The sequence below is a fragment of the Szabonella alba genome (genome assembly GCF_016765775.1).
Classification (GTDB): domain Bacteria; phylum Pseudomonadota; class Alphaproteobacteria; order Rhodobacterales; family Rhodobacteraceae; genus Szabonella; species Szabonella alba.
Genome location: NZ_JAESVN010000002.1, coordinates 284,480 through 398,261, shown reverse-complemented (window position 1 = coordinate 398,261; position 113,782 = coordinate 284,480). Strand labels below are relative to the sequence as shown.

Sequence of the window (113,782 nt, the reverse complement as noted above, 5' to 3'; positions counted from 1 at the left end):
CGCATGGGCAAAGCCGATACCGTCCAGAAACACCTGCGCCCCGTCCCAGGTTCCGGGCAGGATATTGGCCGACCCGATGAAATCCGCGACAAACCGCGTCGCGGGACGGGTGTAAAGGTCGCGTGGGGTGCCGATCTGTTCGATCCGGCCCGATTTCATAACCACCACCCGGTCCGATATGGCCAGCGCCTCTTCCTGATCATGGGTCACATAGACCGCCGTCAGCCCAAGCCTGCGCTGCAATGCCCGGATTTCCGCCCGCACCCGCAAGCGCAGCTTGGCATCAAGATTGGACAGCGGTTCATCGAACAGGATCACGCGCGGCTTCATCACCAGCGCGCGGGCAAGGGCCACGCGCTGTTGCTGGCCGCCCGACAGCGCATCCACCGACCGGTCAGCATAGGCCCCCAACCCGACCAGATCCAGCGCCTCGGCCACACGGGCCGCGATTTCCGGGCGGGGGCGGCGGGCGACCTTCAGCCCATAGGCGACATTCTCGAACACATTCATATGCGGAAACAGCGCATAGGACTGGAACACCATCGTCACATCGCGCTTTTCCGCCGGAAGATGGGTCACATCCTCATCCCCGATGGTGATGCTGCCTGCGGTCGGCTCCTCCAGCCCGGCGATCATCCGCAGCGTCGTCGTCTTGCCACAACCCGACGGGCCCAGCAGCGTGACCAGTTCCCCCGGCGCGATATCAAGGTTGATCGTGTCGACGGCGGGCGCCCCGGTGCCGAAGCTTTTCAGCACGCGCCGCAGGACCACGGCCGCAGGCGCATTTCCCTCGCCCATTCTCATGCGGGTTTTCCTTTCTTGCGGTTGCGGGCATCGACCCGGCGCGAGACCACCAGCAACAGCAGGATCAGCGCCAGCAGCCCGAGGATCAGCACGCTTGCCATGGCCGCCGCGCGGCCCAGCCTGCCCTGTTCGACCCAGCTGAGCAGCAGGACAGTTGCAAGGTTGTTGCCCGCGCCGACAAGGAAGATCACCTGACTGACCGCTGTCATCGCCGAGACGAAGGCAAAGATCAGCCCCGCCAGCAGCGGATAAATCAAGAGCGGCGCCAGCACCTTGACCATGGTGATCCCGGACCCGGCCTTCAGCGTGGCCGAAGCCTCCTCAAGACTGCGGTCGATCTGCGACAGGCCCGAGATCGAGGCCCGGATCGCCACCGGCATGTTGCGAAAGACCAGCGCCAGCACGATGATCGCCGATGTGCCGGTCATCAGGAGCGCGCCATCGTTGAAGGCCAGGATATAGGCCAGACCCATCACCGTGCCGGGCGTCGCGAAGGACAGCAGCGATCCGAATTCCAGATACCCGCGCCCGTAGAACCGGTGCCGCGTTACCAGATAGGCGATCAGCCCGCCGATCATCATGGCCGGAACCGCGCTGTAGAAGGACAGTTTCACCGTGGTCCAGACCGTCGGCCAGCCCTGTTGCCAGAAGTCGATGTAATGCTGGACGGTCAGCGTGTTGTTGATGCCCCAGATCCGCACGAAGGAGCCGTAGAAGATGGCAAGGTAAAGGGCCGCGATCAGCCCGAACCAGACCAGCGCCAGCGCCGTCAGCCCGGCCTCAAGCCCCTTGGGCAGACGCAGGAAGGCACCCGAGGCGGGCTTGCCCGTGACGGTGGTGAAGCCCTTGACCCCCAGCATGATCCGGCTGCCGATGAAGATCAGCCCGACCAGCGACAGCAGCACCACGCCGTAAACCGCCGCCTCGGGCTGCGAATAGCGCCCTGTCAGCGCCAGAAACACCTCGGTCGCAAGGAAATTCCGGTCCCCGCCCAGAACCAGCGGCGTGCCGAAATCCGAGATCGATTCGATCGAGGCCAGCAGCAGTGAGGCCGCGATACCGGGGCGCACCAAGGGCCATGTGATATCCCTGAACACCCGCCAGCGGCTTGACCCCAGCGTGGTCGCCGCCTCTTCCAGCGCGGGGTTGAGCGAGTTGAGCGAGCCGCGGATGATGAGATAGGCCACCGGCGCCAGCCCGAGGATCTGCGCGAAGGACACGCCGACGATGCCGTAAATCGGGTTCATCGCGGGCGGAATGCCCAGAATGTCGAAGGTGACAAGCCCCCGGCGTCCGAACAGGAAGATCATCGAGAAACCGATGACGAAAGGCGGGGTGATGAAAGGCAGGACCGAGGCCACACCCAGCACACCCCGCACCGCACGGCTTTGCGTGCGCTGACCCAGCAGCGCCAGCACGAAGCCCAGCATCGTCGCCGAGGGCGCCACGATCAGCGCGACCAGCAATGTCGAGGGCAGCGCGCCGCGCCCCCAGATCATGATCCCCAGCGCCCAGCCCGCAATCGCCCCGCCCAGAAGCCAGAGCAGCACCGCACCCGCCCGGCGCAACCCGGTCCTGCGGCGCGAGACGCGAACGCCTGAGGCCAGCCCCAGAACCGCGCCGATGCCGCCCAGCATCCCGACCCGGGCCCCTTCGGCGACCTCGGTATAGGGGTTGTCGACAAACAGGAAAAGCGGACTTGCAAAGGTGCGGGCGAATTGCACCAGCGTGAACGTGCCGTCGATCCAGACCGCCGAGCGCATCACCATGACCAGCGGCACGGTGATGAACAGCGTCACGAACAGAAGCATCAGCAGGATGCTGGCCCCCACGAAAGCATCGCCCCGCACCCGCCCGCCATCCGACAGCGCCGCCCCCGCCGCGACGACCATGCCAAGGATGCCCAGCATCGCCCCCCAGCCGAAGGGCACGCCCGCGTAAAGAAGCCCCGCCGCCGGGATCAGCGCCCCAAGTCCCGCCGTCACAAAGGCCAGATCGCCGCGCCGCCGGGGCGCCAGACCAAGGGCGGGGCCTGCAAGGTAAAGCAGCAGGACCGCCAGCGCCGCGACCGCCAGCAGCCAATGCGCGCCCGGCCCCATGGCAACGGCGTGATAGGCGTAATCCAGCGGCAGAAAGCGCCGCCCTTCCCGCGTATAGGGCAGGACGGCCCAGACCAGCAGCGACAGACCGGCCCAGGCCGGGGCCGCCGTCAGGCGCGACCATGGCGAGGCGGTGATCCGCGCTTCGGCCATCACGGCTTCGGTTTTCTGCACATGCACCGTTTCTGCACGAGGATCAGCGCGGCACCGGGAAGATTTCGCTGGTCCAGCGGCCGATCAGCCGCGACTGAAGATCCGGGTCGCCATAGGTCACGAAATCATAGTCGATGATATTGACCTTCGACATTTCCGGCGCGCCTTCGGGCAGGGTGGCGTTCATATTCGCCTTGGGCTGGGGGTTGCCGGTCGGCTCTCCCAGATCCTGGGCTTCCTTGCTCAGCACATAGTCGATGAAGGCCCGGCCCCCTTCGGGATTGGGGCCGTTCTTGACCAGACTGACGCCGCTGATCTCATATCCCGTGCCCTCCTCGGGCAGCACGATCTCGATGGGAAAGCCGTTCTGGATCTCGCGCACGATCGAGGACATGAAGATCACGCCGATCCCCAGTTCTCCCTGACCGACCGGCCCCAGCGCCCCCGAACCCGACCGGGTATAGCTGGCCATGTTCTGATGCATCGCGGCCAGAAGGTCGAAAGCCTCCTCCTCGCCGAACAACTGCACCAGCGTCGCGATCACCACATAGGCCGTGCCCGAGGAATTCGGGTCGGCCATGCCCATCAACCCCTTGTAGGCCGGATTGGCCAGATCGCGCCACGAGGCCGGCATCGGCGCGCCCGCCTGTTCCAGAACCTGTGGATTGACCGCGAAGGCGATGGGATTGGCGTAGATCGGCAGATAGGCCCCGTCGACCGCCGATACGAGGTCAGGCAGCAGTTCGGATTTCAGCGGCGAATCGTGATACTCGGTCAACCCTTCGCGCGCCGCGACGAAATGCGGATCGCCCGTGCCCGCGAAATAGGCGTCGAAGGTGGGGTTGGAGCTTTCCGCGCGGATTCGCACCAGCGCCTCATTGGACCGCAGGTTCAGAAACTCCATGCGATAGCCGGTCGCCGCCTCGAAGGGCGCGCGCATCGCGTCGCACCATTCCGCCAGAACGCAGACCACATTGACCTGCCCCTTGTCCTGCGCGGAAACCGGGGCCGCGAGCCCCAGCACCATCGCCCCTGCCAGAACGGTCGCCTTGCGTGAAAATCCGAACATGCCCACTCCCCCGGGTCTGGTCTATTGGTCCGATCAAACGATTGTGACAGTTTTGTGTCAAGAAATTCCGCGAGGAGGTCGATGATTTGCCCGGATGTCGCCCGCATGCCATGTGCTGCGGCGCGCAGTCGGGCAAACCGGGCCCGGGTTGCGGGCGATGCGGGGGCCTTGTCCGGCAAGGATGGCCGCGCGGGGAAGGCGGCAAAAATAATTCATCCGGTCCGGCTTGATCCCTGCAGGCGCATCGCCACCTTTCACCTGCGGGCCGGGCCCCTCTGGCAACATGGTGTTGTGATGTCGGACCGCATCGGGTTTCCCCCTGACCGCCGCACAGGGCGATGACGGGGGCGGCCCGACCTGTCCGGACCTGTCACAATGCCGCTGGCATCCCTGATTTCGCGCCTGCTGCCCCGCTTTGCCCGGTCCACTTCGGAGCCGGCAGCGGCTTCGCATTCTGATCTTCGGCGACAGGCCGCAAGCGCGGCGCGGGAGCGCTATCTGCGGCGGATGGAGCGGCAGTTTGCGCTGTTTTCCAGCCGCATGCCCTGGCTGCGCGGGGTTTTCGGCTTTCTGCGCGGCAGGTCCGCCGCGATCTTCCGCCTGCCGCTGGGGCTGGCCCTTGTCGCAGGCGGCCTGCTGGCCATCCTGCCGGTCTTTGGCCTCTGGATGATCCCGGCGGGGCTGCTACTTTTGTCAGTCGATCTTGCCCCGTTGCGGCCCCCTGTCTCGGCTGCGATCATCCGGCTGCGCCGTCGCTGGACGCTTTGGCGGCGCAGGACCGGCCCCTGAACCCGACCCACCCTGAACCTTTCTCCCCCCTTTCTGAACCTTTGACCATGGAGACGATCTTGGACTGGATTTTCATTCTCGGCGGGCTGATCGGCCTGTTCCTCGGTGGCGAGGCGCTGGTGCGCGGCGCGGTCGGCATCGCCCGCAGACTGGCAATCCCGCCGCTCCTGATCGGCCTGACCGTTGTGGGCTTCGGCACCTCGACGCCGGAACTGCTGGTCTCGGTCGATGCGGCGCTGCGCGGGGTGCCCGATATTGCCATCGGCAATATCATCGGCTCGAATATCGGGAATATCCTGCTAATCGTCGGGCTTTCGGCGCTGGTCTGGCCGATCCGGGTGATGGGCGGCACGCTGCGCCGCGATACTGCCGTCATGATGGCGGCAGCCCTTGCACTGCTGCCGCTGTTCTGGATGGGACAGGTCGGCACGCTGCCCGGGGCGGCGCTGATCGCCGGGCTGATCGGCTATCTGGTCTGGGCCTACATGCAGCCCGGCCCCGATACGGGAGAGGTGGATACAAGCCCCATGCTGCCGCTCTGGCAGGCCGCCCTCTGGGTAGCGGTCGGGCTGGCTGCGTTGATGCTGGGCGCGCGGTTTCTGGTTGATGGCGCGGTCAATGTCGCGCGCGGCTATGGCATTTCCGAGGCGTTCATCGGCCTGACCATCGTGGCGATCGGCACCTCCTTGCCGGAACTGGCAACGTCACTGATCGCGGCGATCCGGCGGCAATCCGAGATTGCCATCGGCAATATCGTCGGCTCGAACATCTTCAACGTGCTGGGCATTCTGGGCGTGACCGCCGTGATTGCGCCGATCCCCGTGGCCCCGCGTTTCGCCAGCTTCGACCTGCCGGTGATGATCGCGGCCTCGGCGCTGCTGACGGCGCTTTTGCTGCTGCGCCCGGTGATCGGGCGTGTGGCGGGGGTCGGGCTCATGCTGGCCTATGCCGCCTATGTCTGGTCGGCGCAGGGCTAGGCCGCCGCACGGCCCGGCAATCCGCGTTGTATCGGCACGGGCCGCGCCTTATATCTGACCATGGACCGGGTGCTGCCCCGGTCCACGCGGTTTTCTGCAACCCTTTGCGACAGGCCAGCGGTGCGTTCTGACAGTTCCCCCTGCCCGCAAGGGCCAGATATGACAGGCACCCCTGACAGGGGCGTCCGGTGTCCGGCTGCGGGGATCTTCCGGTCAGGATTTGCCCCATGACGACCCGCCCGCTCCAGTCGCTGTTTGCAACGCTGTTCCTGACACTGGTTCTGGCGCTGTCCGGTGCAACGCCGTCGGCGGATGCCTTTTCCGGCCCGGCCGGTCAGTCGGCCAGCGATGCAAGACTGCAGACGGCGGCGCTTGCGCCAGTCGCCCATCGGCTGATCGCAGCCGCCCTGCCCGATCAAAGTGACGACGCCCTGCCCGCGCGCAGGGCCGTTCTGCCTTCCCAGCCGGGCGCGGGTCTGTTTCTTCCCTTCATCCAATCCGTTCCGGCAGCCCTGCCCGGACGGGGCCGTCCTTCGGCACGGGGTCCTCCGGTGGTTGCGTCCTGACGCAGCCCTGAACCGACACCGATACCAAGGATATGCCCATGCGCAGACCTTTCTGGGTCCTTGCGACCTATGCCCTGCTTCTGATCGCCGGAATCGCCCTTGCGATCCCGAACTTCCTGTCCGAATCCCAGCGGGCGCACCTGCCCGCTTTCCTGTCCTCCAACACCGTCTCACTAGGGCTTGACCTGCAGGGCGGCGCGCATCTGCTGCTGGCGGTGGACCGCGCGGCGCTGGCCGACCATGCGCTGCGCGAGGCTGCTGATACCGCCCGCCTTGTGCTGGAGGAGGCGGGCGGCGATCCGCGTCAGGTCCGCATCAGCGAAGCTGCGGTCACCCTGCCCGCCACCGATGCGGTCAGCGCCGCCCTGCGGGCGTATGCGACCGAGGGGCTGGCCCCGACCGACCCGCCCCGTTTCACCGTCGCAACAGAGGCGGGCCGGATCCGGCTGGAGGTCAGCGCCACCGCGCTGGACAGCCGCGCAACCGATGCCGCCGCCCGCAGCCTTGAGGTGATCCGCCACCGCATTGATCAGGTCGGCGTCGCCGAGCCACAGATCAGCCGCGTCGGCGGCGACCGGATCCTTGTGCAGCTTCCCGGGGTCGAGGATCCGGGCCGGTTGCGCGACTTGCTGGGCTCTACCGCCCAGATGAATTTCCACATGGTTGATGAGGGGGCCGCAACCGCCCGCCCCGGTTACCGGATGCTGCCCGCCCGCGATGGCGGCCAGATTGCGGTGACGGAACGAGAGGTGCTGTCGGGCACGCATCTGGTTTCGGCCTCGGCGGCCTTTGATCCGCAGACCGGGCAACCGGTCGTGTCCTTCCGCTTCGATGCGGCGGGGGCGATGGAGTTCGGGCGGATCACCACCGACAATGTCGGGCGTCAGTTCGCGATCGTGCTGGACGATCAGGTGCTGACCGCGCCGGTGATCCAGCAGCCGATTCAGGGCGGAACAGGTCAGATCACCGGCCGCTTCACGGCCGAGGAAACCGGCACGCTGGCCGTCCTTCTGAATTCCGGGTCGCTTCCCGCCTCACTGGAGGTGATCGAGGAACGCACGGTCGGCGCCTCGCTGGGGGCCGATTCGATCCGGGCGGGGCTGGTTGCAGGTCTCGCCGGGCTGGGGCTGGTCGTGGTGATCATGGTCGGGCTTTACGGCATGTGGGGTCTCATCGCCTCAGCCATTCTGGGGCTGAACGTGGCCCTGACACTGGCGGCACTGGGGATGATCGGCGCGACGCTGACCCTGCCGGGCATTGCCGGGATCATCCTGTGTCTGGGAATCGCGGTGGATGCGAATGTGCTGATCTTCAGCCGCATCCGAGAGGAAACCGCCAGAGGTGCGGGCGCGATGAAGGCGCTGGCGCTTGGCTATGACCGCGCCTGGGGCACGATTCTGGATGCCAATGTCACCACGCTGCTGGCCATGGGCCTGCTGTTCATGCTGGGCGCAGGCGCAATCCGGGGTTTTGCGGTGACGATGACACTGGGCATCCTGATCTCGATGTTCACGGCGATCACCCTGATGCGGATCGTGATGGAGGGCTGGGCGCGGCACCGCCGCATGAAGGTGCTGGCCCTGCCGCCGCTGATCGGGCGGGTGCCGGAACCGGGCAACCTGTCCTTCCTGCGCCATGGCGCGCTGGCGCTGGCGGGGTCTGCGATCCTGTCGACACTGGCGCTTGCGGCGCTTGTCTGGCCCGGTCCGCATTGGGGGATCGACTTCACCGGTGGCGTGCAGATGGTGCTGGGATCCGCAGACCCGATACCGCTGGCCGGATTGCGCGCGGCTGTTGCGGGCTTCGGTGATGCCGCCCTGCAGACCTTCGGCGCGCCGACCGAGGTGCTGCTGCGGCTGCAGGGGGATGCGACACAGGCCACGGTGGCGGCCCTGGAAACCACGATCCGCAGCGTGGTTCCCGATGTCAGCTTTGACCAGATAGAACTGGTCGGCCCCACGATCAGCGGTGAACTGGCCTGGACCGGGGCGCTGGCCCTGTCGGCGGCGGTGCTGGCGATGCTGGTCTATATCTGGCTGCGATTCGAATGGCATTTCGCGGTTTCCGCGATCCTTGTGCTGGCACTGGACGTGACCAAGACGCTGGGCGTCATCGCGCTGGTAGGATGGGAGGTGAACCTGACCACCATTGTCGCGCTGCTGACGCTGATCGGCTATTCGGTCAATGACAAGGTCGTGGTCTTCGACCGGGTGCGCGAAAACCTGATGCGGGTGCAGAAGGCGGGTTTTGCCGCCGTGGTCGATCGCAGTCTCAATCAGGTTCTGGCACGCTGCATCTTCACCTCGGGCACGACCCTTGCCGCGCTGATCCCGATGGCACTCTGGGGCGGGCCGGCGGTTGCTGGCTTTGCATGGCCGATGATCGCGGGCGTGGTGATCGCCACGGCCTCATCGCTGTTCGTGGCCGGGCCGCTGCTGGTCTGGATGGCCGCGCATCACCGCCCGGTCGCGATGCCCGCCGCCTGAACGCGACGCACGCCGCTGCGGCCCTGCCGGGTCGCGGCGGCCCTTCCCCCTCTGGCAAGGAGCCCTTCCGATGTCCTCTGATCCGCCTTGCCCGCCGGTCTTTGCCCGATTGTCGGTGGCAAGACCGTTCAGACCAGTTGCGCCTGCCCGTCAGGTGGCCAATTGTATGTAGACCGATTATGCTGGCCGGAGTGATGCGCTTGGATACTGAAACGTCAGAGACCCTGCCCGGAGGCCGCCCCGCGGGCGCTGCCGTCCAGCCTGCCGCGTCGGGCCGTCCGGTGATTTCAGGTCCGACGCCACTGCGTCCGCTGGCCCGAGGCCGCTACAGCCTGCAGACATGGTTTCTGGGGATCATCGCCTTTGGCGTGATTCTGGTCGTTCTGGTACAGGCCCGCTTCATCCTGACCTCGCTGATTTTCGCGATCATGCTGTTCTCGCTGACCACCGATGTGATCGGCTCGATCTCCCGCCTGCGGATCGGGTCATGGCGGATCACCAACTGGCTGGCCTCGCTTGTGGCCTTCGCGCTGATCGCGGCTTTCCTGCTGACGCTGGCGGGGTTCATCCTGTCGCAGGTCAATACCGTCGTCACCAACGCCGTTGCCTTTACCGATCAGGCAATCTCGGCCATTGCCGGGCTGTTCGCCTATATGGGCCCGGATACCGAGGCGGCGGTCGCGGCCTCGATCCGGTCGGTCGATCTGTCGGGCTATCTGCGCGCCGCTGCCGGGCAGGCGGGCAACCTGCTGTCGGCCACGACACTGGTGATCCTGTTCGTGGGCTTCCTGTTCGGCGAACGGCTGTGGTTCAACACCAAGCTGGAAAAGCTGATGGGCGACCCGGTCAGCGCGCAGCGGGTGCGGCTGATCATCAATTCGATCATCCGCCGGGTGAACCGCTATCTGGTGGTGAAGACCGGTGTCAGCACGGTGACCGGGCTGGCGGTCTATGCGATCATGATGGGTTTCGGGCTGGAATTCGCAGTCTCCATGGCGATCCTGACCTTTGTTCTGAACTATATCCCCTCAATCGGGTCGATCATCGCGACGCTGATCGTGGTGCTGGTCGGCTATCTACAGGTGCCCGAACCCGGTTTTGCGCTGCTGCTGCTGGTGCTGGTCTCCTCCACCCAATTCCTGCTGGGATCGGTGATCGACCCGATGCTGATGGGCCGGACGCTGCGCATCTCGGCCTTCGGGATCATCATCTCGCTGGCATTCTGGAGCCTGGTCTGGGGCGTGCCCGGTGCCTTTCTGGCGGTGCCGGTCCTTGTGGCCACGATGATCGTCTGCACCCATATCCCCGCCGCAAGGCCGGTCGCGATCCTGATTTCGCGCGACGGATTGCCGGAATTCGACGAGGACCGCGAAGCACAGGAAACCGCCGCGCAGGCCAAGGCGGCGGCAGCGGCGGAAAAGGCCCGCGCGACGCCGCCCAAGGCCCGGACCGGAACCTGACCAGAACCTGACTGGCCCCGGGCCGGGCAACCCGTCCCGGCCATTATCGGGCAGGTCGCAAATCAATCCTGTCAGGTCGGCATTCTCGCGCGATGCGCGAGAGCCTTGGCATAGCTTGCCCCTGCAAGGTGCCGCTGGTGACAGCGGAGAATTGGGAAGCCGGTGCAAGACCGGCGCTGCCCCCGCAACGGTAAAGGGATTGCGGCCCGACAGGAACCACTGGGGGTCCGCCCCCGGGAAGGTGTCGGACCGGGGCCGCAATGGCCCGCCCCTGAGCCCGGAAACCAGCCCTGCAGGACGAGCCGAACCGCGGCAGGCGGGCGGTCTTGCGGGTTGGGGCCATCCCCGGTTGCGCAGGGCCCCCCGACCACCGCACCCCACCAGTCGCCCATGCGGGGAGGCATGGGCAAAGCGAGGTCAGAATGCTGAGCCAGAACGAAATCCGCGACCAGTTCCAGAACCGCAGGCCGGGCCATGCGCTGACCCGGGACCTTTACTGCGATCACGCCACACTTCAGGCTGATCTTGATGCGATCTGGCTGAAGGAATGGCTGTTTGCCGTGCCCGCCTGCGAATTGCCGAAACAGGGCGCCTTTGCCACGCTGCAGATCGGGGATTATCCGGTGATCGTGGTGCGCGGCAGTGACGGGCGGATCCGCGCCTTTCACAATGTCTGCCGCCATCGCGGCCAGCGGCTGTGCGCCAAGGCGACCGGATCGGCGCCGAAACTGGTCTGCCCCTATCACCAATGGACCTATGATCTTGACGGAAAACTGGTCTGGGCGCGTGACATGGGCCCCGATTTCGACGCCTCGGCGCATGGGCTGAAAAAGGTGCATTGCGTCGATCTGGGCGGGCTAGTCTATATCTGCCTTGCCGATGTGCCGCCCCCGATTGCCGATCTGGCCCGCACCGCCGCACCCTTCCTTGCACCTTCGGAACTGGCCGAGGCGAAAGTGGCCTTCACCTCGACCATCATCGAGAAGGGCAACTGGAAACTGGTGATGGAGAACAACCGCGAATGCTATCACTGCGGCGGCGCGCACCCCTCGCTGTGCCGGACCTTCTCGGACAATCCGAAATTCGCCGCGATGGATGGCCCCGATTCCGCCAGCCCCGAGATCCTTGCCCATTGGCAGCGCTGTGAGGCGGCAGGCCTGCCCTCGCGTTTCGTCAATGCGCCGGATTTCCAGTGGCGGCTGGCGCGGATCCCGCTGCTGAACAATGCCGAAAGCTACACGATGGACAGCCGCGCCGCCGTGGCCCGCCGCATGGGTAAGATGCCCTTTGACGATGCGGGCAGCCTGTTGATGTATCACTATCCCAACACCTGGAACCATTTTCTGGCTGATCACGCGATCACCTTCCGCATCCTGCCGATCAGCGCGACGGAAACCGAGGTGCGCACGACATGGCTGGTTCACAAGGACGCGGTCGAGGGGGTGGATTACGACCTGAACCGCCTGACCGAGGTCTGGCTGACCACCAATGACGAAGATCGTCAGGTGGTCGAGGAAAACCAGATCGGCATCCGGTCCCCGGCCTATGAACCCGGCCCCTACTCGCCGCTGCAGGAAGAGGGCGTGATCCAGTTCATCGACTGGTATTGCGACACGATGCAGCGCCGCCTTGCGCCGCAACCCGCGCTGGCAGCGGAATAGCGCGATGACCGCCCGCATGAACAACTGGTCGGCGCAACCCTGGCAGGACAGTGAAGACCTGGAATGCGCCATGGTCGTGCCGGAAACTGCCGATTGCGCGACCTTCACCTTCCGCGCGCCCTCGGGCGCGTGGTTCGACTATCAGCCGGGGCAATTCGTGACGCTGGACCTGCCCGTTGCACCGCATCGCGGCGCGACGGGCAATGTGCAGCGCACCTATACGATTTCGTCCAGCCCCTCTCGCCCCCTGTCGATTTCAGTCACGGTCAAGGCGCAGGCCGACAGTATCGGCACACGCTGGATGCTGGATCATCTGAAACCGGGTATGCGGATCCGGGCCTTCGGCCCTTCGGGGATCTTCAGTTCGCACCGGCATCCTTCGGCGAAATACCTGTTCATCTCGGCCGGGTCGGGCATCACGCCGATGATGTCGATGACGACCTGGGCCTGGGATTCGGGCACCATGCCCGACATCACCTTCATCCATGCCGCGCGGCGCCCCTCCGAGATCATCCTGAAGAAACGGATCGAGCAGTTCGCCGACCGGGTTCCGGGGCTGAAACTGCGCTTCACGGTCGAAGAGCCCGACCCCTTTCAGTCATGGCACGGCTATCAGGGCCGGCTGAGCCAGATCATGCTGGGGCTGATGGCCCCCGACTATCTGGAACGCGAGGTGTTCTGCTGCGGTCCGGAACCCTTCATGCAGGCGGTACGCGAGATGCTGGTCTCGCTGGGCTATGACATGGAGCATTACCATCAGGAAAGCTTCGGCGCGCCGGTGCGGACCGAGGCCGAGGCCCCGGTGATCGACGATATCGCGCCCGATGCCGAAGCCGCCGCCTCGGTCACCTTCAGCGCCTCGGGCGTTACCACCGCCTGTATGGAAACCGAAACGATCCTTGCCGTCGCGCGACGCTCGGGGCTGAATATCCCCTCGGGCTGCACCTTCGGGCTGTGCGGCACCTGCAAGATCCGCAAGACCGGGGGCGAGGTGCATATGGTCCATAATGGCGGCATCTCGGATGAGGACGTGGCCGAGGGCTATATCCTTGCCTGCTGTTCGCAGCCCTTGGGCAAGGTCGCGGTCGAGGTCTGAGGGCGCGCAGCCGGTTGCACGCGCTGCGGCGACGGGCGGAACTGGAACGGGGGAAGCGGATGATCCGGCAGGCCGTGGCAGGCGATGAACCCGCGATCCGCGCCTGCGCGGTGGCGGCATTCGCGCCCTATATTCCCCTGATCGGGCGGCCGCCCGCGCCGATGACCGAGGATTTCACCGCCCGCATCGCGGCCGGTCAGGCCTATGTCGCCACGGACGCGGCGGGCGATCTGACCGGCTTCATCCTCTTTTGGCCCGAGGGGGACGGAATGCTGCTGGACAGCGTCGCGGTGCTGCCCCGGGCGGCGGGGCGCGGGATCGGCGGCGCGCTGATTCGCTTTTGCGAGGATCGCGCGCAGAAATCCGGCCTCTGCGCGGTGCGGCTTTATACCAATGCGAAGATGACCGGCAATCTGCTGCTCTATCCCCGGCTGGGATATCGGCAGACGGACCGCCGCCATGAGGCGGGGTTTGACCGTGTGTATTTCGAGAAAACCCTGAAATGACGCAGCCCCCGGGCGACCGTTTCGCGGCCCTGTGACCGTGACCGCCGTGCAAGGCGGTCACGGTTTCGAGACGATCTATGCCCACCACATATTGACAATACCCCGCCAACAATCCACCAATGCTGGTGTCATGGTTCCTCCGGGGCAGCCCGGGGGTGAAATGGGAATCCGGTGCGGATCCTGATCCGATGCCGGAGCTGCCCCCGCAACTGTAGGCGGTTAGCAACGCTGGAAAACCACTGGGCGAAAGCCCGGGAAGGCCAGTCGCGCATCGACCCGCAAGCCAGGAGACCGGCCCTGACACTGAAAGACCGAAACCATGCGGCGGGCATGGGGGCGGGGTCCCGGGCAACAGCCTTCGCCCGGACCCGGACCCGTTCCCGCAATAAACCGAGGGACCGAGCCGATGACCATCACCGTCTATTCCAAACCCGCCTGCGTTCAATGCACCGCGACCACCCGCGCGCTGGATGCCAAGGGCATCGTCTACAGCCTCATCGACCTGACCGAAGATGCCGATGCGATGGAGCGGGTCACCTCGCTGGGCTATCGTCAGGCGCCGGTCGTCGTGGCGGGTGAATCGCATTGGGCCGGTTTCCGTCCTGACATGATCGGCCGTCTGGCCTGACGGGAATGGGCGGGCTGGTCTATTTCTCATCGGCCTCGGGCAATACCGCGCGCATGGTTGCGCGGCTTGGTGTTCCAGCGCTGCGGATCCCGATCCGTCCCGATGAGGAAATGCCCTGCCCCGTCCAGCCCTATGTGCTGATCTGCCCGACTTTCGCCGATGGCGAGGGGCGCGGCGCGGTCCCGAAACCCGTGATCCGCTTTCTGAACGACCCCGCCCGCCGCGCGCTGCTGCGCGGTGTGATTGCCGGGGGAAACCGCAATTTCGGCGCGACCTTCGCGATGGCGGGCGATGTGATCGCCCGTAAATGCACTGTTCCGCTGCTTTTCCGCTTTGAACTGGCGGGCAGTGAGACCGATATTGCCCGGATCCGCTCCGGGCTGAATGAATTCTGGGGGACGGAATGCTTGACCACGGCCTGAAGGACAGGGGCACCAAGGACGCGCCCGCGCTGGACCACCATGCGCTGAACGCGATGCTGAACCTCTATGACGATCAAGGGCGCATCCGGTTCGAGGCCGACCGCATGGCCGCGCGCCAGTATTTCCTGAGCCATGTGAACCAGAACACCGTGTTCTTTCACAGCCTTGATGAAAAACTCGGTTATCTGGTCGAGGAAGGCTATTACGAGGCGGCGGTGCTGGATCAGTATCCGCGCGACTTCCTGCACCGGATCTGGAATGCGGCCTATGCGCGGAAATTCCGTTTCCCCACCTTCCTTGGTGCGTTCAAGTATTACACCTCCTACACGCTGAAAACCCGCGACGGGCAACGCTATCTGGAACGCTATGAGGACCGCGTCGTGATGGTGGCACTGGCACTGGCGCGCGGCGATCAGGCGCAGGCCATGGCCTTCATGGAGGAAATCATTTCGGGCCGGTTCCAGCCTGCGACGCCGACCTTCCTAAACGCCGGGAAACAGTCGCGCGGAGAGCTGATTTCCTGCTTCCTGCTGCGGGTCGAGGACAATATGGAATCCATCGGCCGGGCGATCAATTCCTCGCTGCAACTGTCCAAGCGCGGCGGTGGCGTGGCACTGATGCTGACCAATATCCGCGAACATGGCGCGCCGATCAAAGGCATTGAAAACCAGTCCTCGGGCGTCATTCCGGTGATGAAACTGCTGGAAGACAGCTTTTCCTATGCCAATCAGCTGGGCGCGCGGCAGGGGGCCGGGGCGGTTTACCTCAACGCCCATCACCCCGACATCCTGCGCTTTCTGGACACCAAGCGCGAGAATGCCGATGAAAAGATCCGCATCAAGACGCTGAGCCTCGGGGTCGTCATTCCCGATGTGACCTTTGAGCTGGCCAAGCGGAATGCGGATATGTATCTGTTTTCGCCGCATGATGTGGAACGGGTCTACGGCGTTCCCTTCTCGGAGATTCCGGTTTCCGAGAAATATGACGAGATGGTCGGCGACAAGCGCATCCGCAAGAAGAAGATCAACGCGCGGGAGTTTTTCCAGACGCTGGCCGAAATCCAGTTCGAATCCGGCTATCCCTATATCATGTTCGAGGACACGGTGAACCGCGCCAACCCCATCGACGGGCGCATCGCGATGTCGAACCTGTGTTCGGAAATCCTGCAGGTCAATGAGGCCAGCGAATATAACGAGGATCTGAGCTATGCCCGGCTGGGCACGGATATTTCCTGCAATCTGGGGTCGCTGAATATCGCGGCCACGATGGACGGGCCGGATTTCGGCGCGACCGTGGAACAGGCGATCCGGGCGCTGACCGCCGTTTCGGAAATGTCGTCCATCGAGTCTGTTCCGTCCATCCGGCGCGGCAATGATGAGGCCCATGCCGTCGGTCTGGGTCAGATGAACCTACACGGGTTTCTGGCGCGCGAACGCATCCATTACGGCAGCGCGGAAGGCGTGGATTTCACCCGCGCCTATTTTGCCGCCGTGGCCTATCACGCGCTGCGCGCCTCCAACGCACTGGCGCGCGAGACGGGGCGCAGCTTTGCCGGGTTCGAGCGGTCGAAATATGCCGATGGCAGCTTCTTTGAGAAATACACCGCCCGCGACTGGCTGCCCGAGACTGACACCGTGCAGGCGCTGTTCGCGCGCTTCGGGGTGGAATTGCCCACCCGGGCGGACTGGGCCGCGCTGAAGGATGCGGTGATGAAGGACGGGCTTTACAACCGCAACCTTCAGGCCGTTCCGCCGACGGGGTCAATCAGCTATATCAACAACTCGACCTCCTCGATCCATCCGATCGTCTCAAAGGTCGAGATCCGCAAGGAAGGCAAGATCGGCCGCGTCTATTATCCCGCGCCCTTCATGACCAATGACAATCTCGAATACTATCGCGACGCCTATGAAATCGGGCCCGAGGCACTGATCGAGACCTATGCGGCGGCAACCGAACATGTCGATCAGGGGCTGAGCCTGACCCTGTTCTTCCCGGCCGAGGCGACGACGCGCGACATCAACCGCGCGCAGATCCTGGCCTGGAAAAAAGGGATCAAGACGATCTATTACGTCCGCCTGCGCCAGACCGCGCTGGAGGGAACCGAAGTGCAGGGCTGCGTGTCCTGCACGCTGTAACCGCGCGCCGGGGGGCCGTATTCCCCCCGGACCCCTCCGGCATATCCACGAACAGATGAAAAGGGACCTTCCCGATGAAGGATCATGTGACAAGGCGGGCGGTGCCCCGGGCGATCAACTGGAACCGCCTGCAGGATGACAAGGATCTTGAGGTCTGGAACCGCCTGACGGTGAATTTCTGGCTGCCCGAAAAGGTGCCGCTGTCCAATGACGTGCAAAGCTGGGCCACCCTGCGGCCGGAGGAACGCGAACTGACCATCCGCGTCTTTACCGGTCTGACGCTGCTGGACACGATCCAGAACGCGGTCGGCGCGCCCACCTTGCTGGCCGATGCCCGCACCCCGCATGAGGAAGCGGTGCTGAGCAATATCGGCTTCATGGAAGCGGTCCATGCGCGGTCCTATTCCTCGATCTTCTCGACGCTCTGTTCCACCAAGGAGGTTGATGAAGCCTTCCGCTGGTCCGAGGAAAACCCGCATCTGCAGGCCAAGGCGCGGATGATCCTTGACGAATATGATGCAGGCGCCGATCCGCAGCGCCGCAAGATCGCCAGCGTCTTTCTGGAATCCTTCCTGTTCTACTCCGGGTTTTATCTGCCGATGTATTGGTCCAGCCGGGGCAAGCTGACCAATACCGCCGATCTGATCCGTCTCATCATCCGGGATGAGGCGATCCACGGCTATTACATCGGCTACAAGTTCCAGCGCGCGATGGAAACCCTGCCCGAGGTGGAACGCGCCGCGCTGAAGGATTTTGCCTTCGCGCTGATGTTCGATCTTTACGAGATCGAGGCGAATTACGCCGAGGAGCTTTATGACGGGATAGGACTGACCGAAGAGGTCAAGGCCTTCCTGCATTACAACGCGAACAAGGCACTGCAAAACCTGGGCTTTGAGGCACTGTTCCCGCCTGCCGCCTGCGAGGTGAACCCCGCGATCCTTGCCGCCCTGTCGCCCGACAGCGAGAATCACGACTTCTTTTCCGGCTCGGGCTCATCTTATGTCATCGGCAAGGCCGTCGCGACCGAGGATGGTGACTGGGATTTCTGATCCTGCCAGACCCCGCCCGCAAATTGCCCGGGCGGGGGCCTGTCGCAGCGGGCTTCAGTCCTTGCCGACGAACCGCGCCAGTTTGCCAAGAGTCTGAAGCCCCAGCGCCTCGGCACCGAAGCCCTTGGCGGTCCGGTATTCGGCCTCGGTCGTGAAGACCATGCCAAGGGTCACATCGGTGCCGCCCCCGGCTTCGTCGAAACTGACCCAGGCATCGGCATGTTTCGGGCCATTCTCCCCCGCCAGCAGGCCATAGCGGATGCGGTCCTCGGCGCGGATCTCATGATACCGGTGATGGTTCGGAAAGACCGTGCCATCCGGGCCGATCATATCGAACAGCCATTCACCACCCGTGCGCAGGTCAATGCGGTCGGTGCGGCAGGAAAACCCCTCAGGCCCCCACCATTGCGGCAGGGTTTCGGGGTTGGTCCATGCCCCCCAGACCAGCGCGCGCGGCGCGTTGATCCGGCGATGCAGCACCATGGTCCGCGCCGCCACACCCGCCAGATTGTCCAGACCGGCAGCAAAGCCCTGACGATAGCCTGCCGCCATATCCGGGCCGTCACCCGCGACATCCGCCGAAAGCTGCACCGTCACCGCCAGATGGCTGCCGCTGCCCTGTGGGGCGAAATCCGCCGTGACCAGCGCCGAGGACAGCGCCTGTCCGTCGCGGGTCACAAGTTCATGATTGACGCTGCGCCGTCCCGGCAACCATTCCATCCAGCCGGTTTCACAGCGGAAATCAGGCTGTCCCGCCACCCTGCACAGCGACACTTCCCGCCCGCCCGGGCCGGTTTCCGAACTCAGGATATCAACCGTCACCTCGGGCGTGGGCGCGGCCCAGACGGCGCGGGCGGCAGGCGCGGTCCAGGCCTGCCACAGGGTTTCGACCGGCGCGGAGATCTGCCGTTCGAATTGCAGGGTCGCGAAATGTCCGGTCATCCCGCCAGACCTTTCGCATAGGTCTCAAGCTGGGTCGCAACCATGCCCCAGCCATCGAAGAAGCCCATGTCTTCATGCGCCTTTCGGGTTTCCGGGCTGCGATGCCGGGCAATCGCGGTATAGGAGGTGCCGCCCCCCGGCGCATCGGCCAGCAGCAGGATCGCGGTCATGAAGGGTTCGGGCGCGGGTTTCCAGCCTTCGGTATAGGCATCGGTGAAGACGAGCTTCTCCTGCGGAACGACCTCAAGATACACGCCCTTGTTGTCCATCGCGTTGCCATCGACATCAAAAACGGTGTTGAAGCGTCCGCCCACCCGCAGGTCGATCTCCACCGCCGTCACCTTATGGGGGGCGGGAATGAAGAAATGCGGGATATGCCTTGGGTTGGTCCAGCAGTCCCAGATCAGCGCCCGGGGCGCGGCCAGAACGCGGGTGAAACTCAGGTCGGTCTGCGGGTCAAGATCAGTCATCATGTCCGGTTTCCTTCATCAATCGCATTACATAGTCATCCAGCCGGTCCAACCTGCCTTCCCAAAGCGCGCGCTGGTCATCCAGCCAGCCATGCACCGGGGCCAGCGCCTCGGGCACAATGGCGCAGGAGCGCACGCGCCCCTCTTTCGCACTGGCGATCAGCCCGGCCTCCTCCAGCACCGCAAGATGCCGCATCACCGTCGGCAGGCGCAGCCCGGTCGGCGCGGCCAGATCCGTCACCGCCGCAGGCCCGCCTGCAAGACGGGTCAGGATCGCGCGCCGTGTCGGATCGGACAGGGCGTGGAACAGAAGCGACAGATCGGGATCATGCTTAGCCATATGGCTAAGTAATCACGCGGACCGAAGTCACGCAAGAAAAAACTTCGCTGATTGGCTAAGTTTTACCGAAAGGCCGCGACGAGAGGGAAATCATTTCGTTTTGCGCCGCGGTTGCGATTGCTTCGGGCGGGGGCGAAGCGCCCAGCCTTGAGGGCCGCCGGGCGCCGTCCGGCGGCCATGGGGCCACCGGACGGCAAGAGGAAACCGTGCCGCATGGCCCCGGCCATGGAAAGACCCGGGAAGGTTCCCCTGTTCTGCCTGTGTCACCAAGGGTCGCAAGGATGATATCAGCAGCCCGCTACACCGAAACCGTGGCGCGCAGCGTGTCATAGCCCAGTTCGGCCTTGGTCCCCTCCATCGCGACCGTGCCGCGTTTGAGCACATAGAACCGGTCGCCCAGACCATAGGCGAATTCGAAATACTGCTCGACCAGAATGATCGCCATATCACCCCGGCTGCGCAGATGTTCGATCACCCGGCCGATCTGCTGGATGATATTGGGCTGAATCCCCTCAGTCGGTTCATCCAGCAACAAAACGCGGGGGCGCATGATCATGGCGCGGGCAATGGCAAGCTGCTGTTGCTGCCCGCCCGACAGATCGCCCCCGCGCCGATGCGCCATGTCCTTGAGCACCGGGAACAGGTCATAGATTTCCGCCGGAATGCGGTGATCCTTGCGGGGCAGCACCGCAAATCCGGTTTCCAGATTCTCGGTCACCGTCAGCAGGGGAAAGATCATCCGCCCCTGCGGCACATTGGCCAGCCCCCGCCGCGCCATGGCCTGCGGTGGCAGTTTTCCCAACCGTTCACCGCCCATCTCAACCGCGCCGCCCGACCGCGGATGCGTGCCCGCCAGCGCCTTGAGAAGCGAGGTCTTGCCGACGCCATTGGTGCCCATGATGCAGGTCACCTCACCGGCGCGGGCCTCCATCGTGATGCCATGCAGGATCTGCGCGCCGCCGTAATGCAGGGTCAGGTTCTCGGTGCGGATCATGCTGCGGCCCTTGGGTTGCGGGACAGGGCGGGGGCCAGCCCCCGCACCCCCGAGGTATTTGTGCCAGGATGAAAGGGGTAAGACACGGCTTCAGCGCCCCAGATAGACGTCGATGACGTCCTGATTTTTCGTCACATGGTCCAGACTGCCCTCGGCCAGAACCGCGCCTTCATGCAGCACCGTGACGCGGCAGTTCAGGCGGCGCACAAACTCCATGTCATGTTCGACGACGACCACCGCACGGGTTTTTGCCAGATCGACCAGCAGCGCGGTGGTCTGTTCGCGTTCGGCCAGCGTCATTCCGGCGGCGGGTTCATCGACCAGCAGAAGGCGCGGCTCCTGCGCCAGCAACATCCCGATTTCCAGCCATTGCTTTTGTCCGTGGCTCAGTTCACCGGCCTTGCGCGGCAGGGCATCAAGCAGACCGACCTGCGTTGCCAGCGCCTGAACCCGGTCCATATCGGCGGCTTTCGGTTTCCACAGCAAGGCGGCCAGCGGGTTGCGGCTGGCCTTGAGTGCCAGCAGCAGGTTTTCGGTCACGCTTTGATCCTCAAACACCGTCGGGCGCTGGAATTTCCGCCCGATGCCGGCGCGGGCGATCTGCGCCTCGGACAGTTTCAGCAGCGAGATGGAGCGTTCACCCCAGATCACGCGGCCCTCATCGGGGCGGGTCTTGCCGGTGACGATATCCATGAAGGTCGTCTTGCCCGCGCCGTTGGGTCCGATGATGGCGCGCAGTTCCGCCGGGCCGATCTGAAAGGACAGGTTATTGATCGCACGGAACCCGTCAAAGGTGACGGAAATGCCCGAAACTTCCAGCAATGTGCTCATTTCAGCGCCTCCCGTTCCTGAAGGGAACCGTCATCCGGCCCCAGATCCGCCCCGCCCCGGGCGGGCGCAAGGCGGCCCTGCACCAGATCGAACAGCCCGCCGATGCCCTTGGGCGCAAACAGCGTGACCAGCACGAAGGACAGACCCAGGGCGATGGACCACCAGTCCACCCATTTGATCGTGTAAAAGCCCAGCGGAATGTCGGGCGCGCGCCCGCCGGTGAACCATGAGGACAGAAGCGACACGAAAGCCGCGCCGATCACCGCGCCGTAAAGCCGTCCGCGCCCGCCGATGGCGACCCAGACCGCCAGATAGATCGAGGCGATGGGGGCCAGTTCGGCTGGGTTGATGATGCCCGCCTGCGGATAATAAAGCGCGCCCGCAATGGCCGCGATCACCGCCGTCAGGGTGAAGATGAACAGCTTGTAGCTTTCGACCGAATAGCCAAGGAAACGCACCCGCGCCTCATCATCGCGGATCGCGCGCAGGGCCGATCCGAACTTGCCCGAAACGATCCATGCCGCCAGCAGATAGGCCATGCCAAGGGCCGCCGCCGAAGCCCAGAAGAACCAGATCGACAAAACCGATTGCGAGACCTGCCCGAGGCCGGGAATGTTCTGCAACCCCGAAAGCCCGTTATTGCCGCGCAACCCGCTGTCATTCTGGAAAAGATAGAGGGCAAGGGCCAGCGTCATCGCCTGTGTCAGGATCGAAAGGTAAACTCCGGTGACGCGGCTGCGGAAGGCCAGCCAGCCGAACAGCGCCGCCAGCAGACCCGGCACCAGCACGACCAGCGCCAGTTGCGCCGGAAGCGAGCCCGCGAAATGCCAGATCGCCGGGATCTCGGACCCACCGACCACGCCGAAGATCTGGTTGCCGATGCCCGCCGCGATCTCTTCGGCCGTGGGGGGCAGTTCGGAACCGGACAGCGACTGGATGACGATGTCTTCGGTCCGGGCATACATCAGCCACATGCCGATCATGTAACCGCCGAGCGCGAAAAACGCGAAATGCCCAAGGCTCAGCACCCCCGCATAGCCCCAGACCAGATCCATCGCGAGGGCAATCAGGCACAGGCAAAGCGTCTTGCCCAGCGTCTTGACGAAAGATGTGGAGATGACGCCGCTGCCCGAGCCCTCGGCCAGCACGGTCACGACCAGCGTGAACAGCGCAAGGATCGCCAGAAAGGCCAGCACGGACGGGTTTTTCGCAAGGAATGAACGGGTCATGTCAGTCTCCTGCCGCGCGGCCCTTCAGGGCGATGATGCCCCGCGGGCGGAACTGGATGAAGATGATGATGAACAGGATCATCCATGTCTGCGCGGCCAGCGTATTGGCCGGGTTCAGCCATTCGATGCCCTTTTGCAGCCCGCCGATCAGCGCGGCCCCGGCCAGCGTACCCCAGATATTACCGACACCGCCGACCACCACGGTCATGAAGCTTTGCACGATGTAATCATTGCCCAGTTCCGAAGTGACCTTGGCGAACAGCCCGATGGCAACGCCTGCCAGCCCGGCAATGCCGGAACCAAGGCCGAAGGTCATCATGTTGATGCGGTCGGGATTGATGCCCATCGAGGCGGCCATCGACGGGTTCTGCGTCACCGCCCGCACCTCCAGCCCCAGCCTTGTGCGCTTCATGATGAACAGGAACACCGCCAGCAGCACCAGCGCCATGACGAAGATCGCGATGCGGATATAACTGATCGAGACCACGTCATTCAGCGCCCATGCCCCGTCCAGCCAGCCAGGCGCGGTCAGGGGGCGGGCCTGCGTGCCGAAGATGTTCTTGGCCAGTTGCTGCAGCGCGATGGAGATGCCGAAGGTTGCCAGCAGGGTTTCCAGCGGGCGCTTGTAAAGATGGCGGATCACCAGCCGTTCCATCGCCACCCCGGCAGCGAAGGTCACGGCAAAGGCCAGCGGCAGGGCGACAAGGATCGAGATGGTGTAATCGGGGATCAGCAGCTGCACGCAATAGCCGGTATAGGCGCCCATCATGATGAATTCGCCATGCGCCATATTGATGACGCGCATCACCCCGAAGGTCAGCGCCAGCCCGATGGCCGCCAGAAAAAAGATCGAGGCCAGAGACAGCGCATCCAGCCCCAGATCGAAGGCCGTCATCGCCCCGACCGTCACAGCGATGGCCTGCAATGCGGCCTCGGCAGCATCGGTCACGGCGGCATCGGGTTCGGCATAAAGGTCGAAATAGCGGAACCCGGCCACGGTCACGGCGATCTCGTCGCTGGTGGCGGCGACGGGGACGGCCCCGGCCTGTTCCAGCGCGGTATAGGCGCGGTCGCGGGCGGCCTGCGTGTCAAGCTGATGGACCGGGATGCCGCCAACCATGCCATTGGCGATATTGTCAATCAGGGCCGTGCGCTGTTCGGCGATGGTCAGGGGGGCGGGCGCCTTGCCATCGGCAACCAGCAGGGCAAAGGCCTCATCCGGCGCGATCTCGCGGTTCAGCCGCAATTCCCGGGCGATATTGGCGCCTTCGGGCGGGGCAGCAGAGACGACGCGCCGCGTGGTGACCAGCGGGTTCAGCGCGCCGCGCAGATCCAGCCCCAGATCAGTGCCGAAACTTTCGATCGCCGCGACACGCGCGGCGCTGTCGGGATCGAAGCGCAGCGTCAACAGACGCTCCAGCCGGGATTTCTGCGCGGCAAGGGCCGGATCGCTGTCATCAAGGGCGGCGCGCAGGGGCGCCAGATGATCGGCCTCGGGGGTCCGGGCGATGGCGCCCAGTGCAGCCGCGCGCTGTGCAGGGTCGGGATCGTCCAGTTGAAAGGCGACCAGCGCCGAGGCGATCAGACCACGCACACCGGAATTGGGGCGGATCTCGGCAATATCGGATTTCGGCGCGGTCCCTGCCGGGCTGCCATCCACCGGATTGGCCAAAGCGTAATCCGTTCCCTGATCGGCAATGCGGAAGATCGCGCCATCGGCCTTGCGCTGGCCCAGCCCGCGATCCGCCCAGGCGGCCAGAAACCCTGCAATCCCGGGATCTTCGGTTGCGGCCAGTGCGGCGATCACCGGCGCGATGGTCTGGCGCGAGGGTTTGGCGATACTGTCGGCATTTTCGGCGATCACCGCCGCCAGATCGGCCCGCGCGAGACCCGGCAGCACCATCAGGCAGGCCGCCAGAACGATAACGAAAATCCTGTGCATTCCTGCCCCCGGTGCAAGGAGGGGCGGCGGATGGTCCGCCGCCCGGCCAGAGTGTCAGTAGTTCGACTTGATCTGCACGCAGGTCTTGGTCTCGGTGTTGTACATCCCGCAGTCCAGACCCGGCCAGTCGGCCTCAAGCACCGCCGATTCCGGCAGGAAATCGGTCCAGGCATCGCCCGCGACCGGCTCGGTCTGGCTGATGATGTCGAACTGGCCATCGGCGCGGATCTCACCGATCAGCACGGGTTTGGTCAGGTGGTGGTTCGGCAGCATGGTCGCGGTGCCGCCGGTCAGGTTCGGCACTTCCAGCCCATACATGGCCGCACGGACCGCATCGACATCGGTCGAGCCTGCCTTTTCAACCGCCTGCACCCACATCTTGAAGCCGATGACATGGGCCTCCATCGGGTCATTGGTCACGCGGTTTTCACCGGCGAAAGCCTTCCATTTCGCGATGAACTCGGTGTTTTCCGGGGTATCGGCCGACATGAAGTAGTTCCACGCCGCCAGATGGCCGACAAGGTTCGATGTGTCGAGGCCGGACAGCTCCTCCTCGCCGACCGAAAAGGCGACAACCGGAATGTCATCGGCGGAAATGCCCGCCGCCGCCAGTTCCTTGTAGAACCCGATATTGGCATCGCCGTTGATGGTGGAAATCACGCCCACCTTCTTGCCATCCGCGCCCAGCGCCACGACGTCCGAGACGATCTTGGACCAGTCGGAATGACCGAAGGGCGTGTAGTTCACGAAGATGTCGCCTTCCGCGATGCCCTTCGATTTCAGATAGCTTTCCAGAATGTTGTTCGTGGTGCGCGGATAGACGTAATCGGTGCCCAGCAGCGCGAACTTCTCGACGCCCAGTTCCTCAAGGAAATAATCCGTCGCCGGGATCGCCTGCTGGTTCGGCGCGGCGCCGGTATAAAAGACGTTTTTCGAGCTTTCCTCACCCTCATACTGCACCGGGTAGAAGACCAGCCCGTTCAGTTCCTCGACCACCGGCAGAACCGATTTGCGGCTCACGCTCGTCCAGCAGCAGAAGATCACATCGACATTCGACACGGTCAGCAATTCGCGCGCCTTTTCGGCGAACATCGGCCAGTCCGAGGCCGGATCGACCACGACCGCCTCAAGCTGCTGGCCCAGCAGACCGCCGGCGGCGTTCTGCTCGGCGATCAGCATTTCCATCGTGTCCTTCAGCGTGGTTTCCGAAATCGCCATCGTTCCCGACAGCGAATGCAGAACCCCCACCTTGATCGTCTCGGCGGTGGCGGTTCCGGCCATGGCGATGCCAAGCCCCGCCCCGGCAATGAATTTCGTGATCCGGTTCATCTGTTGCCCTCTGATCGGGCGCCGGTCCTTCCATGGCCACGAAAAGCGGCTATATCAGGCAGGCAGCCCTTGGTTGCACCCCGTGCGGTGGGGGCGGGTTTTCCAGGTCGGCCGCCACCGCACACCTATTCCTCAACAGGTCTCCCACCCGTTGCCATGTCAGAAGACGCGTTGTGCCGCATCGCAGCAAGGCGGCTGTCATGGCAATCTTCCGAAACGCCAGGGAATGCCGCAAAAGAGCGCAAGATTTGGGCTTGTGATTAATCGCTGTGCAAAAAAGACTCGCGCCGCCCGGTTGAGGGGCGGCGCACTGGCATCGGAACGGGATTCGGGCCGCGCTGTGTCAGCCCCGCATCGCCCAGGGCCCGTGATGGTTTTCGCCGCCATCCAACCGTTGGAACCCATGCGCGCCAAAGAAATCGCGCTGGCCCTGGATCATGTTGGCGGTGGAGCGTTCGGTGCGCATCATGTCGAACCATGCCAGCCCCGAGGCCAGCGCCGGAAGCGGCAGCCCATGGGTCGCCCCCGCTGCCACAACCTTGCGCAGCGCGCCATGGCAGGCCTTCAGATGATCGGCAAAGAAGGGTGCCAGCATCAGGTTGCGCCCGGCATCCTCGGTCAGCGCGGTCGCCATGTCATTGAGCATGGAGGACCGGATGATACAGCCCGCCCGCCAGACCCGCGCGATATCGGGCAGGGGCAGCAACCAGCCGAAATCGGACGAGGCGGCCGAGATCAGCGCGAAACCCTGCGCATAGCACAGGATCTTGCCCGCGATCATCGCCTGTTCCAGATCGCGCAGCGTCAGCGCATCGGTCGGCAGCAATTCGGGTGCAGGCCCGAACACCGCCTGACCGGCGCGGCGCTCCTCCAGCCGGGCCGAGGTGTTGCGCGCCGTCACGGCCGCGTCGATCACCGGGATCGGGGCCGCCAGATGCTGCGCCTCGATCACCGTCCAGCGGCCTGTGCCTTTTTGTCCGGCCCGGTCAAGGATCACATCGAGGATCGGCTTGCGTGCCCGCTCGTCGATCACCCCGGCCACGGCGGCGGAAATCTCGATCAGATAGGATTGCAGCGGCCCCTTGTTCCAGTCGTCCAGCACCGCGGCAATCGCCGGGGCCTGCATCCCCATCCCGTCGCGCATCACGCCGTAAACCTCGGCGATCATCTGCATATCGGCATATTCGATGCCGTTATGCACGGTTTTGACGAAATGACCCGCCCCGGCCTCGCCCATGCGACCCGCGCAGGGATGGCCTTCATATTTCGCGGCAATCGCGTTCAGCACCGGGGCGACGCGGTCCCAGTCCTGTGCATCCCCCCCGCCCATGATGGCAGGGCCATGGCGCGCGCCCTCTTCGCCGCCCGACACGCCGATGCCCAGAAAACGATAGCCATTCGCCGCTGCGGCGCGGCGGTTGGTGTCGCGGAAATTGGCATTGCCCGCGTCGATGATCAGATCTTCGGGATCCAGCAGCGGGCGCAGCGCCGCAATCTGGTCATCCACCGCCTGCCCTGCGGGCACCATCAGAATGATCGCACGCGGCGACCGGATCGAGGCGACCAGCGCCTGCAGCGTCTCGGTCGGCGTGATCTGCGCAGCCAGTTCCCCCGCCTCGGCGGCAAAACGATGCGTCACCTCGGTCGTGCGGTTCCAGACGGAAATCGCAAAGCCCTTTTCGGCGATGTTCAGGGCCAGCATCGCCCCCATGGTTCCCAGCCCGATCAGGCCGATTTCGGATTGACTCATGGTTCTTTCGCACTCCCTGCCGGTTCACTCTGTCTAAGTTATAAGTCCGATCCCCGGCCCTCAGGCAAAGGCGATCTGCGCCTTCATGGCCTGCGTGCGGTCCGAGGCGATGGTAAAGGCCTCCAGCGCGCGGTCCAGCGGCAGGGTATGGGTAATCAGCGGTTTCACGTCGATCAGCCCCTGCCGCATGAAATGCACCCCCGTCGCGAATTCCTCGTGAAAGCGGAAGGATCCGCGCAGATCCAGTTCCTTGGCGGTGATCGCCAGCATGGGCAGCGTCATGTCGCCGCCCATGCCAAGCTGCATGATAACGCCGCGCGGGCGCATCGCGGCGATGCCTGCGGCCAGTGCGGGGGCGGCCCCCGAACATTCGAACAGCACATCGAAGCTGCCCTTGTCGGCATTGTAGTCGGCCAGATCGGCGGCACTGGTCGCCATGTTGATGGTGCGGTCCGCGCCGCAGCGCGCGGCCATGGCAAGCGTGAAATCCGAAAGATCCGTCGCCACGATCTCGGCCGCGCCCGCGCGCCGCGCGACCAGCACCGCCAGCACCCCGATCGGGCCACAGCCGGTGACCAGCACGCGCTTGCCCATCAGATCGCCCGCCCGCCGTGCCGCATGCAGCACCACCGCCAGCGGTTCGGCCAGCGCGGCCTCCCCCGCCGTCAGCCCATCCGCCGGAACGCATTGCCAGTCCTCGGCCACGATTTCCTGCCGGAATGCGCCCTGAATATGCGGAAAGGGCATGGCCGATCCGTAAAAGCGCATGTTCAGGCATTGATTGCGCAGCCCTTCGCGGCAGAACCGGCAGGTCCCGCAGGGGCGTGAGGGCGAGACCGCCACCAGCTGCCCGACCTCAAGCCCCGTCACCCCGGCCCCGAGTTCTGCGACATGGGCGGACACCTCATGCCCCAGAATCATCGGTTCCTTCAGCCGCACCGCGCCGAAACCGCCATTGTGGAAGTAATGCAGATCCGACCCGCAAACGCCCCCTGTGGCCAACCGCAGCCGCACCTGTCCCGCGCCGGGGCTTTCCTCGGGCCGCTCCTCGATCCGCAGGTCATGGGCGGCATGGATCACGATGGCTTTCATCTGAGGCTCCGATAGCGGGCCCGGCGGGGCCGGGCAGGTCTGGGAAAAGGCGTGGACGGGACGGGTCGCAGGCGTGGGAATTCCGGTATACCATAGTGTCCCGCGGCGCTATGCTCAAGCGATCTTGCCGGGGCACAGCACCCCGGCACGGCCAGGGCCCGCAAGGGATGACAGAAACAGGATGGATGACAGCAAGATGCAGCTTTTCGACCTTTCAGGGAAAACCGCCCTTGTCACCGGATCCTCGCAGGGGATCGGGCTGGCACTGGCAAAAGGACTGGCAGAGGCCGGGGCGCGCGTGGTGCTGAACGGGCGGGATGCGGCCCGGCTGCAAACGGCGGCGGCGGATATTCCCGGCGCGCTGACCCTGCCCTTTGACGCGACCGATCATGCGGGCGTGCGCGCCGCCGTCGACGGGTTCGAGGCCGAAAACGGGGCCATCGACATTCTGGTGAACAATGCCGGGATGCAGCATCGCGGCCCGCTGGAGGAGTTCCCCGCCGAGGCGTTTGAGCGCCTGCTGCAGACCAATGTCGCCTCGGTCTTCCATGTCGGACAGGCCGTCGCCCGTCATATGATCAAACGCGGTGCGGGCAAGATCATCAATATCGCCAGTGTGCAGACCGCGCTGGCCCGTCCCGGCATCGCGCCCTATACCGCCACCAAGGGCGCTGTCGGTAATCTGACCAAGGGGATGGCCACCGACTGGGCGCGCCACGGGCTGCAATGCAATGCCATTGCCCCGGGCTATTTCGAGACCCCGCTGAATGCGGCCCTTGTGGCCGATCCGGCCTTTTCCGAATGGCTGGCCAAGCGCACCCCCGCAGGCCGCTGGGGCCGGGTCGAGGAACTGGTCGGTGCCTGCATCTTCCTTGCCTCTCCGGCCTCCAGCTTCGTCAACGGCCATACGCTTTATGTCGATGGCGGGATCACGGCCTCGCTATGACAGTGCGTCTTGTCCTGATGGGGGTCGCGGGCTGCGGCAAATCCTCGGTGGGGGCAGCACTCGCCCCCCGGCTGGGCGCGGTCTATGTCGATGGCGACGACCTGCACTCGCCCGAGAATGTCGAGAAGATGCGCGCGGGCACGCCGCTGACCGATGCCGACCGCTGGCCATGGCTGGGCCGCATCGGGGAAACCCTGCGCGATCCGGGCATCGTGATCGGCTGTTCCGCCCTGCGCCGTATCTATCGCGACCGAATCCGCGAGATGGCGGGCGCGCCCGTGCGTTTCGTGCATCTGACCGGCAGCCGTGACGTGATTGCCGCCCGGATGGGCAAACGGACCGGGCATTACATGCCGACAACCCTGCTGGACAGCCAGTTCGCGACGCTGGAAATTCCCGGACCCGATGAGGCCGCGATTGCGGTCGATATCGACCAGCCGCTGGATGCCATCGTCGCGGCAATCCTTGCCGCCCTACCCGCGACACAATAACCGCCGCCGGTTTCATCCTGGCAAAAATGCCTCCGCCGGAGGCTCCCTTCATTGGATACGGGTGCCTCCGGCAGCGCATGAGGCGCGGTTACAGTCCCAAGGCCTCCAGCCGTGTCTCCACCGGGGTCCAGTCGCTCAGGCGCAGCCGCACCGGCAGGGTCAGCACCTTGCGGCGAAAGGGGGGGGGCAGGCGCACGGCATCCTTTTCGGTGGTGACAAGCTGCGCGCCCCGCAGGGCGGCCTCCTTCTCCAACCGCAGCAGCAGCGGCTCGGAGAAGGGCTGGTGATCGTCCAGCGCCACGCCGCGCAGCACTTCGGCCCCTTCGGCGCGCAGGCTGGCAAAAAACTTGTCCGGGTTGCCGATTCCGGCAAAGGCCAGCACCCGTTCCCCCTGCCAGCCCATCCCCATCGGCAGAACCTCAAGCCGTCCGCGCAGATGCGGCAGGGTCACCGCTCCGGACCAAAGCGTATCGAACCGCGCCTGCGCGTCGTCGCCGCCGATGGACAGCAGCAGATCGGCCCGCGCCAGCCCCGTGCCGACCGGTTCGCGCAGCGGGCCTGCGGGCAGGCACAGCCCGTTGCCAAAGCCCTGTGCGGCATCCACGACGAGCAGCGACAGATCCCTGGCCACAGCCGGATTCTGGAACCCGTCATCCAGGATCACCAGCGCCGCCCCCGCCGCCTCGGCCGCGCGCAGTCCGGCGGCACGGTCGCGCGCCACCCAGACCGGCGCAAAGGCCGCGATCAGCAGGGGTTCATCCCCCACATCCGCCGCGGAATGGCGGGCCGGATCCACCCGGACCGGCCCTTCCAGCCGCCCGCCATACCCGCGGGAAACGACATGCACCGCCCGCCCTTCCATGGCGGGCCGCGTGGCCAGCCGTTCCAGAAGCGCGATCACGGTCGGGGTCTTGCCCGTCCCCCCGGCATTGAGATTGCCGACACAGATCACCGGAATACCCGCCCGGTAAGGCGCGCCGCGCCGCAACCGCCGCGCCGTCGCCGCCGCATAAAGCGCACCCAGAGGCGACAGCAGCCGCGCCCGCAATCCGGGCCGCTCGGGCGGGGTGAACCAGAAACCCGGCGCGCGCATCAGGGGGCCCTTTCCATCAGACGATGGATCATTGCCAGCGCCGCCTCGGTCGCCTCACGCCCGTCAGAGGCAACCTCCCACGCCGCCCGGGCCTGCCGCGCACAACGGTCGGGCGCCATCAGATCGGCCACCGCCTCGCCCAGATCGGCGGCGGATCCGACCAGCGCCGTCGCCTGCGCCCCGGCCAGCCGCCCCAGTGACAGGCCGAACGCCCCCGCCCTTGGGCCATGGATCAGCGCCGACCCCAGCGCTGCCGCCTCCATCGGGTCGCGGCCCGCGCCCCCGGGCGTCAGGCTGCCGCCCAGATAGGTGATCGGGGCCAGCCGATACCACAGCCCGAATTCCAATCCGGGATCCACCAGATAGACCTGACAATCGGGGTCGGGCTCTTCTTCCGCCGCCCGACGCGCCACAGCCCAGCCCTCACGCGCCTGCAACCGTTCGGCCAGCGGGGCCAGCCGCGCCGGATCACGCGGCGCAAGGATCAACAGCAGGCGATGCGAGGGTTTCAGCGCCGCGCGATGCGCGGTGATGACGCGGTCCTCTTCCTCTTCCGGCAGATCGGCGGCAAACCAGACCGGACGCGTCGCCAGAAGGCGGGCCAGTTCCGCGCGCTCGGCCTCGGTGCAGGACAGCGCGACTGACGGATATTCCAACCGTCCCGCGACGCGCAGTGCCTGCGGCGGAACGCCTGCGCGGCGCAAGGCACGGGCGGCGCCCTCATCCACCGCATGCACCTCGCGGAAGGCGCCCAGAACCGCGCGCATCAGCCCCGGCCACCAACCCTCACGCCCGCGCGCAAAGGCCGGAGTCCGCGCCTCGACCATGGTCAGGGGAACGCCGCTTTCCTCGGCGTGATGCAGCAGGGCGGGGCGCAGCTCTCCCTCGGCCATGACGGCAAGATCGGGGCGCCAGTGATCCAGAAAGGCCCGCACCTCGGCCGGAATATCGGGGGGAATCACCTCGGTCAGAACCGAAGCAAGACCGGGCATCTTCCCCTCAGCCCCCGCCTGCCCCTGCGCCTCCTGCCCGGAACCGGCCTCAGGCCCGGTCGTCAGCAGCACCGAACATTGCCCGTCCTGCTGCACCCGGCTGGCAAGCGCGGCCATCTGCCGCCGGCTTTCCATCCCCGGCGAATGCAGCCACAGCAGCGGGCCGGGCGGTCTGGCCTGACGCGCAGGACGCCCCGGAAGGGCCACGCCACGGCTGGACAGATTGTAGAGCGTCAGCCCGAGGGAATAGGCCATGATGCGGGATCAGGCCCCCAGTTCCTCGGTCGCCGAGGCGGGATGTTCCTCATCCCGCAACCTGTGGATATGCGCGATGAAATAGCGCATATGCGCATCGTCCACCGTGCGCTGCGCCTCGGCCTTCCAGGCGCGATGGGCCGAGGCATAATCGGGGAACATGCCGACGATATGAATCGCCGCCGGATCCTTGAAAACCGTGCCGGAGGGGCTGATCAGCTCACCTCCGAAGACCAGATGCAACCGTTGGGTCATGGGCCGTCCTTCCCTTGAAACCTTTCCTGAAACTACCGCTTGCGGCAGGGAGGGTAAAGCCATGCACCACGCTTTTCGCCGCAGTGCAGCTTTGACCATATACAGCGGCGGCCATTCCGTGTATGCCGCCCCCTTCGGCACCCGCATCACCCGGGGGCCGGCGGGCAGGCATGACCCCGCCGGACAGGGATAGGAAGGCGCCGCCCATCGGGCCACAGCGCGCCCCCTGTCAGGTAATGAAAATGATCGACACATCCATGATCGCCGGGCCTTTGGCCACGGCGCTGACCGCCAAGGGTTATGAAACCCTGACCCCCGTGCAAGAGGCCGTTCTGGCCGAAGGCGTCGCGGGCCGCGACCTTCTGGTTTCGGCCCAGACAGGTTCGGGCAAGACCGTCGCCTTCGGGCTGGCCATCGCGCCTGACCTGCTTGCGGGCGGTGAGAAATTCCTGTTCGCCGATGTGCCCGCCGCCCTTGTCATCGCGCCGACGCGCGAACTGGCACTGCAGGTTGCGCGCGAACTGGCCTGGCTGTTCGCCGGGGCGAATGCACAGATCGCAACCTGCGTGGGTGGCATGGATTACCGCACCGAAAAGCGCGCGCTGGAACGCGGCGCGCATATCGTTGTCGGCACGCCCGGCCGGTTGCGCGACCATATCGAGCGCAAGTCGCTGGATCTGTCGGCCACCCGGGCCGTGGTTCTGGATGAGGCGGATGAAATGCTGGATCTCGGATTTTCCGAGGATCTGGAATTCATCCTTGCCGCAGCGCCCGAGGATCGCCGCACGCTGATGTTCTCGGCCACGGTGCCCAAGGAAATCGCCGAACTCGCCAAGACCTTCCAGAAGGATGCGCTGCGCATCCAGACCGTCAGCGGCACCAGCCAGCATGCCGATATCGAATATCGCGCGCTGAATGTGCAGGTGCGCGACCGAGAGCATGCGATTTTCAATCTTTTGCGCTTTTACGAGGCGCGCACGGCCATCGTGTTCTGCAAGACGCGGGCCAACGTCAATCATCTGATGGCACGGATGGGGAACCGGGGCTTTCAGGTCGTGGCCCTGTCGGGTGAGTTGAGCCAGCAGGAACGCACCAATGCGCTGACCTCGCTGCGTTCGGGCCGCGCCCGGGTCTGTATCGCCACCGATGTGGCCGCGCGCGGAATCGACCTGCCGGGGCTGGATCTGGTGATCCATGCCGATCTGCCCACCAATCCCGAAACGCTGCTGCACCGGTCGGGCCGTACCGGGCGCGCGGGGTCCAAGGGGGTTTCGGCGCTGATTGTCACGCCGTCGGATTTCCGGAAGGCCAGCCGCATCCTGCAAGGCGCGAAGGTCGTGGCCGAATGGGCCAATGCGCCCTCGGCCGAGGAAGTGCAGGAACGCGACGATCAGCGCATTCTTGAACATCCCTCGCTGGGGCCGAATGAAGGTGAGGATCTGGCCATGGCCCAGACCCTGCTGGAGCGGTTCGGCGCCGATCATGTCGCACAGGCCTTTGTGCGGCTGTGGCGCGAAGGGCGTTCGGCCCCTGAGGTCCTGTCGGAAGTGGCCGCCCCCGGCGCCCCGAAACCGCCGCGCGAACGCAGCGAATTCGGCGCGTCGGTCTGGTTCACTGTCTCGGTCGGTCATACGGCCCGGGCCGAGGCGCGCTGGCTTTTGCCGAAAATCTGCGATGCGGGCGCCATCACCCGCGACGCCATCGGCGCGATCCGCGTGCAGCAGACCGAAACCTTCGTGCAGATTGCCGAAGGGGAAGCCGCGAAATTCGGTGCGGAAATGCTGATCGACACGGATGTGACGATGCGCCGCCTGCCCGGTGAGCCCAATCTTGCCCGTCCCGAACGGGCCCCCGGCGGTGCCCGTGCACCGCGCCCGGCACGCGATGACAGCGCGCCGCGTCCGCCACGCGGCGACAAGCCCGCCTACAAGCCGAAACCGTCGCGTTTCGTTGAGGATGAGGCCGCCCCGCGCGCCCGCCCCGCCGCCGCCGAATCCGCGCCGCGCGAAACCGCCCGCAAGGCCCCCGCGCGCCGCGATCAGGACGATGCCGCCCCCCGTCCGGCAGCCCGTTCCGAACCCCGCCCCCCGCGTGAGGAAAGCCGCGACGCGGCCCCCGCCTGGACGCCGCTGGACCGGCCCAAGGCAGCCGCCCGCCCTGCCGAAGCCCCCCGTGAGGGGGCCGAGCGCAAGGCCCGCTGGAAAAAGGACGATCGCAGCGAAGGCAAACCCGCCTATGCGCGGCCCGAAGGCGGCAAGCCCTATGGCGCCAAGCCCGCGCCCCGCTCGGCCGGGTTCAAATCCCATGGCGGGGGCGCCGCTGCAGACCGTCCCGCCCGTGCTGCTGGCTTCAAAACCCATGCCGGCAAAAGCGCCGAGGGCGGCGCGCGGGATGATGCGGGCAAGCCCCGGGCACCCCGCGCCGAAGGCGCGAAACCCTATGCACCCCGCGCCGAGGGGGCGAAGCCCTACGCACCGCGCAGTGACGGCGCAAAACCCTATGCGGCCCGTCCCGAAGGCGGCAAACCCCGCGCGCCGCGTGCCGAAGGCGCCAAACCCTGGGCCAAGCCGCGCGATGGCGAGGCAGGCCCGAAACCCCGGCCCTTCGTCAAGCCCGGCGACGGCCCGGATGCCCGGCCCTCGCGCGCGGCGGGTTTCAAATCCGCAGGCCCGGGCAAGGGTGCGGGCAAACCCGCGGGCGGCAAACCGGCCGGGAAATTCGCGGCCAAAACCTTTGCCAAACCCGCACGGCCCAAAACCGATGCCAAGGATACCAGCAAGCGTTTCGTGCCGCCGAAGCCCAAGGGCTGACCGCGCCACCGGCATCCACAGACCCCAATGACAAAGGGCCGGAGCATCACTGCTCCGGCCCTTTGCCTTTCGTTCAACGGCCCGTCTCAGCCCACGTCGAATTGCAGCGGCTTGACCTGCTGAAACATGCCGGTCGATTCCAGCGTGTCCACCACTTTGGGATCAATCGCCTGATCCAGATAGAGCAGGGCAATTGCCTCGCTTCCGGCAGAAGACCGGCCAAGGGTGAAGTTGGCGATGTTCACGCCGTTCTTGCCCATGGTCATGCCCAGAAGGCCGATGATGCCGGGCACGTCCTCATTGGTGGTGTACAGCATATGCGCACCGATCTCGGCGTCGATATTGATGCCCTTGATCTGGATGAAACGCGGCTTGCCATCGGAAAACACCGTGCCCGCGATGGACCGTTCCCGCTTGTCGGTGACCACGGTCAACTTGATATAGGCGTCAAAAACGCCCGATTTCTCTTGCCGGGTGGTCGAAATCTGGATGCCGCGTTCCTTGGCCACCACCGGGGCGGACACCATGTTCACATCCGGATTCGTGGCTTTCATGATCCCCGCAATCGCCGCGCAGTTCAGCGCGGCAAGGTTCATCGCCGCCACGCTGCCATCATACAGCACATTGATCGCCTTGATCGGCTCATCCGTCATCTGGCCCACGAAAGCGCCCAGATGCCCGGCCAGTTTCACCCATGGCCCCATGACGGCGGCTTCCTCAGCGGTGACCGAGGGCATGTTGAGCGCGTTCTGCACCGCGCCAGTCAGCAGGTAATCCGACATCTGTTCGGCCACCTGCAAGGCGACATTTTCCTGCGCCTCAGAGGTCGATGCACCCAGATGCGGCGTCACCACCACGTTCGGCAGGCCAAACAGCGGGCTTTCGGTTGCAGGCTCCACCTCGAACACGTCAAAGGCAGCACCCGCGACATGGCCCGATTTCAGCGCCTCGGCCAGCGCCGCCTCATCCACCAGACCGCCGCGCGCGCAGTTCACGATCCGCACGCCGGGCTTGCATTTCGCAAGGCTTTCGGCGGACAGGATGTTGCGGGTCTTGTCGGTCAGCGGCACATGCAAGGTGATGAAATCGGCCCGCGCCAGCAATTCATCCAGATCCACCTTGGTCACACCCATCGCGGTGGCGCGTTCCTCGGACAGGAAGGGGTCATAGGCGACGACCTTCATATGCAGGCCCAGCGCCCGGTCGCAGACGATGCCGCCGATATTGCCCGCGCCGATCACACCCAGCGTCTTGTTGAACAGTTCCACCCCCATGAAGCGGGATTTCTCCCATTTCCCGGCATGGGTCGAGGCATTCGCCTCGGGCAGTTGCCGCGCAACCGCGAACATCATCGCGATGGCATGTTCGGCGGTGGTGATCGAATTGCCGAAAGGCGTATTCATCACGATCACGCCTTTTTTCGAGGCCGCCGGGATATCGACATTGTCGACGCCGATGCCCGCACGCGCGATGACGCGCAGGCGGTCGGTGCTTTCCAGCAGTTTCGCGGTGACCTTGGTGGCCGACCGGATGGCAAGACCATCGTAATTGCCGATGATCTCGGCCAGCTTTTCCTTGTCCTTGCCGAGCTTCGGCATGAAATCCACGTCAATGCCACGGTCACGGAAGATCTGGACGGCGGTTTCGGACAGTTCGTCGGATACAAGAACCTTGGGGGCCATGTCTCTGGGCTCCTTTGAAGGGTTGGGAGGGCGCACCGGCCCTGTCGGCCCTTCATCGCCGGGATGGGCGAGAAGATCCGTCAGGACCGAGGGGCGAAAATGCTCAGGCCGCCTGGCTCAGCGCGGCGATCTCTGCGTCAAAGGCCCATTCGATCCAGGGCATCAGCGCCGCGACATCCGATGTTTCCACCGTCGCACCGCACCAGATACGCAGGCCGGGGGGCGCATCACGGTAAGCCCCTGCATCCAGCGCCACGCCCTCTTTCTCCAGCCGCTTGGCCACCGCCTTGGCGAAGGCCGCCCCGTCGGTGATGCGCGGATCGGTGAATTTCAGGCAGACCGAGGTGCAGGAGGCCGTTGCCGGATCCACCGCCAGATTGGCAATCCAGTTCCGCCCGGCGATGAAATCCGCGACCGCCTTCGCATTGGCCTCGGACCGCGCGATCAGGCCCTTGAGCCCACCGATGGACTGCGCCCATTTCAGCGCGACCAGATAGTCCTCGACGCACAGCATGGACGGCGTGTTGATCGTCTCACCCTTGAAGATCCCCTCGATCAGCTTGCCGCCCTTGGTCATGCGGAAGATCTTGGGCAGCGGCCAGGCCGGGGTGTAGCTTTCCAGCCGTTCCACCGCGCGGGGGGACAGGATCAGCACGCCATGCGCGCCCTCCCCCCCCAGCACCTTCTGCCAGGAGAAGGTGACGACATCCAGCTTGTCAAAGGGCAGGTCCATCGCAAAGGCGGCGCTGGTCGCGTCGCAGATCGTCAGCCCCGCGCGCGTCGCCGGGATCGCATTGCCATCCGGCAGGCGCACGCCCGATGTCGTGCCGTTCCAGGTGAAGACCACATCCTTGTCGAAATCGACCTGCGTGAAATCCACAATCTCACCATAAGGGGCCTTGCGCACCGTGGCGTCGAGTTTCAACTGCTTGACCACATCCGTGACCCAGCCTTCGCCGAAACTTTCCCAGGCCAGCATCTCGACCGGGCGGGCCCCCAGCATCGACCACAGCGCCATTTCAACCGCGCCGGTATCCGAGGCGGGAACGATGCCGATGCGGTAATCGGCCGGAACGCCAAGAATTTCGCGGGTCAGGTCAATGGCCTCGGCCAGTTTCGACTTGCCGACAGCCGCGCGATGCGACCGGCCCAGCGGCGCATCGGACAGAAGGTCAAGGGAATAGCCGGGGATCTTGGCACAAGGGCCAGAGGAGAAGCGCGGATTTGCCGGGCGCGCGCCCGGGGTCTGCAGGTCAGACATGGTATCCTTCCAGATAAATGCCTCTCGTTGGGGAGAGGTGTCCCACCGCCGCCTCTACGCCCGGGCCGAAAAACAAGCAAGAGAAAAAGGAGGTTGCACCGCCAGCGATGCGATCCGAATACGGCCATGCTCGCGCGGCTGTCCCTGTGGCGGCACCCGGCGGCCCCGGTCAGACTGAACTCAGCAGGATCGAGGTTTCGCTGTTGGTAATGCCGGGAATGCCGCGGACCTCGCGCAGGATGCGGTCGAAATCGGCAAGGCTTTCGGCGCTGAGATGCGCGACCAGATCCCAGTTGCCATTCGTCGAATGCAACTGATGCAGCGCCGTGATGCCGCGCAGGCTGCGGATCACCTGGGTTGTGGACTGGCCCGAAACCTCGATCATCATGATGGCGCGCACGCCATGCGGGCCGCTGTCTTCGCGGGCGCGGATCGTGAAGCCCAGCACCGCACCGCTGTTCAGCAGGCGGTCGATCCTTGCCTGCACGGTTGCGCGCGACACTCCCAGCAGCACCGCCAGCTTGGACACGGCGGCGCGCCCGTCATCACGCAGGATCGCAACCAGCCTGCGGTCAAGGTCATCATAGCGATGCATGGCAAATCTTTCAGTATCTCTTATCATAATGCATAAATTAACTGTGCAGATCAATCATCATGGCGATGCAATCTGCCAGAACACCCTGATAGGCTGATAGCTTCATCACAACAGGGACGCGACCGCCATGCCCCGATCGTCGCTTCAGGCTCCGGCTTCGATCGTCATGATCCGGCCGCATCATTTTTCGCCCAATACCGAAACCGCGCGCGACAACCATTTCCAGACCATTGCCGGTTCCGACACCATTGCGGTCGCGCTGGCCGCGCATGAGGAAGTGACCCGCGCCGCCGATGCGCTGCGGGCCGAAGGCATCCGGCTGCATTTCTTTGAGGACGAGACCCGGACAACCCCGGATTCGGTCTTTCCGAACAACTGGTTCTCGACCCATCCCGGCGGGCATGTTGCGGTCTATCCAATGTATTCGCCCAACCGCCGCGCCGAGCGCAGGCAGGATGTGCTGGAGATGCTGAAACGCGATTACCGGGTGCAGGACATCATCGACTATTCCGGGCTGGAACAGGACGGGCTGTTTCTGGAAGGCACCGGCGCGATGGTGATCGACCATCTGGAACGCGTCGCCTATGCCGCCCGCTCAAACCGCACCAGCGAGATCCTGCTGGAACGGTTCTGCACCCATTTCAACTATGAACCCGTGGTCTTCGATGCCGTCGATGCCCGGGGCAAGCCGATCTATCACACCAATGTCCTGATGTGCATCGGCACCGGTTTCGCGCTGATCGGGCTTGAGGCGATCCCTGATGCGGCGCGCCGCTTCGAACTGGCCGAAAGGCTGCGCCTTGGCGGGCGCGACATCATCGCGCTGTCCCATGCCCAGATCGCCGATTTCGCAGGCAATGCGATGGAGCTGCAAGGCCGCGACGGTCTTGTGCTGGCGCTGTCCTCGCGGGCGCTCCGCTGCCTTGAGGCGGACCAGCGCGCGACGCTGGCGCGGCATGTGACCCTGCTGCCGCTGGAGATTCCGACCATTGAACATGCGGGCGGGTCGGTTCGGTGTATGATTGCCGGACTGCATCTCAGTGCCCGTTCCCCCCACTCTTTCTGACGAGGTTTCCATGTCGCCGCATCCGTCCAAACTTGCCTATGTTCCCTTCGTTTCGGTCGAGCACATGATGGGCCTTGTTCATCATATCGGCGTCGAAACCGTGCTGAAGGATCTGGCCGCCGAGATCGAAGCCGATTTCCGCCGCTGGCCGCTTTTCGACAAGACGCCCCGCGTGGCGTCGCATTCCGATGTGGGCGTGATCGAACTGATGCCCACATCGGATGGCGAAACCTATGGTTTCAAATATGTGAACGGCCATCCCGGCAACCCGGTCGCGGGGCTGCAGACCGTGACGGCCTTTGGCCTGCTGGCGGATGTCGCCAGCGGCTATCCCAGATTGCTGAGCGAGATGACCCTGCTGACCGCACTGCGCACTGCGGCAACCAGCGCGATGGCCGCCCGACATCTGGCGCCGAAGGGCGCGCGCTGCATGGCGATGATCGGCAATGGTGCGCAGTCGGAATTCCAGTGCCTTGCCTTCAAGGCGGTTTGCGGCATCGACACCGTGCGGCTTTATGACATCGACGCCTCGGCCACCGCGCGATGCGCCAGAAACCTTGCGGACAGTGGCCTCAGCGTCGTGACCTGCCGGTCCGAGATGGAGGCCATAGAGGGCGCGCAGATCATCACGACCTGCACTGCCGACAAGCAATATGCGACGATCCTGACCGACAACATGGTCGGCGCGGGCGTTCATATCAACGCCATTGGCGGCGACTGCCCGGGCAAGACCGAATTGCATCGCGACATTCTGCTGCGGTCTTCGATCTTCGTCGAATACCCGCCGCAGACCCGGATCGAGGGAGAGATCCAGCAACTGGACCCCGACCATCCGGTGACCGAGCTTTGGCAGGTCATCACCGGGGCGGCGCGGGGTCGCAGCGACGACCGGCAGATCACGCTGTTTGACAGCGTGGGATTTGCGGTCGAGGATTTCAGCGCCCTGCGCTATATCGCAAGGGCGATCACGGGCACGCCCTATTTCACCCGCCTTGACATGATCGCCGATCCCGATGATCCGCGTGATCTTTTCGGTATGTTTCAGCGCGCCCGGCCCTGACCCCTGCACAGGGGGCGCGGCCCGGCCCGTGATATCCCCGGTTGCAGCCCGGCCCGGAATTCGCCAAAGATCGCCCCGGATGGTTACAAACCGGCGCGGCCAAGGCCCATCCGCCGCCGCAGCAGCAGAAAGGACCAGCGCATGTCCGCCCTTTTTTCCCCGCTTTCCATCGGGGCGCTGACCCTGCCCAACCGGGTGATGATTTCGCCCATGTGCCAGTATTCCGGCAAGGGCGGCGTCGCGCAGCCTTGGCATATGGCGCAATACGGGCGGCTGGCCATGGGCGGGGCGGGACTGGTCATGGTCGAGATGACCTCGGTTTCGGCACAGGGGCTCAGCACCCATGGCGATCTTGGTCTCTGGACCGATGAGCAGGAAGAGGCGCTGGCCCGCATCGCCGATCTGATCCGCAGTCTGGGCGCGGTTCCGGGCATCCAGCTGGGCCATGCCGGGCGCAAGGCCTCCAGCCAGCGGCCCTGGCATGGGGGCAAGCCGCTGTCAGAGATTGATCTGACCGAACGCGGCGAAACGCCCTGGCGCATTGTCGCGCCTTCGGCGGTGCCGATCACGCCCGCCCACCCGGTGCCCGCGGCGCTGAGCCTTGAGGAGATCGAGACGATCAAGGCCGATTTCGTGCAATCCTCGGCGCGGGCGATGCGCGCGGGCTTTGATCTGGTCGAACTGCATGGCGCGCATGGCTATCTGCTCAATCAGTTCGTCTCACCGCTGTCGAACCTGCGCGATGATGCCTATGGCGGCGACCTTGCGGGGCGGACCCGTCTGCCGCTGGAAATCTGCCGCGCGGTGCGGGACAGGATCGGGCCGGAAAAGGGCCTGTTCATCCGTCTTTCGGTATCCGACGGGGTGGATGGCGGGCAGGAACTGGAACAGACCATTGAATTTGCCCGTGCGCTGAAAACCGCCGGAGTCGATGCGCTGGACTGTTCCAGTGGCGGCATCGTGGGGGCGGCCAATGCAACCCGGCTGGTGCGCGGCCCGGGTTATCAGGTGCCCTTTGCCCGCGCATTACGTGAAACGGTCGGGATCCCGACCATCGCGGTCGGGCTGATCCTTGACGGCCCGCAGGCCGAGGCGGTGGTGCAGGACGGATCGGCCGATATCGTCGCCATCGCCCGCGCCGCACTGGATGATCCGAACTGGCCGCATCATGCGCGTGAGGCAATCAGCGGGCGCGATTACAGCGACTGGCCTCCGCAGGCAGGCTGGTGGCTGCAGAACCGCGCGGCGCTGCTGGACCGGCTGGCGGCGGGCGAATAACGGCCCGACCGCAGGCCCCTTGCCAACAGCCGGGGCCTGCGGTCCGGGGCTTTCTACGCCTCAACCCCGGCCATGCGGCAGACGATCTGCCATTCCTCATCGGTCACCGGCTGCACCGACAGGCGTGTATTGGTGACCAGCGCCATCTTTTCCAGCCCCGGTTCCTGCTTGCATTGCTCCAGCGTGACGGGCTGCTGAACCGGCTTCACCGCCTTGATCCAGACGCAATCCCAGCGGGGATCGTCGGTGGTGCTGTCGGGGCAGCTTTCCCGGCAGACCTCGACAATGCCCACGACCTCCTTGCCGATATTGGAATGGTAGAAAAACCCCCGGTCGCCGATCTTCATGGCGCGCATGTTGTTGCGGGCCTGATAATTGCGCACGCCACCCCATTCCTCACCCGTATCACCCTTGGCGACTTGCTGATCCCAGCTCCAGGCATCGGGTTCGGATTTGAAAAGCCAACAGGCCATCAGCCGATCACCTTCTTCCATTCCGTGATCGTCACGCTGTCAAACAGTCCGGCCTGCGCATAGGGGTCGGCGGCGGCCCATGCCTCTGCCTCGGCCAGTGTTTCGACCGTCAGCACGACCAGTGATCCGCTCATCTGTCCTTGCGCGTCCAGAAAAGGCCCCGCCATTTCCACGACGCCCGAGGCCTCGATATGGGCCAGATGGGCGGCACGGTTGTCCAGACGGGTTTGCAGCGCACCGGGTTTGTCGGTGCAGATCAGGGCGACGCGCATTTCTTACTCCTGTTTCAAGGGCCGGGACATCAGCAGCTCGATCGCCTCGGGCAGGGCAAGACGCCCCGCCGTCAGGGCGGCGACCATCGTGGCGACCGGCATGGCGATGGTTTTCTCGGCGGCCAGTCTAGTGACCGCCTGCGCGGTCGCAACCCCTTCGACCGTGCTATCGCCGTCAAAGCTGCGGCCCGCGCCAAGCGCCTGACCATAGCGGAAATTGCGCGACTGTGCCGAAGTGCAGGTCAGCACCAGATCGCCGAAGCCCGACAGCCCGGCCAGTGTTTCCGGCCTTGCACCCAGATCCAGCGCCAGCCGCTGCATTTCGGCAAATCCCCGTGTCATCAGCGCGGCCCGGGCGGAATCGCCCAGCCCGGCCCCCATCACGATGCCCGCCGCAATGGCAATGACATTCTTCAACGCGCCGCCCAGTTCAGCCCCCGTCACATCGGTCGTGCGATACAGCCGCAGGACCGGGGTGGACAACCGCGCCTGCAGGTCTGCACCGGTCGCATCATCGGCGCAGGCCAGCGTCAGCGCCGTCGGCAGACCCCGCGCGATATCGGCGGCAAAGCTGGGGCCGGTCAGCACCGCAGCAACCGCATCGGGCCGCGCGGCGGTGATCACCCCGGTCGGGCCGCGCCCGCTGACCAGATCCATGCCCTTGCAGCAGGCGATCAGACGGCGGGCCGACAACGCCGCGCCATCCCCTTGCAGAAACGCCGCCAGCACCTGCATCGGCAGCGCCAGCAATACCGTGTCAAACCCGGAAAGATCCGTGATTTCTGCCGTCACAGTGACGTTTTCGGGCAAATCGACCCCCGGCAGACGGCGCAAGGCGCGCCCCTGCAACCCCCGCCCCCACAGCGTGACCGGACCCCGCCGCGCCAGCGCCACCGCCAGCGCGCCGCCAAAGGCGCCGGCCCCGACTATTGCAATCCCGCTCATGCCTTCGCACCTTTCTTGCCGGATCCGATCAGGGCCGGGCTGCGGCTGTCCAGCGGCCAGCGCGGACGGGCGGACAGGTCCATCCCGTCGCGCCCATCTGCCCGGAACCGCGCGATGCCCGCATAGGCGATCATCGCGGCATTATCGGTGCAAAGCCGCAGCGGCGGCGCGGTGAAACGCACGCCCCTTTCGGCGCAGACCCGTTCCAGCGCGGCGCGGATGGTGCTGTTCGCGGCAACCCCCCCGGCCACAGCCAGCGCCGGAACGGCGCTGAGATCCAGCGCGCGGCGGGTCTTTTCGGCCAGAACATCCGTCACCGCCGCCTGAAACCCCGCGCAAAGATCGGCCCGGTCCTGCCGGAAAAGCCCGCCCTGCGCCGCCAGCAACCCGTCGCGTGCCCGCAGCACCGCCGTTTTCAACCCGGAAAAGGACAGATCGCAGCCGGGCCGGTCCAGCAGGGGACGCGGCAGCGCGAAACGGCGCGGATCGCCTGTCATTGCCTCAGCCTCGACCGCCGGTCCGCCGGGTTGCGGCAGGCCCAGCAGTTTCGCAACCTTGTCAAAGGCCTCACCGGGTGCATCGTCGATGGAACCGCCCAGCCGGGTGAAATCCTCGGGCCCCGAAACCGTCAGGAACTGACAATGCCCGCCCGAGACCAGCAGCATCAGATAGGGATAGGTCAGCCCATCGGTCAGGCGCGGGGTCAGCGCGTGACCGGCCAGATGGTTGACCCCGACCAGCGGCAGGCCGGTTGCGGCGGCCAGCCCCTTGGCGCACATCACGCCCGACAGCACCCCGCCGATCAGCCCCGGCCCTGCCGTCACCGCGATCCCGTCCAGCGCATCCAGCCCCAGACCGGCCTCTGCCAGCGCCGCCTCGATACAATGGTCGATGCGTTCGGCATGGGCGCGGGCGGCAATCTCGGGCACGACACCGCCAAAGGGCGCGTGAAGCGCAACCTGCCCTTCGACGACCGAGGACAGGATTTCCGCCCCGCCCGGAGCGTCGCGCACGACTGCTGCCGCGGTATCGTCGCAACTGCTTTCGATGCCCAGAAAAACCAGCGTTCCGTCCATGCCTGCGCGACCCCGCCGCCGTTGCCAGAAACCGTCCCAGCAGGTAACACCGGGGGGATGATCCCACAATCCCGCCGCCCCGCCTTTCTTCTGACGCGGCCCGAGCCGCAGGGCAGCGCCTTTGCGGATCTGCTGCGCGCCCGGCTGGGGCCGGATCTGCGCCTTGTTTCAAGCCCATTGCTGGCGCTGCAGATCCTGCGCCCGGAGTTGCCGACGGGCGACTTTGCGGCGGTCATCTTCACCTCACAGGCCGGGGTCGCGGCGGCACAGGGGCTGCACGGTCTGCCCCGCCGCGCCTATTGTGTCGGCAACCGCACAGCAGCGGCGGCAGCGGATGCGGGCTTTGCGGCGGTGTCAGCCGATGGCGCGGCGGATGATCTGATCGCCCTTTTGCTGCGGCAGGGTGCCGGGGGGCGGCATTTGCATCTGCGCGGGCGCGACAGCCGGGGGCAGATCGCCGCAAGGCTGAACGCCGCAGGCGTTGAGACCGCCGAGGCCGTGATCTATGCCCAGACCGAACAGGCGCTGACGCCGGAGGCCGTGGCGCTGATCCGGGGGGTTGATCCGGTGATCGCACCGCTGTTTTCCCCCCGCAGCGCCGGGATCTTCGCGCGGCAGTGGTATGGGGCGGGCGGCAGGGCCCCGCTTTTCCTGCCAGTGCTCAGCGATGCCATCGCCGACTCCCTGCCTTCGGATCTGAATGCACGCATTTTTGTTGCAACCCATCCGCAGGCTGAAGCGTTGGCTAAGGCTTCGGGTGCCGCCTTTGACGCAGGGCTGGCCCCTTGAGGCATCGGCGCGGGCGGTCTAGGGTCGGGTCTAAGGGTTGTGACAAGTGTGACGAGAACGAGGCTGGCATCGTGAAAGCCCAATAAGAAACGGAGGACTATGATGGCAACGCCAAAGACGCCCGGACGCCGGGGTACCAAACCTCCTGCGCAGGATGAAAAGGCCAAAAGTCCTGCCACGGCGTCCCAGACGACGCCGGATACGGGAACTGAAACCGCGACCGGGTCCAAGCCTGTCACTGATGCGGGCAGTCAGACACCGCCCGCCGCCGCAACAGACAGCAAGGCACCTGCCGCGCCGGACAGTAGCGCGAAAGCCGTGGAATTGAAGCAGCCGGACGCAAGCGCCGGGAAGACCAGCGCCCCGGTCAAGCCCGGCGAAGCACCCTCCGCCAGCTCGACGTCCGATGGCACCAAACCCGACGCCGCCAAGACAGGTGCAGCGCCGGTTGCCGCTGCTGGAGCTGCCATGGCTTCGGTCTCTTCAGGCGCCACGTCTTCGGCCCCTGCCGCATCCACATCGAACTCCGGATCAACCCCTGCCGCAGCGGCACCCGGCATGGCGGGCAAGGACAGTTCGGCGGCTGGCGGCTCAGGCCTTGGCGTTTCGGGACCGGGTGCTTCGGGACCGGGCGGAACCTCGGACCCTGCAACCCCGAAACAGCACAGTTCGGTGACATCCGCACCCCCGTCGGGCCCGGATGGCGGCCCCGCGAAATCCACCCCGGCAACGGCCTCGTCTGGCGGGGCGACGAAATCCTCACCTTCCGCCCCTGCCCGTTCGGGCGGCGGCTTTTTCGCGCTCTTCATGGGCGGGGTCGCCGCTGCGGCGCTTGGATTCGTGATGGCCCGCTATGTTGTGCCCGAGGGCTGGCCGCTTCCCGGATCCTCGCCTCTGCAGGCGCAGATCACGGCGCAGGCCGATGAAATCGCGGCCCTGCGTGCAGAACTGGCAGCATTGCCCCCTGCGCCCGACCTCTCGCCCGAGATTGCCACCTTGCAGGAGCAGATCGCTGGTTTGCAGCAGGCCAGCGAGGCTGCCGCCAATGCGCCCGCGGACCTGCCCGAAGAGGCCGCCAGCCGCCTGACGCAGATCGAGACCGGTCTGACCCAGCTGGGTGAGCGGCTGACAACGGTCGAGAACCGCACCGATCAGCCCGATGGCGTTGCCGGGGCCGGTGAGGTCGCCGATCTTGAGGCCGCCATCGCCGCGCTGCAGGAAGGTCTGGCCGCGCAAGAGGCCCGGACCGCCGAGGCCGCCGAGGCAACGCGCGCCGAAATAACCCGCATTCAGGACGAGGCCGAGGCCGCCCGGCAGGCCAGCGCCGCCGAGGCCGGGGCCACGCTGGAACAGGCTGCGCTGGCGCAGGTCGAGGCTGCCGCCATCAATGGCTCCCCCTATGGTGAGGCACTGGCCAGCCTTGCCGCCGCAGGGCATGAGATTGCGCCGGTCCTGACCGAGAATGCCGAAAGCGGCCTGCCGACGCTGGCCGGTCTGACCGAACGCTTCGACGAACCCGCCCGCGCCGCCATTGCCGCCGAATTGCGCGCCGATATGGGTGACAGCCTGACCGACCGGGTCGGGTCTTTCCTGCGGGCACAGACCGGGGCGCGGTCGCTGTCCCCGCGTGAGGGGACGGATGCCGATGCGGTTCTGTCACGGGCCGAGGCGGCGCTGCGCGCTGGCAATGTCGACGGCGCGCTGACAGAAATCAATGCCCTGTCCGAACCCGCAAAGGCCGAAATGGACGCCTGGGTCCTGCAGGCCGAACGCTATCGCGATGCGGGCGCAGCACTGGCTGCGCTTTCGACGGTTGTGACAGAAAGGTAAGACCCGGATGATCTGGTCACTTGTGAAGGTTCTTTTGTTCATCGCCGCGATTGCGGGCCTGACCTATGGCGCGGGGTTTCTGGTCGATACCGGTGGCGGGATCCGTATCTCGCTGGCCGCGATGGAATTCACGCTGGGGCCGCTGCAGACGGTGATCGGCATTCTTGTGCTGATGCTGCTGTTGTGGCTGCTGCTGAAGCTGGTCGGCTTCATGGTCGCAACGCTGCGCTTTCTGAATGGCGATGAAACCGCGATTTCGCGCTATTTCGACCGCAACCGCGAACGCAAGGGGCTGAAAGCCTTGTCCGAAGGGATGATGGCAATGGCCTCGGGCGAGGGGCGCGTGGCGCTGGCCCGGGCGCAGAAGGCCGACAAATATCTGGACCGGCCCGAACTGACCACGCTGCTGATCGCGCAGGCCGCCGAGATGACCGGCGATTCCGCCCGCGCCGGTGAGGCCTATCGCCGCCTCCTGGAGGAACCGCAAACCCGCTTTGTCGCGATCCGGGGCCTGATGAAGCAGAAGATCGCCAGCGGCGACACCGATACCGCGCTGAAACTGGCCGAGAAGGCCTTTGCGCTGAAGCCGAAACACAGCGAGATTCAGGATATCCTGCTGGGGCTTCAGGCCGATCATGCCGATTGGAAGGGCGCGCGGGTCACACTGGGGGCCAAGCTGAAATCCGGTGCCTTGCCGCGCGATGTCTATCGCCGCCGCGATGCGGTTCTGGCGCTGCAGGAAGCCCGCGTCGTGATGGATGACGAGTCCAGCATCGAGGCCCGCGAGGCCGCGATCGAGGCCAACCGCCTGTCGCCTGACCTGATCCCCGCCGCTGCCATGGCCGCGCGCAGCTATATCGCGAAACGTGAAAGCCGCAGTGCGGCACGGGTGCTGAAAAAGGCATGGGCAGCCCAGCCGCATCCCGATCTGGCCGCCGCCTTTGCCGAGATCGCCTCGCAGGAAACCCCGGCCGAGCGAATCAAACGCTTCCGCGCACTGATCGCGGCCAATCCGGGCCATGACGAATCGCGCCTGCTGCTGGCCGAACTGCATATCGCCGCCGAGGATTTCCCCGAGGCCCGCCGCGCGCTTGGCGATCTGGCCACGACCCGGCCCAATACGCGCAGCCTTGCCATCATGGCCGCCATCGAACGGGGTGAGGGCGCGTCGGATACCGTCGTGCGCGGCTGGCTGGCACGGGCGCTGAGCGCGCCGCGCGGCCCACAATGGTGCTGCGACAAATGTCAGGCGATCCACGCCCATTGGACGCCGGTCTGCGACAATTGCCACGGTTTCGATACGCTGTCCTGGCGTGAGCCGCAGGAATCGGCGGCAGGCAGCGCCACGGGAACCGAGCTTTTGCCGCTGATCGTGGGGCACCCCCCGGCACGCGAGGAATCCGAGAACGACGCAGACCCGCTGGACGCCGCCGGGGAAGCCGACACGATCGAAGGCCGTCCCGCATCGGGCTGAGAGCCGGTCGGACCGGCACACAGCACCTCTTGCGGCGGCGCGGCCTCTGGCTCGGCTACATCATGTTGTAGCCCGCCAGAAACTCATTCCCGCATTCCAGACCACAGCCTTCACAAAGCCGGGCACTCTGACCGCGCGTATTCATACCGAAGGGTATGGCCGCCCGCAGGGCAAACGCCGGGCCCTTGCCGAAATTGTAATAGGCCGCCGTATAACCCATATCGACCGAACGGGTTGAGATCGCATCGAAAAGCCCGGAAAGCTCCACGATCTCACCCGCGATGACCGAGAAGCATCGCCCCCGACATGATGCTATGAGCGGGTCGTGGTCGCGCAATTCACGCTTCACGTTCAGGGCCGCCGGTGACCTTCGCAAGACGGTCACACAAGGTGCAAAGGGCGGGCCTGCTAAGCCCGACGCAGGGACTGGCGCAGCAGAAGGCCCGCTGTGACCGGCGCAAGCCCGGCCAGCGCCATTCCTGCGGCGTAGCCTCCGGTCAGGGCGAAAAGCCCCTGCATCACCAAAGGCGTCACGACGAACCCGGCAAAAAGGATGAAGGTGCCGACGCCCGTGATCTCACCCACCCGGCCCTCGGGCGCGGCCTCGGCCAATCCGGTCAGGAACACACCGTTCCACGAGATCACTGTCAGCCCGGCAAGGCATGAGACCAGAACCATCCAGACCGCCGGGGTGTCAGGGCCGAACCCCGCCATCAGCAGCATCGTCGCCCCGGACAGAAAACACAGCCAGACCAGCATCCGCCCGGTGCTGCCGATCCGGTCGGCCATCCAGCCCATGCCGATCCGGCCTGCGATGCCAAGCGCCTGCAACAGACCGAACAGCGCCCCGGCAGCGGCAAGCGACCAGCCGACATGCGCCGTCATATAGACCGGGAAATAGGCCATGATGACGCCCTGACCGATACCCAGCGTGAAACCCGCCGCCATAGTGCGGCGCAGTTCCGGCACCGTGGCCAGCAGCGGCAATGAACGCAGCGGTGCGCGCAGCAGCGCCAGCATCCGCGCAAGGAACGGTTGCGCCCGGTCTGCCGCAGCCGGTTCCAGCGACAGCGGCCAAAGCCCCAGCAATGCCGCCGTCACCAAGGCCAGACCCGCCGCCGCCGCGATTGCCGCATCGACCATCCCCGTCGCCGCCGCGATCAGGGGCAGTGCCATTCCCGCAACCATCCCGCCCAGTGGCACGCCGGCCTGCTTGATCGAAAAGATCGTCGACCGCCGCGCAGGGGGCACGATCCGCATCAGCACATCGCTGCCCGCCGGGGTTGCGGGGCCGTAGCCCAGACCGATGGCAAGGGCCGCCAGAACCATGATCCACCAGACCGGGGCCAGACCGGCCAGCAGGGCAATGGCCGCAAGCACCAGCCCGCCCTGCAACTGTCGTCGCGCCTCGACCCGGCGCAGGAATTCCGGCCCCCAGAGGAAAAACACCATGCTGCCGAAGGCCGTGGCCGATGCAAGCTGTCCCACCGCCTCGGGCGGCATGCCTGCCCGCGCGGTCAGCGCCACGCCAAACAGCGGCATCGTGCGGGTCAGCAGCGCCAGAACGGCCTGCACCCCGGTGATGGCCAGCACCACCCCCCGCCACGGCACTTGCGTATCGGAGGGCGTCAGATCACCCATTGAAACCCGTCAACGGAAATGTCCTGCCCGGTGATGAAACAGGGGTCAGACAAGGCCAGAAAGGACACAAGCTGCGCCACATCCGCCGGGGTGCCGATGCGGCCCGCCGCAATGCCCCGCGTGAATTCCGCCCGCCGCGCCGCGATCATCGCGGCGGTGGGTTCGGTCTCGATCATGCCGGGGCAGATCGCGTTGACCAGAATCCCCGGCCCCAGTTCCTTGGCCAGCGACCGGGTCATGCCCAGAAGCCCCGCCTTGGCGGCTGCATAGGCGAATTTGCTGACAGCACTTGTTACCCCGCCGCTATGGGCATTCAGCGAGGACATCATGATGATGCGCCCGGCCCCCGCCGCTACCATACCGGGCGCCACTGCATGGGTCCAGTTGAAGGCGCCTTTCAGGTTCAGGGCAAGGGCGCGGTCGAATTCCGCCTCGGTAATGTCCAGAATCCCCTCTGGTGCGGGACCGCCTGCATTGTTCACCAGAATGTCGATCCGGCCAAACCGTGCCTGCGTCTCGGCCACGATCCGGTGACTGCGGTCAAAATCGGTCACATCGGCCTGATGACAGACAACCTGCGGTCCTTCGGCACGGCAATCCCTTGCCGTCTCCTCCATCCCGGCGGCGTCCAGATCCACCAGAACAAGGTTCACGCCTTTTGTTGCCAGATCGCGTGCGCAGCCGCGCCCGATGCCCCGGCCCGCACCGGTGATGATCGCCACCCTGTCCAAGCACTTTCCCCCGCCGTCAGGCCGCATTGCCCTTCGCCCATTCCGCAATTTCGGCATGGGTTGCGAACCAGCAATCGCCTTTGTCCTTCATCAGGGCCACCAGATCGCGCAGGATCCACAGGCGCGACCGATAGCCGGTCACATGCGGATGCAGCGTCAGCTGGAAGATGCCGCCCTCGTCATGGGCCGCCTCAAACTCACGCCGGAAAATGTCGAACACCGCCTCGGGCGGCGTATAGGGGCGCAGCGCGGCAAAACGGTTCATGTTGAAATAGACCGCATCATCGCGGATCCATTCCACCGGCAGTTCGACAAGCCCGGTCGGCTGCCCATCCAGCAGCAATTCATGGCAGTCGACATCGGCCATCAGCGAGGAATCGTAAAGCAGCCCCATGTCGCGACTGATTTCCAGCGTGACATGCGAAAAATCCCAGGACGGGGTGCGGATGCCCACCGGGCGCTGCCCCGCGATCCGTTCCAGCACATCGGCAGCACGCAGTTGCAGGTCACGTTCGGCCGCAGGGGGCAGGATGGAATTGCGTTCGTGAATCCAGCCATGCAGCGCCACCTCACGGCCTTCGGCGGCGAACATGCGGGTTTCATCGGGATACAGCAGCGCGACCACCGCAGGCACATAGAAGGAGACGCGCAGATCCTCGCGCCGGATCAGGTCCATGATGCGGGGAACGCCCTGCCGGTTGCCATATTGTCCCCGGCTCATCGCGCCGATGGAGGCACCACCATCGCGCAGTTCATTGGTTTCATGGTCCACGTCAAAGGACAGCGCCACCGCACAGCGCGCACCATCGGGCCAATGGGTGGGGCGCAGCGGACGACCCGCGCGGACCCGATTCACCTTGCCGCGCCAGACGGATTCATCCCATTGCCAGGGTTCCGGTGTGCCGGTCATTCCGGTCTCTCCATCGCGGCCAGCCGGGCCAGATAGGTAACCCAGGCGCGCAGCCCGTCCTGCCAGCGTTCCAGCCGGAAAAACTCATTCGGGGCATGGTAATCCTCATCGGCGGTCGAGAAGGAAAAGAACACCGTGCCCATGCCCAGCACCCGGTCGAACATCTCGGCGATGGGAATGGTCGCGCCCATGCGGACGGCGCGGGCGGGCTGGCCGTAGATCTCTTCCAGCACTTCCATCGCCAGCCGCAACCCCGGATGGTCGAGCGGCAGGGCCGAGGGCCAGGCCACACCGGGCTTGCGCGCGAAACTCACTGTCGCGCAATCGGGGCAAAGCCGGGTCAGTTCCGCCTCCAGCAGGTCCAGAATGCGGCCCGGATCCTGTCCCGGCACCAGCCGACAGGAAATCTTGGCCTCGGCCACAGCGCCGATCACGGTCTTGAAACCGGGGCCGGTATAGCCTGATGTCAGCCCGTTGATCTCCAGCGTCGGGCGCAGCCAGTTGCGTTCCAGAAAACTGTAGCCCGCCTCACCCGTGCCTTGCCTGACCCCCAGACCGGCCAGAAACCCGGCCTCGTCAAAGGGAATATCGGCCAGTGCCGCGCGGGTTTCAGCGTCGGGCGGCACAACACCATCATAGAATCCGGGCACCGCCACCGCCCCGGTTTCAGGGTCATGCAGCGCGGCCAGCATCGTGACCAAGACCTGCGCGGCATTGGGCACGCCCCCGCCATAGCGACCGGAATGCAGGTCTTTCGCGGCCCCCCGGACGGTGACATTCAGCGCCGCCATGCCCCGGCTGGCAACCGTGACCGTGGGCAGATCCGCGCGCCACATCGCACCGTCCGCCGACAGCAGGAAATCCGCCGTGACAAGGCCGGGATGGGCGGTCACGAAATCCTCCAGATGGGCGCTGCCCATCTCCTCGGCGCCTTCGATCAGCAGGCGCACATTGACCGGCAGACCGCCCGCAGTCGCCATCAGCGCCTCCATCGCGCCAAGCGCCACCATCAGCGGCCCCTTGTCATCCGAGATGCCGCGCGCATAGATCCGCCCGTCGCGCAATTCGGGTTCGAACGGGTCCGAATGCCATTGATCCAGCGGGTCGGGCGGTTGCACATCGTAATGGCCATAGACAAGGATCACCGGTGCGCCTGGGGCCCCCATCCATTCCCCCGTCAGGATGGCATGGCCCGGGGTCGGATTGACCGCGACGTGATCAAATCCAATCTCGCGCAGATAGGCGGCCAGAAACGCGGCGCCATTCATCATGCCTTGGGCATAGGCAGGATCGGTGGACACGCTGGCAATGCGCGCGAAATCATAAAGCCTTGCGCGCAGCGCCGGTTCCTGCGCGTCCAGCCAGTCATGCGCGGCGGCCCCGGTCATGCGCGGCCCCCGTTCACCTGAATGACCTGTCCGGTGATCCATTCCGCCCGGTCGCTGGCCAGAAACAGCGTCAGGCCCGAAATATCCTCAACCCGACCGGTGCGGCGCATGAAGATGCTGCCGGTCAGACGCTCCTGCCCTTCGGGACCGTAAGCGTCCCATTGACGTTCGGTCGTCGGGTTTGACCGCACGAAGCCGGGCGCGATGCTGTTGACGGTGATGCCAAAGGGGCCAAGCTCATGCGCCAGTTGCCGGGTCAGGCCGATTTCCCCTGCCTTGGCGGCGGCATAGGCCTGAATGCCGGTCAGACTGACGCCCAGCCCGGCACCCGATGAAATGGTGATGATCCGCCCGCGCCGCAGTTTCTTCATCTCGGGCACCACGGCCTGCGCCATCAGGAAGGCGCCTTTCATGTTCACGTCAACGATATCCGACCAGTCTGCGGGCGTGATCTCTTCCAGCGGGCGGCCGACCTGCCCCCGCACCCCGCCCGCGCTGTGCACAAGGATCGAGGCGGGGCCGAAACCTTCGACCACAGACCGCACCGCAGCCGGGTCGGTCACGTCAAGCAACCCGGTCGTCAGAAGGCCCTCGCCCCCCCCGGCCGTTTCGTCCAGACCCGCCTTGTTGACATCGAGTGCCAGAACTTCGGCACCAAGCGCCGCGAATTCCTGCGCGATACCGCGTCCGATGCCATGGCCCGCGCCGGTCACGATGACCCTTTCGCCGTCGAATCTGATCTCCATGACGCTTTCCTTTCTAGTCCTGACCGGGGAAATGGCAGGCCGCCCAATGGCGCGGCGCGACTTCCTGCAAGTGCGGAACCTCGGCCGCACAGCGCGGCTCTGCCCGCCAGCAGCGGGTGCGGAACGGGCAGCCCGAGGGCGGATTGCGCGGGCTGGGCACATCGCCCTTCAGGATGATCCGCCGCCGCCCCGTCGCGGCCTCACCGCCGGGGATCGCCGACAGCAGCGCCTGCGTATAGGGCATCATGGGGCGGGCATAGAGATCGCCCGCATCCGCCAGTTCCACCATCCGGCCCAGATACATCACCCCCACGCGGTCCGAGATATATTCGACCACACCCAGATCATGCGCGATGAACAGATAGGTCAGCCCGAATTCGATCTGCAGATCCTTCATCAGGTTCAGAACCTGCGACTGCACCGAAACATCCAGCGCCGAAACCGGTTCATCCGCGACGACCAGTTTCGGGCGCAGCGCCAGCGCGCGGGCGATACCGATGCGCTGCCGCTGCCCGCCCGAAAATTCATGCGGATAGCGGTCCAGATGTTCACGCCGCAGCCCGACGATCTCGATCAGATCCTCGACCCTTGCATTGCGTTCGTCGCGATCGATCCCGGCGATCACCAGCCCTTCGGCGATGGTCCGGCGGATCGTCATGCGGGGGTCAAGGCTGCTCATCGGGTCCTGAAAGACCATCTGCATATCACGCCGCAACGCGCGCAACCGGGCGACGGGAACGGTTGCCAGATCCTCACCGCCGAACAGGATTGACCCGGAATGCGGTTTTTCCAGCCGGATCAGCGCGCGGCCCAGACTTGACTTGCCGCAACCGGATTCGCCCACAAGTCCCAGCGTTTCCCCCTGACGGATATCCAGCGAAACGCCGTCCACCGCCCGCACCCAGTCAGGTTTCCCGAACAACGACCCCTTGCCGCCGTACCAGACGCGCAGATCGCGCACCTGCATCAGCGCATCCTTGGCCTGTTCCGGTTTCGGCATCGCTTCGCCCGTCATGCCTGCGCCCCCTCTTCCAGCCAGCAGGCAACGCGATGCCCTGGTGCCACCTCAACCGCTGCGGGCCGGGTTTCACAGACCGGCATCGCCCGGGGACAGCGCGGCGCGAAGGGACAGCCGGGTGGCATGGCCAGCGGGCTGGGCACCGATCCGGCAATCGCGTTCAGCCGCTGCCCGCGCTGCGCCGCCGAGGGGATCGAGGCCAGCAGCCCCGCCGTATAGGGATGGCGCGGCGCGCCGGTGACAGCCCTGACCGGCCCGTGTTCCATCACCCGCCCGCCATACATCACGATCACCTCATCGCACATTTCCTGCACCACGCCGATGTCATGGGTGATCAGCAGCACCGTCGTATCGGTCAGCCCCTTCACCAGATCGAGGATCTGCGCCTGAATCGTCACATCCAGCGCGGTTGTCGGTTCATCTAGGATCAGCAGATCGGGCCGGTTCGCCATCGCCATCGCGATGGTGACGCGCTGGCGCATCCCGCCCGACAGGTTATGCGGAAATTCGTCGACGCGGCGTTCGGGATCGGGAATGCCGACCATGCGGAACAGCTCGATCACCCGTTTCCGCGCAGCGCGCGCGGAAATATCGGTATGGGCAAGGATTGCCTCGGAAACCTGCCGACCGACCCGGTAAACCGGGTTCAGCGCCGTCATCGGATCCTGAAACACAAGGCACAGCGCCTGTCCCCGCAGCCGGCACATCTCGGCCTCAGACAGGGTTGCAAGATCCTGCCCCCGGAACAGGATCTCACCCCCGGCAATCCGGCCCGGCGGGTCCAGCAGGCGCATGACCGACAGCGAGGTGACGCTTTTGCCCGAACCGCTTTCGCCGACGATGCCCAGCGTCCGGCGCGCCCGGATATCGAAACTCAGCCCGTCAACCGCCCGGACGGTACCTGCGGGCGTGTCGAACCATGTCTGAAGGTCGCGCACCGACAGCACGACCTCATCGCTTGTTTGTGCCGCAGCCGGTTCCATGTCAGCCCGGAACGGTCATGGCCTGCGCCGCCCGCTGCGCGCGCGGGGTCGGCAGATGGTCAACACCGCCTTGCAGGATCAGGTCCAGATCGTGCAGGGCTGCCAGATCCTCCAGCGGGTTGCCTTTGACGACAATCAGATCGGCCAGAAGCCCCGGCGCAAGGATGCCGCGATCCTCAAGGCCGATCACCCCGGCGGCGCGGCCCGTCGCAGCGGCGATGCAGTCGGAAACCGCCATGCCGCCCTGTTCCATCATCTGCAGTTCCAGCACCAGACTGTCGAAAGAGGTAAATCGCCAGCCCGCATCGGTGCCCGCAACGAAGGTCACGCCCGCCTCGGACAGCCGGGTGAACTGTTCGACATTCTCGGCCAGCATCCGCTGCCAGCGGGCAAGGAAGGCGTCCTGTTCAGGGCTGCGCCCTTCGATCTGCTGCATGGCATTGATCGCCGTCGCCCCCACGGCCAGCGTGGTCGTCACCGGAATACCCGATTTCGCCAGACGTTCAGCCACGGCAGCATCGTAATGCTGCGGTGCATTCCTGCGGATGAATCCCGCATGTTCGATCTGGTCCACCCCGGCCCGCACCGCGATGTCGATGGACTCGGCGCAGAGGCAATGGACCGTCACCCGGCGTTCATTGCGATGGGACTCGGACACGATGGCATCCATCTCGTCCTGCGTGAAGGCAGGCCGCCATGACGCCGTGTTCAGCGTGCCGCCACCGCTGCCCATCACCTTGATGAACTCGGCCCCGTCCTTGATCAGCGCACGCACCTTGTGGCGCAGCGCTTCCTCGCCGTCGCATTCGCCGCCCATATACCAGGTATGGCCGCCGGTGATGGTGATCGGTGCCCCCGCCGCCATGACCCGCGCGCCGGTTGCATAGCCAAGTGCAAGCGCGCGCCGCACCGAAAAGGCGGTGGTGCCGAAACAGCCCACATCGCGCACCGTCGTGATGCCCGCGCCCAGCGCCTGCAGGGCCGAGCCGACCGAGGTGGCCAGCATCACCTCGACGCCCTCGCGCATCACCTCTTCCAGCAGCATCCCGTTGCCGGGCATGTTCAGATGGACATGGGTGTCGATCAGGCCCGGCAGGATCGTCGCATCGCCGAAATCGCGCAACTCTGCGCCTTCGGGGGCGTTTTCGTGCAGCGCGACGATCCGCGCCCCGTCGATCTCGACCACCGGCTGTCCGGTCATCACGCCGCCCTTGCCGTCGATCAGGCGGCGGGCCGTTATGAAGCTGCGCATTTCTGTCATCCTTTCTGCTGGATAATCGCCGCGACCGGGGGAGCGTCCGGTCGCGGCTTCGGGCGGAACCCGCTTCAGTCCTCGATCTTCACCGCGCCGAAGTACTGAAATCCGCCACCCGACCAGGTGATGCCGGTCACGTTTTTCGCCGACATGGTCAGATCCAGATTCTGGCGGATCGGCAGGATCACGGCATTGTCCAGAAGAATGCGCTGCGCCTCGCGATAGGCCTCGGCGCGCGCGCCTTCATCCGCAAGGGCCACCGCCTCATCCAGAAGTTCGGTGAACGCCGGGTCGGTCCAGTGCGACCAGTTGAAATACTGGCCTTCCGTGAACCAGAAACGCAGCGCGTCGGGGTCGACCGCGATATATTGCAGCGGGGTCAGGTTCATCTCACCCGCGATATTCGCGGCATTCCAGGCCGGCGATGTCATGGGTTCGAGTGTCGCCTCGATATTGACTGCTGCCAGATAGCCCTGGATCGCCTGCGCCAGCGCCATGTAGCTGGCGTTTTCGGAAATCGCGGTGATCTTCAGCGACAGGGTGCGACCGTCCTTTTCCCAGAACTGGCTTCCCATGGTCCAGCCAGCAGCCTCCAGCACCTCGGCCACCTTCTCGGGATCATAGCCATAGCCCTCGGCAAGCGCGGGATCATGCCCCAGAAGCCCCTCGGTCAGGGGTGTGCGGCTGACCGGAAAAACCCCGGCCTCGGCCAGTTGCACGACGCCCTCCTGATCCACGGCATGCAGGATGGCCTTGCGCACCGCCAGATCATCGGTCGGGAAGGTCGAGGCGTTGATCGGGGCGAAGATGCCCAGACCGCTGATCGGCACCTCATAGGTGTTGTAGCGCCCCGATGCGCCAAGCGTTTTCCAGTGCAGTCCCGGAACCCGGTGCATCACATGACTTTGCCCGCTTTGAAACTGGCTGACGCGGGCCTGCGAATTGGTGACGACCTGAAAGGTGATCTTCTCGATATTCGCGGGGCCTTCATGGTTCAGCGAGGCCGCCATCCAGTTGTAATCGGGGTTGCGTTCAAGGACCACGCTGTCATCGGACATAAGTTCGACAAACCGGAACGGACCCGTCCCGACCGGGTGCTGACCCAGATCGGCGCCATAGGTCTCGATCGCGGCAGGGGACTGGATGCCCAGATAGGGTTCGCCGATCTGCGCCAGCAATGCGCCATAGGGCTGACCGCAGGTGATCTTCAGTTCGAACTCGCCGGTCGCCTCGGCGGTCCTGCAGGGGCCAAGCAACCCCAGTGAGATCTTGGACTGCGTATCGGGGTCCATGATGTATTCAAAGTTGCGGACCACCGCCGCTGCATTGAACGGGGTGCCGTCATGAAAGGCGACATCCTCGCGCAGTTTGAACGTATAGCTCAGCCGGTCCTCGGAAACGCTCCACTCGGTCGCCAGCAGCGGCTCCACCTTGAAATCCGGTGTCAGCCAGACAAGCGTATCAAAGATGTTCGACAGGATCGGGCCGGTATCGCGCCGCCCCGTGGTAACAGGGTTCAGCGTGTCATTCGGCGCGGACCAGCCTACAACCAGCTCCTGTGTCATCGCGGCAGGGGCCGTGAATGTCAGGCCAAGCGCGGCAAGAATGAGGGGCAGTTTCCGTTTCATGGTCTTTTCCTCTGTTGGGTTCGTTATTTTGAAAGTGTCGGGTCAAGCTCATCGCGCAGCCCGTCGCCGATCAGGTTCACCCCAACCACGAAGAGCGACAGGAACAGCCCCGGAAAGACGGTGATCCACCATGCAAGGGTCAGATAGGCCTGCCCGTCATTCAGGATCGCGCCCCATTCTGGCTGCGGCGGCTGCACGCCCAGCCCGATGAAGCCCAGCGCCGTGATCCAGAGCGCCGCAACGCCCAGCCATGAGGTCGTCATGACGATCACCGGCGACAGCACATTGGGCAGGATATGGGTTGCCATGATGCGCAGCGGTCCCGCGCCCAGCGTCACCGCGGCCTGCACGAAAGGCAGGGCGCGGACCTCGGCCGTCGCGCCTTCGACCAGTCGCGCATAGACCGGGATCAGAATGATTGAGATCGCGATGACCCCGTTGATAAGGCCCGGTCCCAGAATGGCGGTGATCGCCAGCGCCAGCAGGATGCCGGGAAAGGCCAGCAGCAGATCGACAAAGCGCATGATGACGAAACCCGTCGCCCCGCCGACATATCCCGCCACCAACCCGAAAATCGTGCCGAAAAACGCACCCAGCACCACCACCGTCAGGCTGGCCAGCATCGTGACGCGGCCGCCATAAAGCACCCGCGCCAGCATGTCGCGGCCAAAGGCATCGGTGCCCATCAGCGCCTCGGCCGAGGGTGGCTGAAACGTCATCATCGCGCGTTGCATATTGGGATCGGCCGCTGTCAGCAGCGGTGCCGCCGTGACCATCAGCACCAAGAGCAGACAGATCACCGTTCCGATGGCCAGCGCGCGGTGGCGATATGCCCGGCGCAACCGGGTCCAAAGCGGCGTTTTCGGGGCAAGGCCTTGGGCGCTGTCGGCGGTCTGTGCGTTTTCGGAAGAAACTGTCATCTGGTCCATCCCCCGTCAGCGCCGCGCGATCCGGGGGTCGAGCACCGGATACAGCAGATCGACCATGAAGTTCACCAGCGCGTAGATCAGCGCAATGACCAGAACGACGGCCTGAATGGTCAGGTAGTCCTTGGACAGGATCGCATCGACCAAGAGCCGCCCAAGCCCGGGACGGGAGAACACTGTCTCCACCACCACCGTGCCAGACAGCAGATTGCCCAGTTGCAGACCGACCACCGTCAGGATCGGCAGCAGCGAATTGCGCAGCACATGGCGCAGAAAGACGACATGGCGCCGCAACCCCTTGGCCCGCGCGGTCAGAACGTGCTTCTGGCTCTGCGCCGCCAGCAGCGATGAGCGCACGAACCGCGCGTTGAACCCGATCGTGCCCAGCGCCAGCGTGACGGCGGGCAGCACCAGCCCCTTGAACGAGGTACCCCCCACCACATCAAAGATCGGCCATGTCACCGCGAACAGCAGGATCAGCAGCAGGCCCAGCCAGAAACTGGGCATCGACATGAAGGCCAGCGCCAGCCCCATGCCGATTGTGTCGGGCGCACGGTTGCGGCGCACCGCAGCCCATGCGCCCAGAAGCAGCCCGAATGAGACGGACAGGATCAGCGCGGCGAGGGTCAGTTGCGCCGTCGGGCCGAAATTGATGCTCAGCAGTTCCAGAACCGGGCGCTGCCGACCATAAGAATAGCCGAAATCGCCCTGAAACACATTGCCCAGCCAGATCAGATATTGCTGGATCAGCGGCTCGTTCAGGCCAAGCTGCCCGCGCAGCCGCTCGATCATCTCGGCATTGCCTGCCTGCGATCCCAGAAGGGCAATCACCGGGTCCCCCGGGATCAGCCGGATCATGAGAAAGACGAGCACGCTGATGCCGAAGGCAAGCGCAATGATGGCGGCCAAACGACCACCGATATATTTTAACATGACAAAAGCCCTGTTAGGGTGCCATGGCATGGGACGGGTCTGCACCGCCCTGCCATATTGTTACATTCTAGTAATACAGTTTCGCGTTAAGATCGTTCTGTCAACGAATTCCCGACCGCAGATGCGATCCGGGAAAGATTTCCTGTAACACTGCACAAATTTCACGCGGATCGGGATTCGACCAAGTTGCCCGGGTTATGGCTTCATCTTCCTGCCTTATACATTGGACGGTTTGGAAACGAATTTGATCGAATCACCATCCAATCACCCGGTTTTCCCTCAAGACCGGCCGATTCGCTTTGGCCCCGCCGCCTTGTCGCGTCCTGCGCAAACTTCGCCTGAAAAACAGTCATCACCGGATAAACCATCCGCCCCTGACAGCATTATAGTTGCAATATCCTTGCCGAAGGCGCGCAGGCGTCCTAACCATGTGGAACAGTCAGAGGTGTTTCATGGAATTTTTTCTGAACAGACATTCCGAGATTCCGATCCGTCGCCAGCTTCGCGGCATGATCGAATATGCGATCTCTTTCGGTGATCTCGGGATCGGTGCGGCACTGCCTTCGGTGCGCGACCTTGCCGAACAGGTGGGCGTGGCGCCCATGACCGTCAGTCAGGTCTATGCCGAGCTGAAGCGGGACGGTCTTGTCGAAACCCGCACCGGTGCGGGCACCTTCGTCGCCGACAGCGCACGCGCCCAGATGGCGGCGCGCACCGATATCACCGAATTGCACGGCGCGATTGACCGCTTGCTGGACGAGACGGATGCGCGCGGCATCGGGCTGGACGAATTCCGCCTGCTGTTCAATGCAAGGCTGGATCATCGGCTGGCCACGGGGCGGCGCCGCACCATCGTTGTGGCCGGATTGTTCGATGACGCGACCCGCAGCTATGCCGATGCCATCGCCGCACAGATCGGGCCGGGGGCCTCGGTCCAGCCCGTCACGGTCGAGGCCCTTGAAACCGATCCCGCCCTGCGCAGCCGGACCATCGCCGCAGATATGGTGGTGACCTTCCTGACCCTGCGCGACCGGCTGGTCGAACTGCTGCCCGGCACCAAGGTCGTGCCGATCCGGTTCATTCCGTCCGAGCCGACGCGGCTTGCGCTGGCCTCCATCGACCCGATGGCCCCGGTCGCGGTGGTCTCGCATTTCCCGTCCTTCCTGCCGATCCTGCGGTTCGGCGTGCAGCGTTTTGCCGCCCATTGTCAGGACATCCTCACCATTTCCGAGGACGACCCCACCTTGGCCGACCTGCTCGGGGGTCGTGAGGTGCTGATCCATGCAACGGGGGCCGAAGGCAGCATCGCCCTCGCGCGTCCCGGCATCACGATCATCGAATACCGGCACATCCCCGATCCGGGCGATATCGACCGGTTGGTGAAACCCCTCAATGGCGCGACAGCCCAACAGACGAATCGAAAGGAAGTCGTATGAAGATCTCGGATATGAACTGGCGGCAGGTCGAGGATTACCTGCAGACCGACAATCGCGCGATCCTGCCGCTGGGTTCGACCGAACAACATGGCGGCCTGTCGCTTTCGGTCGATTCGATCCTGTCCGAAAAAATCGCGCTGGATGCGGCCGAACCGCTGGGAATTCCGGTCTTTCCGGTTCTGTCCTACGGGCTGACCCCCTATTTTCTGGCCTTTCCCGGCAGCGTCAGCCTGCGGGTGGAAACTTATGTGCGGATGATGCGTGACATTCTGGACTGCCTGAAACGGCAAGGTTTTCGCCGCATCCTTCTGGTCAATGGCCATGGCGGCAATCAGCCAGCGGCGAGTCTGGCCATTGAATGGATGGCCGACAATCCGGATGTGGCGGTGAAGTTCCACAACTGGTGGAACGCGCCGCGCACCTTTGCCCGCGTGCAGGAAATCGACCCCGTCGCGTCACATGCCTCATGGATGGAGAATTTTCCCTGGACGCGGCTGCCCGGTGTCATCCAGCCCGCGCAGCAAAAACCCATGGTCGACGCGGCCCGCCTGCGGGTGATGGGACCCGAGGCGGTGCGCGCCTATCTGGGCGATGGCAATTACGGCGGCTATTACGAACGCCCGGATGCCGAAATGCTGTCGATCTGGTCCGTCGCGGTTGAGGAAACCCGCGCCCTGATCGAAGGCCCCTGGGCATGAGCGGACCCATCCTGATCTGGGGCGCAGGCGCCATTGGCGGCACACTGGGCGCAGCCTTGCTGCGGGCCGGTGAAACGGTGGTTTTCGTCGATACCGATGCCGCCCATGTGGCGGCGATCAATGAAACCGGCCTTCGGATCGAAGGCCCGATCTTTCGCGATCTGGTGCAGGCCCCGGCCTTTACCCCCGATCGGGTCACCGGCGTTTATGACCGCATCTTTCTATGCGTGAAGGCACAGCACACCGCTGCCGCAACCAAAAGCCTTGCGCCGTTCCTGTCACCGCAGGGCTATGTCCTGTCGGCGCAGAACGGGCTGAATGAACTGGAGATTCAGGCCATCATCGGTCCGGAACGCACCATCGGCTGTTTCGTGAATTTCGGCGCGGACTGGATGGAACCCGGTGTCGTTCACTACAGCGGTCGCGGCACCATGGTCATCGGCGAGTTGGACGGCGATATCAGCCCACGTCTTGAAGCCCTGCATATGCTGTTGCTGGGCTTTGACGAAAATGCCCGGATGACGAGTGCAATCTGGAGCTATCTCTGGGGCAAGCTGATCTATGGCGCGCTGCTGTTCGGCACGGCGCTGACCAATGAAAGCATCGCCGATGCGCTGGAGGCCGAAACATGGCGCCCGGTCTTTCTGCGTCTGGGGCAGGAAGTCGTTCGCGTGGCGCAGGCGCAAGGTGTGACACTCAGGGGTTTTGACGGGTTTGAACCGGATGCCTTTCTGCCCGGCGCGGATGCGGCGGTGATCGCGGATTCCTTTGCCCGCATGGTGATCCAGAACCGCCGGTCCACCAAGTCGCATTCCGGCATCTGGCGCGATCTTGCCATCCGCAAACGCCGGACCGAGGCCGATGCGCAGATCGGCCCCATCGTCACCATCGGTGCAAAGCTGGGGGTGGCGACGCCGGTCACCGCGCGACTGGTCGCTATGATCCATGAGATCGAAGAGGGCCAACGCCCGCTTGCCGCCGAAAATCTCGACATGCTGGACCGGGAAACCCGGGGCGCCTGATCCGCGCCCCCCGTCCCCGTCGGGGCCGCGCGATCAGGCCGCCGCGCGGAACCGGTCGATGCGGAAATCCTGCAAGGGTGTTTCGGTCGCACCTGTCGCGATCAGTTCGGCCATCACATCGCCCACGCCCGGGCCAAGCTGAAACCCATGCCCGCAAAAGCCGAAGGCGTGGAACAGTCCCGGCGTTGTGCCTGAGGGCCCCATGACAGGCAGCATGTCGCGCATATAGCCCTCGCATCCTGACCATGTGCGGATAACCGACACATCCGCCAGGGCGGGCAGCATCCGCAGCAAGCCGCGCAACTGGACCGGCAGGCGGGCCGGATCGTATTTCGCATGGCCGGGGTCCAGATCGACATCGACCCGGCCCGCGCCGCCCCCGAATACGATATTGCCCCGCTCCACCTGCCGGAAATAGCCGTCCGACGCATCCCGCGTCCAGACACCCACCACCGGCAAAATCCGGTGCGGCAGGGGTTCGGTGACGCCCATCTGCGGGCCTTTCGGGGTCAGCGGTACCTCTTCGCCGAAACGCGCGGCGATGCGCGCACCCCATGCGCCCGCCGTATTCAGCACCACCCCGGCGGCAAGCGGCCCCCGGGAGGTGTCCAGCCGGAACCCCGCGGCGGTCGGCGTGATCTCCAGAACTTCCGTATCCTCCAGAATCTCAGCCCCAAGCCCGGCCGCGGCCGCCGCGAAGGCAGGGCAGATCAGCCGGGGATTGCCGCAGCCATCCTCGGGCGACCATGAGGCTCCGATCGCTGTCGGCCCCAGACCGGGAAAACGGGCATGAAGCTCACGGGCTGTAAGTTCTTCAAGCTCCAGCCCCCAGGGCCGGGCATCCGTCGCGAATTTTCGCATGTCCGCACGAGAATCCGCGTCAAAGATCAGGCGGATATGCCCGGTCTTGCGGAACTCGACATCCCGCCTCAGCAGTTTCTCGGCCTCCCTCCAGATCGCAAGTGACCGATGCGCAAGCGGCAGTTGTGGCAGATAGCGCCCGCTGCGCCGGATATTCCCGAAGGAGGCGACCGTGGCCCCGGTGCCCACACGGTTGCGCTCGACAAGGGTCACGCGCAGCCCGCGCCGGGCAAGGAAGAAGGCCGCAGAGGTGCCCATCAGGCCGCCGCCGATCACGATCACATCCATTCTTCGCCCGTCCCCCATTCTTCGCCCGTCCCCTGTCCGTTCGGCTGACCGGGCAGGTCTTGCCGCCCTCGTCTCAAACCTGAGCGGCCCTGCCGCGCCGGTCAAATTCGGGATCGCGCGCATCCCATAAGGCATGCCTATGGCCGCGTCGCAACGGCCCGGCCCGGCATGCCGCAGGTGCATAAGCGGGACTTATGTCGGTTGGCGGATTGCAACTTGGACCCGTCGCACCGGCCCGTGCCAGCTTTCTGCAAGGCATCAGGAAAGGGTGACAGATGGACGGTGCGAGGGTTCCCGGCTCCGGGGACGGCGGCGGCAAGGCAGGTGCGGCGGACTGGAAGATCGGCGTCGATATCGGCGGCACCTTCATTGATTTCTGCGCGCTTGAGGCACGGACGGGCAGGGTTGCCTCGCTCAAGGTGCTGACCACGCCGGACGATCCGGGCGCGGAACTGCTGACCGGGCTGACGCTGCTGTCCGAACGTGAGGGGCTTGATCCGGCTGCGGTCTCGCGGTTCGTGCATGGCACCACGGTCGGGATCAACACCATCATCCAGCGGCGCGGCACGGATCTGGCGCTGATCACCAATGCGGGCTTCGAGGATGTGATCGAACTGGCCCGGCTGCGGATGCCCGAGGTTTATTCGCTGTTCTGTTCGCGGCCCGATCAACTGATCCCGCGCGACCGCATCTTCGGCATTCCCGCCCGGATGCGCGCCGATGGCAGCGAAAGCCTTGTGCCCGACCTGTCCGTGCTGGAAGGCATCCTTGCCACCGCACGGGCGCGGGGGGCGAAAGGGCTTATCGTCTCGCTTCTGCATTCCTGGCGCAATCCGGCGCAGGAAGAGGCGGTCAAGGCCGAGATCCTGCGGCTGGCCCCCGATCTGTTCATCTTCACCTCATCCGAGGTCTGGCCCGTCATCCGTGAATATGAACGCACGACTACGGCAATCCTGAACGGCTATGTCCATCCCCGCGTTTCAGGCTATCTGACCGCGCTGGAGGACCGGCTGGCCGCGCGCGGCGTTCCCGCAAAGCCGATGCTGACAAAATCAAACGGCGGGGTGATGAATGCCGCCGAGGGCAAGCGCTCCTGCGTGAACATGCTGCTGTCGGGAACTGCCTCGGGCGTGATCGGCGCGGCATGGCTGGCCCGGCAGGCGGGCGAAAGCCGCATCCTGACGCTGGATATCGGTGGCACTTCGGCGGATTTCGCCCTGATTATCGAAGGCGAGGCCCAGTTCGGCACGGGAGAGTTGATCGGGGAGTTTCCGCTTTACATCCCCTCTGTCTCGGTCTCCTCCATCGGGATCGGCGGCGGGTCCATCGCCCATGTCGATGACCGGGGCGTGTTGCGCGTCGGGCCTGAAAGCGCAGGCTCCACCCCCGGCCCGGCCTGTTACGGGCGGGGGGGCAACCGCGCCACGGTTACCGATGCGATGGTGGTCTGCGGCTGGCTGGGGCATAGTGACATGGCCTATGGCCAGTTGCAGATGGATTGCGACCGGGCGCGCGCCGCCGTCGATGTGCTGGCCGCCCAACTGGGGCGCAGCGCCGAGGAAACCGCACAGGCCATCCTCGATATCGCCATCTCGGAAATGTTCGTCGAGGTGGAAAAACTCGCCTCGCGGTCAGGCGTCGATCTGCGTGATTTCACCCTGATGCCCTTTGGCGGGGGCGGGCCGATGCTGGGGGCCTTCCTTGCACGGGAAATGGGGATGACGCGGGTCATGGCCCCACGCCGTCCGGGGGTGGTTTCGGCGCTTGGCGGGCTGGTTGCCGATCTGCGGGGTGATTTCATCCGCACGATATTCGCCCGTCTGGACCGCGACACCATGCCCGCGCTGAAGGGCGCGATGCAGACCCTGATGACCGAAGGGCGCGACTGGCTGATCGCACAGGGACATGCGGGCCCGGCGGATCTGCGGCTTTCGGCCGATATGCGCTATGCCGGGCAAAGCTATGAGATCGAGGTGCCGCTGATGCCGCACTGGATCACCGAGGCACGGCTTGACCCCATTGCCGATGCCTTTCATGCCATGCATGACCGGCTTTACGATTTCCACGACGATGACAGCCTGATCGAGCTGGTCAATCTGCGGCTGTCCGCGATCGGCGCCGGACCGGAACTGCATTTCCCCGAGGCCGAAGAGGTTCCCGTTGCCGCGCGCGCGCAGCGTCAGGTGCCGGTGTTCACCGGCGGTGAAACCCGCGACATCCCGCTGTTCCGGCGTCGCGACCTGACCCCGGGCGCGGAATTCGAGGGGCCTGCCGTTATCGCGCAGGATGACACCACCTTTGTCATCCCCGCGGGGTCGAAGGCCCATGTCGACCGTCACCTGAACCTTCATCTGACTTTCGCGGAGTAAACCATGTTCGACCGCATGAACCTGCAGGTTCTCGCCAACCATGCCCGGGCCGCTGCCGAGAACATGGGCTATACACTGCAACGCACCGCGCATTCCGCCTTTGTCAAGGAAACCGAGGATTTCACGGTCATGCTTCTCAACCGCAAGGGAGAGACCTTTGCCGTGCCGATGGATCTTGGCGCGACATGGTATGTCGGCCTGACCTTCGGGCGCGCCATTGACCAGATCGCCGATTACAAACCCGGCGATGTGGGCTTCACCAATGACACCTATGCCGCCCATGTCGCGACCCATACGCCCGACACGGTTCTGTGGAAACCGGTCTTTTATGACGGTGAGATCATCGCATGGACCGGCGGGCATATCCACAATACCGACATGGGCGGGGCGGTGCCCGCGTCCCTGTCGCGCGCGCTGACCGAGATCCATCAGGAAGGCATCCGGTTTCCCCCGATGAAGATCGTGAATGAGGGGGTCTTTGACGAACAGATCCTGAAGATCATGACCGCGAATGTGCGCAAGCCCGACCTGAACCTTGGCGATATCAAGGCGCTGGTCGGCGCGCTGAACACCGGAGAACGCAAGATCCTCGCCATGGTCGAGAAATTCGGCAAGGACGCCTTTCTGGAAGGGGTCGAGCAGTTGCTGGACCATTCCGAGGCCCAGGCCCGCGATATCCTGCGGTCCATGCCGGATGGCACATGGGAGTTCATCGACTACGCCGATGAAGATTCCGTCGAGGCGAATCCCTGCCGGCTGAAGCTGACCCTGACCATCAGCGGCGATGCGGCAGTGCTGGATTTCACCGGGTCCGATCCGCAGCTTGGGTCATCGCTGAATGTACCCTCGGGCGGGGATCCGCGCCATTCCATCCTTCTGGTGGCGATTTACTACATTCTTTACACGCTCAACCCCAAGATCCTGCTGAACACCGGACTGACCCGGCCCTTCACCTGCATTGCGCCGCATGGATCGGTCCTGAACCCGGTCAGTCCGGCGGCGGTTGGGATGCGGTCGCTGACCTGCGCGCGGCTGCGCTCGCTGATCTTCGGCGGATTTGCACAGGCCGTGCCGGACCGGCTTCCAGCCGCCCCGGCGGGCAATAATTGCATCGTGAATGTCATGACGACGGATGAACGCAACGGCCAGCGCATGATATCTGCGGTGAACCCGGTTTGCGGCGGTGGCGGCGGCATGCCGCATCGTGACGGCACCAACGGATCGGGGGCCGATGCGGCCTATCTCAAGAATACGCCGATCGAGATCACCGAAACCGAAACCCCGATCGAATTCGTCCGCTACGGGCTGGCGACCGATACCGGCGGGCCGGGGCGCTGGCGCGGCGGGCTGGCAACCCGCATGGCCTTTCGCGTCTTTTCCCCCGACAGCCGGATCACGGCGCGCAACCGCGACCGGTCGCGGTTCCGGCCCTGGGGCATGCTGGGGGGACGCGCGGCAGGACTTTCGGACATGCACCTGAACCCCGGGCGTGAGGATTGTCAAAGGCTGGGCAATATCGACACCGCCGTTCTGCAGCCGGGCGATGTGCTGGATATCGTCTCGGCAGGCGGTGGCGGGCGCGGTGATCCGCTGGAGCGCGAACCCTGGCGCGTCGCGCAGGATGTGGCGCGCGGCTATGTCTCGGTCGCGGCGGCAGCGCGCGAATATGGTGTGGTGATTGCCGACGGCGCGGTGGATGAGGCGGCAACGGCAACGCTGCGCGGCACCTTCCCGCCCCCGGTTCAACCTTTTCACTATGGGGCCGAACGTGACGCGTATGAAGCGCAATGGACGCGCGATGCCTATGACCTTCTGACCGAAATCCTGTCGGGTCTCCCAATTCACTGGCGGTTCTTTGCCAAGACGGAGATTTTCCGCCGCATGGACCGACGGGCGGGTCCGGGGGGCGTGGCCGAGGCATTCGCCGAAGTGCGCAAACGCTTTCCCGAAATGCCCGAACCCGGCGCGCGCCTGCCGGAGGCCGCCGAATGACACGCCCCGATGCCCGCATCACACGGCTTGCCGAAACCGGGCGCACGCCGCTGTGGTTCCGGCTGGACGGGCGCGAGGTCGCAGCACTGGCGGGCGACAGCGTGCTGACCGCCGTGCTAGCCAACGCGCCTGCGCTGCGTCTGGCGGAATTCGGCACCGAAGGCCGGGCGGGGTTCTGCCTGATGGGCGCCTGTCAGGATTGCTGGATCTGGCAGGAGAACGGCCCCCGGATCCGCGCCTGTTCAACCCCGGTGGCCGAGGGGATGCGCCTGTTGACCCGAACGCCGGAGGCATGGCCATGACCGCCATTGAAACAGCGCGACCCACTGCCCCCCGCATCGTCATTGTCGGTGCAGGCCCTGCCGGGATCCGGGCCGCCGAAACATTGGTCAAGGCCGGGCTGCGCCCCGTTGTGGTGGATGAGGGCGCGCGCGCCGGTGGGCAGATCTATCGCCGCCCCCCTGCCGGGTTCCAGCGCAGCGCCGAACAGCTTTACGGGTCCGAGGCTGGCAAGGCCCGCTCCCTGCATGACCTTTTTGACCGGATGGCCGCCACGGGCGCGCTGGAGCATGTCGCGCAAAGTTCGGTTCTGGCCGTTGGCGGCGGGGGCAAGGATGCGGGGCTGCATGTCCTGACGCCCGATGGCCGCAGGGTTCTGCCCTGTGACCGGCTGATCCTTGCGACCGGCGCGACCGACCGGCTGGCCCCGCTGCCCGGCTGGCAGGCGCCCGGGGTCTACAGTCTTGGCGCGGCACAGATCGCGCTGAAGGCGCAGGGTGTGGCACTGGGGCGTCGGATCGTTCTGGCCGGATCGGGGCCGTTGCTGACGCTTGTGGCGGTGCAGTTGCGCAAGGCCGGGGCGGATATCGCGGCGGTGCTGGACACCGCGCCGTTGACGCGGCAGGCGGCGGCGCTTCCGGCGCTGCTGGCGCGGCCGGTCTTTGCCCTGCGCGGCATGATGATGCGCGCAAGGCTGGGGCGGCTTTACCGGTCCGGGGTGACGCTGCAAGAGATTGAGACGGACGAAAACGGCCCTGTCGCGATCCGCTGGACCAGTGCCGCAGGCCGGGTGCAGCGCAGCGAATGCGACATGGTGGGTCTTGGCTGGCATCTGCGGGCCGAGACGCAGCTTGCGGGGCTTGCGGGCTGCCGCTTTGAATATAGTGAACTTTGGTCGCAATGGCTGCCGCAGGCCGACCGGATGGGACGCGTGGCGGACGGGGTGTATCTGGCGGGCGACGGACTGCGCATCCTTGGCGCGGACGGGGCCGAGATTGCGGGCCGGCTGGCCGCCACCGCCTGTCTGCAGGATCTGGGCCTTGCGGCGCCCGATCCGGCGGCTGACCTGCAAAGGCTTGCCCGGATGGAGCGGTTCGCAACCGGCATCGCCCGCGCCTTTCCTTGGCCCGCCGCGCAGGTGCAGGCCCTTCCCGATGCGACGGTCATCTGCCGGTGTGAGGGGGTAACAGCGGGCCATCTGCGCCAGACCGCCGCCTATGGCGGCGCCGAGGCGAACCGCGTGAAATCACTTGGCCGGATCGGCATGGGGCGCTGTCAGGGACGGTTCTGCCAGATCGCCGCAGCCGAACTGATTGCCGGACAGGCGGGATGCAAGCCTGCCGAAATCGGCCGGTTGCGGGATCAGGCCCCGGTGCGACCGGCCCCGGTCGGTGCCTGGGTGCAGGATGCGCCGCCCTGAAGGACCGGCCGGGACGGGGCCGGCACCATGACCGGCATTCACAAGATGCCCAAGAACTGACCTTCAAGGCCCCCCTTTTGCCCGACAGCGCCGGAGAGGGAAGAACCAGACCGCAAGCCGCGTCGAAAGAAGGAGGATAGTGATCTGATATAATGAGGAAAAATAGAGGTTTCTGAAATCTGGACGGGGCTCATAAGGCGGACTTAAGGCCGGGCCATGAAAACAAATTGCCGTTTTCTTGACGCATGCTGCACCCGACCCGCAGACTTGGTTTCACAGAACGGACATGCAGGAACGCCGCCCTGCATGGGTCTTCAACCGACGGCGACAACAGGGAATGACCATGACATATATCAGGATTACCGGCCTTGCCGGCGCGATTGCCCTCCTGACCGGAATGGCGGGGGCCGAGACCTTGACCATCGGCGTCCGGGGAGGCCCGGAATCGATGGATCCGCATTATTCCGCCCTTGGCACCCATGCGGAAGCCGCGAAACATATTTTCGATACGCTGGTCTGGGCGGATGAAGCCCTGCAGATCGCGCCCGGCCTTGCGACCGAATGGTCCCCCGTCGATGACGACACATGGGAATTCAAACTGCGGGAGGGCGTCAAGTTCCACGATGGCAGCGATTTCACCGCCGAGGATGTGAAATTCTCGATCTCCCGCCCGCCCATCGTGACCGGCCCGACCACCACCGCGATCTATGTGCGCCGCGTGCAGGAGGTCGAGATCATCGACCCCCACACGATCCATATCCATACCGACGGACCTGCACCGTCCCTGCCCTATGATTTCGTGCGGCTGTTCATCGTCAGCCACACGGCCGCGGCGGATTATTCGACCCCCGAAACCGCCGCCGAAGGCTTCAACAGCGGCGTGGCCTCCATCGGCACCGGCCCCTTCAAACTGACCAGCTGGGAGCCGAAGGCCGATCTGGTGCTGGACCGCTTCGACGACTACTGGGGCGGACCTGCGGCATGGGAGCGCGTGATCCGCAAGGAAATGCCCAACGATTCCTCGCGCCTTGCCGCGCTGATGGCCGGGCAGGTGAACCTTGTCAACGATGTCTCCTCGGCCGATTACCTGCAATTGCAGAACGATCCGGCCGTGGACATCTTCGTCGGCGACGGCATCTATATCATGAACATGCTGCTGGATCAGCGCACCGATGAAATGCCGGGCCTGCGCGCCAAGGACGGCTCGGCCCTGCCGGAAAACCCGTTGCGCGATATCCGTGTGCGGCAGGCGCTCGACAAGGCCATCGACCGCGAAACCATGGTCGAGATCGTGCTGGAAGGTCTGGGCAAACCGGCGGATCAGGGCATGCCGCCCGGGTTCTTCGGCTATTCCGAGAATGTGCCCAAACCCGTCTATGACCCCGAAGGCGCCAAGGCCCTGCTGGCCGAGGCCGGTTATCCCGACGGGTTCGAGATGGACCTTTACTGCTCCTCCGACCGTCTGCCGGGCGATGCGGCGATCTGTCAGGGGCTTGGCCAGATGCTCAGCGTGATCGGCCTGACCGTGAACGTCAACGCCACATCGCGCACAGTCTATTTCCCGGCGCAGGCGCGCGGCGATTACAGCGTCTCGATGAATGGCTGGGGCACCCTCACGGGTGAGGCGACCTATACGCTGGGTGGCCAGATGCACACGCCCGATGCCGATAAGGGCCTCGGCGGGTTCAACCGCATCAGCTATTCCAACCCGGATCTTGATGCGCTGATCCAGCAGGGCATGGTCGAGCTGGATGAGGACAAGCGCCGCGAAATCCTTGAAAGCGCAATGGAACTGGCCGCCGATGACAAGGTGCTGATCCCCATCGTGCAGTTGCAGTCGGTCTGGGCCGCCCGCGCCGGAGAGCTTGATTTCACCCCGCGCACCGATGGCGATACGCTGGCCTATCCGATCAAGCCGAAACAGTAAGACATCCGGCCGGGGCGCGTCCCGTCACGCGCCCCGGCCCGCCCGACCCCGCCCCATCCAAGCCCCTTCCCGTCCGGAGATATCCGCCAGGATGCTCGCCTTCATCATTCAACGCGCCCTTCAGGCCGCTCTTGTGATGGTCGTCATGTCGATGATCGTCTTTCTGGGGGTCTATGCGGTCGGGAACCCGGTCGATATCGTGATCCCCCCGGATGCCACCATCGCCATGCGCGAAGAGGTGATCCGCCGTCTGGGTCTCGATCTGCCCTTGTGGAAGCAATACGGCATCTTCGCCTGGAACCTGCTTCAGGGTGATTTCGGGCGGTCCTTCATCTACAACATGCCAGTTCTGGAACTGATCGGCGGACGCCTGCCCGCAACGCTGGAACTGGTGCTGATCTCGATCCTCTTCGCGACGGTCACCGGGGTTTCACTGGGCATCTATGCCGGGGTAAACCCCGAAAGCCGGATTGCAAAGCTTATCATGGGGCTGTCGATCCTTGGGTTTTCGGTACCCTCCTTCTGGGTCGGGCTGATCCTGATTCTGACCTTTGCGGTTCATTTCGGTATCTTTCCGGCGGGCGGACGCGGTGAAACCGTGATGGTTTTCGGCGTGGAATGGAGCTTTCTGACCGCCAATGGCCTTAGCCATATCGTGCTGCCCGCGCTGAACCTTGCCTTGTTCAAGATGGCCATGATGATCCGCCTGGCGCGCGCCGGCACGCGCGAGGCGATGCTGTCGGACACCGTGAAATTCGCCCGCGCCGCCGGGATATCCGAGGCGACCATCCTGCGCCGCCATGTGCTGAAACTGATCTCGATCCCGATCATCACCGTCTTCGGGCTTGAGCTTGGGTCAACCCTAGCCTTCGCCGTCGTGACCGAAACGATCTTTTCATGGCCCGGCGTGGGCAAGCTGATCATCGACTCGATCACCGTTCTGGACCGGCCCGTGATGGTGGCCTATCTGGTGCTGACCGCCTTCGTCTTTGTGATGATCAATTTCACCGTCGATCTGGTCTTTGCCCTGATCGACCCGCGCATCCGCAGCGGAAGGCAGAAATCATGACCCCGAGCAATCCCAAGGCCCCGACGGAAAATCCCCCGGTCGGAATGACAGAAACAGGCAAACCAACCCCGCCGATCCTGCTGTTCTGGCGCGAATTCCGGCGCAACCGGATTGCGACCGTGGCCCTTGGCATCACGATCCTGCTGGCCTTTGTCGCCCTGTTTGCGCCTTTTGTCGCGCCGCAGGATCCCTATAACCTACAGACGCTGTCGCTGATGGATGCCCGCCGCCCGCCGGGCCATGTGGGATCGGGCGGATATGTCCATATCCTTGGCACCGATGCGCAGGGGCGCGATCTTCTGTCGGCCATCCTTTACGGGCTGAGGATCTCGATCCAGATCAGCCTTGCCGCGGGCTTCATCGCGCTGACCATCGGCGCGACAATCGGGGTTCTCGCGGCCTATATCGGCGGCTGGGTCGAAACGGTCCTCATGCGGATGGTGGATCTGCAGCTGTCCTTTCCCGCGATCCTGCTGGCGCTGGTGCTCTCGGCGCTGCTGGGACAGGGCAAGGCGCAGCTGATTACCGCGCTGGTCGCCGCGCAATATGCCTATTTCGCGCGCACCGCCTATGGTGCGGCCACGGCCGAACGGCGCAAGGATTATATCGAGGCCGCGCTGGCGACGCCGCTTTCCGCCCGGCGGGTGATCTTCCGCCATCTGTTGCCCAATTGCGCCCCGCCGCTGATTGTTGTGGCCACGGTGCAGATCGCTTCCTCCATTTCGCTGGAGGCCACGCTGTCCTTTCTGGGCCTTGGCCTGCCGGTGACCGAACCGTCGCTGGGCATGCTGATCGCCAACGGGTTTCAATACATGATGAGCGGTCGTTATTGGCTGTCGGTCTATCCGGGGCTGATGCTGATCCTGCTGATCATGGCCATCAACATCGTCGGGGACCAGATCCGCGACCAACTCAACCCGAGGCTGCGCAGATGAGTCCCGTTCTGGAAGTCCGCGACCTGCGGACCGAGTTTTTCACCGCCGCCGGAACCCTCCGTGCCGTCAATGACGTGTCCTTCTCGCTGAATGAGGGGGAGATCATCGGACTTGTGGGCGAATCCGGTTCGGGCAAAAGCGTGACCGGCTTTTCCCTTCTGGGCCTGATCGACGCTCCCGGAAAAATCACCGGCGGGTCGGTCCGGCTGAAGGGCGATGAACTGGTCGGCATGGCGCAACCCGATCTGCGGCGCCGCCGGGGACGCGACATCGCGATGATCTTTCAGGATCCGATTGCGACGCTGAACCCGCTCTTGACCATCGGGCAGCAGATGGAAATGGCGCTGGCCGCGCATGAACGACTGTCCCCCCGCGCGTCCGAGGATCGCTGCGCCGAAGCGCTGGAACGGGTCGGCATCCCCTCGGCCCGCGCGCGGCTGAAGGCCTATCCGCATGAATTTTCAGGCGGGATGCGACAGCGGGTCGCCATTTCCATCGCGCTGCTGCACCGCCCGGCGGTCATCGTCGCGGATGAACCGACAACCGCACTGGATGTGTCCATTCAGGCGCAGATCGTGACCGAGATGAAGATGCTGGCGCGCGAATTCGGGGTCGCGATGATCTGGATCAGCCATGATCTTGCCGTGGTGTCCGGCATCGCCCAGCGCATCGCGGTCATGTATGCCGGACGGATCGTCGAAACAGGTCCGGCAGCACAGGTGCTGCGCCAGCCCCGGCATCCCTATACGCGCGGCCTGCTGGATTCGATGCCCCATGCGACAGCGCCGGGGCAGGCGCTGCGGCAGATCCCGGGTTCGATGCCCTCGATGATGGCGCTGCCGCCGGGATGCGCCTTCGCGCCGCGCTGTGCCTTTGCCAGCCCGGCCTGCACCTCCGTTCCTGAACTGACCGAGGCTGCAGGGCGAAGCTGGCGCTGTTTCCATCCGCTGGACCAGCCCGCGCAGGAAGGGATCACGTCATGAACCAGCATCGTGAAACCTATCTGAAAATCGAGAATGTCTCAAAGATCTTCGGGCCGCGTCTGTCGATGGGCGACCGGATCCTGCGCGCGGCGATCCGCCGGGGTCCGCCACCTTCGCTGACGGCGGTTTCCGGTGTCTCGCTGACGCTGGCGAAGGGTCAGACGCTGGGCCTTGTCGGGGAATCGGGTTGCGGAAAATCGACGCTGGGCCGTGTCATCGCGGGGATCTATCCGCCCACCACCGGCAAGGTCATGCTGGACGGGCTGGCCCTGATGGAGGAAGGCCGCAAGGTCACCACCGCCGTGCAGACGGTGTTTCAGGACCCGTTCGCATCCCTTGATCCGCGCATGAAGGTGGGCGAGGCGGTGGCCGAAGGCCCGGTTGCCCATGGCATCGTGCCGCGCTCGGGCGCCCGCGCCCATGTCGCGAAATGGCTGTCGCACGCGGGGCTGGACCCCACACTGGCCGACCGCTATCCGCATCAGTTTTCCGGCGGTCAGCGGCAGCGCATCGCGATTGCCCGCGCGCTGGCGATGCAGCCCAAGCTGTTGATCTGCGATGAACCCGTGGCGTCACTGGATGTGTCGATTCAGGCGCAGGTCATCAACCTCTTTCTGGAATTGCGGCGCGATCTTGATCTGACCTGCGTGTTCATCAGCCATGATCTGTCGGTTGTGCGCCATGTGTCCGACCGGGTGGCGGTGATGTATCTGGGCCGGATCGTCGAACTGGGCGAAACACATCAGGTGTTCGGGCGGCCAAGCCATCCCTATACGGCGGCGCTGCTGGATTCGGTTCCGCGCATCGCCGCCGAGGGGGAGGTGCTGATGGAGGTGAAGCCGATCAGCGGTGAGATCCCTTCGCCGCTGAACCCGCCGCCGGGATGCCATTTCGCCCCGCGCTGCCCGCTTGCGACCGCCCGTTGCACCGCTGAAATCCCGTCCCTGCGCGAAACCGCGCCGGGACAGCGCGCCGCCTGCCATCACGCCGAAAGCCAACTGGCAGAACCGGAGCGCGCCGGGGCCTGACCCCCCGGCACCACTTGACCCCGCAACCCTGCGATGCGCCCGGCACCGCAGTCTTTCTCCATGGCCTTCGGGCCCCTCAGTTTCGGAGTTCCGATGACCTTTCGCGTTGGTGTCGATATTGGCGGTTCCTTCACCGATTTCGCCTTTCTGGATGATGAAAGCGGTGAAATCCGCAGCCTCAAGGTGTTTTCGCGTCCCGATGATCCGGGGTCGGAAATTGCGCGTGGGATAGCCCGCGCGGAAGAACTGTATGGCATCCGGCCCGACGATATTTCCTATTTCACCCATGGCACGACGGTTGGCATCAACACGGTCATCACCCGCACGGGCCTGAAACTGGCGCTTTTCGTCACCGAAGGCTTCCGCGATGTGCTGGAACTGGAACGGCTGAAGATCCCGGCGATGTATAACCTGCTGTCGAAGCGGCCCGAACCGCTGATCCCGCGTGACATGGTCCGGGGTATTCCGGGGCGGCTGAATGCGCTTGGCGAGGAGGTCACCCCGCTGGATGAGACGGCGCTGCGCCGGGCCGCCCGTGCCGCCCGCGATGACGGGGCCGAAGGGGTGGTAATCGCCTTCCTGCATTCATGGCGCAACCCGGCGCATGAACAGGCCGCAGGCCGCATCGTGGCCGAGGAAACCGGTCTGCCGGTCTTTCTGTCCTCGGGGACATGGCCGATCATCCGGGAATATGAACGCACCATCACCGCCGTGATCGGCGCTTATGTGCAGCCCCGCGTCGCGCATTACCTGACGCGGCTGCAGGCGGCGCTGAAAGGCGCGGGTGTGGTGCCAGAGCCCCGGCTGACGAAATCAAACGGCGGGCTGATGACCGCCGAGGAGGGCAAAAGCCGCTGTGTCGACATGATCCTGTCCGGCACGGCCTCGGGTGTGATCGGCGCGGCCTTCGTGGCCGGGCAAAGCGGCATCGCGGATTGCCTGAGCCTTGATATCGGCGGCACCTCTGCCGATGTGGCGGTGATCTCGGACGGCAGACCCGCCTTCGGCACCGGCGAACAGATCGGCGATTTCCGCATTCACATCCCCTCGGTCTCGGTCTCGTCGATCGGTGAGGGGGGTGGGTCGATCGCCTGGGTGGACCGGCAGGGCGTCCTGCGTGTGGGGCCGGAAAGCGCAGGCTCCAGCCCCGGGCCTGCCTGCTATGGCAAGGGCGGTGAAAGGCCGACGATCACCGATGCCTTCGTCACGCTGGGGCTGATCGGCCATGCCGGGCTGGGCTATGACACGGTCACGGTCGATGCCGACCGCGCCCGCGCCGCCATTGCGCCGCTTGCCAAGGCGACCGGACAAAGCCCCGAGGAAACCGCCGAGGCGATCATCGAGATTGCGGTCTCGTCGATGTTCGCGGGCACCTCGGGGCTGATTTCCCGCTTCGGGATCGACCCGCGCGATTATGCGCTCTTGGCCTTTGGCGGGGCGGGGCCGATGCTGGCCTGCTTTCTGGCGCGGGAACTGCATCTGCGTGAGGTGGTCGTGCCGGTGACGCCCGGCGTCCTGTCGGCCCTTGGCGGGCTGATTGCGGATATGAAGAACGATTTCGTCCAGACCATCTATGCCGATCTGACGCCCGCGCTGATGCCGGATCTGGCGGACCGCTTCGCATCCATGCAGGCGGCGGCCCTGCACTGGCTGCATCTGGAACAGGGCCATGAAGGCGCCCATGCCCTGAGCCTGTCGGCAGAAATGCGCTATCGCGGCCAAAGTTTCGAGATCGAGACCCCGCTGACGCCGGATATGCTGACGGGCGACGGCACGGCGCTGGCCGAGGCCTTCCATGCCGAACATGCCCGCCTTTACGGCCATTCCGACCCCGGCGCCGCGCTACAGGTCATTGCCCTGCGTCTTGTCATTGCGGGCAGCACCGCGAAACCCGCCTTTGCCACCGCGCCCGAGATCGCGGCCCCGGCCACATCCCTGCGCCGCATGACGCTGCGCATGGATGGCGCGCTGCGCGATACCGGCATCTACCGCCGCAAGGATCTGCTTCCCGGCCATCACTTCACGGCCCCGGCCGTGGTCATTCAGGACGATTGCACGACCGTCATTCCCCCCGGATTTGCGATCCGGGTCGATGGGTTCGGCAATCTGCGCATCACCGAGGAGAACTGACCATGGCCCGCACCGCCCCGTCCCGGCTGCAAGTCCTTGCCAATTTCTGCGCCGCTGCCGCCGAAAGCATGGGCTATACGCTGATGCGCACCGCCCATTCGACCTTCGTCAAGGAGACCGAGGATTTTTCCTGCCAGATCCTGTCGCGCGAGGGGCTGACCGTCGCATCCCCCACCACGATGGGGGCGACATGGTATACGGGCCTTGATTATTCCCGCGTCATTGGACGGTTCGATTATCGCGAAGGTGATATCTGCGTGGTCTCGGACCCCTATTCGGGCTTCGTTGCGACCCATGCGCCCGATCTGCATATGTGGCGCCCGGTGTTTCATCAGGGCGAACTGATCTGCTTTGTCGGCAACCATATCCACAATACCGATGTGGGGGGCGCGGTTCCGGCCTCACTGTCGCGGACCCTGACCGAGGTGCATCAGGAAGGGCTGCGCATTCCGCCGATGCGCCTGATGCGCGATGGCCAGATGAATGAGGATCTGCTGGCGATGATAGAAACCAATGTCCGCCTGCCGGACCAGAACCATGGCGACCTTCTGGCGCAGATCGCCTGCACCGAGGTCGGTGCGCGCAAGATGCAGGATGTCATCGCCCGGTTCGGTCCTGCGGATTTCACCGAAGGGCTGGCCGGTCTCTTGGATTATGCCGAGGCGCAGGCCCGCGCGATCATCCGCGACCTGCCGGATGGTGAGTATTGCTTTGCCGATTACGCCGATGAGGACCAGACCGGCGGCTATCCCGTCCGCATCTGCGTCACGCTGCGCGTCCGGGGGGACGAACTTGAAGTGGATTACACCGGGTCGGACCCGCAACTGGTGTCCTCACTGAACATGCCGACGGGGGGCTATCCCCGGCATTCGCTGGCCATGGTCGGGGTGGTCTATGCGCTTTACTGTCTCGATCCGACGGTGATGCTGAATTACGGGCTGGTGCGTCCGGTTCGGGCGGTCCTGCCCGAAGGGTCGGTCGTGAACCCGGTGAAACCTGCCGCCGTGGGGATGCGCAGCCTGTTGTCGAACCTTGCCCAGACTGCCGTGATCGGGGCCTTTGCACGGATCGTGCCGGACCGGATGCCCGCCTCACCGGGGAACGGGTTGTCGATCCTCAATGTCCGCACCTCGACGCGCGACGGACGCCCCGTCATGGCCTCCATCGGGCCGGTGGGCGGCGGGGCGGGCGGAGGGCCGCGCGCCGACGGGGCCGAGGGCTGCGGCGCGAATATGTCATTCCTGAAAAACACCCCGGTCGAGATCAATGAGGCCGAGGTGCCGATTGATATCCTGCGCTACGGGCTGGTGCCGGATTCGGGCGGGCCGGGGCGCTGGCGGGGCGGATCGGGGCTGGAGATGGAATTCCGTGTCTCTGCCCCGCAAACCATGGTCACCGCGCGCAACCGGGACCGATCCCGCTTTGGCGCATGGGGGCTTGCCGGGGGCAAGGCGGGCCTGCAATCGACCTTTACCCGCAATCCCGACAGTGAAACGCCCGAGGAACTTGGCTCGATCGACCTTGTGCCCTGTGCGCCCGGTGATGTGATCCGTCTGCGCGGCCCCGGGGCGGGCGGCTATGGCGACCCGCTGGAACGCCCGGTCGATGAGGTGATGACCGATATCCGGCGCGGATTCATCACGCCAGATCATGCGCAGACGCATTACGGGCTGGTGCTGACACCCGGGGGGCTGCCCGATCCTGCCGCCACCAAAACCGCGCGCGCCCGGATCGCGGCTGAGCGTCCGCCCGAGAGTGGATTTTGTTCGAACCGTCAGGAGTTTGAGGCCGTCTGGACCCCGGCGCGTTACGCGGCACTGACAGCCATTCTAGCGGCACTTCCGGTCAACTGGCGCTACTTCATCAAACACGCGATCTTTGCCGAGATCGGCACGACCCCTGCCCCGGATCCTGCCGAGACACACAGGGTGACGGCGGCGTTCGCAAAGCTGCGCGCGCGCTATCCCGAACTGCCCGAGGTCGCGCTGTGAGGCAGTCAACCCCGCCGTTTTCCGAAACCGAGTTCGGCGCAGGCCTCGCGCAGGTAGTCGCGCATCAGGGCGGTGCTGCCGGTCAGGGGCCGATCCTTGCTGGTCAGAAAGGCAACCGGCACGGTGATGCGCGGACGGACCGGCACGCGCACGATGCCGGGAAACTGCTCCCACGGCACCAGACCGTCCACAATTGCGACACCCAGCCCGCTGCGCACGAAGGGCAGCGCGGTCATCGACACGTCAATCTCGATGGCCGGGGCATATTCCAGATCTTCCGCCTCGGCCGCCGCCGCCAGCAGCCGCGCGGGCAAGGTGTCGGTGCGGTAGGAAATCAGCGTCTCATCCTGCAATTCGGCAAAGCCGATACTGTCGAGACCGGCCAGCGGATGATCCTGCGGCATCAGGCAGACCAGATCGACCTGCCCAACGGTTTCAACATCCAGATCGTGATGCGGCATGTTGTTCATCACGATGCCCAACGAGATATCGCCATTGCGCACCAGTTCGACCACATTCAGCATCGGCGCGATCAGCGAGCGCACAACGATATCGGGATGCGCCTCGCGGAAGGTCAGCAGCGCCTTGGGCACCACCGCCATCGAAGGCGGCGCCGAGGCCCCGATCCGCACCAGCCCGGTGCGGCCATAGCGCATGTCCATCGTGCGGCGGCGCAGCGCGCCCAGTTCGGAAAAGATGCGTTCCGCCTCGGGATACAGTTCTTCCGCTTCCTGCGTCGGCACCAGCCGCCCGCGCACCCGGTTGAACAGCTTGAAGCCCAGCTGATCCTCGGCATGCAGCAGTATCTGGCTCAGCGCGGGCTGCGAGATGTTGAGCATTGCCGCCGCACCTGTCACGGTACCGCAGCGCATCAGCATGCAGAAAACCTCAAGTTGTCGCGCGCGCATGAAGGGCTCCTCGCTGGCGGGCGCTGCAGATCACCCTGCAGCGCCGATGCTGGGCAGGGGCGATCAAAACCCCATCCCCCGGCAATGACAAGGGCGTCCGGACCGCATATGCGATATTCCCCGTCCCGAAATTTCCGCAGCAGGAGTCAACCATGACCAATCCCACCATTCCCAGCATCGCAGCCAATGGCGCCGAAATTCCGCAGATCGGTCTTGGCACATGGCAATTGTCCGGCACCGTGCTGGAGGCAGCGGTCGAGGCCGCCGCCAAGGCGGGATACCACCATTTCGACACCGCCCCGCGTTATGAGAACGAGGCCGAGGTGGGGGCGGCCCTGCGCGGCACGGGACTGGCCCGGGACGATTATTTTCTGACCACGAAGGTCTGGCATACCGAATTGCGCGCAGATGCGCTGCGCGCCTCGGCCGAGCGCAGCGTCGAGACGCTGGGCCTTGGCCCGGTCGATCTGCTGCTGATCCATTGGCCCGACCCGACCGTGCCGCTGGCCGAAACCATCGGCGCGCTGGTGCAGGCCAAACGCGACGGGCTGGCGCGGCATATCGGCGTGTCGAACTTCCCCCTGCGGCTGATGGAACAGGCCATCGCGCTTTCCGAGGAACCGCTGGTTGCGAACCAGTGCGAGTGTCATCCCCGGCTGGACCAGTCGGGGCTCATCGACGCCTGCCGCCGCTACGGGCTTGCCTTCGTCGCCTATGCGCCCATCGGGTCGGGCAATCTGCTGGCCGATCCCGACATCGGCGCGGTTGCGGTGGCCCATGGCAAAAGCCCCGCGCAGATCATGCTGCGCTGGCATCTGCAGCGCGGGGTCGTGGCCATTCCCCGGTCGTCAGATCCCGGGCGCGTGGCTGAAAACATCGCGATCACCGATTTCACCCTGTCCGAGGCCGACATGACCCGGCTGACCAACCTGGCCAGCCCCGAGGGGCGCATGTTCAACCCGGCCTGGGTGCGCAGTTGGGAATGAAGGAAACCGCGATGACACCGCTTGAAGGCATCAATGACGACGCCGTTCTGGACCGGCGGCATTTCTTCCATCCCGGCACCGATCTTGCGCAATTCGCCGGGGGCGACCTGCCTTCGCGGATCATCACCGGTGGCAAGGGCATCCATGTCACCGACCGCGACGGGCACCGGATGATCGACGGTTTTGCCGGGCTCTGGTGTGTCAATGTCGGCTATGGCCGGACCGAGATTGCCGAGGCTGTCCGCGCCCAGATGGACAGGCTAAGCTATTATCACAGCTATAGCGGCAATTCGAACGAACCGGCCATTCACCTGTCTGCCCGGATTGCCGGTATGATCGGCATGGACATGAACCATGTCTTTTACGGTCTGTCGGGGTCCGATGCGAATGAAACCAATGCCAAGGTTGTCTGGTATTATCACCGCATCCTTGGCAAACCCGCCAAGCGCAAACTGATCGCGCGGCACCGGTCCTATCACGGGTCGGGCGTGATGTCGGGCAGTCTGACCGGGCAGCCAGGATTTCACGATCTGTTCGGCCTGCCCTTGCCCGAGGTTCTTCATGTGGCCAGCCCGCATTACTGGCGCGACGCGCTGCCGGGGGAAAGCGAACGGGACTATTCCCTGCGTCTGGCAAAGGAACTGGAGGATCTGATCCTGCAGGAAGGGCCCGATACGGTTGCCGCCTTCTTTGCCGAACCTGTTGTCGGGTCGGGCGGTATCCTGCCCTCACCCGAAGGCTATTGGGAGGCCGTGCAAAAGGTGCTGCGCCGCCATGACGTGCTGCTCGTCGCGGATGAGGTGGTCACCGGCTTTGGCCGGACAGGGGCGGCGTTCGGATCGCATCTTTACGATATCAGGCCCGATCTGATGGCCTTGGCCAAGGGGCTGAGTTCCGGTTATCTGCCGATATCCGCCAGTGTCGTCAGCGACCGCGTCTGGCAGGTGCTTGAAGAAGGCACGCGCCAGAATGGCCCCTTCATCCATGGCTGGACCTATTCCGCGCATCCCGTCTGTGCCGCAGCCGCCAATGCCAATCTGGATATCATTGAGCGCGAGGGACTTGTCGCCAATGCCCGCGATACCGGCGCCCATTTCCAGAACTGCCTGCAGGACGCCTTTGCCGGTCATCCGATGGTGGGTGAGGTGCGCGGCGTGGGTCTGCTGGCCGCCGTGGAATTCGTCGAAGACCGCAGCCCCCGCCGCTTCTTCGATCCCGCCCGGGGCATCGGCGCCAAGGTGACCGAGGCCGCACGCCGCAAGGGCCTGATCGTCCGCTCCATGCCGAAATCCGACGGGATCGGCTTTGCCCCGCCCCTGACACTGACAATCGCCGAGGCCGAAGAGATTGTCGGCATCGCACTTGATGCGGCCTTGGCGGTGGCGGCGGACCTGTGACGCCGGGCGCCGCACCGGCGTCACCCGGTGTCCCCGGACGGCGCGGATCTGCCACGGATTTGCCCAGGGCAGATCGGTCGGATCCTGTCACCGCATGGGGATTGCGTTCCGAGACACGCAAACTGCGGCAAGTCAGCCCTCACCTTGCCAGCCCTCACCTTGATCGTAAGGCTTTGAAGTTTTGTGAATAATCGTATTTTTCTGGAAACGTGGTGCCGCTGAAGGGACTCGAACCCCCGACCCCATCATTACGAATGACGTGCTCTACCAGCTGAGCTACAGCGGCACGTTTCCATCAGCAGGCCTTGCCCACTTTACAAGTCTCCACTCAACCCTCTGACTTTGCAGATCATTCCATAGCGGACCCGCTACTTGCGAATAATGTGCCCAATCAGCGCGCTGCCGTGGCGACGAGGGTTCCTTAAACTGTCATTGCGACGGCTGCAAGGTTCCAATCGCGTGGCGACGCGTGTTTCGCGGCGGGTCGGGGGCGGGTTGAGGTCGGGTGAAAAGGCGCTGACCGGCAACTCTTGCTGGACATGAGGGCGGCAGCGCGCCAAGCTGACTGCCATATGTCGATATATTTCGTTTTGAATCAGGATATTCCCCTCTGCCTGCCTGCCCGGCCGCTGCCGACAAGGCCCGATATCGCGTCGGCGGGGCATGGGGGCGCCGCGAGCCGGAGGAATAAGACATGAGCGGAGCGGGGATTTCCCTTCTTGAAACGCTTGCGCGCGTCCGGGGACCGTGGCGCGGGCTGCAATTCGGCGATCTGGGCAATCCGCGCCCCATTGCGCAACCCCTGCCCCCGGATAGGGAACAGGCGCTGCGCGACAGGCTGACCCCGGTGCTGACGCAACTGAATGCCAAACGCGATGCGGCCTTCCGGCAGGCCGAGAATGACCTGCGGCTGAAGGCCGGGGGCGCGGCGCTGGCGGGGCTGGTCCTTGGCTGGACGATGGGCGGTCCGCTTGTCGCGCTGGCGCTGATGGTGCTGGGGGCGGGGTTTGTGATCCTGCTGCTGGCGGGCAAGGTGCAGGAAGCCCCGCGCGCCGCTGCCAAACATGCGATCCTGAAGGTGATGGCCCCGGTATTGCATCGCCTGTCCTCGGTCGCGCCCGGGTCGCGGGCGGCGGCGCTTCCCGTGGGCCGGATCGAGGGCTGGCGGCTGTTCGGTCCGATCCACCGGATCGAGGTCGATGACCGGCTGACCGGCCAGCGAGACGGCTATGATGTGGCGGCCTCACGTCTCGGGCTGCAATTCGGCAACCGGGGCAACCGCAATGCCGAGGCGGGGGCGGGCCTGTGTTTCATCGTCGCCGAGATCACCGCGCCGGATGCGCCCGATGATCTGACCGATGCCATCACCATTGTCGTGGCACAGGATGCGGCGGCGCAGTCGCTGGACGCGCCGCGCCTGACCCATCGCCTTGCCGTCAGCCCGACGGGGGATGCGGATTTCGACGCCCGTTACCGCGTCTATGGCGACGCCGGACCGCTGGGGCCAGCCGCCCGCGCCGCATTTGCCGAACTGGAAAAGGTGACCCGCGCCAATCCCACCGCCACGCTGGAACTGCCTGCAGGCACCGGCCTGCGCCCATGGGCCGTGATCCGGCCCGGGCGGCTGGTGGTGCTGACACCGCTGGCGCTGTTCAATGGCGCGCTGGAGCCCCCGCTGATGCCGCAGCCGCTGACGGCGGATGCGCTGATCCCGGCCTTTGCCGCTGACCTTGCCATACTGGACGATCATCTGACGGCCGCATTGCATTTGATGAAAGGATTTTCCCGATGAACAGATTCTGTTTCCGATGGACGGCGGGGACCGCGCTTGGCCTTGCCTGTGCCGGCCCGGTGCTCGCGGACCGTGTTTCGGTGCTGGTCTTTGACGCCTCGGGATCCATGTGGAACCGGGTCGAGGGCGATCTGACCCGGATTGAGGTCGCGCGCGATGTGATGGGCGATTACTTCGCCAGCCGCGACGGCGCGGTGCCGCTGTCGGTCATTGCGTACGGCCATAACCGGCGTGGCGATTGCGCCGATATCGAGGTGGTGGCGCCAATGGGGCAAGCCGCGCCCGGCACGCTGGAAACCCGCCTACGCGCGCTGATGCCGCGTGGCATGACACCCCTGACCGACAGCCTGCGGATGGCGCGCGGGCAAGTGCCGCCGACCGCCGAGGCGGCCGATATCATCCTTGTCACCGACGGGCTGGAAACCTGCTCGGGCGATCCCTGTGCGCTTGCCGCCGAACTGGCCGCCGAGGGCATCGACATCCGCGCCCATGTGGTGGGCTTCGGCCTGACCGGGGCCGAGGTCGAGGCGCTGTCCTGCATCACCGACCAGACCGGCGGCATGCTGTTCCAGACCAATTCCGGCGCCGAACTGGCCGATGCCCTGCGGCAGGTCAGCGCGGTGGAACCAGAACCGGCAGCCGAGGCCGTGCCGGAACCACAGCCCGAACCTGAACCCGATCCTGTGCCGGAACCGGCCCGCGAAGCCGCCTTCGATATTGGCGACAAGGCCGAGGCGGGCTTTGCCTACAGCATCCGCTGGAACGGCGAAGCTGGCTTTGTCGATTACATCGGTTTCGTGCCGCAGGGTGGCACCGACATGCGCGGGGCCATCAGCTATGGCCCGATCGGGGGAACCGAAGCCAAGCCGAACAACCCCGTGACCCGCACCGCCCCTGCCGAGCCGGGGATGTATGATCTGGTCCTGGTCACCACCAGCAACGGCATCATCGCGCGTCAGGCGGTTGAAGTGGTTTCGCCGCAAATGGGGTTTGAGGCCATCGGATCAGTCGAGCCCGGCAGCCGTGTGCGTTTTGCCTTCCGGGGGCCGGAGCGGATCGAGGAACGCATCGTGATTGCGCATCCCGATCAGCCCATCGAGGATTTCCGCAGTCACGCATGGGCCTATGCCCTGCACAAGAACGGCGCGGTTCGTCTGACCGTGCCGGAGGAGCCCGGCGAATACGAGATCCGCTATCTGAACCGGGGCCGGTCCGAAATTCTGTTCGCGCGCCGGTTCGGTGTGGGCATCCCGTTTGCGGATGCCGACCTGACCAGCGCCGCCGATCTTGCCGCCGCTGCCGCTGCCGCCACGCAGGGCGACCCCATGCAGGACATGATCGCCGCCGTCTCTGCCACCTTCCGCCTGCCGCCCGGCCTGCCCGACAGCCCGCTGTCATGGGATGGCATCCCGCTGGACCCCGACATGCAGCCCGAGGCCTGGGCGCCAATGGAGACCGGTCCTGTCATTTCCGGTGAGTTCGAGCCCGGCACATGGCGCATTACCGCCCGCGCACCGGGCGAGGTGATCTTTACCGCCGATCTGGAAATCTTTCCGGGGCAGGCGAATGACTTCACCCTGGCCATGGCGCAGGATGGCGCGGCGGACGGGCCGCTTGGCGCGCTGGATGGCCGCTGGACCGTCTGGGCCATTCCGCCGCGGGACTCAGGCGTCGAACCGCCGCTGATGATGCATGTCACGCTGGAACCCACGCCAGAGGGTCAGGATTACACCGGCAGTTTTGCCACCGACACCAATATGGGCGGGGTGCTGACCTCGGGCGATCTGACCTCGGTCATCATCGAGGATGGATCTCTGTTCATCGAATTCCCGGTGCCGCAGCTTGAACCTGCACCCTTCCGGCTGGCGCTTGCGCCGCAAGGGGCGGGCTTTGTCGGCACGCTGGGCGCCGGGACGAACTCGGTCCCCGTCGCGCTCTGGCCCGAGGGGATGGCGCCCGATCTGCCGCTTTGGCAGGATGCGGCATCGGGGCCTGCGCCGCAGGATGAAACAACCCCGCAAGACATCGCGTTTTCCTGCACCGAGCCGCGCTGCGAGTTGGTCGTGGACGGTCTGGCCGCCACGCTGCAACAGGGCTGGTCGATGGGTCCGCCCGCATGGGTCGGGGCCACCGCCGGGGCGCAGGCGCTGGACCAGCCGCGCGTGGATTTCCACGGGCCGGAGGGCGCGATGCTGCATCTGAACCCGCATCAATGGCTGGACATGAACGGCCCCTGCATGGAAACCGCCGCGGGCCTGCTGTGCCTTTGGGCCGATGGTCCGCCCGGTGCCGCGCTGGCCGCCGTGCAGATGGCCACCTCGCTGCAACTGGTTGAACGCGAGGCCTCGGCGGCACCAGAACCGGGGCCGGTTGATGCGGCAGGCGGGGACCCGCAGGACGGGATGTGGGATCTGACCATCACCGGGCATGATTTGTCGGGCTGCCCCGCTCAGGTCGCCTCGGCCATCGGGGGCGAGGTGGCGATCGGCCAGACCGTCAGCCGTGACATCACATGGCCCCGCCCCTTCAGCCCTGCACCGCTGACCGCCGACAATCCGGGCAACAACCAATGGGCGCAGCAATCCGATGGCAGTTGGTCGACCGATCTTGTCGATCCGAGCGGCGCGGCGGGGTTGACCGCCAGCATGGTCATGCAGGCCCGCGTCATCAGCCCGGTGGAGATTGAGACCGTCTCAATCTTCTCGACCGATGCGCTGAAGATGCTGACGGGGGAGACCTGCGTTTCGACCACGCGGGGAACCGCGCGGCTGCGGCAGTAACCGCGCCGCGCCCGAACTGCGCGCGACCCTGCCCACGGGGCCGGGTCGCAACCTGCCTTTGCGCTTTTGTGCGGGATGGCGTAACGCGGCGGCATGTTCGCCCTGACCGGCCTTTTCCTTGCGGCGCTGCTGGCCGCGACACTGATCCCGGCGCAATCCGAGGCGGTGCTGGTCGCGCTGATCCTGAACGGGGCGCATCCGGTCTGGCTGCTGCTGGCGGTGGCAACGGCGGGCAATGTGCTGGGCGCGGTGGTCAACTGGGTTCTGGGACGGTTCCTGATGCGCTTTGCCGGGCATCCCCGCTTTCCCGTGCCGCGTTACCGGATTGCACAGGCGCAGGGCTGGTATGCCCGCTGGGGCTGGTTCAGCCTGCTGGGGTCATGGCTGCCGGTGGTGGGCGATCCGCTGACCCTTGCGGCGGGCATGATGCGCGAACCGCTCTGGCGGTTTCTGATCGTGGTCACACTGGCCAAGGCGGGGCGCTATGCGCTTCTGGCGGCGGCAACCCTGCAGGCGGCGGGCTGATCAAGGGCGGCCCCGCCCCCGCCCTGCGGCGCAAGGGGGGGCATGGCAAAAATCAGACTGTGGGTGATGATGGCGCTTGCGCGATGCGGCGCGCGCTTTACTGTCAACAGACCGCGCGACACCAAAAAAGAACGCGCAACCTATGGGAGGAGACAATGACCGCAATGACCCGCCATCTTTGCATGACGGCTGCCGCCGCAGCGCTGCTCGGGCTGCTGCCCGCTGCCGGTTCGGCCCAGACCGTATTGAAATGGGCGCATGTCTATGAGGCAAGCGAACCCTATCACACCTGCGCCGTCGCCGCGAGCGACCTGCTGTCCGAGGCGACCGAGGGGCGCTATTCGATCGACGTTTTCCCGGCCTCATCGCTGGGCAAGGAAAGCGACATCAATGAAGGGCTGGGCTTCGGCACCGTCGATATCATCTATACCGGCCAGTTGTTCGCGGGTCGCGCCTATGGCCCGGTCGCCATTGGCGGCGCGCCCTTCATGTTCCGCGATTTCGCGCATTGGGAGAAGTTCCGCGACTCCGATCTGCTGCAGGAGCTCTATGAAGGCTATACCGCCGCATCGGGCAACCATATCACCGCGATGACCTATTATGGCGGGCGCCATGTCACGGCGAACAAGCCGATCCTGACGCCCGCTGACATGGAGGGGCTGAAGATCCGCGTGCCGGATGCGCCGCTTTACATGATGTTCCCGCAGGCGACCGGCGCGAATTCGGCCCCCATCGCCTTTGCCGAGGTCTATCTGGCGCTGCAACAGGGCACCGTGGATGCGCAGGAAAACCCGCTGCCGACGATTCAGGCCAAGAAGTTCTATGAGGTGCAGACCGATATCAGCCTGACCGGCCATATCACCGACGCGCTGTTGACCATCATAGGCGGACCGGCCTGGAATGCGTTGCCCGAGGCCGACCGCGATGCGCTGGTCAAGATCACACAGGACACCGCGACCTGCGCAACCGATGCCATCGTCAAGCTTGAATCCGAGCTTGTCGAATGGTTCCGGGGTGAGGGCGTGAACGTGCATGAGGTCGACCGCACCCCCTTTATCGAGGCGGTGAAGCCCATGCATACCGGATCGACCGCGACATGGGATCAGGCCACCTATGACCGCCTTCAGGCGATCGAGTAAGCCCCGATCCTGACCGATCTCCGAAAGGGCCGTCCCGCCGGGGCGGCCCCTGTTCGCAGCCCTGAATGCCGGTGACATGACCATGACCGAACCCCCTGAACCCTCTGCCACAATTCAACCGCTGAAGCTTCAGGAGGAAGAGATCGACCTGTCGGATCTGCACTGGACCGACACAGGCGTGCTGGCGCTGTTCTGGCTTCTGGCCTTCGTGGTCTTTCTGCAGTTCTTCACGCGCTATGTGCTGAACAACTCCTTTGCCTGGACCGAGGAAGTCGCCCGTTTCCTGCTGATCGGCGTCACCTTTGTCGGTTGCATCATGGCGACGCGCAAACAGTCCCATATCGCAGTCGAATTCGTCTATCGCTGGATCCCGCGCGGCGGGCGGCGGTTCGCACAGTCGGTGATCGACGTCACCTCGACCGCCTTCTATCTGGTCATGGCTTTCCTTTCGGCCCAGATCGCCGGACGCACGCAACAGATGATGGCCTCGATGGATTTTCCGAAATCCACCGTCTACTGGATCATCATGGCGGCCTTTCTGTGCATGGCGGCCTATGCCGCCTGGAACACCTGGCAACATCTTCGCAGCGGCACCTCGCGTCTGATCGACCCCGAGGACTATGCCGACGACATCCGCGCAATCGACTAGGGGCAGCACGATGGATATTATCTGGCTTTTCGTGATGCTGCTTGGCCTTCTGATGTTCGGCGTGCCAGTGGCGGTGGCGCTGGCGGGGTCGTCGCTGATCTTCATCTTCTTCAACGGTGCAACGCCGCCGATGGTCGTGGCGCATCGGGTCATCAACGGGGTCGACAGTTTTCCGCTGCTGGCCGTGCCGTTCTTCATTCTGGCCGGCAATCTGATGAACACGGCCGGGATCACCGAACGCATCTTCAACTTCGCATTGGCCTTGGTGGGCTGGATGCGCGGCGGGCTGGGCCATGTGAACGTGGGCGCCAGCGTGATCTTTGCGGGCATGTCCGGCGCTGCCGTGGCCGATGCGGGCGGGCTGGGCGCGATCGAGATCAAGGCGATGCGCGATGCGGGTTACGATCCGGAATTCGCAGTCGGGATCACCGCCGCCTCATCAACCATCGGGCCGATCATTCCGCCCTCGCTGCCGATGGTCATCTATGGCGTGGTCGCAGGGGCCAGTATCGGGCAGCTTTTCGTCGCGGGCTTCGTCCCGGGGCTGCTGATGGCCCTGTCGCTGATGGTGATGATCGCAGTCATGGCGCGGACAAGGGGGTTCAAGCGTGATCAGCCCTTCTACTGGTCGGTGCTGTTTGTCACCTTCCGCCGGGCCTTCCTGTCGCTGATGACCCCGGTCATCATCGTCGGCGGTATCCTGACCGGGGCCTTCACACCCACCGAGGCCGCCGTTGCCGCCTGTGCCTGGGCGCTGTTTCTGGGCATCGTCGTTTATCGCACCCTGAACATCCGCCGCTTCCTGCGGGTCAGTTTCGACACGATCGAAACCACGGCGGTCGTGCTGCTGGTGGTCGGCGCCGCCTCGATCTTTGCCTGGATCCTGACCTCGAACCGGGTGCCGGAACAGTTTGCGGCGGGGATCCTGTCGATCACCGACCGGCCCTGGCTGCTGCTGCTGCTGATCAACCTGATCCTGCTGGTTGTCGGCTGTTTCATGGAAACGGTCGCGGCGATCACGATCATGGTGCCGGTCCTCTTGCCCATCGCCACGATGATCGGCATCGACCCGGTGCATTTCGGGGTGATCATGGTGCTGAACCTGATGCTGGGACTGCTGACGCCGCCCATCGGCATGGTGCTCTATGTTCTGGCGCGGGTTGCGAAACTGCCGTTTGAACGCTGCGTCGTGGGCACCGCGCCCTTCCTGATCCCGCTGACGGTCGTGCTGCTGCTGGTCACTTTCGTGCCGGCGCTGACCATGTGGCTGCCGACGCTGATCTATCGCTGATCGGTCCCGGAAAACACACGCGCCCCGGCGACGGTTTCGCCGGGGCGCGTGGCGGAAGTCGGGATGGCTCAGACGCCCTCGACCACCGCGAAATGCACCTTGGAATGTTTCTCGCGGATCTTCAGCGCGGCCTGATATTCGGGTGAGTGGAAGCAGTCCAGCGCGGTCTGGTAGCTGTCGAATTCGATGACCACCAGACGGTTCGCCTGCGGCCCTTCGAAGATCTGCCCCTGCCCGCCGCGCACCACGAATGTCGCGCCGTATTTCGCGAATGCCGCCTTGTTGGCCGCGACATAGTCCTGATAGCCCTCGGCATTGGTCACATCGACCATGGCCATCCAGTATCCTTTTTTCGACATATCGTCCTCCTTGTCGTGATGGATGTCTGTCTGTTCCCGCCCCGGCCTGCCCGGACGGATGAAGGGGCGCGCGGCCCCCTTGTTCCTGTCTCAGATCACCGGTGTCGCCCCGCCATCCAGCGCGATCACCGTGCCATTGACCGCCCGCGCCCCGTCCGAGGCCAGAAGCAGCAGCATATCGGCAACCTCCTCAGGGTCGGGGATCCGCCCCGAGGGGGCGCTGGCCGACAGCGCGGCGCGCGCCTCGTCCGGGGTGATGCGGTTCTGGGCGGCATGGGCCGCCACGATATCCAGAAAGCGCCCGGTCGCCACCGGACCGGGATTGACCCCGACGATCCGCACCCCCTGCCCGGCCAGCGCCGCCCCCAGCCCCGTGGTGACCAGCATCAAGGCCGAATTCGCCGCCCCGCCGGATATATGTGGCGTGGTGGCCTTCTTGCCGCCCATGCCGATCACCGGCAGGATCACCCCCCGCCCCCGCGCCGCCATCTGCTGCGCCACCGGGTAAAGGATGTTGATATAGCTGAAATACTTGCGGTCCATCGCCTCGTGGAAATGCGCAAGCTGCAATTCGTCCAGCGCCATCTGCCGGGCCGATCCGGCGCACAGCACCAGCACGTCAACCTCCCCCAGCGTGGCAATCGCGCGGGCCGTGGCCCCGGCGTCGATCAGATCGACGGCAAGGCCCGTTGCCCCTTCGGGCGCCTCACCGCTGCGCGACAGCGCCGTGACCCGGTCACCCGCGCCCAGAAAGGCGCGGACAGAGGCCGCCCCGATGCCACGGCTTCCGCCGGTTACAACGACATGACGCATCGGCCTGTTCCTCCTGCCCCTGGATCCGGTTATTTCTGTATACCAGATCCTGGGCAGGCGGAACGCCCGATCAGCGCGCCAGCCCGGCCTCTTGCAGCCAGCGGATCGAGCCGCGGATCGCCGTCTTGTCGCGCAGCTCCAGAATAAGCCGGGGTTCCGATGTCAGTTCGGCCAGCGCGGCAAAGACCGAATTCCACAGGATCGTGCCCTGCCCGATGGGCCAGTGCCTGTCGGCATAGCCATCGGCATCCTGCAAATGGACATGGCGCAGCCGGTTGCCCGCACGGCGGATGAAGTAATCCACCGGCGGCGCGCCGGTCGATCCATGGGCGTAATGGGCATGGCCCGTATCCACCGAAACCGCGACCGACGCCGAGTTGAAACTGTCGGCCAGCAGGCAGCGGCTATCGGGGTCCTTGTCCTCGATATTCTCGATGACCAGCGTGACGCCCAGTTCCTCGGCGCGGCGCACGACCGCATCCATGATGTGATGGCAGTTCTCGCGCAGCCGGTCATGGCGTGTCAGGCCCTTGTCATCATCCAGATTGTTGTAATCCCATGTCGTATAGGGTGAATGCACCACCATCTGCGTTGCCCCCAGATGGGCGCAGACATCCAGCCCCTGCAAATGCTTGTGGCGCACAAGGGCGGCCATGTCAGGATCGGGATTGGCGATGTCGAGGCCCCAGAACGGGCCATGGATGCCAAGACGGCCCTGATATCCCTCAAGCTGCACCTTGGCGTGATCGGCCACGTCGCGCCAGTCTCCGTTCAGCAGTTTCGAATCGAAGAAATCCTGCAATTCCAGATCGCGGTAATCGTCCAGCAGAAGATCGCGGAACTCGGGCAGAAGGCGCGACGGGATGGCAAGGCCGAGAAGGGGAAGGACGCTCATTGTTTCAGACGGCTTTCATGCTGGGGGAATGGTGATGGTGCAGAAGGGCAAGCAGTTCGGCGCTGCCCCGGGCGATGTGATGCGCCCCGGCGGCGCGCAGGCGTGCCTCAAGTCCCCGGCGATGATCGGCCGGACCGATGAAACCGATGGCAAGGCACCCTGCCGCCCGGGCGCAGGTGATGCCATGGGGGTTGTCATCGACAAAGACCGCGTCCTGCGGCAGCACGCCCAGCCGCGCGGCGGCAAACAACGCCAGATCGGGGGCGGGCTTGGGCTGCGGCACCTGTGCTGCCGAATAGACATGGCCCCGGAAATGACCGATCAGCGGCGTGCGCCCCAGCGAGTGCTCCAGCCGCGCCACGCTGGAATTCGAACAGACCGCCATCGGCAGATCGAAGGCCGACAGCACCGCCCCGATCCCCGGGATCAGGGGAACGGCACGGTCGAACATCGCAAACAGCATCCGGTCGGCCTCGGCCATGACGGCAGGCCCGTCCAGCCCCTGCGCCGTGATCCATGCAGAACTGTCGCGGGCGGCATTGCCGGGAAAGATCGCGCTGGCCTCTTCCGGGGTCATGTCATGGCCCGCCGCCGTGATCGCGGCGGCCAGCGCGGCGCAGCCCATCGGTTCACTGTCGATCAGCACACCGTCGCAATCGAACAGAATCGCCTTCATCCCAGCACCGTCCGCACCAGAACCGGATCATCCGAAACGATGAAGGCCACATCGCGCGCGGCCCAGCGGCGGATCGTGGCGGCATCATTGACCGTCCAGACCGAGGTTGTGCCCATCGGGCGTAGGTCCGCAATCGTCTCGAACTCGGCCTCATACAGCGCGTGATGGATGCCGACGATATCAACCAGCCCCTCGACCCGGCGCAGGAAGGCCGCGATGCCGCCCTGCCGGTCCGCCCAGTCGCGGTTGACCGAAATCAGCCTGCGGAATCCCGGCGCTTGGTCGCGGATCTCCTCGACCGTCGCGATATCGAAACTGTGCAGGACGCAGCGGTCGCGCAGCCCGTGACGGGCCAGAACCTCGGCCACGCGGGCGACCATCCCCGGATAGGGTCGGCCCGTTTCATCAGCCTTGAGTTCCACATAAAGATCCGCCCGCCCGGCGGCGAGGATCGGCAGAACCTCATCAAGGCTGGGCACGCCTTCGTCAATGGGCACGCCATAGGGGTCTTTCAGGCGCAGGGCCTTGCGGCTTGCAGGCGTCAGGGCGCGGACGGGGCCATGGCCGGTCGTCGTGCGGTCCAGCAGGGCGTCATGGATGAAGACCAGTTCCCCCGCATCGGTCAGATGCAGGTCGAATTCGATCGCATCAAAATCCAGTGCGACCGTTTCGATAAAACCAAGGCGCGAGTTTTCGGCCCAGAGGTTGCGGGCCCCGCGATGGGCCATGATCTTCGGCATCGGATTACCTTGCTGTAGGGTCGAGCCTGTCACGCAGCCAGTCGCCCAGAAGCGAGATGGCAAGCGTCGTCAGCACGATGATAACGGAAGGGGCAAGCATGATATGCGGCGCGCGGGTCAGATATTCACGGCCAAAGCCGACCATGTTGCCCAGCGATGTCTGCGGCGGCTGCACCCCCAGACCGAGGAAGCTGAGCCCCGATTCCATCAGGATGATCTCGGGGAAGGTCAGCGTCATCGACACGATCAGGGTCGAGGCGACATTGGGCAGGATATGGCGCAGGTACAGACGGCGCGGCGTGGCACCAAGCTGGATCACCGCTGCGGCATAACCCTGCGCGGTGGCGGAAATGGCCAGCCCCCGTGCGATCCTTGCATAGCGTTCCCAGCCATAGAACCCCATCAGGCAGACCAGCAGCCACATCGAAGACCCGAAAAAGGCCAGCACCGACAGCGCCATGATCATAAAGGGCAAGGCCGCCTGAAAATCGGCCATCGCCATCACGACATTCTCCACCCAGCCCCGGAACTGCGCCGCCAGAAAGCCCAGAACCGTGCCGAACAAGGCCGAAAGCAGCGTGGCACCGAAGGCGATGACCAGTGACACACGGATGGATTGCAAAAGCCGCGACAGCACATCGCGTCCGATTTCATCCGTGCCCAGCAGATGCCCGGGCGTTCCCATCGGGGCCAGCCGGGCCATCAGGTCCATCCTTGTGATCTCATGCGGGCGCAGGACATCGGCCAGCAAGGCGACCACGACCATCAGCATCAGCCAGCCCGCCGAAAGCGCGACCAGCAGCGGCATCCGCAGGCGAAGTCGCGTGATGATCCCGGGTTTGACAGGATCGGGTTTGGCAGGATTTGAATTGCCGGGGCGGGATTGGGCGGGAAAGGCGGTCATCGGATCCTCAATGCGCGGGGCGGCCGGACCGCAGGCGCGGGTCCAGCAGTCCATAGGCGAAATCGACCAGCAGATTGGCGATCACCATGGTTGCGGCGATGACCAGCAACAGGCACTGGACCACGGCCAGATCGCGATTGGCGACCGAGACGACGATCAGCCGCCCGACCCCCGGCCATGAAAAGATGCTTTCCACCACAATGGCTCCGGCGATCAGCGAACCGACCATGAAGCCCACCAGCGTCACGATGGGCACGGCGGCATTGGGCAGCGCATGTTTCCACACGACATCGCGCCAGGGCAGGCCCTTGGCCATTGCGGTGCGGATATAGGGCTGGCCCAGAACCTCAATCATTGCGGATCGGGAAAACCGGGCCAGAATACCGATGCCGCCGATGGACATGGTCACGATCGGCAGCACCGCATGACGCCAGCTGTCCTGCCCACCTGCGGGCAGCAGATCGAAGGTGATCGCAAAGACCAGCACCAGCAGCAGCCCCAGCACGAAGGACGGAATGGTGAAGCCGAAGATCGAGGCCATGATGACGCCCCGGTCCGCAAGGCTTTCACGGTGCAGCGCCGCATAGACCCCGGCGGGGATGCCGATCCCCAGTTTCAGGATCAGCGCCGGAACGGTCAGGGCCAGCGTCGCGGGCACACGTTCCAGCACCAGCGTGATCGCGGCGGAACCGTCACGCATCGAGGTGCCGAAATCACCGCGCAATATCTGGCCCAGATAGGCCAGATATTGCCGCCACAGCGGGTCATCCAGCCCCCAGCGGGCGCGGAAGGTGTCAATCGCATCCTGCGGTGCATCGGGGCCCAGCAGGATCTGCGCGGGATCACCCGACAGCCGCAGCACGACAAAGGCGAAGGTCATGACCAGCAGGATGGTCAGGATGGCCCGCGCCAGACGGGTCAGGATATAGCGGATCATACAGCCTCCCATGCATGCAGGCGCAGGCAGGCGGCACTGCGTCGGCCCTGCGGTTCCAGCACCGGCACGGTCGTCGCACAGGTTGGGACAGCGCGGGGACAGCGGGGATGAAAGGCGCAGCCCGAAGGGCGGCGGGCCGGATTGGGCGGCTCCCCCGTCAGAATGATGCGCCCGTCCAGCCCCTGCCCGGGTTTCGGAACCGAGGACACCAGCGCCTGCGTATAGGGATGGCGCGGATCGGCGAAGATGCGGTCCGAAGGGGCCTCTTCCACGATCCGGCCCAGATACATCACCGCCACGCGGTCGCAGATATTGCGCACGACCTTCAGATCATGGCTGATGAACACCATTGTCAGCTTCTCACGCTCTTGCAGGTCGCGCAGCAGATTGACGACCTGCGCCTGAATCGACACATCCAGTGCAGAAACCGGTTCATCACAGACCAGAAAGCGGGGACGGCTGGCCAGCGCTCGGGCGATGACCACCCTTTGCCGCTGCCCGCCCGAAAGCTCATGCGGATAGTGCTGCGCCTGATCGCGGCGCAGGCCGACCCGCGCCATCAGTTCGGCCACGCGCTCCGCCTCATGCCCGCGATCCAGCCCGTGAATTTCCAGCGGTTCGCCGATTTGCGCGGCGATGGTCATGGTCCGGTCCAATGCCGCCAGCGGATCCTGAAAGATCAGCTGCATCTGCGCGCGCAGCCTGCGCCATGCGGCCGTGCGGGGGGCAGGCATCGGCTTACCCTGCCAGCGGACGGTGCCCTCTGCCGGGACCTCCAGCCCCAGCAGCATCCGCCCGAGGGTCGATTTGCCCGAACCGCTTTCGCCGACGATGCCCAGAATTTCCCCCTCGCGCAACGACAGGTCCACCCCGTCGACGGCGCGCAGCGTGGCGGGTGTGCCGAACAGCCGCCTGCCGGTGACATAGTCCTGTGCCAGCGCCCGGGTCTGAAGGATCGGGGTCATGCGTAAACCTCGGCGCGTTGCGGCAGCGGGACGGGATGGAAACAGGCCAGCCTGCCACCGCCCGCCTGCGGCTTCAGCCCGGGCCGGTCGCTGTGGCACAGCGCACTGGCACGGGTGCAACGGGGGGCAAAGGCGCATCCGCCGGGCAGGGCCTTCGGGTCGGGGACTGTGCCCTCGATCGGCACCAGACGGCGGCGGTCGGCATCCAGATCGGGCAGCGCGTCGAACAGGCCGCGCGTATAGGGATGGCGGGGCGTGCGGAACAGCGGGCCGATTTCCCCCTGTTCGACGATCCGCCCGGCATACATCACCGCCGCCCGGTCACAGACCGCCGAAACCGCGCCCAGATCATGGCTGATGAACACCATCGCCATGCCGGTCTGCCGCCGCAGCCTGCCCAGCAGATCAAGGATCTGCGCCTGTATGGTCGCATCCAGCGCCGTTGTAGGTTCATCCGCGATCAGCAGATCGGGTTCACCGGCCAGCGCCATCGCGATCATGATGCGCTGGCATTGCCCTCCCGAGAATTCATGCGGGTAAAGATTCATCCGCGTCGCGGCCGAAGGGATGCCCACCAGATCCAGCAGGCGGATCGCCTCGGCGCGCGCCACGCCGCCGCGCAATCCGCGATGCAGCGCAAGGCTTTCGCAGATCTGCCGCCCCACCCGCTGCACCGGGTTCAGCGAGGATGACGGATCCTGAAAGATCATCGCGATCCGCGCGCCGCGCACAGCCTCAATCCGGCGGCGGGGGGTGCCGATCAGCTCCGTCCCCTCCAGCATGACGGAACCCGAAACCGTGGCCTTGCCGGGCAAAAGCCCGAGGGCCGCCAGCCATGTGACCGACTTGCCGCAACCGGATTCGCCCACCAGCCCCAAGGCCTCACCCTTGCTGATTTCAAGGTCGATACCGTGCAGCACCTGCACGCCGCTGAAGGAAACCCGCAGGTCACGGATGGAAACGAAGGACATGCGCGACCTTCCTGATTGCAAAGGGAAAGGTGCAGGGCAGGCGTTGCCGCCCGCCCTGCAAGAAGGATCACGCGTTCCAGTTGGCGGCTCGGAAATCCATCGCGAAGGCGGGTGCCGCCTTCCAGTTCAGTTCGGACTTCATGCCGGTAAAGACCGCATTCTGGTGCAGCACCTGATAGGCCGGGTCTTCGCGTTCGCAAATCTCCAGCATCCGGGCAAAGGCCTTCTTGCGGGCCGCACGGTCGGTCGAGGTTTCCAGCACGACCGAAAGCTGGTTAACCTCATCATTCCAGAAATTGCGCTTCTGCTGGGCCTCGCCATTGGGGCCGAACTGCACCACCATCGGCGTGATCGGGTCGTTGATCGTGTTCGAGGCCGACCAGTCATAGACGCCGCGCACCCCTTCGGGATCGTGGATCTGGGCCCAGTTTTCCATCATCTGGATTTCGACATTCAGACCGACCTGGTTCCACATCTCGACAAGGATCTGCGCCGTGGGCGTCTGGTTCGTGTAGTAGTTGTTCAGCAGCCGGTAAGGAATAGCATCGCCCTTGTAGCCGGACTGTTTCACCAGATCGCGGGCCAGTTCGGGGTTGTATTCCGGCACGCTCCAGCCTTCGATGAACATGTCCGAGGCGGCGAAGCTGTCGAATTGCAGACCGGCGGGGACAACCGTTTCACCGCCCCACATGGCATCGACGATCATCTGACGGTCGATGGAATGGGTCAGGGCGCGACGGACCAGCGGATCGGCCAGATGGTCATTCTGCTTGTTGAACACCGAAAGCCGGTGGTTCCAGATCGTCGAGGACTGCACTTCCAGCCCCGGCGTGCCCGAAACCGTCGCAATCTGGTCCGGCGGCAGGTCGCAGGCGAAGTCATATTCGCCCGAAATCAGACCGTTCACGCGGCTGGCCACCTCGGGCACCTCGACGAAACGGATGCGGGCCAGCGGCGGGCGGCCGCCCCAGTAATCGTCATGTGCCACCAGCGTCAGCGACACATCGGGGCGGAAGTCCTCAACCCGGTAGGCGCCGGTGGTGACGGGTTTTGCCGCCCATTCGGCATAGGTCGCGGCCTCATCCCAGGCGCGTTTGCTGGCGATCTGCGATCCATGGGCGTAAAGGCGGCCCTCAAGCGTGACATCGGGCGTCGCGTTGTGCAGGCGCACCGTGTAGCGGTCCACGGCCTCGACCCCGCGCAGGGCGGGCCACATGCGGCGCGCGATGCCCGGAACGGCGGCGGGCAGTTCCTTGGCGGTCTGCGGCTTGAAATTCTCTTCATAAAGCGTGGCGCCGCCGACCGGCGCGGTCCCGGCGAACAGACGTTCATCCGAGAAGCTGAAGACCACGTCTTCGGCTGTCATCTCATCACCATTGTGGAAGCGCACGCCCTCGCGCAGCTTCAACTCGATGGTCATGTCGTCAAGGCGCTTCCATTCGGTCGCAAGACCGGGAAGCGGGCCCTGATTGCCCATCCAGTCGCGCAGGATCAGACCTTCCCAGAGGTTCGGGAAGAAGACCCGTTCCCCGACGTTGGACTGTTCGTTCCAGATGTCGAGCGTGCCGTTATTGGTGATCTTCTGCACGGCAATCGTGATTTCACGGCGGGTGCCCTGTGCGCGCAATCCGCGCGGCAGGATCAGCGACCCGGTGGTGGCCCCGAGCAGGCCCAGTGTCTGGCGGCGATTGATACGCATGGTCCCTCACATTTCTGTCTGGCTGCAGTTCTGCGCCCCGTTTAGGGGGGTTTAATTTCATTTTTGTGACCATCTGGAATAAAATTTCAGAACTTTGCCTTGACTGGAAACGCATCGCTGCCGCAGGACTTCGGGGGTGGGGTCAGGTTGTTAAGGGGCGGGGCATGAAGAACGCGACGGGTGAAAGCGCCCCGACCCATGTGCTGGACCTGTTGCAGGCCAATATGGATGTCCTGCCCAATGCGTTGAGCCGCATCGCAAAATACGTTCTGGAACATCCCGAAATGGTCATCCACCAATCGGTGACCGAGCTTGGCAGTTTCTCGGGCAGCGGTGAGGCGAGCATCGTCCGGCTGTGCCGCAGTCTGGGATTCCGCGGCTATCGTGATTTCAAGATGGCATTGGCGATGGAACTGAGCCGTCCTGCCGGGCTGCATTCCGCCGCGACCGAGGCCAGCCCCTATGCGCCGGTCCGGCAGGGATTTGAGCAAAGCCTTGCCGAGGCCAGCGGCACACTGGATGCGCCGGGGCTGGCACAGGCGGCGGCAATTCTGCTGCGTAGCCGCCGGATCGACATTTACGGGGCGGGCCTGTCCAGCCTGTCGGCGGATATGCTGACCTATCGTCTGCTGCGGTTGGGACTGCCTGCCTTCAGCTTTCGCGATGCCCATATCGCGCATGAGGTGGCACATGGGCTGGATGCCGATTGCGCGGCGGTTGCCTTTTCGCTGTCGGGCCTGACCGATGACACGGTGCGCTTTCTGCGCAGCGCGCGCCATGCAAGGGCCCGCGCGATCGCCGTCACAGGCCGCGCCGCAAGCCCCGTGGCCGAGGCGGCCGACCTTGTGATCCGTCTGGCGGGGCTGCGCAGCCGCAACGCATCCGGCCCGCTTGCGCCGCTGACGGCGAATATCTTCCTGATCGAATGTCTGGGTGCCGAACTGGCACGCCAGCGCATGGCGCCCCTCTGACCGGCGTCCTTTTCCCCCGCAACCCTTCCCTGATGGAGACTGACATGAGCGACGAAAACACCACCGATCCCAAGGCGCGTGACCTGTCCCAGCGGTTCCGTGACGGGCTGGAAACCCGCCGCGCGGTTCTGGGCAGCGATTATGTTGATGGCGCGATTTCCCGCGCGACCGATTTCAACTGGCCGATGCAGGAACTGGTGACCGAATATTGCTGGAACGATGTCTGGAATCGCCCGGGACTGGACCGCAAGACCCGTTCAATGCTGAACCTCGCGATGCTTTCGGCCCTGAACCGCCCGCATGAACTGAAGCTGCATCTGCGCGGCGCGTTGAACAACGGCGTCACGCGCGAAGAGATGACCGAGATCTTCCTGCAGGTCGCGATCTATTGCGGCGTTCCTGCGGCCATCGACAGTTTCCGCACCGCGCAAGAGGTTTTCGCGGCGGAAGACAAGTAACCCGCCAAAACGCGGGCGGATCAAAGGGACTGCCCGGCCGGTCAGGCCGGGCAGATGGTGGCGAAGTGGCGGATCAGGCCATGACCGCCAGACGGTCACACAGATCCTCGGTGATCCGGTCGGACCGGGCATTGCCGCCCAGATCACCGGGCAGGTTGCCGTCAGTCAGACACCCGGCCACCGCCGCGCGCACCCGTTCGGCACCCTCGGTCAGGCGGGCGTCACCGTGCCGGTCGCCCAGCCAGTCCAGCATCATTGCTGCCGACAGGATGGTGCCATAGGGGTTTGCGATCCCCTGCCCCGCGATATCGGGGGCCGAGCCATGCGCGGCCTGGAAAAAGCCGTTCCGGTCCCCGATTTCAGCGGTGGGGGACATGCCCATACCGCCCACCGTTGCCGCACCCAGATCCGAAATAATGTCGCCGAACATGTTCTCGGTCACGATCACATCATAGAAATCGGGCTTGCGGACCAGATGCACCGTCATGGCGTCAACCAGCGCGAAGTCCAGTTCGATATCGGGATAGTCATTGGCCACTTCCTGCGCGACCTTGCGGAAAAACGCCAGGCTCCGCAGCACATTCGCCTTGTCGCAGACGGTGACGCGCCGCCGACCGTCGCGCAGCGCGCCATTGCGCAGCCGCGACAGTTCAAACGCCTTGCGCACGACCCGTTCGGTGCCCGCCCGGGTGATGATCCCGGTATCCGAGGCGATATCGTCGCGCACCAGATTGCCACCGCCCCGCGCGGCATAGAAGCCTTCGGTATTTTCGCGCAGGATGACATAGTCGATCCCGGTCCGCGCCGCATCGGACAGCGGCGAACTGACGCCGGGATGCAGTTTCACCGGGCGGATATTGGCGAAAAGATCCAGCCGGAAGCGCAGTTGCAGGCCGAAATCCAGCCCCGCCTCGGTGCCGTCGGGATAGGTGACGCCGGGAATGCCCGCCGCGCCGTGAAAGATCGCATCCGCCGCCTTGCAGGCGTCATAGGTCGCGGCGGGAAAGGCCGTGCCGGTGTCACGGTAGCAATTCGCCCCCGCCCGGTATTCGCTGAAATTCAGGATGCCGTCGCCGCCCAGTGCCGCGCGCATCACCGCAAGCCCCGCACCGCAGACCTCGGGCCCGATGCCGTCACCCTGCACCACGGCAATCTCATAGCGGTTTTTCGGGTTCTTCGCTGTCATTCTCATGTCTCCTCGACTGGAAATGGGGGGCGGGCCAGCAACCCGCCCGCCGGAAATCAGTTGGCGGCAGCCGCCTCGGTCATGCGCGCATACCAAGGTTCAAGATCCGGAAACTGGGCCACGACCTCGCGCGCCTTTTCACGGAAGGGGGCGCGGTCGATCTCGATCACGGTCATGCCCTTGTCCTTCAGATCCTGCAGGATGGCGGCCTCTTCGACGGCGATATGCTCGTTATACCAATCCGCCGCGGTATCGGCGGCCGCTTCAAGCGCCGCCTGCACTTCGGGGGCCATGGCATCGAAGGCCTCGGCGTTGAACTGGAAGGTGAAGCCGTTCGCCATATGGCTGGTCAGGATCAGATAATCCTGCGCCTCGTTCAGGCTGGCGCTCTGGATCGTGGCCAGCGGATTTTCCTGCGCCTCGATCACACCCTGCTGCAGCGCGGTGAACACCTCGGCCCATGACATCGGCGTGGGGCTGGCGCCAAAGACCTGCCAGGTGACCAGCCGTTCGCGCATCGGCGAGACGCGGATCTTGAGACCGGAAAGATCCTCGATCTGTTCGATCGGGCGTGAGGCGGTCAATTCCCGCGCGCCGCGATACATATGGCCCAGAACACGGAAATTCGCCTCGGTCGCGATCTCTTCCTTGATCTCTTCGCCCACGGGGCCGTTCCAGACAGCGGCGTAATGGTCAGCCCCGTCGAACAGATAGGGCAGGCTTTCGACGCCTGCGACCGGGGTGTAACGCGACAGCGTGCCGATACTTTCGATCACGATATCGACGCTGCCCTGTTGCAGCCCGTCCTGCATCTGCTGGTAATCGCCCAGACTGCTGGCCGGAAAGATGCGGATATCGACATCGCCGCCGGTCTGTTCGCGCACCGTATCGGCGAACAGGGTCGCGGCCTCATGTACCGGGTCGCTGGGATCCTGCCCATGGCCCAGCCGCAGCGTCTGCGCTGTGGCGGGCATGGCCAGTGCGGCGGCAATCGTGGTTGCAATGATGAGATGTTTCATTGGTCTCCTCCCTTGGTTTTTGGTCAGTTCAGCAATCCGGGCAGCCAGAGAACCAGCCCCGGAATGTAGGTGATGAGCATCAGCACGACGATCTGCACCCCGATGAAGGGCAGCGCCGCCCAGGCCGCGCGGTTCAGTGAGACATCCCCGATCTTCGCCGCAAGGTTCAGGCACAGCCCGACCGGTGGCGTGACCAGCCCGACCAGCAGGTTGAACACGACGACGATGCCGAAATGCGTCAGGTCGATGCCGACCTCGGGCAGCACCGGCAGGATCACCGGCAGCAGGATCAGCATGGCCGCCTTCGCCTCCATCACCATGCCGACCATCAGAAAGACGATGTTCAGCATCATCAGGATCGCCCAGGGATTGCGGGTGAATTCAAAGATCCATGCGGCCAGCGCCTGCGGCACCTCAAGGATCGTCAGCACCCAGGCAAAGACCAGCGCCCCGGCGGCAACCGTCATCAAGGATCCGACCCGGACGCCCGTTTCCCACAGGATCGCGGGCAGGGCCGTCACGCGCAGATCGCGATAGATGAACAATCCCACGATCAGCGCATAGATCACGGCAACCGCAGCGGCCTCGGTCACCGTGAAGATACCGCCCAGCAATCCGCCGATGATCAGCAGCGGCAGCACCAGCGCCCAGATCGCCGAGATGAAGCTTTGCGTCAGGAAGGTCAGCGAGGACCGACCGTAAACCGGATAGTTGCGGCGCTTGGCGATGATATGGGTGACAATGGCCAGCCCGATGCACAGCATGACCCCCGGCACATAGCCCGCCAGAAACAGGTTGGTGATCGAGACCTGCGCGATGATGCCGTACAGGATCAGCGTGATCGAGGGCGGAATGATCGGCCCGCAGGTCGAGGACACCGCCGTCAGCGCCACGGTGAAATCGGCGTCATAGCCCTCTTTCTTCATCGCGGGGATCATGATCGACCCGACCGAGGCGGTATCGGCCGTGGCCGAACCCGAGATTCCGCCAAAGAACATCGAACTGAGGATATTCACCTGCGCCAGCCCCCCGGGCAGGAAGCCCACGGCTGCGTTGGAAAAGCGGATGATCCGTTCGGTGATGCCCGAAAAGTTCATCACATGGCCGACCAGCAGAAAGAACGGGATCGCCATGAAGGTGAAGGAATTGATCCCGGCGATGAAACGCTGCGGGAACACCGACAGCGGCATCCCCAGCGCCAGCAGGGTCAGGACGGAACTGCCCGCAAGACAGACCGGCAAAGGCAGGCCGATCAGCAGCATGAAGACCAGCGACAGGACGAGAACGGCAATTTCCATTTATCCGGCCTTTCAGAACGGGCGGGTTTCGCGCCGCAGCGCGAGTTCGGCCAGAAAAACGAGCATCAGCACCGAGGAGGCCACCGCCGAGGCGTAAAGCCATGCATAGGTCAGCCCGAGGCCCGGGCTGGTCTGCCGCAGTCCCGATATCGTCAGATTGATGCCCTGCCACAGCAGGACCCCCGCCAGCGCCGCCACGATCAGATAGCGCAGAACCGCGAGGACGGTGGCCAGCGATCCGGTCAGTCCGACCAGATGAAAGTCGATGCGGATATGGTCCATCCTGCGAAAGGCCAGCGCAAAACCCAGCAGCGCGACCCAGACCATCGACCAGCTTGCCAGTTCCGACGACCAGAAGGTCGGCGTCGAGAACCAGTAGCGCATGATGACCTCATATCCGACGACCACGATCATCACCGCGAACAACATCGCCGAGACGATTCGTGTCGCCAGATCCAGCCAGTCCGCTATGCGCCGAAACAGTTGCGCAAGGTGATCCATGCTGTCTTTCCCCCCTGACTTGTCATTGACTTCCTCCGCCGCATACCAAAAAGTATATTGCTAAATATATCAATGAAAATTTTTGCAGCTTTCCCATGACCTTGCTAAAAACATTCCTCCGGCCTTGCCGCACGACCGGGGCGAGCGGCGGAAAACAGGGAGAGATACGCAATGTCGGCCAAGACGGAGAACGGCATGAAACGCGCCTCGGACACGGCCTATTTCAGCGTCAAGGAACGCATCCTTGCCGGACGGCTTGCCCCCAATGCCCTTCTGGACGAAGGCGAGATCGCGCGCGAACTGGGCATGAGCCGCACCCCCGTGCGCGAGGCGCTGCTGCGACTGCAATCGGAACGGATGATCGAGATCGCGCGCGGCAGGGGGATCCGGGTCTTGCCGATCTCGTTGAAGGACATGCGCGAAAGCTATCAGGTGATCTCGGGGCTTGAGATGGTGGCGGTGCAGCTGCTGGTGGCGCGCAAACCATCAGACGCGGATCTGGCGCCCCTGTCGGGGGCGATTGCCCGGATGCGGCAAGCGCTGGAAAGCGGCAACCGGATGGGCTGGTGCGCCGCGGATGAGGATTTCCACCGTGCCCTGCTGACACTGTCGGGCAATGGCACTCTGGCCGCCGTTGGGCTGCAGTTGCGCGACCTGACCAGCCGCGCGCATATCGTCGCCGTCCGCCTGCAAAGTGAGGAATATACCCGCGTCTCGACCGAGAACCACGCCGCCCTGATCGTGGCATTGCTGGACGGCACGTTCGATCTGGCGATCCAGAAACACCTGCTGCAGCGCCAGCGCGGTGAGGATCTTCTGGTCGGTGCGCTGGAATCGATGAATTTCAGCGCACTGTAAGGCAGGCGCGCAAGGATGCAGAAAGGACAAGCGGAATGTTGAAGGCTTTTGATCTGACGGGCGAACTGGCCGTCATCACCGGCGCGGCCAGCGGTATCGGCGAGGCGGCGGCGCGGATGCTGGCCGCAGCGGGGGCGCGGGTCGCGATTGTCGACCGGGATCGCGATCAGGCCGAAACCGTGGCCGCGACGATCCCCGGGGCCCTGGCGCTTGGTGCGGATGTCGCCTCCGAGGCAGAATTCGAGGCCGCGCTGGATGAGGCAGAGGCCATTGCGGGACTGCCCTCGATTCTGGTCAATTGCGCGGGCATCGCAATCCGCAAAGCGGCAGTCGAGGCCACGCTGGAGGATTGGAACCGTGTGGTCGATGTCAACATGACCGGCAGTTTCCTGACCAGCCGGGCGCTGGCGCGGCGTCTGATCGCGGCGGGGCGAGCGGGGGCCATCGTGCAGACCGCGTCAATCATGGGGCTGTCGGGGGGCGGGATCTATCCCAACATTTCCTATCAGACCACCAAGGGCGCGATTGTGAACATGACCCGCGCGCTGGCGGTGGAATGGGCGGGCAACGGCATCCGCGTCAATGCGGTTGCCCCCACCTATGTCCGCACGCCTTTCATCAAGGGGTTGATGGACCAGCCCGATCTGATGGCGCGGATCTATGACATGACGCCGCTGCGCAGGCTGGCGGAACCCGAGGAAGTGGCTGCCGCGATCCTGTTTCTGGCGAGTCCGGGGGCGGCAATGGTCACGGGCCATACATTGCCCGTCGATGGCGGCTATCTGGCGCAATAGCGCGCCTTCCGCAGTTTTGACGACCTGACCGGCATCCGGGGCACATGGCTGCCCCGGGTGCCGTCGATCCGGTTTTTTACCCTCCCCGCCATTGCGCGGCTTTCCGGTCCGGTCCCGGCCCAGGGCAGAAAATCCTTTCGGAATCGAATTTGGTATGATAGCTCGATAGGTATACAGCAGGAGGAGCCGGATCGGCGCTGTAGCAAGATCACCAAACCATCAGGGAGGAGAAGCCCATGGCCACTTTCGGAAGCACCATCGCCCTTGCGATGACGGTCGGCGCATCAGTCGCGCTTGGCACCAGCGGCGCGGTTGCGCAGGACAGCATCACATTGAACGCCGCCCATGTCGGCACGGTGCCGGACCACCACTTCAATTACGGTTTTGAAAGCTTTGCCCGTCATCTGGCGGAACTGAGCGGCGACCGGTTTGAAACCATCATCCATCAGGGCACGATGGGCGGACAGCGCGAGAATGTCGAACAGGTGCAGGAAGGTATCCTTGACATCACATCGACCTCGCTTTCGCTTCTGGGCAATTTCGGCGGTCAGGCGGGCGTGTTCGACCTGCCCTATCTGTTCGCCAGCCGGGAAGAGGCCTATCGCGCGCTGGACAGCGACGTCGGACAGCAGGTCGTGCAGGATCTGCGCAACAACAACCTGATCCTGCTGTCCTACTGGGAAAACGGCTTTCGCCACATCACCAACAACGCCAAGCCGATCCAGACCCCGGAAGATATTGCGGGCCTGCGCATTCGTGTGCCCGAATCGCCCGAATATGTCGCCACCTTCGAGGCGCTTGGCGCCCGGCCCACACCGATGTCCTGGACCGAGGTGTTCACCGGGCTGCAGCAGGGCGTGATCGACGGTCAGGAAAACCCCTTCGGCAACACCTGGGACGGCAATATGTTCGAGGTGCAGAAGTTCATGTCGATGACCGGCCATGTCTATGCCGGCAATGGCGTCGTGATGAATCTGGCCCGTTTCGAGGCGCTGACCGAGGAAGAACAGGGCTGGGTTATGGAAGCCGCCCGGCTCGCCCAGGGCGAACAGCGGCAATATGTTCAGGACATGGATGTTGAATTCAAAAGCCGCCTAGAAGAAAAAGGTATGCAGATCAACGAAGTGGCCGACAAAGGCCCGTTCATTGAGGCCGCCGAAGGCGCCTATGAGGCCGTGTTTTACGACAAATACGGACGTGAGTTGATCGACCAGATTCGTGCGGTCGCCCGGTCCGAGTGACCGCATGATCCCGCCCGGACCGAGTGCCCACCGGTCCGGGCGGACTGTTCCCCATCCCCCCGGATAATCAGGAATTCTTCCCGTGATACTGCTTCGTTTCATCGACGGGGCCTGCCGTGCGCTGATCGGGGTTGCCATCCTCGTGATGGTCTTCTCGATCTTCGGACAGGTCTTTTACCGCGTCGCGCTTGACAGCTTTCTGGGCTGGGCCGAAGAGGTCGCGCGTTTCTCGTTCGTCTGGCTGGTCTTCATCGGCTCGGTCAGCGCCTTCTGGGGGCGCAACCATCTTGGCATCGACTTTCTACCCGAGTTGCTGGGCCCGCGGGGCCGGGTCATTCTGGATACAGTGATCTGCGCAATCGTGCTGGTCTTCTGCATCGTGCTGGCGCGTTACGGCTATACGCTGACCCTGCGCACGATGACCCAGACCGCACCGGCCACCGGCATCGTGATGGGCTATGTCTATATGGCCATGCCGCTTGGTGCGGCGTTGACGGCGCTGTTCGCGGCAGTCGATTTCCTGCGCAACCTTTCGGCGCTCTGGCAGGGGGATCTGTCCCGGGCCGCCATCCAGCCACAACAGGCAGGCGTCGTCGAAGCCGCCCTGCGGGAGGACGGTCAATGAGCGGTATCTTCTTTGCCTTCTTCTTTCTCTTCGCCGTTCTGGCGGTTCCGATCGCCTTTTCGCTGGCTGCGGCGGGAACGGTCGCGATCTGGCTGTCCTCATCCCCCCTGCCCTTGACGACCATCCCGCAGCGCATGTTCGCGGCGGTCGATTCCTTCCCCTTTCTTGCCATTCCCTTCTTCATCCTTGTCGGCGACATGATGTCGGGCAGCGGCATCACCCGCAGGCTGGTCGATCTGGCCGCCTCGGTGGTCGGTGCCATCCATGGCGGGCTGGCGATCATCACGCAGGTCGCGGGCTCGATGATGGATGCGATGTCGGGGTCTTCGGCGGCATCGACTGCCGCCATGGGTTCGGTCATGCTGCCGGAAATGGCGCGGCAGAACTATGACAAGGGCTGGTCCGCCGCCGTGGTCGCGGCCAGTGGTGTGACCGGGGTCATCATTCCGCCCTCGATAACCGCCGTGGTCTATGGGTCAGTTGCCGGGGTTTCCATCGGGCAGTTGTTCATGGGGGGCGTGTTGCCCGGTTTCATGATCGTCGCCTCAATGTGCATCCTTTTCGCCATTCAGGCCAAGCGGCGCAACTATCCCAAGCAAGAGGCCAACCGTTCGATCAAGGGGTTCACCCTGTCGCTGCGCCGTTCTGTGCTGGCGCTGATGATCCCGATGATCGTTCTGGGCGGCATCTATGGCGGCATCTTCACCCCGACCGAGGCGGGGGCTGTCACCGCCGTCTATACCTTCATCGTCGGCGTCTTCATCTATCGCGAACTGCCGCTGCACAAGGTCTGGCCGCTGATCATCCGTTCGGCCATCACCACGGCGGCAATCATGCTGGTTGTGGCCGGGGCGAATGTGCTGGGCTTCGTCGTGACCTTCGAACGTGTGCCGCAGGCCGTTGCGGGCTTCATGCTGGCGCTCAGCGAGAACCCGACCATCATCATGATGATCCTGATGCTGATCTTTCTGCTGGCAGGCATGTTCGTCACGGCCTCGGCGGCGGTGGTCATCCTTGCGCCCATCGTGCTGCCGATTGTCACCAGCCTTGGCATCGACCCGATCTTCTTTGGCGTGCTGGCGGTGGTCAATCTGGGCATCGGCACGGTGACCCCGCCCCTGGGCATCAACCTGTTCATCGTGTCGGGCATCGCGAAAGTGCCGCTTGACCGGGTGCTGCGCGAGATCTGGCCAGTGCTGGCCGTGCTGCTTTTCGACCTGCTGATCCTGATGATGTTCCCGCAGATCGTACTGTTCCTGCCCGAACTGATGCGGAACTGATCCAAATTTACGGAGAGACCTGAAATGACTGTCACAAGACCGATCCGCAGCTGGCTGTTCGCCCCCGGCATGGATGCCCGCAAGATGGAAAAGGCGCTGGCGTCAGATGCCGATGCCCTGATCCTTGATATCGAGGATGCCGTTGCCCTTTCGGAAAAACCGAAAGCACGCGAAATGGTGCGTGCGCTGTCGGCGCAGATCTCGCCCGAGCGTCAGGTGTTCGTGCGGGTCAATGACCTGATGACCGGCATGACAGCCGAGGATATCCGCGCCGCCTGCGCGGGCGGGATCGCGGGCATCATCCTGCCCAAGGCGGAATCGGCCGAAATGATCCGCATCGCTTCGGCGCTTGTGGATGAGGCCAGCCGCGCCGCGGGCGTGCCGCAGGGCCAGATCCGCATCGGCGCCATTCTGGAATCCGCCCGGGGTGTCTTGCGCGCCGAAGAGATCGGATCGGCGGGCGGTCGGCTGGAAACGCTGATGTTCGGCGCGGGCGATTTCACCAATGATATCGGAATTCCCACCTCGAATGTCGGAGAACATATCATCAACGGCAAGCTGCAGACCGTGCTGGCCTGCCGGTCAAACGGGCTGCGCCCGCCGATTGATACCGTGTTCTTCGACGTGACCGATCCCGACGGCTTTGCCGCCGATTGCCGGCAGGGGCGCGATTTCGGGTTTCAGGGCAAAGCCGTGATCCATCCGACGCAGATCGCCGTGGCGAATGACGCCTATTCCCCGTCCGCCACCGATATCGCCTTTGCCACACAGGTCGTGGACAGCTTCACCCGCGCCGAGGCCGAGGGCGTGGGCGCGATCCGCGTCGAGGGCAAGCTGGTCGATTACGCGATGGTCAAGAATTCCCGCAAACTGCTCGATACCGCAAGGGCGCTTGGGCTGGCGTGACCGCCGACCCACCCTTTCCACTGGCCGAGACTGAAAAGAGATCGTGAAGATGACCGAAGAACAGACCCATTCCACCGACGATGCCGCATCGAAGCCCCTGCCGCTGGAAGGCGTGCGGGTGCTGGACCTTGCCCGCCTGATTGCGGGGGGTTGCATCGGCACGCTGATGG

General features: G+C 64.9%; 104 protein-coding genes, 1 tRNA gene and 2 riboswitches (2 of these 107 cut by a window edge). Of the genes, 52 read left to right on the top strand and 53 right to left on the bottom strand.

The annotated features are described in order from the left end of the window. The 3 genes in view from JL811_RS06335 to JL811_RS06325 are tightly spaced (at most 22 nt apart) and all read right to left on the bottom strand, a layout consistent with a single transcriptional unit that may run on beyond the window. A protein-coding gene (locus JL811_RS06335) for an ABC transporter ATP-binding protein (protein ID WP_237684830.1) crosses the window boundary here: on the bottom strand, positions 1–804 show its 5' portion. The gene continues 279 nt to the left of window position 1, outside the view; only the first 804 of its 1,083 coding nucleotides appear in the window; the start codon lies at positions 802–804; the stop codon falls past the left edge of the window. Then, on the bottom strand, positions 801–3,077 hold the full coding sequence (locus JL811_RS20250; protein ID WP_202687645.1) for an ABC transporter permease subunit: 2,277 nt from the start codon (positions 3,075–3,077) through the stop codon (positions 801–803). The genes JL811_RS06335 and JL811_RS20250 overlap by 4 nt, the downstream gene beginning before the upstream one ends. Before the next feature lie 22 nt (positions 3,078–3,099). Further along, complete coding sequence (locus tag JL811_RS06325) at positions 3,100–4,125, bottom strand: ABC transporter substrate-binding protein (protein ID WP_202687644.1); 1,026 nt, start codon at positions 4,123–4,125, stop codon at positions 3,100–3,102. 375 nt (positions 4,126–4,500) lie between these two features. Between JL811_RS06325 and JL811_RS06320 the strand changes: the two genes are divergently transcribed. From JL811_RS06320 to nrdF, 12 genes are all read left to right on the top strand, one after another. After that, positions 4,501–4,914, top strand: coding sequence for a hypothetical protein (locus JL811_RS06320; RefSeq protein ID WP_202687643.1), 414 nt, complete (start codon positions 4,501–4,503; stop codon positions 4,912–4,914). Positions 4,915–4,961: 47 nt separating this feature from the next. After that, the gene (locus JL811_RS06315) at positions 4,962–5,891 is read left to right on the top strand and encodes a calcium/sodium antiporter (RefSeq protein ID WP_420496765.1); all 930 of its coding nucleotides are present in this window, start codon (positions 4,962–4,964) and stop codon (positions 5,889–5,891) included. A 227-nt stretch (positions 5,892–6,118) separates the two neighbouring features. Next, on the top strand, positions 6,119–6,457 hold the full coding sequence (locus tag JL811_RS06310) for a hypothetical protein (RefSeq protein WP_202687642.1): 339 nt from the start codon (positions 6,119–6,121) through the stop codon (positions 6,455–6,457). Positions 6,458–6,495: 38 nt separating this feature from the next. Beyond that, on the top strand, positions 6,496–8,943 hold the full coding sequence (secD, locus tag JL811_RS06305) for a protein translocase subunit SecD (RefSeq protein WP_202687641.1): 2,448 nt from the start codon (positions 6,496–6,498) through the stop codon (positions 8,941–8,943). A 194-nt stretch (positions 8,944–9,137) separates the two neighbouring features. Beyond that, complete coding sequence (locus JL811_RS06300; protein ID WP_202687640.1) at positions 9,138–10,403, top strand: AI-2E family transporter; 1,266 nt, start codon at positions 9,138–9,140, stop codon at positions 10,401–10,403. A 109-nt stretch (positions 10,404–10,512) separates the two neighbouring features. Then, a riboswitch (cobalamin riboswitch) is annotated at positions 10,513–10,710 on the top strand. Positions 10,711–10,825: 115 nt separating this feature from the next. Next, positions 10,826–12,064, top strand: a complete 1,239-nt coding sequence (locus tag JL811_RS06295; protein WP_202687639.1) for an aromatic ring-hydroxylating oxygenase subunit alpha — start codon at positions 10,826–10,828, stop codon at positions 12,062–12,064. Positions 12,065–12,068: 4 nt separating this feature from the next. Then, entirely contained in the window at positions 12,069–13,160 is a 1,092-nt protein-coding gene (locus JL811_RS06290) for an FAD-binding oxidoreductase (RefSeq protein ID WP_273542480.1), read from the top strand. 59 nt (positions 13,161–13,219) lie between these two features. Continuing rightward, complete coding sequence (locus JL811_RS06285; protein WP_202687638.1) at positions 13,220–13,666, top strand: GNAT family N-acetyltransferase; 447 nt, start codon at positions 13,220–13,222, stop codon at positions 13,664–13,666. Between the two features lie 114 nt (positions 13,667–13,780). Then, positions 13,781–13,980: riboswitch (cobalamin riboswitch) on the top strand. A 92-nt stretch (positions 13,981–14,072) separates the two neighbouring features. Beyond that, positions 14,073–14,294 (top strand): glutaredoxin-like protein NrdH, encoded by a 222-nt coding sequence (gene nrdH / locus JL811_RS06280; RefSeq protein ID WP_202687637.1) that lies wholly within the window; start codon positions 14,073–14,075, stop codon positions 14,292–14,294. Between the two features lie 5 nt (positions 14,295–14,299). Next, on the top strand, positions 14,300–14,716 hold the full coding sequence (nrdI, locus tag JL811_RS06275) for a class Ib ribonucleoside-diphosphate reductase assembly flavoprotein NrdI (protein WP_202687636.1): 417 nt from the start codon (positions 14,300–14,302) through the stop codon (positions 14,714–14,716). Then, the gene (gene nrdE, locus JL811_RS06270; RefSeq protein ID WP_202687635.1) at positions 14,698–16,851 is read left to right on the top strand and encodes a class 1b ribonucleoside-diphosphate reductase subunit alpha; all 2,154 of its coding nucleotides are present in this window, start codon (positions 14,698–14,700) and stop codon (positions 16,849–16,851) included. Before nrdI ends, nrdE begins: the two co-directional genes overlap by 19 nt. 74 nt (positions 16,852–16,925) lie before the next feature. Beyond that, positions 16,926–17,900: a class 1b ribonucleoside-diphosphate reductase subunit beta gene (gene nrdF, locus JL811_RS06265; RefSeq protein ID WP_202687634.1), complete on the top strand. Its 975-nt coding sequence runs from the start codon at positions 16,926–16,928 to the stop codon at positions 17,898–17,900. A 54-nt stretch (positions 17,901–17,954) separates the two neighbouring features. Here the strand turns inward: nrdF and JL811_RS06260 are convergent, their stop codons facing one another. From JL811_RS06260 to JL811_RS06215, 10 genes are all read right to left on the bottom strand, one after another. Next, positions 17,955–18,842: an SRPBCC family protein gene (locus JL811_RS06260; protein WP_202687633.1), complete on the bottom strand. Its 888-nt coding sequence runs from the start codon at positions 18,840–18,842 to the stop codon at positions 17,955–17,957. Further along, complete coding sequence (locus tag JL811_RS06255; RefSeq protein ID WP_237684829.1) at positions 18,839–19,315, bottom strand: SRPBCC family protein; 477 nt, start codon at positions 19,313–19,315, stop codon at positions 18,839–18,841. The genes JL811_RS06260 and JL811_RS06255 overlap by 4 nt, the downstream gene beginning before the upstream one ends. Then, positions 19,305–19,652: an ArsR/SmtB family transcription factor gene (locus tag JL811_RS06250; RefSeq protein ID WP_202687632.1), complete on the bottom strand. Its 348-nt coding sequence runs from the start codon at positions 19,650–19,652 to the stop codon at positions 19,305–19,307. Before JL811_RS06250 ends, JL811_RS06255 begins: the two co-directional genes overlap by 11 nt. A 298-nt stretch (positions 19,653–19,950) precedes the next feature. Continuing rightward, a complete protein-coding gene (urtE, locus tag JL811_RS06245; protein WP_202687631.1) occupies positions 19,951–20,646 on the bottom strand; it encodes an urea ABC transporter ATP-binding subunit UrtE in 696 nt (231 codons plus the stop codon). A gap of 90 nt (positions 20,647–20,736) precedes the next feature. Beyond that, on the bottom strand, positions 20,737–21,477 hold the full coding sequence (gene urtD, locus JL811_RS06240) for an urea ABC transporter ATP-binding protein UrtD (protein ID WP_202687630.1): 741 nt from the start codon (positions 21,475–21,477) through the stop codon (positions 20,737–20,739). Next, on the bottom strand, positions 21,474–22,706 hold the full coding sequence (gene urtC / locus JL811_RS06235) for an urea ABC transporter permease subunit UrtC (RefSeq protein WP_202687629.1): 1,233 nt from the start codon (positions 22,704–22,706) through the stop codon (positions 21,474–21,476). The genes urtD and urtC overlap by 4 nt, the downstream gene beginning before the upstream one ends. 1 nt (position 22,707) lies before the next feature. After that, the gene (gene urtB, locus JL811_RS06230) at positions 22,708–24,648 is read right to left on the bottom strand and encodes an urea ABC transporter permease subunit UrtB (RefSeq protein ID WP_202687628.1); all 1,941 of its coding nucleotides are present in this window, start codon (positions 24,646–24,648) and stop codon (positions 22,708–22,710) included. Positions 24,649–24,702: 54 nt separating this feature from the next. Further along, positions 24,703–25,977 carry an urea ABC transporter substrate-binding protein gene (urtA, locus tag JL811_RS06225; RefSeq protein ID WP_202687627.1) on the bottom strand — a complete coding sequence of 425 codons (1,275 nt, stop codon included), beginning with the start codon at positions 25,975–25,977 and terminating at the stop codon, positions 24,703–24,705. A 343-nt stretch (positions 25,978–26,320) separates the two neighbouring features. Beyond that, entirely contained in the window at positions 26,321–27,727 is a 1,407-nt protein-coding gene (gene gndA, locus JL811_RS06220) for an NADP-dependent phosphogluconate dehydrogenase (RefSeq protein WP_202687626.1), read from the bottom strand. Between the two features lie 60 nt (positions 27,728–27,787). Next, positions 27,788–28,819: an L-idonate 5-dehydrogenase gene (locus JL811_RS06215; protein WP_202687625.1), complete on the bottom strand. Its 1,032-nt coding sequence runs from the start codon at positions 28,817–28,819 to the stop codon at positions 27,788–27,790. Between the two features lie 196 nt (positions 28,820–29,015). On the opposite strand from JL811_RS06215, the gene JL811_RS06210 reads away from it, so the two are divergent. Next, positions 29,016–29,765 carry an SDR family oxidoreductase gene (locus JL811_RS06210; protein ID WP_202687898.1) on the top strand — a complete coding sequence of 250 codons (750 nt, stop codon included), beginning with the start codon at positions 29,016–29,018 and terminating at the stop codon, positions 29,763–29,765. Continuing rightward, a complete protein-coding gene (locus JL811_RS06205; protein WP_202687624.1) occupies positions 29,762–30,256 on the top strand; it encodes a gluconokinase in 495 nt (164 codons plus the stop codon). The genes JL811_RS06210 and JL811_RS06205 overlap by 4 nt, the downstream gene beginning before the upstream one ends. Before the next feature lie 88 nt (positions 30,257–30,344). On the opposite strand, the gene lpxK is transcribed toward JL811_RS06205, so the two are convergent. Genes lpxK through JL811_RS06190 form a run of 3 tightly spaced genes read right to left on the bottom strand, consistent with a single transcriptional unit; the run spans position 30,345 to position 32,851 of the window. Next, positions 30,345–31,349 (bottom strand): tetraacyldisaccharide 4'-kinase, encoded by a 1,005-nt coding sequence (gene lpxK / locus JL811_RS06200; protein ID WP_202687623.1) that lies wholly within the window; start codon positions 31,347–31,349, stop codon positions 30,345–30,347. Then, positions 31,349–32,596: a 3-deoxy-D-manno-octulosonic acid transferase gene (locus JL811_RS06195; RefSeq protein ID WP_202687622.1), complete on the bottom strand. Its 1,248-nt coding sequence runs from the start codon at positions 32,594–32,596 to the stop codon at positions 31,349–31,351. The genes lpxK and JL811_RS06195 overlap by 1 nt, the downstream gene beginning before the upstream one ends. Positions 32,597–32,605: 9 nt before the next feature. Then, complete coding sequence (locus JL811_RS06190) at positions 32,606–32,851, bottom strand: DUF4170 domain-containing protein (RefSeq protein ID WP_202687621.1); 246 nt, start codon at positions 32,849–32,851, stop codon at positions 32,606–32,608. A 245-nt stretch (positions 32,852–33,096) separates the two neighbouring features. Between JL811_RS06190 and JL811_RS06185 the strand changes: the two genes are divergently transcribed. Beyond that, positions 33,097–35,661, top strand: coding sequence for a DEAD/DEAH box helicase (locus tag JL811_RS06185; protein WP_420496769.1), 2,565 nt, complete (start codon positions 33,097–33,099; stop codon positions 35,659–35,661). Positions 35,662–35,747: 86 nt separating this feature from the next. Here the strand turns inward: JL811_RS06185 and serA are convergent, their stop codons facing one another. The 3 genes from serA to JL811_RS06170 form a co-directional block, all read right to left on the bottom strand. Next, the gene (gene serA, locus JL811_RS06180; RefSeq protein WP_202687619.1) at positions 35,748–37,343 is read right to left on the bottom strand and encodes a phosphoglycerate dehydrogenase; all 1,596 of its coding nucleotides are present in this window, start codon (positions 37,341–37,343) and stop codon (positions 35,748–35,750) included. A 103-nt stretch (positions 37,344–37,446) separates the two neighbouring features. Beyond that, entirely contained in the window at positions 37,447–38,604 is a 1,158-nt protein-coding gene (locus JL811_RS06175) for a phosphoserine transaminase (protein ID WP_202687618.1), read from the bottom strand. Between the two features lie 169 nt (positions 38,605–38,773). Beyond that, on the bottom strand, positions 38,774–39,199 hold the full coding sequence (locus JL811_RS06170; protein ID WP_202687617.1) for an Lrp/AsnC family transcriptional regulator: 426 nt from the start codon (positions 39,197–39,199) through the stop codon (positions 38,774–38,776). A 127-nt stretch (positions 39,200–39,326) separates the two neighbouring features. Here JL811_RS06170 and ctlX point away from each other — a divergent pair, with 127 nt between their 5' ends. The 3 genes from ctlX to JL811_RS06155 all read left to right on the top strand — a co-directional run bounded on the left by ctlX (position 39,327) and on the right by JL811_RS06155 (position 42,603). Then, a complete protein-coding gene (gene ctlX, locus JL811_RS06165) occupies positions 39,327–40,265 on the top strand; it encodes a citrulline utilization hydrolase CtlX (protein ID WP_202687616.1) in 939 nt (312 codons plus the stop codon). Between the two features lie 10 nt (positions 40,266–40,275). Beyond that, a complete protein-coding gene (locus tag JL811_RS06160) occupies positions 40,276–41,325 on the top strand; it encodes an ornithine cyclodeaminase (protein ID WP_202687615.1) in 1,050 nt (349 codons plus the stop codon). A gap of 141 nt (positions 41,326–41,466) precedes the next feature. Then, positions 41,467–42,603 (top strand): NADH:flavin oxidoreductase/NADH oxidase, encoded by a 1,137-nt coding sequence (locus JL811_RS06155; RefSeq protein ID WP_202687614.1) that lies wholly within the window; start codon positions 41,467–41,469, stop codon positions 42,601–42,603. A gap of 53 nt (positions 42,604–42,656) precedes the next feature. Here JL811_RS06155 and JL811_RS06150 read toward each other — a convergent pair whose 3' ends face one another. From JL811_RS06150 to tsaD, 4 genes are read right to left on the bottom strand one after another with little or no spacing between them, the layout of a single operon-like run. Then, complete coding sequence (locus tag JL811_RS06150) at positions 42,657–43,076, bottom strand: EVE domain-containing protein (RefSeq protein WP_202687613.1); 420 nt, start codon at positions 43,074–43,076, stop codon at positions 42,657–42,659. Beyond that, on the bottom strand, positions 43,076–43,348 hold the full coding sequence (locus JL811_RS06145) for a YciI family protein (RefSeq protein WP_202687612.1): 273 nt from the start codon (positions 43,346–43,348) through the stop codon (positions 43,076–43,078). The genes JL811_RS06150 and JL811_RS06145 overlap by 1 nt, the downstream gene beginning before the upstream one ends. A 3-nt stretch (positions 43,349–43,351) precedes the next feature. Next, positions 43,352–44,293 (bottom strand): NAD(P)H-dependent glycerol-3-phosphate dehydrogenase, encoded by a 942-nt coding sequence (locus JL811_RS06140; RefSeq protein ID WP_202687611.1) that lies wholly within the window; start codon positions 44,291–44,293, stop codon positions 43,352–43,354. Then, positions 44,290–45,369, bottom strand: coding sequence for a tRNA (adenosine(37)-N6)-threonylcarbamoyltransferase complex transferase subunit TsaD (gene tsaD / locus JL811_RS06135; RefSeq protein WP_202687610.1), 1,080 nt, complete (start codon positions 45,367–45,369; stop codon positions 44,290–44,292). Before tsaD ends, JL811_RS06140 begins: the two co-directional genes overlap by 4 nt. Positions 45,370–45,426: 57 nt before the next feature. On the opposite strand from tsaD, the gene JL811_RS06130 reads away from it, so the two are divergent. Continuing rightward, positions 45,427–46,158, top strand: a complete 732-nt coding sequence (locus JL811_RS06130) for a uroporphyrinogen-III synthase (RefSeq protein WP_202687609.1) — start codon at positions 45,427–45,429, stop codon at positions 46,156–46,158. 251 nt (positions 46,159–46,409) lie between these two features. On the opposite strand, the gene JL811_RS06125 is transcribed toward JL811_RS06130, so the two are convergent. After that, positions 46,410–46,967 (bottom strand): hypothetical protein, encoded by a 558-nt coding sequence (locus tag JL811_RS06125; protein ID WP_202687608.1) that lies wholly within the window; start codon positions 46,965–46,967, stop codon positions 46,410–46,412. A 34-nt stretch (positions 46,968–47,001) separates the two neighbouring features. Between JL811_RS06125 and JL811_RS06120 the strand changes: the two genes are divergently transcribed. After that, a complete protein-coding gene (locus JL811_RS06120) occupies positions 47,002–47,988 on the top strand; it encodes a COG4223 family protein (protein ID WP_202687607.1) in 987 nt (328 codons plus the stop codon). Between the two features lie 7 nt (positions 47,989–47,995). After that, positions 47,996–49,462, top strand: a complete 1,467-nt coding sequence (locus JL811_RS06115; protein WP_202687606.1) for a heme biosynthesis protein HemY — start codon at positions 47,996–47,998, stop codon at positions 49,460–49,462. A 55-nt stretch (positions 49,463–49,517) separates the two neighbouring features. On the opposite strand, the gene JL811_RS06110 is transcribed toward JL811_RS06115, so the two are convergent. The 12 genes from JL811_RS06110 to JL811_RS06055 all read right to left on the bottom strand — a co-directional run bounded on the left by JL811_RS06110 (position 49,518) and on the right by JL811_RS06055 (position 61,621). Then, positions 49,518–49,730 carry a hypothetical protein gene (locus JL811_RS06110; protein WP_202687605.1) on the bottom strand — a complete coding sequence of 71 codons (213 nt, stop codon included), beginning with the start codon at positions 49,728–49,730 and terminating at the stop codon, positions 49,518–49,520. A 140-nt stretch (positions 49,731–49,870) separates the two neighbouring features. Then, positions 49,871–51,103 carry an MFS transporter gene (locus tag JL811_RS06105; RefSeq protein WP_202687604.1) on the bottom strand — a complete coding sequence of 411 codons (1,233 nt, stop codon included), beginning with the start codon at positions 51,101–51,103 and terminating at the stop codon, positions 49,871–49,873. Next, on the bottom strand, positions 51,091–51,825 hold the full coding sequence (locus JL811_RS06100; protein ID WP_337924731.1) for an SDR family NAD(P)-dependent oxidoreductase: 735 nt from the start codon (positions 51,823–51,825) through the stop codon (positions 51,091–51,093). The genes JL811_RS06105 and JL811_RS06100 overlap by 13 nt, the downstream gene beginning before the upstream one ends. Positions 51,826–51,850: 25 nt before the next feature. Further along, positions 51,851–52,744, bottom strand: a complete 894-nt coding sequence (locus JL811_RS06095; protein WP_202687602.1) for a polysaccharide deacetylase family protein — start codon at positions 52,742–52,744, stop codon at positions 51,851–51,853. Next, the gene (locus tag JL811_RS06090; RefSeq protein WP_202687601.1) at positions 52,741–54,132 is read right to left on the bottom strand and encodes a dipeptidase; all 1,392 of its coding nucleotides are present in this window, start codon (positions 54,130–54,132) and stop codon (positions 52,741–52,743) included. Before JL811_RS06090 ends, JL811_RS06095 begins: the two co-directional genes overlap by 4 nt. Continuing rightward, positions 54,129–54,878, bottom strand: a complete 750-nt coding sequence (locus JL811_RS06085) for an SDR family NAD(P)-dependent oxidoreductase (RefSeq protein ID WP_202687600.1) — start codon at positions 54,876–54,878, stop codon at positions 54,129–54,131. Before JL811_RS06085 ends, JL811_RS06090 begins: the two co-directional genes overlap by 4 nt. A gap of 13 nt (positions 54,879–54,891) precedes the next feature. Further along, complete coding sequence (locus JL811_RS06080) at positions 54,892–55,893, bottom strand: ABC transporter ATP-binding protein (RefSeq protein WP_237684828.1); 1,002 nt, start codon at positions 55,891–55,893, stop codon at positions 54,892–54,894. Further along, entirely contained in the window at positions 55,890–56,879 is a 990-nt protein-coding gene (locus tag JL811_RS06075; protein ID WP_202687599.1) for an ABC transporter ATP-binding protein, read from the bottom strand. The genes JL811_RS06080 and JL811_RS06075 overlap by 4 nt, the downstream gene beginning before the upstream one ends. Position 56,880: 1 nt before the next feature. Continuing rightward, positions 56,881–58,131 carry an amidohydrolase family protein gene (locus JL811_RS06070; RefSeq protein WP_202687598.1) on the bottom strand — a complete coding sequence of 417 codons (1,251 nt, stop codon included), beginning with the start codon at positions 58,129–58,131 and terminating at the stop codon, positions 56,881–56,883. Between the two features lie 74 nt (positions 58,132–58,205). Further along, the gene (locus tag JL811_RS06065) at positions 58,206–59,762 is read right to left on the bottom strand and encodes an ABC transporter substrate-binding protein (RefSeq protein WP_202687597.1); all 1,557 of its coding nucleotides are present in this window, start codon (positions 59,760–59,762) and stop codon (positions 58,206–58,208) included. Positions 59,763–59,785: 23 nt separating this feature from the next. Then, a complete protein-coding gene (locus JL811_RS06060) occupies positions 59,786–60,682 on the bottom strand; it encodes an ABC transporter permease (protein WP_202687596.1) in 897 nt (298 codons plus the stop codon). Between the two features lie 15 nt (positions 60,683–60,697). Next, positions 60,698–61,621, bottom strand: a complete 924-nt coding sequence (locus JL811_RS06055; RefSeq protein ID WP_202687595.1) for an ABC transporter permease — start codon at positions 61,619–61,621, stop codon at positions 60,698–60,700. A 452-nt stretch (positions 61,622–62,073) separates the two neighbouring features. Between JL811_RS06055 and JL811_RS06050 the strand changes: the two genes are divergently transcribed. From JL811_RS06050 to JL811_RS06040, 3 genes are read left to right on the top strand one after another with little or no spacing between them, the layout of a single operon-like run. After that, entirely contained in the window at positions 62,074–63,057 is a 984-nt protein-coding gene (locus JL811_RS06050; protein ID WP_202687594.1) for a GntR family transcriptional regulator, read from the top strand. Beyond that, positions 63,054–63,755 carry a creatininase family protein gene (locus JL811_RS06045; protein ID WP_202687593.1) on the top strand — a complete coding sequence of 234 codons (702 nt, stop codon included), beginning with the start codon at positions 63,054–63,056 and terminating at the stop codon, positions 63,753–63,755. Before JL811_RS06050 ends, JL811_RS06045 begins: the two co-directional genes overlap by 4 nt. Continuing rightward, positions 63,752–64,777: a ketopantoate reductase family protein gene (locus JL811_RS06040; RefSeq protein WP_202687592.1), complete on the top strand. Its 1,026-nt coding sequence runs from the start codon at positions 63,752–63,754 to the stop codon at positions 64,775–64,777. Before JL811_RS06045 ends, JL811_RS06040 begins: the two co-directional genes overlap by 4 nt. Positions 64,778–64,810: 33 nt before the next feature. Here JL811_RS06040 and JL811_RS06035 read toward each other — a convergent pair whose 3' ends face one another. Next, on the bottom strand, positions 64,811–65,926 hold the full coding sequence (locus JL811_RS06035; RefSeq protein ID WP_202687591.1) for an NAD(P)/FAD-dependent oxidoreductase: 1,116 nt from the start codon (positions 65,924–65,926) through the stop codon (positions 64,811–64,813). 275 nt (positions 65,927–66,201) lie between these two features. On the opposite strand from JL811_RS06035, the gene JL811_RS06030 reads away from it, so the two are divergent. From JL811_RS06030 to JL811_RS05980, 11 genes are all read left to right on the top strand, one after another. After that, positions 66,202–68,295 carry a hydantoinase/oxoprolinase family protein gene (locus JL811_RS06030; RefSeq protein WP_202687590.1) on the top strand — a complete coding sequence of 698 codons (2,094 nt, stop codon included), beginning with the start codon at positions 66,202–66,204 and terminating at the stop codon, positions 68,293–68,295. A 3-nt stretch (positions 68,296–68,298) separates the two neighbouring features. Further along, positions 68,299–70,287: a hydantoinase B/oxoprolinase family protein gene (locus JL811_RS06025; RefSeq protein ID WP_202687589.1), complete on the top strand. Its 1,989-nt coding sequence runs from the start codon at positions 68,299–68,301 to the stop codon at positions 70,285–70,287. Continuing rightward, positions 70,284–70,589, top strand: coding sequence for a (2Fe-2S)-binding protein (locus tag JL811_RS06020; RefSeq protein WP_202687588.1), 306 nt, complete (start codon positions 70,284–70,286; stop codon positions 70,587–70,589). Before JL811_RS06025 ends, JL811_RS06020 begins: the two co-directional genes overlap by 4 nt. Further along, the gene (locus tag JL811_RS06015; RefSeq protein ID WP_202687587.1) at positions 70,586–71,986 is read left to right on the top strand and encodes an FAD/NAD(P)-dependent oxidoreductase; all 1,401 of its coding nucleotides are present in this window, start codon (positions 70,586–70,588) and stop codon (positions 71,984–71,986) included. The genes JL811_RS06020 and JL811_RS06015 overlap by 4 nt, the downstream gene beginning before the upstream one ends. A gap of 343 nt (positions 71,987–72,329) precedes the next feature. Next, a complete protein-coding gene (locus JL811_RS06010; RefSeq protein ID WP_237684827.1) occupies positions 72,330–73,913 on the top strand; it encodes an ABC transporter substrate-binding protein in 1,584 nt (527 codons plus the stop codon). Between the two features lie 91 nt (positions 73,914–74,004). Further along, positions 74,005–74,982: an ABC transporter permease gene (locus JL811_RS06005; RefSeq protein WP_202687585.1), complete on the top strand. Its 978-nt coding sequence runs from the start codon at positions 74,005–74,007 to the stop codon at positions 74,980–74,982. Then, a complete protein-coding gene (locus JL811_RS06000) occupies positions 74,979–75,917 on the top strand; it encodes an ABC transporter permease (protein WP_237684826.1) in 939 nt (312 codons plus the stop codon). Before JL811_RS06005 ends, JL811_RS06000 begins: the two co-directional genes overlap by 4 nt. Next, on the top strand, positions 75,914–76,900 hold the full coding sequence (locus tag JL811_RS05995; protein ID WP_202687584.1) for an ABC transporter ATP-binding protein: 987 nt from the start codon (positions 75,914–75,916) through the stop codon (positions 76,898–76,900). Before JL811_RS06000 ends, JL811_RS05995 begins: the two co-directional genes overlap by 4 nt. Further along, a complete protein-coding gene (locus JL811_RS05990; RefSeq protein ID WP_202687583.1) occupies positions 76,897–77,928 on the top strand; it encodes an ABC transporter ATP-binding protein in 1,032 nt (343 codons plus the stop codon). The genes JL811_RS05995 and JL811_RS05990 overlap by 4 nt, the downstream gene beginning before the upstream one ends. 93 nt (positions 77,929–78,021) lie before the next feature. Beyond that, complete coding sequence (locus tag JL811_RS05985; protein ID WP_202687582.1) at positions 78,022–80,058, top strand: hydantoinase/oxoprolinase family protein; 2,037 nt, start codon at positions 78,022–78,024, stop codon at positions 80,056–80,058. A gap of 2 nt (positions 80,059–80,060) precedes the next feature. Further along, the gene (locus JL811_RS05980; RefSeq protein WP_202687581.1) at positions 80,061–82,049 is read left to right on the top strand and encodes a hydantoinase B/oxoprolinase family protein; all 1,989 of its coding nucleotides are present in this window, start codon (positions 80,061–80,063) and stop codon (positions 82,047–82,049) included. A gap of 5 nt (positions 82,050–82,054) precedes the next feature. Here the strand turns inward: JL811_RS05980 and JL811_RS05975 are convergent, their stop codons facing one another. Further along, positions 82,055–82,957, bottom strand: coding sequence for a LysR family transcriptional regulator (locus JL811_RS05975; RefSeq protein WP_202687580.1), 903 nt, complete (start codon positions 82,955–82,957; stop codon positions 82,055–82,057). Between the two features lie 152 nt (positions 82,958–83,109). Here JL811_RS05975 and JL811_RS05970 point away from each other — a divergent pair, with 152 nt between their 5' ends. Beyond that, positions 83,110–83,943, top strand: a complete 834-nt coding sequence (locus tag JL811_RS05970; RefSeq protein ID WP_202687579.1) for an aldo/keto reductase — start codon at positions 83,110–83,112, stop codon at positions 83,941–83,943. An 11-nt stretch (positions 83,944–83,954) separates the two neighbouring features. Further along, positions 83,955–85,340: an aminotransferase gene (locus JL811_RS05965; protein WP_202687578.1), complete on the top strand. Its 1,386-nt coding sequence runs from the start codon at positions 83,955–83,957 to the stop codon at positions 85,338–85,340. A 210-nt stretch (positions 85,341–85,550) separates the two neighbouring features. On the opposite strand, the gene JL811_RS05960 is transcribed toward JL811_RS05965, so the two are convergent. Continuing rightward, a tRNA-Thr gene (locus JL811_RS05960) sits at positions 85,551–85,626 on the bottom strand. Between the two features lie 408 nt (positions 85,627–86,034). Between JL811_RS05960 and JL811_RS05955 the strand changes: the two genes are divergently transcribed. From JL811_RS05955 to JL811_RS05930, 6 genes are all read left to right on the top strand, one after another. Then, complete coding sequence (locus JL811_RS05955) at positions 86,035–87,132, top strand: hypothetical protein (RefSeq protein ID WP_202687577.1); 1,098 nt, start codon at positions 86,035–86,037, stop codon at positions 87,130–87,132. Further along, positions 87,129–89,912 (top strand): vWA domain-containing protein, encoded by a 2,784-nt coding sequence (locus JL811_RS05950; RefSeq protein WP_202687576.1) that lies wholly within the window; start codon positions 87,129–87,131, stop codon positions 89,910–89,912. The genes JL811_RS05955 and JL811_RS05950 overlap by 4 nt, the downstream gene beginning before the upstream one ends. A 93-nt stretch (positions 89,913–90,005) precedes the next feature. Next, the gene (locus JL811_RS05945) at positions 90,006–90,437 is read left to right on the top strand and encodes a YqaA family protein (RefSeq protein ID WP_202687575.1); all 432 of its coding nucleotides are present in this window, start codon (positions 90,006–90,008) and stop codon (positions 90,435–90,437) included. Positions 90,438–90,592: 155 nt separating this feature from the next. Continuing rightward, complete coding sequence (locus JL811_RS05940; RefSeq protein ID WP_237684825.1) at positions 90,593–91,576, top strand: sialic acid TRAP transporter substrate-binding protein SiaP; 984 nt, start codon at positions 90,593–90,595, stop codon at positions 91,574–91,576. A gap of 76 nt (positions 91,577–91,652) precedes the next feature. Beyond that, a complete protein-coding gene (locus JL811_RS05935) occupies positions 91,653–92,225 on the top strand; it encodes a TRAP transporter small permease (protein WP_202687574.1) in 573 nt (190 codons plus the stop codon). A gap of 10 nt (positions 92,226–92,235) precedes the next feature. Continuing rightward, entirely contained in the window at positions 92,236–93,516 is a 1,281-nt protein-coding gene (locus JL811_RS05930; protein ID WP_202687573.1) for a TRAP transporter large permease, read from the top strand. Positions 93,517–93,584: 68 nt separating this feature from the next. Here the strand turns inward: JL811_RS05930 and JL811_RS05925 are convergent, their stop codons facing one another. The 10 genes from JL811_RS05925 to JL811_RS05880 form a co-directional block, all read right to left on the bottom strand. Beyond that, the gene (locus tag JL811_RS05925) at positions 93,585–93,875 is read right to left on the bottom strand and encodes a DUF1330 domain-containing protein (protein WP_202687572.1); all 291 of its coding nucleotides are present in this window, start codon (positions 93,873–93,875) and stop codon (positions 93,585–93,587) included. A 90-nt stretch (positions 93,876–93,965) separates the two neighbouring features. After that, positions 93,966–94,688: an SDR family oxidoreductase gene (locus tag JL811_RS05920; protein ID WP_202687571.1), complete on the bottom strand. Its 723-nt coding sequence runs from the start codon at positions 94,686–94,688 to the stop codon at positions 93,966–93,968. Between the two features lie 70 nt (positions 94,689–94,758). Then, on the bottom strand, positions 94,759–95,583 hold the full coding sequence (locus tag JL811_RS05915) for a sugar phosphate isomerase/epimerase family protein (protein WP_202687570.1): 825 nt from the start codon (positions 95,581–95,583) through the stop codon (positions 94,759–94,761). Positions 95,584–95,587: 4 nt separating this feature from the next. After that, positions 95,588–96,259: an HAD family hydrolase gene (locus tag JL811_RS05910; protein WP_202687569.1), complete on the bottom strand. Its 672-nt coding sequence runs from the start codon at positions 96,257–96,259 to the stop codon at positions 95,588–95,590. Beyond that, positions 96,256–96,999, bottom strand: a complete 744-nt coding sequence (locus JL811_RS05905; RefSeq protein WP_202687568.1) for a glycerophosphodiester phosphodiesterase family protein — start codon at positions 96,997–96,999, stop codon at positions 96,256–96,258. Before JL811_RS05905 ends, JL811_RS05910 begins: the two co-directional genes overlap by 4 nt. 4 nt (positions 97,000–97,003) lie before the next feature. Then, positions 97,004–97,903 carry an ABC transporter permease gene (locus JL811_RS05900; protein ID WP_237684824.1) on the bottom strand — a complete coding sequence of 300 codons (900 nt, stop codon included), beginning with the start codon at positions 97,901–97,903 and terminating at the stop codon, positions 97,004–97,006. Positions 97,904–97,910: 7 nt separating this feature from the next. Beyond that, on the bottom strand, positions 97,911–98,840 hold the full coding sequence (locus JL811_RS05895) for an ABC transporter permease (RefSeq protein WP_202687567.1): 930 nt from the start codon (positions 98,838–98,840) through the stop codon (positions 97,911–97,913). Beyond that, positions 98,837–99,805, bottom strand: a complete 969-nt coding sequence (locus tag JL811_RS05890; RefSeq protein WP_202687566.1) for an ABC transporter ATP-binding protein — start codon at positions 99,803–99,805, stop codon at positions 98,837–98,839. The genes JL811_RS05895 and JL811_RS05890 overlap by 4 nt, the downstream gene beginning before the upstream one ends. Then, positions 99,802–100,776: an ABC transporter ATP-binding protein gene (locus JL811_RS05885; protein WP_202687565.1), complete on the bottom strand. Its 975-nt coding sequence runs from the start codon at positions 100,774–100,776 to the stop codon at positions 99,802–99,804. The genes JL811_RS05890 and JL811_RS05885 overlap by 4 nt, the downstream gene beginning before the upstream one ends. A gap of 67 nt (positions 100,777–100,843) precedes the next feature. Next, a complete protein-coding gene (locus tag JL811_RS05880; protein ID WP_202687564.1) occupies positions 100,844–102,475 on the bottom strand; it encodes an ABC transporter substrate-binding protein in 1,632 nt (543 codons plus the stop codon). A 164-nt stretch (positions 102,476–102,639) separates the two neighbouring features. Between JL811_RS05880 and JL811_RS05875 the strand changes: the two genes are divergently transcribed. Continuing rightward, positions 102,640–103,446 carry a MurR/RpiR family transcriptional regulator gene (locus tag JL811_RS05875; protein ID WP_202687563.1) on the top strand — a complete coding sequence of 269 codons (807 nt, stop codon included), beginning with the start codon at positions 102,640–102,642 and terminating at the stop codon, positions 103,444–103,446. Positions 103,447–103,490: 44 nt separating this feature from the next. After that, positions 103,491–103,904, top strand: a complete 414-nt coding sequence (locus JL811_RS05870; RefSeq protein WP_202687562.1) for a carboxymuconolactone decarboxylase family protein — start codon at positions 103,491–103,493, stop codon at positions 103,902–103,904. A 73-nt stretch (positions 103,905–103,977) separates the two neighbouring features. Here the strand turns inward: JL811_RS05870 and JL811_RS05865 are convergent, their stop codons facing one another. From JL811_RS05865 to JL811_RS05850, 4 genes are read right to left on the bottom strand one after another with little or no spacing between them, the layout of a single operon-like run. Further along, complete coding sequence (locus tag JL811_RS05865; protein ID WP_202687561.1) at positions 103,978–105,090, bottom strand: isocitrate/isopropylmalate dehydrogenase family protein; 1,113 nt, start codon at positions 105,088–105,090, stop codon at positions 103,978–103,980. Between the two features lie 56 nt (positions 105,091–105,146). Beyond that, positions 105,147–106,109, bottom strand: a complete 963-nt coding sequence (locus tag JL811_RS05860; protein ID WP_202687560.1) for a TRAP transporter substrate-binding protein — start codon at positions 106,107–106,109, stop codon at positions 105,147–105,149. A 23-nt stretch (positions 106,110–106,132) separates the two neighbouring features. Then, entirely contained in the window at positions 106,133–107,407 is a 1,275-nt protein-coding gene (locus tag JL811_RS05855; RefSeq protein ID WP_202687559.1) for a TRAP transporter large permease, read from the bottom strand. 12 nt (positions 107,408–107,419) lie between these two features. Then, the gene (locus tag JL811_RS05850) at positions 107,420–107,908 is read right to left on the bottom strand and encodes a TRAP transporter small permease (protein ID WP_202687558.1); all 489 of its coding nucleotides are present in this window, start codon (positions 107,906–107,908) and stop codon (positions 107,420–107,422) included. Positions 107,909–108,079: 171 nt separating this feature from the next. Between JL811_RS05850 and JL811_RS05845 the strand changes: the two genes are divergently transcribed. The 7 genes from JL811_RS05845 to JL811_RS05815 form a co-directional block, all read left to right on the top strand. After that, complete coding sequence (locus JL811_RS05845) at positions 108,080–108,766, top strand: GntR family transcriptional regulator (protein WP_202687557.1); 687 nt, start codon at positions 108,080–108,082, stop codon at positions 108,764–108,766. A gap of 35 nt (positions 108,767–108,801) precedes the next feature. After that, positions 108,802–109,560 (top strand): SDR family NAD(P)-dependent oxidoreductase, encoded by a 759-nt coding sequence (locus JL811_RS05840; protein WP_202687556.1) that lies wholly within the window; start codon positions 108,802–108,804, stop codon positions 109,558–109,560. A 236-nt stretch (positions 109,561–109,796) separates the two neighbouring features. Next, positions 109,797–110,801, top strand: coding sequence for a TRAP transporter substrate-binding protein (locus JL811_RS05835; RefSeq protein ID WP_202687555.1), 1,005 nt, complete (start codon positions 109,797–109,799; stop codon positions 110,799–110,801). A gap of 82 nt (positions 110,802–110,883) precedes the next feature. Next, positions 110,884–111,426 carry a TRAP transporter small permease subunit gene (locus JL811_RS05830; protein WP_202687554.1) on the top strand — a complete coding sequence of 181 codons (543 nt, stop codon included), beginning with the start codon at positions 110,884–110,886 and terminating at the stop codon, positions 111,424–111,426. Continuing rightward, positions 111,423–112,706: a TRAP transporter large permease gene (locus JL811_RS05825; RefSeq protein WP_202687553.1), complete on the top strand. Its 1,284-nt coding sequence runs from the start codon at positions 111,423–111,425 to the stop codon at positions 112,704–112,706. Before JL811_RS05830 ends, JL811_RS05825 begins: the two co-directional genes overlap by 4 nt. 24 nt (positions 112,707–112,730) lie before the next feature. Beyond that, the gene (locus tag JL811_RS05820; protein WP_202687552.1) at positions 112,731–113,612 is read left to right on the top strand and encodes an HpcH/HpaI aldolase/citrate lyase family protein; all 882 of its coding nucleotides are present in this window, start codon (positions 112,731–112,733) and stop codon (positions 113,610–113,612) included. Between the two features lie 49 nt (positions 113,613–113,661). Beyond that, positions 113,662–113,782 carry the 5' portion of a CaiB/BaiF CoA transferase family protein gene (locus JL811_RS05815; RefSeq protein WP_202687551.1) on the top strand. Its footprint extends 1,106 nt past the window's final position, so only the first 121 of its 1,227 coding nucleotides appear in the window; its start codon is at positions 113,662–113,664; its stop codon lies beyond the right edge, outside the window.

What these genes read in the sequence shown, in the direction of transcription:
- JL811_RS06325 (WP_202687644.1), bottom strand. Translation starts at nt 4,125, where the DNA reads ATGTTCGGATTTTCACGCAAGGCGACCGTTCTGGCAGGGGCGATGGTG.
- JL811_RS06320 (WP_202687643.1), top strand. Translation starts at nt 4,501, where the DNA reads ATGCCGCTGGCATCCCTGATTTCGCGCCTGCTGCCCCGCTTTGCCCGG.
- JL811_RS06315 (WP_420496765.1), top strand. Translation starts at nt 4,962, where the DNA reads ATGGAGACGATCTTGGACTGGATTTTCATTCTCGGCGGGCTGATCGGC.
- JL811_RS06310 (WP_202687642.1), top strand. Translation starts at nt 6,119, where the DNA reads ATGACGACCCGCCCGCTCCAGTCGCTGTTTGCAACGCTGTTCCTGACA.
- secD (WP_202687641.1), top strand. Translation starts at nt 6,496, where the DNA reads ATGCGCAGACCTTTCTGGGTCCTTGCGACCTATGCCCTGCTTCTGATC.
- JL811_RS06300 (WP_202687640.1), top strand. Translation starts at nt 9,138, where the DNA reads ATGCGCTTGGATACTGAAACGTCAGAGACCCTGCCCGGAGGCCGCCCC.
- JL811_RS06295 (WP_202687639.1), top strand. Translation starts at nt 10,826, where the DNA reads ATGCTGAGCCAGAACGAAATCCGCGACCAGTTCCAGAACCGCAGGCCG.
- JL811_RS06290 (WP_273542480.1), top strand. Translation starts at nt 12,069, where the DNA reads ATGACCGCCCGCATGAACAACTGGTCGGCGCAACCCTGGCAGGACAGT.
- JL811_RS06285 (WP_202687638.1), top strand. Translation starts at nt 13,220, where the DNA reads ATGATCCGGCAGGCCGTGGCAGGCGATGAACCCGCGATCCGCGCCTGC.
- nrdH (WP_202687637.1), top strand. Translation starts at nt 14,073, where the DNA reads ATGACCATCACCGTCTATTCCAAACCCGCCTGCGTTCAATGCACCGCG.
- nrdI (WP_202687636.1), top strand. Translation starts at nt 14,300, where the DNA reads ATGGGCGGGCTGGTCTATTTCTCATCGGCCTCGGGCAATACCGCGCGC.
- nrdE (WP_202687635.1), top strand. Translation starts at nt 14,698, where the DNA reads ATGCTTGACCACGGCCTGAAGGACAGGGGCACCAAGGACGCGCCCGCG.
- nrdF (WP_202687634.1), top strand. Translation starts at nt 16,926, where the DNA reads ATGAAGGATCATGTGACAAGGCGGGCGGTGCCCCGGGCGATCAACTGG.
- JL811_RS06260 (WP_202687633.1), bottom strand. Translation starts at nt 18,842, where the DNA reads ATGACCGGACATTTCGCGACCCTGCAATTCGAACGGCAGATCTCCGCG.
- JL811_RS06255 (WP_237684829.1), bottom strand. Translation starts at nt 19,315, where the DNA reads ATGATGACTGATCTTGACCCGCAGACCGACCTGAGTTTCACCCGCGTT.
- JL811_RS06250 (WP_202687632.1), bottom strand. Translation starts at nt 19,652, where the DNA reads ATGGCTAAGCATGATCCCGATCTGTCGCTTCTGTTCCACGCCCTGTCC.
- urtE (WP_202687631.1), bottom strand. Translation starts at nt 20,646, where the DNA reads ATGATCCGCACCGAGAACCTGACCCTGCATTACGGCGGCGCGCAGATC.
- urtD (WP_202687630.1), bottom strand. Translation starts at nt 21,477, where the DNA reads ATGAGCACATTGCTGGAAGTTTCGGGCATTTCCGTCACCTTTGACGGG.
- urtC (WP_202687629.1), bottom strand. Translation starts at nt 22,706, where the DNA reads ATGACCCGTTCATTCCTTGCGAAAAACCCGTCCGTGCTGGCCTTTCTG.
- urtB (WP_202687628.1), bottom strand. Translation starts at nt 24,648, where the DNA reads ATGCACAGGATTTTCGTTATCGTTCTGGCGGCCTGCCTGATGGTGCTG.
- urtA (WP_202687627.1), bottom strand. Translation starts at nt 25,977, where the DNA reads ATGAACCGGATCACGAAATTCATTGCCGGGGCGGGGCTTGGCATCGCC.
- gndA (WP_202687626.1), bottom strand. Translation starts at nt 27,727, where the DNA reads ATGAGTCAATCCGAAATCGGCCTGATCGGGCTGGGAACCATGGGGGCG.
- JL811_RS06215 (WP_202687625.1), bottom strand. Translation starts at nt 28,819, where the DNA reads ATGAAAGCCATCGTGATCCATGCCGCCCATGACCTGCGGATCGAGGAG.
- JL811_RS06210 (WP_202687898.1), top strand. Translation starts at nt 29,016, where the DNA reads ATGCAGCTTTTCGACCTTTCAGGGAAAACCGCCCTTGTCACCGGATCC.
- JL811_RS06205 (WP_202687624.1), top strand. Translation starts at nt 29,762, where the DNA reads ATGACAGTGCGTCTTGTCCTGATGGGGGTCGCGGGCTGCGGCAAATCC.
- lpxK (WP_202687623.1), bottom strand. Translation starts at nt 31,349, where the DNA reads ATGCGCGCGCCGGGTTTCTGGTTCACCCCGCCCGAGCGGCCCGGATTG.
- JL811_RS06195 (WP_202687622.1), bottom strand. Translation starts at nt 32,596, where the DNA reads ATGGCCTATTCCCTCGGGCTGACGCTCTACAATCTGTCCAGCCGTGGC.
- JL811_RS06190 (WP_202687621.1), bottom strand. Translation starts at nt 32,851, where the DNA reads ATGACCCAACGGTTGCATCTGGTCTTCGGAGGTGAGCTGATCAGCCCC.
- serA (WP_202687619.1), bottom strand. Translation starts at nt 37,343, where the DNA reads ATGGCCCCCAAGGTTCTTGTATCCGACGAACTGTCCGAAACCGCCGTC.
- JL811_RS06175 (WP_202687618.1), bottom strand. Translation starts at nt 38,604, where the DNA reads ATGTCTGACCTGCAGACCCCGGGCGCGCGCCCGGCAAATCCGCGCTTC.
- JL811_RS06170 (WP_202687617.1), bottom strand. Translation starts at nt 39,199, where the DNA reads ATGCATCGCTATGATGACCTTGACCGCAGGCTGGTTGCGATCCTGCGT.
- ctlX (WP_202687616.1), top strand. Translation starts at nt 39,327, where the DNA reads ATGCCCCGATCGTCGCTTCAGGCTCCGGCTTCGATCGTCATGATCCGG.
- JL811_RS06160 (WP_202687615.1), top strand. Translation starts at nt 40,276, where the DNA reads ATGTCGCCGCATCCGTCCAAACTTGCCTATGTTCCCTTCGTTTCGGTC.
- JL811_RS06155 (WP_202687614.1), top strand. Translation starts at nt 41,467, where the DNA reads ATGTCCGCCCTTTTTTCCCCGCTTTCCATCGGGGCGCTGACCCTGCCC.
- JL811_RS06150 (WP_202687613.1), bottom strand. Translation starts at nt 43,076, where the DNA reads ATGGCCTGTTGGCTTTTCAAATCCGAACCCGATGCCTGGAGCTGGGAT.
- JL811_RS06145 (WP_202687612.1), bottom strand. Translation starts at nt 43,348, where the DNA reads ATGCGCGTCGCCCTGATCTGCACCGACAAACCCGGTGCGCTGCAAACC.
- JL811_RS06140 (WP_202687611.1), bottom strand. Translation starts at nt 44,293, where the DNA reads ATGAGCGGGATTGCAATAGTCGGGGCCGGCGCCTTTGGCGGCGCGCTG.
- tsaD (WP_202687610.1), bottom strand. Translation starts at nt 45,369, where the DNA reads ATGGACGGAACGCTGGTTTTTCTGGGCATCGAAAGCAGTTGCGACGAT.
- JL811_RS06130 (WP_202687609.1), top strand. Translation starts at nt 45,427, where the DNA reads ATGATCCCACAATCCCGCCGCCCCGCCTTTCTTCTGACGCGGCCCGAG.
- JL811_RS06125 (WP_202687608.1), bottom strand. Translation starts at nt 46,967, where the DNA reads ATGAAGAGCGCGAAAAAGCCGCCGCCCGAACGGGCAGGGGCGGAAGGT.
- JL811_RS06120 (WP_202687607.1), top strand. Translation starts at nt 47,002, where the DNA reads ATGGCCCGCTATGTTGTGCCCGAGGGCTGGCCGCTTCCCGGATCCTCG.
- JL811_RS06115 (WP_202687606.1), top strand. Translation starts at nt 47,996, where the DNA reads ATGATCTGGTCACTTGTGAAGGTTCTTTTGTTCATCGCCGCGATTGCG.
- JL811_RS06105 (WP_202687604.1), bottom strand. Translation starts at nt 51,103, where the DNA reads ATGGGTGATCTGACGCCCTCCGATACGCAAGTGCCGTGGCGGGGGGTG.
- JL811_RS06095 (WP_202687602.1), bottom strand. Translation starts at nt 52,744, where the DNA reads ATGACCGGCACACCGGAACCCTGGCAATGGGATGAATCCGTCTGGCGC.
- JL811_RS06090 (WP_202687601.1), bottom strand. Translation starts at nt 54,132, where the DNA reads ATGACCGGGGCCGCCGCGCATGACTGGCTGGACGCGCAGGAACCGGCG.
- JL811_RS06085 (WP_202687600.1), bottom strand. Translation starts at nt 54,878, where the DNA reads ATGGAGATCAGATTCGACGGCGAAAGGGTCATCGTGACCGGCGCGGGC.
- JL811_RS06080 (WP_237684828.1), bottom strand. Translation starts at nt 55,893, where the DNA reads ATGACGGGCGAAGCGATGCCGAAACCGGAACAGGCCAAGGATGCGCTG.
- JL811_RS06075 (WP_202687599.1), bottom strand. Translation starts at nt 56,879, where the DNA reads ATGGAACCGGCTGCGGCACAAACAAGCGATGAGGTCGTGCTGTCGGTG.
- JL811_RS06070 (WP_202687598.1), bottom strand. Translation starts at nt 58,131, where the DNA reads ATGCGCAGCTTCATAACGGCCCGCCGCCTGATCGACGGCAAGGGCGGC.
- JL811_RS06065 (WP_202687597.1), bottom strand. Translation starts at nt 59,762, where the DNA reads ATGAAACGGAAACTGCCCCTCATTCTTGCCGCGCTTGGCCTGACATTC.
- JL811_RS06060 (WP_202687596.1), bottom strand. Translation starts at nt 60,682, where the DNA reads ATGACAGTTTCTTCCGAAAACGCACAGACCGCCGACAGCGCCCAAGGC.
- JL811_RS06055 (WP_202687595.1), bottom strand. Translation starts at nt 61,621, where the DNA reads ATGTTAAAATATATCGGTGGTCGTTTGGCCGCCATCATTGCGCTTGCC.
- JL811_RS06050 (WP_202687594.1), top strand. Translation starts at nt 62,074, where the DNA reads ATGGAATTTTTTCTGAACAGACATTCCGAGATTCCGATCCGTCGCCAG.
- JL811_RS06045 (WP_202687593.1), top strand. Translation starts at nt 63,054, where the DNA reads ATGAAGATCTCGGATATGAACTGGCGGCAGGTCGAGGATTACCTGCAG.
- JL811_RS06040 (WP_202687592.1), top strand. Translation starts at nt 63,752, where the DNA reads ATGAGCGGACCCATCCTGATCTGGGGCGCAGGCGCCATTGGCGGCACA.
- JL811_RS06035 (WP_202687591.1), bottom strand. Translation starts at nt 65,926, where the DNA reads ATGGATGTGATCGTGATCGGCGGCGGCCTGATGGGCACCTCTGCGGCC.
- JL811_RS06030 (WP_202687590.1), top strand. Translation starts at nt 66,202, where the DNA reads ATGGACGGTGCGAGGGTTCCCGGCTCCGGGGACGGCGGCGGCAAGGCA.
- JL811_RS06025 (WP_202687589.1), top strand. Translation starts at nt 68,299, where the DNA reads ATGTTCGACCGCATGAACCTGCAGGTTCTCGCCAACCATGCCCGGGCC.
- JL811_RS06020 (WP_202687588.1), top strand. Translation starts at nt 70,284, where the DNA reads ATGACACGCCCCGATGCCCGCATCACACGGCTTGCCGAAACCGGGCGC.
- JL811_RS06015 (WP_202687587.1), top strand. Translation starts at nt 70,586, where the DNA reads ATGACCGCCATTGAAACAGCGCGACCCACTGCCCCCCGCATCGTCATT.
- JL811_RS06010 (WP_237684827.1), top strand. Translation starts at nt 72,330, where the DNA reads ATGACATATATCAGGATTACCGGCCTTGCCGGCGCGATTGCCCTCCTG.
- JL811_RS06005 (WP_202687585.1), top strand. Translation starts at nt 74,005, where the DNA reads ATGCTCGCCTTCATCATTCAACGCGCCCTTCAGGCCGCTCTTGTGATG.
- JL811_RS06000 (WP_237684826.1), top strand. Translation starts at nt 74,979, where the DNA reads ATGACCCCGAGCAATCCCAAGGCCCCGACGGAAAATCCCCCGGTCGGA.
- JL811_RS05995 (WP_202687584.1), top strand. Translation starts at nt 75,914, where the DNA reads ATGAGTCCCGTTCTGGAAGTCCGCGACCTGCGGACCGAGTTTTTCACC.
- JL811_RS05990 (WP_202687583.1), top strand. Translation starts at nt 76,897, where the DNA reads ATGAACCAGCATCGTGAAACCTATCTGAAAATCGAGAATGTCTCAAAG.
- JL811_RS05985 (WP_202687582.1), top strand. Translation starts at nt 78,022, where the DNA reads ATGACCTTTCGCGTTGGTGTCGATATTGGCGGTTCCTTCACCGATTTC.
- JL811_RS05980 (WP_202687581.1), top strand. Translation starts at nt 80,061, where the DNA reads ATGGCCCGCACCGCCCCGTCCCGGCTGCAAGTCCTTGCCAATTTCTGC.
- JL811_RS05975 (WP_202687580.1), bottom strand. Translation starts at nt 82,957, where the DNA reads ATGCGCGCGCGACAACTTGAGGTTTTCTGCATGCTGATGCGCTGCGGT.
- JL811_RS05970 (WP_202687579.1), top strand. Translation starts at nt 83,110, where the DNA reads ATGACCAATCCCACCATTCCCAGCATCGCAGCCAATGGCGCCGAAATT.
- JL811_RS05965 (WP_202687578.1), top strand. Translation starts at nt 83,955, where the DNA reads ATGACACCGCTTGAAGGCATCAATGACGACGCCGTTCTGGACCGGCGG.
- JL811_RS05955 (WP_202687577.1), top strand. Translation starts at nt 86,035, where the DNA reads ATGAGCGGAGCGGGGATTTCCCTTCTTGAAACGCTTGCGCGCGTCCGG.
- JL811_RS05950 (WP_202687576.1), top strand. Translation starts at nt 87,129, where the DNA reads ATGAACAGATTCTGTTTCCGATGGACGGCGGGGACCGCGCTTGGCCTT.
- JL811_RS05945 (WP_202687575.1), top strand. Translation starts at nt 90,006, where the DNA reads ATGTTCGCCCTGACCGGCCTTTTCCTTGCGGCGCTGCTGGCCGCGACA.
- JL811_RS05940 (WP_237684825.1), top strand. Translation starts at nt 90,593, where the DNA reads ATGACCGCAATGACCCGCCATCTTTGCATGACGGCTGCCGCCGCAGCG.
- JL811_RS05935 (WP_202687574.1), top strand. Translation starts at nt 91,653, where the DNA reads ATGACCATGACCGAACCCCCTGAACCCTCTGCCACAATTCAACCGCTG.
- JL811_RS05930 (WP_202687573.1), top strand. Translation starts at nt 92,236, where the DNA reads ATGGATATTATCTGGCTTTTCGTGATGCTGCTTGGCCTTCTGATGTTC.
- JL811_RS05925 (WP_202687572.1), bottom strand. Translation starts at nt 93,875, where the DNA reads ATGTCGAAAAAAGGATACTGGATGGCCATGGTCGATGTGACCAATGCC.
- JL811_RS05920 (WP_202687571.1), bottom strand. Translation starts at nt 94,688, where the DNA reads ATGCGTCATGTCGTTGTAACCGGCGGAAGCCGTGGCATCGGGGCGGCC.
- JL811_RS05915 (WP_202687570.1), bottom strand. Translation starts at nt 95,583, where the DNA reads ATGAGCGTCCTTCCCCTTCTCGGCCTTGCCATCCCGTCGCGCCTTCTG.
- JL811_RS05910 (WP_202687569.1), bottom strand. Translation starts at nt 96,259, where the DNA reads ATGAAGGCGATTCTGTTCGATTGCGACGGTGTGCTGATCGACAGTGAA.
- JL811_RS05905 (WP_202687568.1), bottom strand. Translation starts at nt 96,999, where the DNA reads ATGCCGAAGATCATGGCCCATCGCGGGGCCCGCAACCTCTGGGCCGAA.
- JL811_RS05900 (WP_237684824.1), bottom strand. Translation starts at nt 97,903, where the DNA reads ATGACCGCCTTTCCCGCCCAATCCCGCCCCGGCAATTCAAATCCTGCC.
- JL811_RS05895 (WP_202687567.1), bottom strand. Translation starts at nt 98,840, where the DNA reads ATGATCCGCTATATCCTGACCCGTCTGGCGCGGGCCATCCTGACCATC.
- JL811_RS05890 (WP_202687566.1), bottom strand. Translation starts at nt 99,805, where the DNA reads ATGACCCCGATCCTTCAGACCCGGGCGCTGGCACAGGACTATGTCACC.
- JL811_RS05885 (WP_202687565.1), bottom strand. Translation starts at nt 100,776, where the DNA reads ATGTCCTTCGTTTCCATCCGTGACCTGCGGGTTTCCTTCAGCGGCGTG.
- JL811_RS05880 (WP_202687564.1), bottom strand. Translation starts at nt 102,475, where the DNA reads ATGCGTATCAATCGCCGCCAGACACTGGGCCTGCTCGGGGCCACCACC.
- JL811_RS05875 (WP_202687563.1), top strand. Translation starts at nt 102,640, where the DNA reads ATGAAGAACGCGACGGGTGAAAGCGCCCCGACCCATGTGCTGGACCTG.
- JL811_RS05870 (WP_202687562.1), top strand. Translation starts at nt 103,491, where the DNA reads ATGAGCGACGAAAACACCACCGATCCCAAGGCGCGTGACCTGTCCCAG.
- JL811_RS05865 (WP_202687561.1), bottom strand. Translation starts at nt 105,090, where the DNA reads ATGACAGCGAAGAACCCGAAAAACCGCTATGAGATTGCCGTGGTGCAG.
- JL811_RS05860 (WP_202687560.1), bottom strand. Translation starts at nt 106,109, where the DNA reads ATGAAACATCTCATCATTGCAACCACGATTGCCGCCGCACTGGCCATG.
- JL811_RS05855 (WP_202687559.1), bottom strand. Translation starts at nt 107,407, where the DNA reads ATGGAAATTGCCGTTCTCGTCCTGTCGCTGGTCTTCATGCTGCTGATC.
- JL811_RS05850 (WP_202687558.1), bottom strand. Translation starts at nt 107,908, where the DNA reads ATGGATCACCTTGCGCAACTGTTTCGGCGCATAGCGGACTGGCTGGAT.
- JL811_RS05845 (WP_202687557.1), top strand. Translation starts at nt 108,080, where the DNA reads ATGTCGGCCAAGACGGAGAACGGCATGAAACGCGCCTCGGACACGGCC.
- JL811_RS05840 (WP_202687556.1), top strand. Translation starts at nt 108,802, where the DNA reads ATGTTGAAGGCTTTTGATCTGACGGGCGAACTGGCCGTCATCACCGGC.
- JL811_RS05835 (WP_202687555.1), top strand. Translation starts at nt 109,797, where the DNA reads ATGGCCACTTTCGGAAGCACCATCGCCCTTGCGATGACGGTCGGCGCA.
- JL811_RS05825 (WP_202687553.1), top strand. Translation starts at nt 111,423, where the DNA reads ATGAGCGGTATCTTCTTTGCCTTCTTCTTTCTCTTCGCCGTTCTGGCG.
- JL811_RS05820 (WP_202687552.1), top strand. Translation starts at nt 112,731, where the DNA reads ATGACTGTCACAAGACCGATCCGCAGCTGGCTGTTCGCCCCCGGCATG.